The following is a 103,200-nucleotide window of genomic DNA, read 5'->3' on the forward strand; positions in this document are numbered from 1 at the left end:
GAATTGCGCAAAGCATGTCTCATCGAGCACGATGTTTAGATAATGCGTGTATTGAAAGTTTTTTCAATAAATTAAAAGTTGAAATCGGGGATTTAAAACAATTCAATTCCGTTGAGGAATTGATACAGACTATTGAAAAATGGATTAAATATTACAATACAGACCGAATACAAATGAAACTAGGCGGCTTATCACCGATCGAATATCNTTTGATTTATCACGACTCTTTTCTAATTTTGTTAACCAATTGGGGCCATCTCTAAACCCGCATTTAGGTTCTGAAGTTCATTTTTTGTTATAAATCAATTGCTGCTTTAGTTAAAATCCCATCATTAATTTCAAACATTTGATCTGCAAATGCTCGTAGTCTTAAATCGTGGGTAACAATTACCACTGCTTTATTTCGCTCATGAGCCAAATCAGAAAAAAGTTTCCCAACTTCCTCTACACGCGCACTATCTAACGCCGCCGTTGGTTCATCCGCTAAGATAATTGACGGATCAGGGTATAGCGCTCGAGCAATTGCGACTCGCTGCTGCTGGCCTCCCGATAATTCCGTTGGATACTTATTAATTAAGTCATCAATTCCCAGCTGTTTCAGTAAGGTATTCAATTCCTCAGTTGATAAATTATTATTTTTTTTAACTTTATCAACCAACTTAAACTGATCCCTGACCGTTAAAAACGGTAATAAATGGTAATTCTGTAAAACAAATCCAATATCATTCAGTCTTAATTTTTCAAGTTCTTTACGCGAACTATCATGATAATTTTGATTATTAACCTTAACTGATCCACTTGTGGGGGTTCGCAACCCTCCAGCAATGGTTAGAAACGTACTCTTTCCTGAACCACTTGGGCCAATAATTAAACTTAAAGTTCCCGGTTCAGCTTTGAAGTTCACATCATGCAAAACATGAACTTCAGCGATACCTTTCCCATAAATTTGGTTTATGTCGCTCATTTCAATCGCAGTTGTCATCATTTACCCTCCAATCACACTCACTGGATCCACTTTTATAACGCTTCGAATTGGTAATAGTCCCCCAAGCAACGCCGTGACCATTAGACCTGCTCCTACAGCTGCTAATGCTGGAATATCGAAAGCCATTGGTACCGCCGCTGGCATAGTGAACGCAGTAATTGTCGTTAAAATGGCACCAATAATTACTCCACCAAGTACCAAGATTAAAGACTGCGCAATCGTACTCCAAACTAGTACGCGACTAGGAATCCCTTGGGCTCTCAAAACAGCATAATTAGGTAATTTTTGAATAGTTAAAATATAAAGGAAGATCGCAATTACGATTAAAGAAATTACCATTAAAAATCCAATCATTAACGAGAAAGTCATATTTTGAGCGGAATAACCTGGTAGTTTTTCAATAAAAGCATTGGTTGTATAAGCCTTCAGTGGTGTACTAACATCCAACTTTTTAGTTTTTGAAACAATCGCGCTTGCTTCGGTTTGTGGTAATGCGTGTTTTAATGTTCTCCAATCGGATAAACTTCCATAGATTACCGGTGCGATATTAAGTTTTGCATTATGTGTAAAACCAACAATTTTATAAGCAACGTCGTCATTATTCAATTTAATTTTGTCATTTAATTTATACCCGGATTGCTCAAATTTGTCATCGACAACCACTTCATGACTTTTTTTCATTTTATGTCCACTAGTCAATTTTAGATTTTTAGCAATGAATTGATTGTTGTCAATTCCTAGAAATGTTGAAGATATCTTGTCGTGCTGACCTTCTTTAGCAACTACTGAAATTTGTCCGATCAAAGCATCCTTGCCGGTTAAACCTTGGTCTTTAACTTGTTTATCGGTAATCAACGACTGACTCAAGTTGACGTTTGCGTCTTGATTCAAAACGACCGTATTGACATTCCAAGAATTAATCGCGTCCGTATTTTGTCGAGCAAGTCCAAGCGCTAAACTAGTTAAAATGAAAATAAGATAACTAATTAAGACAATCATTCCAATGATTAAGCTATACCTTAGTTTCTCTCGCTTAATTTCCTTTAAAGCTAAAAACATACCTATCCCTCCAATTGTTTCAACGCCCATGCAAGCTGTTGAAATCTTTTTTCCGCCGTTTCCGGTTGTACTAGCGCTCCTCGCAGAGTGTCATGCACCAAAGTAATCCTCGCCCACTGAAGTTCAGAATTTGCTTCAATCGGTAAAACTAGCCGTGAAACATAGGACTCATTATGCAAATAGTGCATTTGCATTAGCTGATAATAGTCACTATTTTCTGCCCCTTTAACAAATTCACGTGTCTGCTGAACAAAGTCCGTCGCATTCGCCAAATCTTTTGTATGTAGATTTTGATGGATATTTCTAATCGCAATTTTGTATATATACCTGTATGCATCTGGCAAATCCTTAAAATAATTATAAAAAGCGCCTCGTGAAATACCAGCAACCTTAACGATTCTAGCGACCTGCGCTTCTGCAACTGGATGAAGCGTGAACTCTTTCAAAAGCGCCCATTCAATTGCATTCTGTTTTTCCGATTTAAGTCTTGCAATTCTTTCCCAAACCATTTTATTTCCCCCAATAAAAAATGACACCATGTCAATATGGTAAGAATACCATAAAGTGACAGAGTGTCAATTATTAAACCTTACTTTTCAAAATTAATTATTTTAGTTCCGACTTTTTCAACAAATTCGCGATCGTGGTCAATCATTAGTAGCGTTGGTTTTACTTTTAAAATGACATCTTGGACCTGTTCACGTGTGATTACATCCAGATAGTTGAGCGGTTCATCCCAAATATAAATATTTGCGTGCTCACAAAGAGAGCGCGCTAACGCAATTTTACGTTTTTGTCCCATACTCATTTGTTCAATTCGCTTATCAAATAAATCTCGCTCAAAACCAAGTTTCCTTAACATGGCAAGTAAATCTTGAACTTCGATATTTTTTTCGGCAGCAAATTCAGCAATTGTTCCGTGAATTTGATCAAAATTCTGCGGTAGATATGATACTGAAATATTTTGCCGCAATTTAACGTTGCCAGATTTAATAACCGCCCGATTTCCCAATATTGCAGAAATCAGCGTCGATTTACCAGCTCCGTTTTCGCCCTTCAATATCACCCGATCGCCTTTTTTTACAGTTAAACTAATTGGTGAATTTAGTATGTTAGAACCTCTTTGTAAAATGACCTCTTTGACTTCGATTAACGCATTTCCCTGTGGTCCGGTGTATGGTTCGTAATTCAATTTAAGTTCATCCTGAACTTCAATATTCTGAAGTAGCTTCCTTTTACTTTCAACTTTTTGTTCCGCACGGTCACGAATGTTCAATGCTTTACTCATCACTTTAGCGGCCTTATGACCAACAAATCCCTTATCGGCGGCTCCAATTTTTTCTTTTTCGGTTGCTTTAGACCACTCTTGTTTTTGTCGCGCCGCCCTCTCAAGCTTTTTAATATCTTTCTTTAAATTTTCTTTCTGATTTAATTCACGTTGATCGGCGTTTTTTCTTTCGGTTGCCCAAGTTTCATAATTTCCTTGAAAGCTACTAATCTGCGCTCGATCAATTGAAATAACATGATCAATTACTTGGTTTAAAAAATGTCGATCGTGGCTAATTACGATAAAACCTCTTTTTTGTTTCAAATAGGTAGCAAGCTTTTCGCGTCCCTCATCATCCAGATGGTTTGTCGGCTCATCAATCAATTGAAATGAGTCCTGGTCGGCAAACATTGCCGCTAATAGTGCCTTAGTTTTTTGTCCGGGACTCAATGAATTATATTTTCGATTCAGTAATTCCTCGTCTAGGCCGATTTGTTCCATCTCACGCTCGACCTCCCAAAAGTTGGAATAATCCCGATTCGTCACGTTCATTAGAGTCTTTTCTAAAGTTTCATTTTCATTTTCAATCTTTGCTGGAAAGTAATTCAGTTTTAAATTGGTTTCAACACTACCCTGATATTCTACTTGCCCCTGCAAAATTCGCATTAACGTGGTTTTTCCTCGACCATTTCGACCAATCAGACCCAGTTTCCACGATCCGTCAATTTCTAGATTTACATTCTTAAAAATTGGTTTTACTTGATTATCATAATTAAAGCTTATATTTTTTAGACGTATTATTCCCATTTATTTGTCCTCCGTCTCTCGAGGAGTAGCTTTTAAGCAATAAAAAAAGCACTAGGTGTGCAGTTCCTAGCGCAGTACAAAAGTGCATAATACCAATAAGAATTTATTTTACGGCAAGCACATTGAACTGGTTCAAAAACTACAAACTACTCCCGAAAATTAAGAAATCGTCATTTCCAAATTCCCAAAAAATTAGTTTGTAATCTTCAATCCCATCAACATCCCTTCCTTAATAAACTAGCCTCATGATAACAATGGTTGCGCTTTTTTTCAAGAATATTGTTAATTTGTAACATAGCGATAATAATATACACGCAAAATCAATCCATTTGTCATAATTTATCAAATTATTTTTATTATTTTATTTAAACAATTTTACCTGATCCATAGTAGCACTCCAAAAATAATCAATGCTCCATAAATAATTTTAATTGCCCGCGCTGCGTCGACTCGTCGCACTAACCAATTTCCAAACGGAACCACTATAAAAAGTCCCGGAATAACAAGTACCAACAATTCGATGGCATTAATTGACCAAAATCCGGCTGAAATGTGGCTAATCACTACCAAAATCCCCACGCATAAAAAATGGGCCTGTAAAATTGCTCGTAATTGTTTTGCCGACCACCTCTTGAGTGTCCCATAAACCGCAACCGGAACACCATGACTGTTATATGCGCTGCCCAATGCACCAGAAATTATTCCTGCAAGATAATCAAACCCATTGTTCGACAGGTGTGGTTGACTGATTCGTCCTGAAAAGCTGTACCACAAACTGTATGTGCCATAGATAATTAAAAAGGTTCCAAGCCCTCGTAGCACCAGGATTGATGGAACCGTCTTTACTAAGACAATTCCAAGCGGGACACCAATTAGTGACCCCGTTACCAGCCGACGAACCGCCCTAAAATCAATATGTCGCCACTCGCGGATTGTCGCTGGTAGGGCCACCAATAATCCTACCGCACCGATTAAGGCTGTACTCGTCTTTAAATCAAAGCTTATTAAAGCTAATAGTGGCATTGATATTAACGCCTCGCCAAATCCAAAAACCGTTCGGACAAGTGTGCCGATCCAGACAATCAAAAATACCCCTATAATAGTTAACATTTCAATTCCTCATTTCATATTTACACATCTAATTTTACTGAGAAATTTCAATGTACACAATGCTTCGCTCAACTTAAAGTAGACTGTCTTAAGATTTTATCTTTATGATAACTGCTTTTCCAAAACCTTCGCTGGGACGTCATCTTCAAAGAATACTTCGGATACTACCTTATATCCCTGTCGCTCATAAAATGGAATTGCATCAATTTCACCATGGATGAGCGACTTGGTTGCTCCTTGCGCCATCCCATAATCTTCAATCGCACGCAAGACGATCGCCCCGTAGCCTTTTCGTCGAGCCACCTTCATGGTTGCAATTCGACCTGGTCGAACTGTCTGCTTAATTTTTTCATACCGCGCAGTAGCAACTGGATGAAACTTATCTTCATATGCTACCGCATAGATGGTCTCATCTGTGTCTTTTTGATCAAATTCATCTTCTCGAGCTATTTTTCGCTCTGTTACAAAAACTGATTGACGGATTGCCAACGCAGCAGCCCGATTCCATTTTTGATTTCCGATAACTACCTCAATTGCCATTGTAATCAACTCCAGTAGAACAGGATTTTTCCCAATTATATCACGAACTTATTTCAATAAATTCCCATTTTCAGAATCTGACCTGTTTCACGTGAAACTTATTTTTCTACTTCATTTGAAGTTCATTTTTTGCTTAATCAACAATTATGAACTTCAGAATGGCGGTTCTTGTCTCTTTTCTTACTCCGAAATACGTTATAATAATCGAATAAGGAGTTGAGAATTTTGTATATTTTTACCGCTTCATTAGTTTTTATTATTGCGCTTGAACATTTTGCCATTATGGGACTAGAAATGCTTGGATCGGACGCATTACTCGCTAAAAGCTTTGATATTTCAGTCGATGAAGTTAAACGTCCTGTGCTAAGAACCGCCCTCGCTAATCAAGGTATGTATAACGGTTTTGTCGCTTTGGCACTCTTTTTAGCAATTTTCATTCCCACCGGAGTAATTATGAAGGTAATGGTTGCCTACTTTTTAACCTGTATTGTAATATTGGCCGCCTACGGAGCGATTACTGTTTCTAAAAAGATATTTATATTTCAGGGCCTTCCTGCCATGATTACGTTACTGCTATCTTTATTTTTTCTGTGACAAAAATTATCAATACCAATCCGACAATTTTCACGTGCCACTAAAAAATCAAAAATTTACCCTTGACATCTAATTTAATCATGCCTATTATGATAAACAAATTAGAAACGCGTTGAGAAAGTTAAGTAGTTATTTCCAATTCCAGAAAGCGAGCTTCGTTTGGTGAGAGGAAGCAGGTAATGATTTAACGAAAATCCCTTTTGAGCGATGTACCGAAATTAAGTAACGTACATTGGGCACACCCATTACAGTGTTAGCGTATCGCTTTTTAGCCGTACGTGAAAAGGTTTATTTAGTGATAAATTAACAACATTAAGGTGGTACCGTGCAAAGCACCCTTAAATCAAGTTCGATTTGATTTAAGGGTGTTTTTTATTTACATAATTTTTAAGGAGGTGAGGTTTTGGACTCTCAGATTGGTCCGATTCAAATTCAAAGGACGATGATTTTTAAATCTAATTTTAATAAAAATAAATTTAACCATTGGAGGATTTTTTATGGAAGAACTACATGATCTCAATTCAAAACCTTTATCTCTTAAAGATTATTTGGTGGTAAGTTCGCTGTTATTTGGACTATTTTTCGGAGCCGGTAATTTAATTTTTCCTATTCATCTTGGTCAACTGGCTGGAGGCCATTGGACAACTGCTGCACTTGGCTTCCTAGTTACGGCCGTCGTATTACCGTTATTATCCGTTTTAGCAGTCAGCGTAACGCGTTCAGAAGGTGTATATGATATTGGTAAACCCCTTGGGCCAACTTTTGCACTTGTTTTTATGGTTTTAATTCATGCTACAATCGGTCCATTATTCGGAACTCCACGTACGGCTTCAGTTCCATTCTCAGTTGGCATACAACCATTGCTTCCCACCGACTGGGCGCAATGGGGATTACTAGCATTTTCAGCATTGTTTTTTGGTGCTGCGTTCCTGCTTTCTTATCGTGAATCCAATATCATGGCCAGCGTTGGTAAAGTTTTAAATCCATTATTCTTATTGCTATTATTTTCTGTATTTTTGTTGGCCTTCGTCTCACCCATGGCAAAAGCCGGCCAACAAACCGCCACCTCTGAATACCAAAGTGCCGGTTTCTTTAACGGTTTTCTGCAAGGCTACAATACCATGGATGCCCTTGCCGGTTTAGCGTTTGGTGTTACCATCGTGACTGCCGTCCGGCAATTAGGAAAAACCACACCTAAAAGTAATGCTAGCGTTACCGCCAAAGCCGGCGTAATCGCTACCACAATGATCGGGGTAATCTATGCCGTATTAATCTGGTTAGGCGCTACTACTCTAGGTCACTTCAAGATTTCCGCTGACGGTGGCGTTGCGTTTAACCAACTAGTTACCTATTACCTTGGCAACGTTGGCCACGCCCTTTTAGCAACTCTTTTAACCGTTACCTGTCTCACAACAGCAATTGGGCTGGTTGCCGCATTTGCACAAGATTTTCATAAACATTTTAGTAAGGTCAGTTATCATGCTTGGCTTGGATTCATGTGCGTTGCATCATTTTTAACTGCTAACTTTGGTTTGGACACTCTAATCACTTGGTCTACTCCAGTCCTTATGTTTTTATATCCATTTACAATCACTTTAATTTTGCTGTCAATCTTCTCGCCACTTTTTAAACGAGATTCAGTTGTATACGGCTTTGTTGTTGCTTTTACTCTAGTTCCTGCTTTCTTTGACATGATGGTATCTTTCCCTCCAGTTGTAAGTCAAAGCGCTCTAGGTAAAACTGTTGCAACATTCCAGAACTACCTTCCTTTCGCCAATCTAGGAATGGATTGGATTGTTCCTGCAGTTATCGGACTTGTTTTAGGTCTCACCGTTCATTTTCTTCGTCCGGTAATGGAAAAGTCAGCTTCAAAAGTAGAAAATTAAATTTAATGTTATGCTAATTAAAAATGGAATTCTAACAAAAGCATCGCCTGTTAGAATTCCATTTTTAGTTGATTTTTTATTACCCGATTAATAGCATAACACCCCATAAAATGATGATTGCTCCCACTACTACAATTGCAATATTAATTCGTTCCGAGGTCAGAATGCTACTACCCGTTTTCATAAAGTTAGTCTTAGCTTCAATCCGTCGGTATGTTATGGAATTTTTATGCCAAAAACCCCAGACTCCCAGCGTAACGGTTACCATACCAACCAGTACTATCAATAACTCCAAAAGAATCTCCGTCATTCCAACATCTCCCCATAAATCTCAATTATTATCACACTCTGTTTAGAGTAATAATAGTTCTTTTGACTTATTTTTGTAAAGGAATATGGACAACGAACAATCCTCTAAGCGCTTCGTTTTCGAACAATCCCACTGTACAGGAGACAGATTACTTCCATCACTAAGGTTATTAAAAAGACGCTATGATACCCATATAAATTAGCGAACATTGATCCCGTTAGTGGTCCGACAACATTTCCAAAAGCTTGAAACGACTGGCTATAGCTGAACACTCGCCCAAATGCTGCCTTGGGAACGCTCTGTGCCATAAGTGTTTGATAAGCTGGAATAATTGCCGCATCGGTAATTCCGAAAATAAACCGAAAAATAAATAGCTGCAGAACGGTTTGCGTAAAGAGCATCGGAACGATCGTAATCGCGGCTCCAACAATTCCCCATACTAATATTTTTTTTGCGCCGATTTTATCAATCCATTTTCCAAATAGTGGGGCAACAAACATGGTTGAAAGGCCCGGGGCAGCGGTAACAAATCCACTTTGCAATGCGATATTTTGTGCATTTGGTGCCAAATCTTTAACAAATAAACTTACAATCGGTTGAATCGTGGTCGATGCCGCTTGAACCGTTAAAGCAACAATATAAATTGCGGGGATAATTCCCAGCCATCCAATCTTAAAAGATCCCGCACCATCTTTCTGGAGGTCTTTTGCTTCTTTAACTTCAAAATGTTCACGAACAAAAAACAGAGTTGTTAAAAACACAATCCCCATTCCCATTCCGGCTAGAATAAAAGTCATTCGATAACCAAAAATATCAGCGGTAATTCCACCAACAAGTGGTCCGAGTAGTCCACCCGTGACGCTTCCGGTGGTCAGGGTCCCCAATGCACTGCCTTTTCGGTGTTCAGGGGCTGAATCAGCAATCAGGGCTTGGGCGTTATTAATATATCCCGAGAAACTTCCTTGGACCATCCGAAAGAAGATGATCCACCAGACGTTTGGAGCAAATCCGTTAGCTAAAATTGTTAAAGTCATTACTCCGGCGGCTCTCAAGCACATCAATTTTCGACCTTTTAAATCCGCCAGACGGCCCCACAACGGGGAAACCAAGGTTTTTGCAAAATAACTAATTGCAAAAGCGATTCCGCTTAATAAATTAAGATTACTTGCGCTAAAATTCCCCAACGTTGCAATATACAGTGCTAAAAATGGCAACGTCATTGAATTTCCAAGTTCTGTCATAAATGAACCGAACCAGAGAACGTATAAATTCGTTCGCCATTCCGGCAATCTCAATATTCCCATAAAAAGCCACCGCCATTATTTTCTAGGTTTTTTAACATCACTTATTTGTGTAGTTTTTGCCCATACATCATAAAAGAAATATCCATTTTTAAATATCATTCCCCAAAGGAAATTCAATACAACAAATAGTGCCGCAACACTTAAAACGCCCAGCAAAATCATATTTGCTTGCGACTGATGCATTTTACTAAAAACTTGAACAAACATGTAGTTGAATCCCCAAAGCGTTGGGATCGCAATTTCAAAAAGTAAAAACTGCCTTAAAATTAACTGTCCCGTTTTAGCTGGTGTGCCGGAACGCTTTACGATCCGAATTTTTACTAACTTTTTACCGATTGTCTGTCCGTGAGTGAATACTGGAATTAAAATGAAAATGATTAACGTGCTAATAAAATATGATAAATACGGATTATCAGCTAAACTTGCGAGACCAACCAGACTCATCCCTATCTCAACTAACGTTCCAACAATTACGTAGTCAGCAATGAAAGCAATTATTCGACGTAGTAATGAAACCTTTTGACCCCGATCGTAGCTCTTTTTATCCATTTGGTCCCGTGAAGGAAATGCCTTGACCAAAAATGGGGCAATTACACCACCCACCAAAGCTCCAAATGTATTCAAGATCAAATCATCGACGTCAAATAGACGATAAGGGCGTGGATAAATCCCGTACAGTCCTGACAATTGAGTTAATTCAAAAAATAGGCTTAAACAGAAGCCATAAAACACGATTTTAACGATTGGTTGTTTGAAATAATAACGTAGATATACTCCAAACGGTATTGTTAATACGATATTAAAGAATGGTTGAATGAATCCAGGCTGTTTTAACGCTGGTAGCCAAGTTCCCGGATGGATTGGATTAAACACCGTTGTTGCAATAAACTCCCTTAGCGCCATGAATGGAACTAAATTATAACGTTGCGTGGTTAACTTTGCTACGGCTTGAATTGACGGTAACGGTAAAATAATTAAAAAGTATGCACTCAACATGTAAAAAATAAACGTGTACACTACGACCGCTCTCCAAGCGACGATGCTACCATACCGATGATATTGAATTACTAAGAATGGTAATAATATAAAAATTGCAAGAATTGGAAATGTTATTATTGCTGATTTAATTGGTATTAAGAATGACATCTATACATATCGGTTTGAATAAACCTTCTCCTTTTTTAAATATATCTATATCATTATTGCACCTCAATAAAAGTAAAACCAGTATTCTACAAGAAAATACTGGTTTTACTTAGGTTATTAATATTTTTATTTAGTGTCTTTTAGAAATTAACTACTCGTACATTGTTGCCTTTTTCTTGCTTGATTCGATGATAATTGCAATCACAATTAAAACAAATAAAATTACAAACAATCCTAGGCTATATAGAAAAACAAATGACGTTGATTCGATAATCATACTCCCAATCAGTGGTCCTAAGGCACGGCCGGCTGATGGAAATGCGCTAGTTAATCCCTGATATTTTCCCTTTTGATCATACGGAGAAAGACTATTAACAATTGCTGGAATTGATGGAAATGCAATTGCTTCTCCAATTGTTAACACCACCATGGCGATTACAAAATGGTAATATTGGTGCGCAACCGCAAGTAAGCCAAACGAAGCCAAAAAGAAGAAAATTCCGAGATACACTTGATGGAACGGATCTTTGAGTAGCTTACCCCCTCGAGAACTTAATAATCCTTGAACTACAAGGATAAAGAAGCCGTTTACCGTCCACAAGAAACTGTATGATTTAAGTGGAATATGGAGTTTTAGCATGTAAATTGAGACCGTACTACTCCATTGTTGATAAAATACCCACATAATCAGCAAACTGATGAAAAACGACATAATAATTGTTAGGTTGATCTTTGGAATCTTGGTCTTTTCCGATTCGTTCATATTTGTTGCATGTTCCGATGGACTTTCCTGTGGAATCCGATATGTGAACAATGCGACAATAAAAAACACAATAAACATCACTGAGGCGATTGTAAACAGCGGTGCCACACTATGCTTGAAAAGTATCCCGACGAGCGCCGTTCCAATCATTACACCTAAATTTTGAACGAAATATAGCATGTTAAAGACATAGCGACCATCGCGACTCTTAATCGAAGTTCCCATCGCATTTGTAAGGGCCGCTAACCATCCGGTTCCCAATCCAATTAATACCAATAAGATCGGATAGATTGGCCAACCATTAAAGAATATCAACGTAAAAAAGGAAATCCAAGTAAATACGATCCCGCCTAAAACTAAGTAGTAGCTGTCATATTTATCGTACATTTTTCCGGCAGTGAATGCCCCTAATATACTCGCTACAGAATTAAGGAACAAAACGACTCCCGCCATTACGAGTGAATGTCCTAGTTCTTGATTCATATAAATTGTTGTCAATGGCCATACCGAGCTCATTGCGATACTATCAATTAGAGATCCCAGTAGTAGCCATTTTAATCTTAATTCGCGCATAAATCCTCCTCCATAAAGTTAATTTAAATAAAAGAACTAGTTCAGGCAAAAATGTCTGGACCAGTCCTAAATCCGCTCACTGATGCTTTCTAGCGCATCCCTGCTTCAGGTACATAAGCTAACGAAGAAAACTTGTTGTATGACTTAATGAAAAGTAAATTGACCGTCCCACGTGCCCCACTACGGTTTTTTTCAATAATTACCTCGACCGGGCCAACGTTTTGATCATCTTCATCTCGTGGATCTTGATCTTGGTCAGCATTTTCATTGCCATCTTCTCGTTCATAGTAGTCATCACGATAAAGAAATGCCACGATATCCGCATCTTGTTCAATTGAACCCGATTCACGAATATCAGACATTACTGGACGCTTATCTTGTCGCTGCTCAACTCCTCGTGAAAGCTGTGATAACGCAATCACGGGAACTCCCAGTTCTTTAGCTAATTTCTTTAATTGTCGTGATATAGCAGAAACTTCTTGTTGTCGATTTTCACCGGAGCCTTCAATTAGTTGCAAGTAATCAACAACAACTAATCCAAGATTTCCTTGTTCTTTAGCTAATCTTCGACACTTTGCCCGAATTTCCGACATTTTAATTCCTGGCGTATCGTCGATATAGATGTTAGCTTTTGCCAATGATCCCATTGCGACAACCAAGTTTTGCCACTCTTCTTCATTTAATTGACCAGTTCTTAGATGGTTAGCATCAATGCTACCCTCCGCACACAACATTCGGTTTACCAGTTGTTCAGCACCCATTTCCAAGCTAAAAATGGCAACCGATTTGTCAGTCTTTGTTCCAACATTTTGTGCAATATTTAACGCGAACGCCGTTTTACCAACTGCCGGTCGGGCCGCTAAAATAATTAACTCATCCGCATGCAACCCGGTTGTTATTTTATCAAGCTCCTTGAATCCAGTCGGTAATCCGGTAATTTCATCATCATTTTGATATAGACGATCGATTTCTTCCATTGACGTTGTTAAAACGTCCGCAATGGGTTTAAAGCCCGTCTGATTCCGATTTTCAGCAACGTCCATAATTTCACGTTCTGCATCATCGAGAATTGCTGAAACGTCGTCATCTTGGCTATATCCCTTAGTTGCAATCGATGTCGCTGTTTTGATTAACTTTCTTAATAAAGATTTTTCTTGAACAATTTTTGCGTAATAACCAACATTAGAAGCCGTTGGCACCGAACCAGCTAGTTCAGCAATGTACGTGATTCCACCGGCGTCCTCGACTTGATTATGCTCTTCCAACGCATTATTGACTGTTAACGCATCAATCGCTTCGTCTGCATCATTTAAATCAATCATCACTTTAAAAATAACTTGATGGGCGTGTTTATAAAAATCCTCGGCCGTAACGTACTCCATCGCGTCAATTAGTGCATCTGCATTTAAGAAAACAGCTCCCAAAACCGCTTTTTCGGCCTCAATGTTTTGAGGAGGTGTTTGATTCTCTAAAATTCCGTTGTCCATGATACTCATACTCTCCCGTGCTAGTTAAAACCATTGAGATGAAAGCTATTTTTAAACTTTACTGTTCAGATACGTGAACCCTAATCGTTGCCGTTACGCTAGGATGCAGTTTAACTGGCGCATTCGTGTATCCCATACTACGAATTGGATTATTCAACTCAATTTTACGTTTATCGATTTTAATTTTAAATTGTTTTTCAAGTGCCTGGGCAATTTGTTTGCTTGGAATTGATCCGAATAAACGTCCGTCTTTACCGGCCTTCGCCTTAATTTCCACGACTGTTTGATCATTTTCCAAAACAACCTTAAGCTTCTTAGCATCTTCCAAAATTTCAGCTTCGTGTTTCTCTTCGGCTTTTTGTTGTCCCTTTAATTCGCTCATTGCTGAAGCAGTGGCTGGTTTGGCCTTCCCGTTCTTAATTAAAAAGTTTTGTGCGTATCCATCAGATACATTTTTAACTTCACCACGTTTACCCTTACCTTTTACATCTTCAAGAAAAATAACCTTCATTAGAATCACTCCTCATCTTTTTCATCTTCTTGCAAAAGCGCAATCAGTTGTTCTCTTGCATCTTCAACTTTAACATCTTCAATTTGGGTTGCCGCCATCGCTAAATGACCTCCCCCTCCTAGTTTTTCCATAATAACTTGAACATTTTCCGTTCCAACACTACGCGCTGAAATTCCGACCACATCATCTGACCGGCGGGTGATCACAAAGGATGCTTCCACTCCAGAAATGTTCAATAACGAATCGGCCGCCTGTGCCGCAATCACCGGATCATACTTACGATCATCTTCGCCCATACAGATGGCATATTTCGTATCGACGAATTGTACCGTATCAATCAGATGATTCCGCTGCATATAACTGTCAACGTTCTCTTTTAATAGATAACGAATCGTATCCTCATTTGCTCCTACCGAACGGAGATAACTAGCGGCATCAAAGGTCCGCGTCCCTGTCCGTTCCGTAAAGGACTTCGTATCAACTTCAATTCCGGCCAAAATCGCCGTTGCTTCAATCGGCTGAATTGGTTCCCCATCATGCGATTGATACTCAAACATTTCGGTAATTAGCTCCCCAGTTGATGAGGCATATGGCTCAATATAAACCAAAACTGGATTCTCCGGAAATTCGGTTCCGCGACGATGATGATCAATGATGATCACCCGATTACTAAGCTTATCAAATAACTCCTCAGACGTCGTGATTGAACGTTTAGAATGATCAACCATAACTAGCAAGCTTTGGCTGTTTGCGAGCTCTAAGGCTTGTTCTGCGTCAATAATTGAATCTTTTAACTCTTCATGTTCATCTAACTTATCGATCAGACGTGTTACATCAGAATGCACACCCTCTTGATCCAAGACAATCCAACATTCCTTCTTGTTCATTTGAGCGATTCGGCGAATTCCTAAAGCCGAACCCAGCGAATCTAAATCGGTTCTCGTATGGCCCATGACAAAAACCTGATCGGCTTGATTCATTAATTCCTGAATCGCTTGACCAATCATCCGCGCCCGGACACGAGTTCGTTTCTCCATCGGGTTCGTCTTTCCACCGTAGAACCGCGCCTGCTCGTCATCAGCCTTAACGACGACTTGATCGCCTCCACGACCAAGTGCTAAATCAAGATTGCTTTGCGATAAATCTGCTAAACGATTCAAATTATCGTCGCCATACGCGATTCCAATACTTAGCGTAACTGGTGAGTTTTGCTTAGAGGTAGCCTCCCGAATGGTATCTAATAACTTAAAGCTGTCTTCTTCGACCTTCGTCAAAGTTTCGTTGTACATAATGACAAAGAAATGGTCATCATCCACTCGACGAAGATACATACCAAACGATTGCGCCCAGCTCGAAACTTGATTTGTGACAAAATTATTTAGATTTGAAACGTCCGAATCGGCCATCGACTGCGTAATTTCATCATAATTATCAATGAAAATTTGACCAATCACAACTTGACGATTATCAAACTGTTTTTCCATTTCGGCGTAATCCGTTACGTCAATGAAATAAACTGCCCGCTCATCTTTTTGAATTAAAACATCAAAAACATGTTCATTCCAAGTTACGCGATTAAATCCATCATTATTTTTATGATCTTCAATAATTTTAGATAAACTTTCATCCACTTCGCTCAGGGGATGCCCGAGAACTTTTTCATCTTTAAAATAACGTTGTAAATTTGGGTTAACCCATTCTATCCGATTCTGCTCACTATAAAGCAAAATTCCGATTGGCATTGATAGTATCGCGTCTTCTTCAGACTGATCAATTCGAAACGATAACTCTGAAATGTATTTATCGGTTTCGTCGCTTAGTAAGCGTAAAGTCCGAACACTAAAGATTCCGGTGACAATTACCAATACTAACATTACAATTCCGACAATAAAATCAATGTAAAATGCCAAGCCAAGGCTAATCAGCGACAGCAAAACAATTACGACTGCTACTAATCCAACCCTTGGATTACGGATAAATGCAGGTAGACGATCTACTAATTTCATAGCACTTCTCCTAAAAATGTGTCTAACTATCTCTGATTTTACCATACTTACAAGTGATTATTAAAACCGTTCCGTCATCAATTTTTTTCACATAAAAAACACCACCCAAGTATAAACTTGAATGGTGTTTTTGCTAAAGATTAGTCTTCAGCAACGAATGGAAGCAAGCCCATGATCCGTGCGCGCTTGATTGCAATTGTCAAACGACGTTGGTTCTTAGCACTTGTACCACTGACACGACGAGGTAAAATCTTACCACGTTCTGAAATGAATCGTTTTAACAATTCTGTGTCTTTGTAATCGATATACTCAATATGGTTTGCAGCAATGTAGTCGACTTTACGACGACGACGGCCACCACGTTTTTGAAATGCCATAATGATTGCCCTCCTCTATTTAATTTAGAATGGTAAATCATCGTCAGAAATATCAATTGACTGACCGCCATTAGCAAATGGGTCATTCGGATTCGAACTGTTAGGTTGTTGTGCACCGCTATTGTTCGATTGTCCTCCGTCAAAAGGATTTCCAGATGATGGTTGTTGTGAAGGGGCAGATTGACTATTGCCAAATCCGCTATCATTTCCTTGACGACGTTCCGTTGAAGAACGTGATTCAAGAAGTGAGAAGTTTTCGGCGACAACTTCTGTAACGTAAACTCGTTGACCCTGTTGGTTTTCGTATGAACGCGTTTGAATTCGTCCATCAATTCCAACCAAAGAGCCCTTTCGAGTAAAGTTAGCAAAGTTTTCTGCGGCTTTTCGCCACATCACACAATTAATGAAGTCAGCTTCGCGTTCACCCTGTGAATTTGTAAACTGACGATTAACAGCAACCGTAAAACTTACTACTGCGGCACCACTACTTGTATATCGTAGCTCAGGGTCTCTTGTTAGACGTCCAACAAGTACCGTTCGGTTAATCATAAGATCCGCTCCTTCCTAGTTTTTAAGTTTTATATTAACGTACAACGATCATGTGACGAAGAATTCCGTCAGCAATCTTAGATAAACGATCAAATTCGCTTAAAGCTGCGTCGTCGCTAGCCTTAACGTTAACGACGTGGTAAATACCTTCGTTAAAACCACCGATTTCATATGCAAAACGGCGCTTTGACCAGTCTTTTGAATCAACAATTTCTGCACCATTGTCTGTCAAAATCTTGTCGAAACGTTCAACTAAAGCAACTTTAGCTGCATCGTCAAGGTTTGGAGCGATGATGTATGTGATTTCGTAGTTTTTTTCCATTGATTTACACCTCCTCTTGGACTTATGGCCTTCTATCACAACGTAGAAAGCAAGGAGAGTTTGCCAAAAAAGCCGGCAACTCACAAATAAGAATTATAACATCCCTTTTAAGCAGACGCAATAACAAAAAAAGCCTGATTAACGATATACAAGAAACAAGTACACCAAAAATTAGACTTTTATTTATTAATCATAAATTTTTTTTGCCAGATTAAAGGCACTCCATGCTTTCGGCCATCCTGCATAGAACGCCAGATGTGTAATCAATTCCACCATTTCGTCCTTAGTGACACCATTTTTCTTAGCGATTTTCATGTGATCAGCAAGCTGTGGAACACCCTGCGTTAACAAACTTGAAACGGTGATTAGGCTACGATCATGAGCCGACATTTGATGTTCACGTGACCAAACTTCGCCAAATAAGACGTCATCATTTAATTCGGCAAACTTAGGAGCAAAATTGCCGAGATTATCCCGACCTGCCGTTTGTTTTTCTGCCATTATTTAAAATCCTCCTCTGCTTTTTGATACTGGATATCATCGACCGGTTCCAACCATTCCGGTGTTCCCGCCGTAATCGCAACATGCGAAAACCAGCTATTAGACGTAGCGCCATGCCAATGTTTGACACCATCATGCGTTACAATCACATCTCCTGCCACCAAATGCCGAGCTGGCTGTCCTTCTTCTTGATAAATTCCTTCACCACCGGTAACCAATAAAATCTGGTAACCATCATGATGAATGTGCCAATTATTTCGACAACTGGGCTCAAAAGTAACGTTTCCAACACCAACGTCGATCTTTGAATCAGCAACTAATCCTTGTAAGTAACTCTGACCAATGAAGTATTTTGCATATGCATCATTTTTAGCACCCCTTGGAAAAATAACGCCATTTTTCAGATTTTCATTTTTAATCATTTAAACTTGTTCCTTTCGTTTACGCCTGCTTTGTGGGATAAATCGTAAACTCATTAATATTGACTTCTTCGGGTTGATCAATTGCAAAATTAACTACTCGGGCAACCGCGTCCGGCGTAATTCCAACTGCATTATAAAGTTGATTCATTCCTTTTAGCGCCGCTTCATCAGTAATCGTGCTCAATAATTCTGTATTAATCGCCGCTGGATAAAGACTGGCGGTTCGAATATTAGTACCTTCTTGAGCGCTCTCTTGTCGAATCACTTCCATCAGATTTCGAACAGCAAATTTAGTCGCTCCATATACGCCAGCCCCTGGAAAACTCTTAATACCAGCCACCGAGGAAGTTGTAATGATTTGTCCATATTTTTGGTTTATGAAATCGGGCATCACAGCCGCTACACCGTTTAAAACACCTTTTAGATTGATATCAATCATGTCATTCCATTCTTGAACATGCAGAGCGCTAATTGGTGACGTCGGCATGATTCCGGCATTATTAAAAATAACGTCAATCCCACCAAATGTTTCTTTAGCAACTTGAACCAATCTTTTAGCTTCATCTGGTTTGGTAACATCGGTAACGGAATAGGTTGCCTGCATCCCTTTTTGCCTCAAATCATTTACAATTTCGATTAGTCGCTGTTCTCGACGGGCTCCTAAAACTACTTTTGCTCCATTTTGAGCCAATAATCTAGCCGTTGCTTCTCCAATTCCTGAGGAAGCTCCTGTAATTACGATCACTTTATTTTTAACAGTCATACTTCAACCTCCTTAATTCAATTTTCAAAGCTCATGCTAAACCTTCGAGTACGCTCGAACGCAAGCTTTTCATTCGAATTTTTTTAAATATTGTTCAAAATCTTCATCAGCATTAATTGTTTCATCCAATTTTCCGCTGTACCAATCAATTTTATGATTAACAATTGCCAAATTATTCTCTAACTCTCGAATTTGGTCTTCAGCATCTTGTTTTACTCGACGCAATAATTTAATTCTTTGCTGAATTGTTGCATCCCCCTGTGCCCGCCATGCTACATATTGTTTTAATTCCGCCATCGTCATCCCCGTCCCTTTCAAATGCAAAAGAAACTTCAGCCATTTAACGTCCTGTTCGCCATAAAATCGCTGGCCATTTTGATTTCGCCGCGGCTTAATTAGTCCTTCATCCTCGTAGTACCGCAACGTAAAACTTGAAAGATTAACCTTCCGACTAAATTCACCAATTTTATACTGCTTTTCTGCCATCGTTCACTTCTCCCAATCCGTTTTATTTAATTTTAACTCTATCCCTTCGAGTGCACTTTAAGTCAAATAAAATTAATCTTAGCTGACCACAACAAAAAAGGATGATAATCAACATCAATTGATCATCATCCCTTAATTTAAAAAGTCTTTTATTCTTCAGTATTTTCAACCTGTTCGGTGGTTACCTCTGAATTCGGTTCTACTGGTTGCTCAGTATCTTCTTCAACCGTTTCATCAACAATTGCCATTGTCGCAACCTTTGAATTTTCGTCCGTTTTAATTACATGAACACCTAAAGTAGCCCGTCCAGTAGTTGAAACATTATTAACGTCAAAGCGAATCATCACACCGCGATCAGTGATCAGCATCACATCTTCCGTGCCTTCAACCGTTACCAATCCGGCTAATGGACCATTCTTTTCAGTGATATTAGCAGTCTTAATCCCTTTACCACCACGGCCTTTAATTGGATATTCACTTGCTGGTGTCTGTTTTCCATAACCATTTTCAGTGATGACTAATACTTTACTGTCAGGCTTTAAAATTGCCGAACCAACAACGTAATCTTCATCCCGCAAACGAATTCCGCGAACTCCGGTTGCCGACCGTCCCATTGAACGAACGTCCGCTTCCTTGAAGCTTACGGCATAACCTTTGTGCGTTCCAATAATAATGTTTTGTTCACCATCCGTGATCACCACGTTGATTACTTCATCATTTTCCTTCAAGCTAATTGCTTTTAATCCGTTACTGCGGATATTTAGAAATTCAGAAACCGGTGTGCGCTTTGTAACACCATTCAACGTTGTGAAGAAGAGGTACCGGTTGGCATTATCTTCATCACCGTTGTCGCGGCCAATGTTAATTACGGCTTGAATACTTTCGCCACTACTTACGCCCAGTAAGTTAATGACTGGAATTCCCTTCGCCGTTCGACTATACTCTGGAATTTCATAGCCCTTCATCCGATAAACCTTACCGGCATTGGTAAAGAATAACAATACGTCATGTGTCGAAGTTGAAACTAAATGTTCGATGAAATCATCATCATGAACACCCATGCCTTGAATTCCACGGCCACCACGATTTTGAGTCTTAAATTCCGACGTCGCCATCCGTTTGATATAGCCGTTATGCGTTAAGGTGACCATCACATCTTCTTCTTCAATCAGATCTTCGTCTTCAAGACTGAGGACTTCACCAACCATTAATTCTGTTCGACGCGGATCACCAAACTTTTCTTGAATTTCAAGTAATTCATTGTAAATAATCTCGTTAATGCGTTCCTTGTGTGCCAGAATATCACGGTAATCAGCAATTGCTGCCATGACCTTTTTATATTCTTCTTCAACCTTTTCACGCTCTAAACCGGTCAAGCGTACCAAACGCATATCCAAAATGGCTTGGGCTTGCTTATTTGACAATGAATAGTTATTCATCAATTTATCTTTAGCGACCTCAGCCGTTTGTGAATTACGAATAATCGAAATAATTTCATCGATATGGTCTAACGCGATCCGCAATCCTTCTAAGATATGAGCCCGGGCTTCGGCCTTTTTGAGATCAAATTCTGTTCGACGACGGATGACTTCTTCTTGATGTGTTAGATAATATTGTAAAATCTGCTTGAGTCCTAAAACCTTAGGTGCGCCATTCACAATTGCCAACATGTTAAAGCCGAAAGTTGTTTGCATCAATGTCATCTTATAAAGATTGTTCAAGACAACGGATGCACTAACGTCACGCCGAACATCAATTACTACTCGGAGTCCATCTCGATCAGATTCATCATTGACGTCCGTAATTCCTTCAATTCGTTTATCACGTGCCAATTCAGCAATTCGTTCAATTAATTTTGCCTTGTTAACCATGTATGGAAGTTCCGTTGCAACGATTCGTTCCCGACCATTTTTTTCAGTTTCAATGTCAACTTTTGCACGTAAAATGATCGTTCCGTGTCCTGTTTCATAGGCTTTTCTAATTCCCGACTTACCCATCACAATTCCACCGGTTGGGAAATCTGGTCCAGGAAGAGCCTCCATTAGTTCTGCGGTTGTTGCATCTTCGTTGTTCATTAAAATATGGATTGCCGCGATTACTTCTGCCAAGTTATGTGGCGGAATGTTAGTCGTCATCCCAACCGCGATCCCCGTTGCACCGTTGACTAACAGGTTTGGAAAACGAGCCGGAAGGACAACTGGCTCACGTTCTGTTCCATCATAGTTTTCTTGAAAATCGACCGTATTTTTATTAATATCGCGTAACATTTCGAGCGTAATTTTGCTCATTCTCGCTTCGGTGTATCGCATTGCTGCGGCACCGTCACCATCGACGGATCCGAAATTACCATGCCCATCAACTAGCATGTAACGATAACTAAAATCTTGTGCCATACGAACCATTGATTCGTAAATCGCAGAATCGCCATGGGGATGATACTTACCCATAACATCTCCGACAATTCTAGCAGATTTTTTATATGGCTTTTCAGGTGTGACTCCTAGTTCGTTCATTCCGTATAAAATACGCCGATGAACGGGCTTCAATCCATCCCGAACGTCAGGTAAAGCACGCGCAACAATGACACTCATGGCATAATCCAAGAATGAAGTTCGCATTTGATTACTTAAATTGACGTCCGTAATTCGTCCTGACAATTCTTCTGACAATTCGTTTTCCCCCTTAATTTTTGGGTTTTTCTAACTTTTATAACGCGTTTTAAATATCCAAGTTTTTAACAAAGACCGCGTTTTCTTCAATAAATTTACGTCGAGGTTCAACCTTGTCACCCATCAACATTTCAAAGTCGGCACTTGCGGCATCAGCATCTTCAGCTGAAACACGAAGTAAACGACGATTCTCGGGATTCATTGTGGTTTCCCAAAGTTGTTCCGCATCCATTTCACCAAGACCTTTATAACGCTGGATCACTGGCTTAGGCGATGGAGCTAATTGACCCAGAATTGTTTCCAGTTCTTCATCCGAGTCAATATATTGAACCATCTTACCTTGGCGAACTTGGTACAAAGGTGGCTGTGCAATATAAACATAGCCTGCATCAATCATTGGCCGCATATAACGATAAAATAGCGTTAATAGCAGTGTCCGAATATGCGCCCCATCAACATCGGCATCGGTCATAATAATTAATTTATGATAATTAGCTTTAGTTACGTCGAAATCTTCACCAAATCCTGTCCCCAGGGCTGTAAATAGTGAACGAATTTCTTCATTCGCAAGAACGCGGTCCAAAGTTGCCTTTTCAACGTTTAAAATCTTTCCACGAATAGGTAAGATCGCTTGCGTTAAACGAGACCGGCCCGACTTAGCACTACCTCCAGCCGAGTCACCCTCGACGATAAATAGTTCGCTAATTGCGGGGTCTTTAGAAGTATTATCAGCTAATTTACCCGGAAGATTGTTTAATTCTAAACCACTCTTTTTACGGGTCACTTCACGTGCACGCTTAGCCGCAACACGCGCCTTGGATGCCAAAATACCCTTATCAACAATTTGCCGGGCAATTTTAGGATTTTCCATCAAGAATTTGTTGAAAGTTTCAGCAAAAACCTCATTAACGGCTGTTCGCGCGTCCGAATTTCCAAGCTTGGTCTTTGTTTGACCTTCAAATTGAGGATCCGGATGCTTAACGCTGACAACCGCTGTTAGGCCTTCACGTACATCATCTCCGGATAACTTATCATCATTTTCTTTTAAAATTCCCGAGCTTTTTGCGTAATCATTAATAACACGGGTTAAGGCTCGCTTAAAGCCTTCTTCATGGGTTCCACCTTCGTAGGTATGAATATTATTGGTGAAGGTCAACAGCTTACTCTGATAACCCTCGATATATTGCATCGCTACTTCAACGGTGATTCCCTTGGTCACACCTTCGACGTAGATTGGTTCAGGGAAAATAACTTCTTTTCCCTCATTCAAAAATTCAACGTAGTGTCGAATTCCACCTTCGTACAGAAAATCGTCTTCCGTTGGTTGCTCTGGACGCATATCTTTTAAGGTGATTCGCAATCCCTTATTTAAAAATGCCAGTTCACGAATTCGATTTCTTAGAATATTAATGTCATAAGTTGTTGTTTCTTGGAAAATATCAGGATCTGGAACAAAATGAACGATTGTTCCATGTTCATCTGGATCCTCAGTCTCGCCAATAACTTTCATTGGTGTTTTAACTTTACCTAGCGCAAAGTCGATGTAATAAATTTTTCCGTCTCGCATAACCCGTGCATCAAGTTCCGTCGATAAAGCATTAACAACGGAGGCACCAACCCCATGAAGTCCACCGGAAACTTTATAACCGCCACCACCGAATTTACCACCGGCATGTAGGATTGTAAAAACTGTTTCTAATGCGGATTTACCAGTTTTTTTCTGGATACCCACGGGAATGCCTCGTCCGTTATCGCTAACAGTGATGCTATTATCTTTCTCTACGACCACGTCGATTTTATTCGCAAATCCTGCGAGGGCTTCGTCGATACCATTATCGATAATTTCCCAAACTAAATGATGTAGTCCTTGTGAACTGGTCGACCCGATATACATACCAGGACGTTTACGGACTGCTTCCAATCCTTCCAAAACTTGAATCTGACTCGCATCATATTCTTTGGCCAATTCTGCTTTCGTCTCTTTTTCGTCTGCCAAAAGCTATTCCTCCTCACTCTGCATTAAAACTCCGTGGTCAATATTAAAGACATGGGGTTCATTAATTAATTGTTGTGCAACGCCGCTCAAACTAGTGGTGGTGATAAATGTTTGAACTTTATTTTGGATCGCGGTTAATAAGTGCGTTTGTCGACTGTCATCCAGTTCTGACAAAACATCATCAAGTAAAAGAACCGGATATTCTCCGGTTTCTTCTTTCATTAGGTCGATCTCCGCTAATTTCACACTCAATGCGGTTGTCCGTTGTTGTCCCTGGGACCCAAATGTTGAAACATTTTTGCCATTAACAACAAAACGAACATCGTCTAGATGCGGTCCAACAAGCGTTTTCCCTTGTTGAAGTTCTTTTGTCCGTTGTTTTTTGAATAACTCTTGCAACGCGGTATAAATGGTCTCCGCCGAGGTTGTTTGCTCACCTGAAATCGGTGACACATATTGAAATGTTAGCTGCTCTTTACCCTGTGATATTTCTTCATGGATTTCTCGCGACCACTTTTCAAGTTTTTCCAGAAATTGAATCCGTTGAAAAATGATTTCAGCGCCATGGGCAGCCAATTGATCCGATAAAACATCGAGATAGACTTGGTCACCTTTAGGATTAAATTGTAATTGCTTAATGTACTGATTTCGTTGTTTTAGAACGCTTCGATATTGAGCAGAATTGTATAAATATTTAGAACTCATCTGTCCAAATTCCATATCAATAAACTTTCGTCGAACCGAAGGGGATCCCTTCACGATTGAAAGATCCTCAGGGGCAAATAAAATCACATTAAGCTGGCCCACATATTGTGATAGGCGCCCCTGCTCAATATGATTTACTTTGGCCGTTTTTCCCTTGGACGTAATATCTAACTCAACCGGCGTAACGGTGTGTTCTTTTTGAATAACGCCTAAAACACGTGCCTCTTTTGACTTCCAGTTGATTAAATCCCGGTCGCTATTTGTTCGATGGCTGCGTGTTAAAGCTAAAAAATAAATGGACTCTAGTAAATTAGTCTTTCCCTGCGCATTTTCACCCAAGAGGACATTAATTCCCGATCCAAATTCAACATTAAGATCCGCATAATTACGAAAATTATGTAACTCAAGTGTTTTTAAATACATTTAGTTACCAGATTTCGTTGTAATTTTGAAAGAACCTTCCTGAGGAACCTCAATCACATCATCGGCGTATAATTTTCTACCACGCCGATCATCATGTTCACCATTGACTAAAACCGTGTTTTCACGTAAAAACCACTTGGCCTGTCCACCAGTCCCAATGATTCCTTCTTCTTTCAAGAGTTGACCTAAAGTAATAAACGGTGTGTTTATTTCAATCTCTTTTTGCATAACATCACCCCACGTATCTTATAATATTATACCTTTTTTACATGCGAAAAACAATTTGATTAGCCCTAAAATGCCATATCAGCTAATTTAACCGTGTCGAATGTTTTTTGTCTTAAAGGCATTATTTTTTCTCAAATTTGCGTATATACGTTTTTAATAAAATTTGACACGAAAAATTTCTTGAGCTGCGGATTCAAATTAATATAAAAAGCCCACGCCAAAATTCTTGGCATGAGCTTCATTTTTTGTTTTTGAAAATTAACTGTAGCTAGTTTCCAAAGAATTTAAGTTAATCAATTGAATTGGTTTAAAAATATCGATTAAAGTTACCCGAAAATAAAGTATCGCTATGTTAGATTAACTTAGAATGTCCGTACTGGTGTGATTAATTGGATGAAGTTTTCTTGATCTTCTGTTGGCACCAAAGTAAACGGACGTAATGGCGATGTGAACGCCATTTTAATCGATGTATGACCAAATGACCGCAACGCATCTTTTAAGTAGTCCGGATTAAATGAAATTTCTAGGTCTTCCCCATTAACATCCTTCGTAACCACTTCTTCTTCAACATTTCCGACTTCAGGTGAGTCCCCGGAAATAATTACTTTCTTACTTTCGGCATTAATTGTTAACTTAACAACATTATTGCGACCAGCATGCGAAAGTAGTGATGCACGTTCGATTGAAGCTAATAATTCTGGAGCTTCAAATTCCATTTCGGTCGAGCTTTCCTTTGGAATTAAGCGGGACGTATCAGGATAAAGTCCCTCCAACAAACGTGAATAGAATAACGTTTCATCAAACGTAAATAACGCTTGGTTTTCAGAAATTTGTAACGTAATGGTTTCAATTTCATCATCCAACATTCGCGCGAGTTCTAGCAGACTCTTTCCAGGAATAATAATATCTTCTGGCATTTTAACCGTTTCTGGCAAATTGATTACCCGTTGACTTAATCGATGGCTATCGGTCGCAACGGCTGATAATTTATTCCCTTCGATTGTAAAATGGATTCCGGTTAAAATTGGACGACTCTCTTGCGTTGAAACAGCAATTACCGTTTCATTAATCATTTCACTGAATACATCGGCGTTTAAAGTAATTGTCGTCTGACTATCAACTTCTGGTAGCCGAGGGAAGTTATTTGCATCTAAGCCGTTAATTTTAAATTCTGAAGCACCGGATGTGATCGTTGTCTGAAAACCATCAGAAACTTCAAGTAACATAGTGTTGTCTGGTAATTTTTTTACGATATCACTGAAAAAACGAGCCATTAAAACAATCGATCCGGTACTTTCAATGTCTAAATGAGCATCTTCATCACTAGTTGCGATGGTTGTTTCAATTGAAATATCGGTATTACTACCGGTTAAGATTAATCGATCATTTTCAGCTTCGATTTTTAAACCGGTCAAAATTGGAATTGTCGTTTTTGAAGAAATGGCTCTTTGAACCGCGTTTAATTTTTTTATAAATGTGTTTCGAGCTATGGTAAATTTCATTTTACAAAACTCCTTTTTGATACGTCTTGTTTTTATATTAAATAATAATAAAAGATAATAATAGTAATAAGGGCTGTTAGCTCTGTGGAAAACTCAAAAATCAAACTGTAATTTAAGTTTTCCACTGTGGAAAACTTGTGGAAAACTTTTAAAGTTATTCACAGTTATCCACAATTTAAGGTTTGAGTTCGCTTTTTAAATCACCAACTTGGCGGGCTAACTCTTCATCATTTTCAAGCTCGGATTTGATTTTATCAAAAGAGTGAATGACGGTTGTATGATCTTTACCACCAAACTCAGTTCCAATTTTCGGAAGAGAATTGTCAGTGAGTTCACGTGAAAGATACATCGCGATTTGGCGTGGAATAACGATTGATTTCATTCGCTTTTTTCCTTTAATGTCGGCAACAGACACGTGAAAGTACTTGGCAACTTTGTCTTGAATCATTGGAATGGTGATATGGCTAAGATTACTCCCAAAATTTAGGCTCCGTAATGCGTCTGCAGCAAGATCCGTTGTGATCGCTGAGTTTTGAAGCTTAGCGTATGCCTGAATTCGAGCCATCGCGCCTTCCAGCTCCCGAATATTAGAATCAATCCGATTAGCAATGTATTCCAAAGTTTCGTCTGGAATCTCGACGTTATCCGCTTGCGCTTTTTCGCGTAAAATTGCAATTCGAGTTTCCAGATTGGGCGGCGTGATATCAATTGAAAGTCCCCATTTGAATCGTGAAACCAGGCGTTCTTGTAACTTGGGAATTTCGTTAGGCAAACGATCCGAGGTTAAAACAATCTGCTTTTGAGCATTATACAAAGCTTCAAAAGTATGGAAGAACTCTTCCTGAGTTGCTTCTTTGTCCGCAAAAAACTGCACATCATCGACTAATAAAAGGTCAACATTTCGATACTTCTCATGAAATTCTTCCGTTTTATTTTTTTGAATCGAATTAATGAAGTCATTAGTGAACGCCTCACTGGTGACGTATTTAACACGCGTTTTGGGATCATTTTCTAAAAGTTGATGTCCAATTGCGTGCATTAAATGAGTCTTACCCAGTCCGACACCTCCATAAAAGAAGAGCGGATTGTACAAAACACCAGGTTCATCAGAAACCGCCATTGCCGCAGCGTGAGCCATTTGATTTCCACTACCAATAACGAATGTATCAAATGTATAGCGACCATTGAGTTGAGTATCTTCAGTAGAAAACTCGGGCTCTTTTGATCCTGATTGTGCTTGGTTTGATTTCTGGGCTTCGAATTCATCTTCGGTCACAAACTCAGGCGTAATGTCCTGATCTGCGAACTGATAAGCATATTCAACGAACTTTTCGGTCAAATGCTTAGTCCAATAATCTCGGTGTAGATTCGACAAAACTTTGATCTTCATTACGTGATTTTCTAATGAGATCGGTTCGGCCGTATCCACCCAAGCACCGAAACTGGCCTTTGACATGGAGTCGTCTTTTTCGAAACTATTTTTAATGTTGTTCCAAAGGTCAATATAATTAGGCACTTTTTAATTCCTCCAAAATTTTTAGCTCACTCAGTTTATCATAAAAAAAAAAGGTTTTCCACAAGCGTGTGGAAAACTAAATACTGTAAAATAACAGGCTGTGAGTTGAGTTATCCACAGGATGTTATTAACAGGCTGGTTGATCCGAAAAAAGATAGTTATAAACAAAACGCTGTGGAAAATTCTTGTTGATGTATAGGCGTTTAAACGACATATCCACAGATTTCCACAAGCCTGTGGATAACTATATAAACACCCTGTTATTCGAAAAAATGCTTGCGAAAAAGCCTGTTCAAAACTCTGAATCGGTAAAATAGTTATCCACAAACTATATACAAACTAACGCTCTGTTTGTGGATAAAATTTTAATTTTTTATTTTAATTAGGTGGTTTGATTTCTAAGTTAGGTGTGATATTATATTAAGGTAATTGTTAAAAACGACATAAACTGATTTATCGAAAATTCAAAAGATATAAAAATTCAGTATGTGTATTTTCGTTCAGGAGGTGGACCATAATGAAACGAACATATCAACCAAAGAAGCGCCATCGTCAACGCGTTCATGGTTTCCGTAAACGCATGAGCACAAGCAACGGTCGTAAGGTTTTAGCACGCCGTCGCCAAAAAGGTAGAAAAGTATTATCTGCATAATAAGGCCACTGATCCCAGTGGTCTTTTATTTTTAAAATTTTTTAGAGACAACACCCCAATTTTTACATATAATAAATGATAGTGATTTATTTTTAGTAGTGGAGAGAAATAATGCGAAAGTCATATCGAATAAAAAAAGAGCTTGAGTTCCAAAAGGTTTTTGAAACTCGAAATTCATTTGCAAATAAAAAATTTGTTGTTTATGTAATGGAAAAACCAGAACAACCCCATTTTCGGGTCGGAATTTCTGTTGGGAAAAAAATTGGAAATGCAGTTATGCGCAATTATATGAAACGACGAATTCGCCAAAGTATTTTAGAATTTAAGCCACTTTTACGACAAGATGTTGATTTTTTAGTTATTGCTCGCCCACAATCGTCTGGATTACCAATGAATGAAGTGAAACAACAATTGGAACACGTTTTTAAGCTGGCAGGGTTGTTTGCTTCAAAGCAAAGTGAGGAAAAATAGTGAAACATCTAAAACGAAACATGGCGCTGATTAGTGTTGCAGCGTTGTCCTTAATATTAACTGCGTGTAGCACTGCCCCAATAACTAGCCATAGTAAAGGTTTTTGGGATGGTGTAATTGTATATAATTTCTCAAAATTCATCATTTATTTGTCAAACTTATTTGGTGGTTATGGTTGGGGAATTATTGTATTTACAATTTTAATTCGAATTATCATTCTTCCATTGATGATTTACCAAACTAAAACAACAATGAAGACGGCTGAACTTCAACCCAAGTTAAAGGAAATTCAAAAGAAATATTCATCACGCGACATGGAGAGTCAGCAAAAACTCCGTGAAGAACAGCAAAAGCTCTATGCTGAAGCCGGAGTTAACCCAATGGCGGGATGCTTACCATTGATTATCCAACTGCCCGTTATGTATGCCCTATATGCAGCAGTTAGCCGAACGCCGGCTTTAAAGGGTGGAACATTCTTGTGGCTCCATTTAGGAGATAAAGATCCTTACTTTATCTTGCCAGTATTGGCAGCACTCTTCACTTTGATTAGTACGTGGTTATCCATGAAATCACAACCAAAGAGTTCGCAAAATGGAATGACCGCCGCAATGACCTTTGGGATGCCGTTAGTAATTTTAATTACGGCGCTTAATTTTGCGTCAGCGATTACTTTATACTGGGTGATTACCAACCTATTCCAAGTTGGACAAACACTAATTATTCAAAACCCATTTAAGATTCAAAGGGAACGAGAAGAGCGTCTTCAAACAGAAAAAGCAAAACGTAAAGCAATTGAAAAAGCAAAACGTAAAGCAACGAAGAGTAAACGAAAATAAAACGTAATTAAAGATATTTTTAGTCGAGTTCCGTTAAATGCACGTATCTGTTAGCATTTAACGGAACTTTTTAATTATTTAGATGACGCCGTTGGAGTCAGACATTGTTTCGAAGGACAGTAATTAAAATTGTGCGTTTATCTTTCAAGCATGCTTAAATATGAGAATAAAAAATTGACAAATGAAATGTAAAATTTTATGATGTAGTTCGTAAATAAACTGAATATGATGAAGTAGTGAAAGTGCTTTGTCCACCTTATATCTAATTAGGCTAATTGGATGATGGTGGGACTGCGCTTTTTTTATTGGAAAGAAAGGACAATATTATGCAGAGTATTTCAACCGAATTTGATACGATTGCGGCAATTTCAACACCTCCTGGAGAGGGTGGAATTTCAATTATTCGAATTAGTGGAGTAGATGCCTTAAAAACGGCGGCTCAAATTTACCAAGGGAAAAATTTGAACAAAGTTGAAAGTCATACGATAAACTATGGTCATATTATTGATCCGGATAATGGAAATGAAGTCGATGAAGTGATGGTTTCAGTGATGCGTGCTCCAAACACGTATACCAAAGAAGATGTTGTTGAAATTAATTGTCATGGTGGAATTGTGGCAACTAATCGAATTTTACAAATCATCCTAAGCTTGGATGCCAGACTGGCCAAACCAGGCGAATTCACTGAAAGAGCTTTTTTGAATGGCAGAATAGACCTATCACAGGCGGAAGCCGTTATGGATTTGATTCGAGCTAAAACTGATCAATCGATGAAGGTCGCGCTCGACCAACTAGATGGAAATTTATCGCACTTAATTAAGAATTTACGACAAGATATTTTAGACGTCTTGGCTCAAGTTGAAGTTAATATTGACTATCCCGAATACGATGACGTAGAAACAATGACGGCGCGACTGTTGCAAGAAAAGGCGACAGAAGTTAAAGCGAAAATTCAGCAATTATTGTCGACCGCAAAGCAAGGGAAAGTATTACGTGATGGACTAGCAACGGCAATTGTTGGTCATCCAAATGTTGGAAAGTCGAGTATTTTAAATCACCTATTACATGAAGATAAAGCAATTGTAACGGATGTTGCTGGAACAACTCGTGATGTTATCGAAGAGTATGTAAATGTCCAAGGTGTGCCGTTGAAATTAGTGGATACCGCTGGAATCCATGAAACAGATGACAAAGTTGAAAAGATCGGTGTTGATCGAAGTCGGAAAGCTTTGTCACAGGCAGACCTAGTAATCTTAGTACTAGATAGTAGCGTCCCACTTCGCGATGAGGATCGGGAGCTTCTTCGTGAAACGGCAGGTTCACAGAGGATTGTCGTCTTAAATAAAGCAGATTTAGATAACCAAATTAACTTAATTGAACTTCATGAGTATGTGAAGGATAGTGAAATTATTAAGTCCTCAGCGGTTTCTCCAATGGGAACCAAAGATCTTGAGGATCGCATTGCTAAAATGTTTTTTGCAGGAAGCATCGAAAATACGTCTAATAATATTATGGTCACCAATGCTAGACACATTGGTCTACTAAAACAGGCAGAAACAGCACTAGATTCTGTATTAGAAGGAATTGAAGTTGGAATGCCAGTTGATCTAGTTCAGATTGATATGACGCGTGCGTGGGATTTATTAGGTGAAATCACTGGTGATAGTTACCAAGACGAGCTATTGGATCAATTATTTAGCCAATTCTGCTTAGGAAAATAAATAGGAGTTGAAAACATGTCTGAAGTAAAACAATATGATGGCCGTGAGTACGACGTTATTGTAGTCGGAGCAGGGCACGCTGGTTCGGAAGCGGCATTAGCGGCTGCCCGAATGGGAAATAAAACACTATTAATGACGATTAATCTTGATATGGTGGCATTTATGCCTTGTAATCCCTCAGTTGGAGGACCGGCGAAAGGAATCGTCGTTCGTGAAATTGATGCGTTAGGCGGCGAGATGGGCCGTAATATCGATAAGACGTACGTTCAGATGCGGATGCTAAACACAGGAAAGGGTCCAGCAGTTAGGGCATTACGAGCACAGGCTGATAAGCATGCTTACCATGCTGAAATGAAAAAGACGATTGAGGCAGAACCTAATTTAACACTTCGCCAAGGGATTGTTGATGATTTAATTGTTGAAGATGGGATTTGTAAGGGCGTTGTGACAAATACTGGCGCGCGTTATCATGCTAAAAGCGTTGTTTTAACTCTGGGAACAGCTGCTCGAGGTAAAATTATTATCGGTGAACTTCAATATTCATCCGGTCCAAATAATTCGCAATCAGCGTTAGAACTAACCAAAAATTTAACAGAAAAGTATCATTTTGACTTGGAGCGTTTCAAAACCGGCACTCCACCACGTGTTGATGGTGGAACCATTCATTATGATGAAACAGAAGAACAGCCTGGAGATGAAACACCAAACCATTTTAGTTTTCAGACGCCAGACAGTAAGTATATTGACATTAAGAATCAATTATCTTGCTGGTTGACTTATACTAACGAAAAGACGCACGAAATTATTCGTGAGAATTTGGATCGTGCTCCGATGTTTTCAGGAATGATCGAAGGAGTTGGCCCACGCTATTGTCCTTCAATTGAAGATAAAATTGTTCGTTTTGCGGATAAAAGTCGTCATCAACTTTTCCTTGAGCCAGAAGGACGAAAGACAGACGAATGGTACGTGCAAGGACTATCAACATCGATGCCAGAAGAAGTTCAACAACAAATTTTACATTCAATTAAAGGACTCGAAGATGCAGAAATGATGCGTCCGGGCTATGCAATTGAATATGACGTTGTTGCACCATACCAATTGAAGAACACGTTAGAAACTAAGTTGATTAAGAACTTATACACTGCAGGACAAACCAATGGAACATCAGGTTATGAGGAAGCTGCCGGACAAGGATTGATCGCTGGAATTAATGCTGGTCGTCGTGCTTTGGGTGAAGAACCATTGGTATTGAAGCGCAGTGACGCATACATTGGTGTAATGATTGATGACTTGGTTACAAAGGGAACTAAAGAGCCATATCGTTTGCTAACGAGTCGTGCAGAATATCGTTTGATTTTGCGTCATGATAATGCGGATCTACGATTGACAGAGATGGGACATCAGATCGGATTGATCAGCGATGACGAATATGACGCTTTTCTTGAAAAGCAAGAAGATATTAAAAATGAACTTCAGCGTCTATCTGAAATTAGAATTAAGCCAAGCCAAGTTCAAGAATTTCTTGAATCTAAAGGCTCAAACGGTTTAAAGGATGGCGTACTGGCCTCTGAATTTCTTCGTCGTCCAGAAGTTAGTTACAATGACTTGCTGAAGTTCATCGATGAATCTGAAAAAGATCTTGATCGCCGAGTTATCGAGCAGGTTGAGATTGAAATAAAGTATGCTGGTTATATTAAGAAGGCTAAAGATCGTGTTGATCGTTTAAAGCGAATGGAAGAAAAAGCAATACCTGATCGAATTGACTATTCAGCGATCAACGGTTTAGCTACCGAAGGGCGTCAAAAGCTTGAGAAAATCCAACCAACGACAATTGCACAGGCTTCACGAATTAGTGGGGTTACGCCGGCAGATATTGCCATTTTGAGTGTTTACATTCAGCAGGGCAAGATTGCTAAGGTGGGTTAATTTATCAATTATAAAAAGCGTTAATCTCGACTGAAAAAAGTTGGATTAACGCTTTTTATTTGCGGCAAAAATGTTGCGGGATAATTCAGCAAGGGCGTGTTAGATTTTATGTAACAGTGTTTGCTTCAATTCTCGACTCTTAATGATCGAGCACTTGCAGCTCAACGATGAATTGAAATAAATCATTTTTGTCGAGGTATCATATTCCGATATATTCTTTACGTTGATTAAAGCAGACTTGGAGCAGCGAAAAAGTTCGATGTATTTTTTTTCATAATCTCGGAGTTTCCCGTAAAATTCGTATTCACCATTTTTGGTGAATAAATTAATTCGATGTGGCGTCTTGGAAGTTTCAAGCATCAAAACATCATCTAAATCGAAGTTGAAAATTCTTGATCCAATACTGAAATTAAAATTTTTCCCCTTTGTTTTTTTACGTTCATCTGAACGAATCTTTGATAAATTAAGTGTTTCGTAGATTTCATCGCGGATTTTTTCAAGAGAATTGTCTTTATCAATGAAACCTAAAGCTTCAACACGTCGTTTTAAAGTTAACGGAGCCATTTCATTATGAGTAGTAATAAATATAATTTCAGATTGAACGTCTAATTGCCGAATTTGTTCGGCCAGGTCGATGCCATTCATACTGGTTCCTAAATCGATATCCAAAAGGTAAATTCCATTTCGAATATGATGACTTTTAAGATAATCGAGACACTTTTCCGGATTGGAAGTGCTAAACGAATGACTAAAGTCTTCTTCATGAAAGAGAATAAAATTCTTGATGATGGTACTAATTGCATGAAGTTGTGCGGGATCATCTTCACAAATGATTATTGGATACATGACAGATTCCTTTCAATATTAATTAATGATTATTTGAGTAGTAAATTGATAATTATTGGTTGAAAAATGAATAAATAAGTTAGGATATTTTTGCTTCAAATCCTCCGCAATGGATAATCCAAGTCCAGAATGATTTGACTTACCAGAAAATCCAGCTTTTTTTAATTGATTGATATTGGTGGTAGGGTGTGCAATTGTATTTGTCAAAGTAATTTCAGTCGTATTATCATCGTTTTTGTAAAATAGGATATCGATGACTTTGTCTGAACTTTCAACGGCTTCTTCAATGGCATTATCCAACAAGATACTTAATAGTCGAATGATATCAATGACGTCTAAGTTAATTTGATTAATCGGAGATTTGCATTCGAAATGATAATGAATTTGAGACTGTTCCATTGTAAAGAACTTATTAAGTAAAAGACTTTTCACATGAATATCCTTAATGTTTTGAACATCTTGATAAGCATCTGTATTTTGCTGAAGTTCAGAATCCGAGTAAAGTTTCATTTTTGATAAATATGAAATTAGACCTTCACTATCGTTTTCTTTAGCGAGTTCAGTAATACTTAAAAGTATATTTTTATAATCGTGTCTAAACTTTCGAAGTTTTAACTGACTTTGCTCAAGTTGTTTGGTGTAGGTTTGTAAATTATCAAGTTGTTGCTTTTCTAATTTAGATTCGTACCTTTGGCGACTTCGAAGATTTAAATAAATGAAGAGGCCTAGCATTACTAGAAGTTCGATAACAACGAAGATTAAAACGCCGCTAATAAAAGTATCAAACATCCCATAGCGATGAGCAAGAATGGTGAAAAAATAAAGGACAATTTGAAATATAATTTGTACGACTGCAAAAAATATTTGAATATTACGGTTCCATAGCTTAGAGTTATCGATTCGTTTTATGTATATGCAGAGTACAAATAGTATGAAAATTTCAATAGTATTTGTTACAAGAATTACTTTCCAGTCGTAAAAGTTTGTATGAAAGAGGAAACTTGAAATGCCAGATGCTGCTAGGCCGGAAATATTAACTGCTAAAGAAGATAAGAGTAAGTTGTTTAGTGTGAACCAATCATAGTGTGTTTTTTTAAAAATCACATAATAAATTGGGATAAAAACAAATAGGATATTGAAGGATAATGTTGCATATATTATAAAAAAAAGTGGAATTGAAATTAATCCCACGATAATTTTTTTGATAAAAGTGGATGACTGCTTTGTATAGTTTTGTAAGTATAAAAAAATAATATAGAAACAAAAAAAGTCGATAAAACCTTCGAGAATGTAAGCCTTTGTGTCCACTGAAATCAAATTAAAACTCTCCTTTGAACAGAAAACTAATTACAATGTTTGAAAAAGCTAAAAATACAAGTAGTAATATTTCCTTTGGGTTTCCCGCTATGGTAGTTGTTCATATATTTACCACCCGTAATTTTTTTAAGCTCCGCTGACGTTAGTTTCTGGTACATGATATTTTCTTTTTCCATAGTTATAATGCCTCCTTAATTAATAGAGTCATTATATTTTAGTTTTTAGTTGAAATTACGATTCGTTCCTGAAGCGTTGGTTTTACGTCCTGAAATGATAATTTGTTAAAAAATAATTTTTAAGACAGAACACTTTATAATTTAATTTTATAACTTTTTTAGGAATAAAAGTTCTTTTTTAAGAAGCAAAAATACTATTTTAGGAATGATTGAACTTTTTTTGGTGTCAACATATAAAATACAAATTGTTCGAACGAATAAATTAAATTTTATGAGGGATTTTAACGTAATTAAAGTCTGGTGGTAAAATAAATGTATAGAATGATTCAAACTATGATTAGCATTAGGAAAATTGTAGCGAGTAATGGCGTAGCACAGATCTTGGCCGAAACAATGGGGGAGTACTATGAAAAAAGCGGACTTAATTAATGCAATTGGTGAGACTTATAAAGATGAAAAAGTAAAAAGGGATCCTGAGATAAGCGGATTTTTGTTAAAGTTTGCACAACAATTAGACGAAGGTCAGGAATTAGGACTTGTATCAGTGAAACTAAGTAAGGCGATTACGAATTATTCTCTGAAAAATAATTTTATTATTCCCAAGTCATTAAGTACGCTGTATGCAAAGGTTGAGAAGGATGCTGAAAAATATCGAGGAATGATGTCGACAAATATTTGGCTGTGATCAGTTTTAGAATGTTACGCTATTAAGCTTGGTCATAAAAAGTAGATAATAGTTACGATTTAAATGGAGGAATGAATGATGAAAATTAACGAAGAAGACCGGAAAAAGGCTAAAGAAGATGTCAATAAATTACATATGCTGTTGGTGAACCGCGCAGATCAGTCAGCAGAACTTTTGGATATAACCGATGTGTTATCACAAGTGGGCAAAAAAATCGATACAGTCGATAATCCGTCGGCATTAATAAATCGGTTAGTTAACTACATCCGGAGCGTTGCAATTGCAGGAAAGATTCATTTTCCAGACGAGCAAGAAAAGTTAATGATTGAGTTAAGCACGATGGGACAAAAGGCGGGGCTTAATGGATTGTATATGGCAGACTTTTCGGATAAGAGCCAATTTTATAGTTACTTGGAAAAGATGCCACGTCGGTAGTCAGGTGCCGCGGTATTTAATAAAAATGCAATACTGAAAAATACTCCACCAATGCGCTATATTTGGTGGAGTATTTTAAATTGATAATTAGTTTTCCGAAATTTTTGATGTAATTTGAAACATTTTAACGGCACTTTCAATGATAATTGGCAAAATTATTAAGCATTGTAGCGTCCCAAAAATAATAGGGTTTAATAGGGATGGCTGAAGCTGATAGATAGCAACTTCTCCCACTAAAGCTAGTTTCCAAAGTACGGATGCATGGTAAGCCAATTCTTTTAAGAATGTCTTGAGGTTAAGTGGAGCGGCTCCAGAGTTTAGTTTTAAAAAACGATGGCCAAGTTGTCGGACTCCAGCGACGTTAGCAATGAATATTAGTGCGCCTGCTAATGCAAAAATCAAAGTGGATTTGGTACCAATCGAAGTATAGATTTTCCATATGATACTAGTTAGCATGTAACTGATGCCGGCAGTTGAAATGGTTTCCAAGAACAACCCCCACAGTTGTCCCCGATTGGTAAATAGTTTAGCAATCAGCATGGCAGCAATGGTGAAAAATAATAAAATTAAAAGTAGACGCATTAATTGATCTCCTCCACCTGTTCATCCCTGATTTTTAAAATGATTTTTCCCGTTGCTCGGCCGGAACGAGAGTAATTTAGAGCTTCTTTAATTTCAGAAAAGGGAATTACTCGGTCGATGATTGGTTTAATAATATCTCCTTCGATTAACTTTCGGAGGGTATCCAGTTCGGCTCCACTGGGTTTCATGAAAAGGAAAGTATAATCAGCGTTGGTCGCTTTCTCTAGCCTTGAAATCTTACGTGTTGCTAGGCCAAAAGCAAGTTGTTTCCAAAATGGCACGCCGTACTCTTTACCGAAACGAGCGTTAGGAAGACCGGCAATACTAACGATTTTACCTCCAGGTTTAACAATCTTAAAAGCATCTTCAAGAGTTTTTCCGCCACGCGTATCGAACACATAATCATAACCCGATAATACTTCAGAAAAATCCTGTGTTCGAAAATCAATCAACTGGTCGGTTCCAAGAGAACGTACCAGCTTGAAGTTGTCCTCACTGGTTGTCGTAGCAACATAAGCTCCTAAATATTTGGCAATTTGGATAGCAATTGTCCCAATTCCGCCTGAACCGCCTTGGATCATTACTTTTTGTCCCGGTTGAATGTTCATAATATCGTGAAGAGCTTGATAACTAGTTAAACCAACAAGTGGAATCGCGGCGGCCTCCTCAAACGATAAGTTCTGAGGCTTAGGAGCGATATCACCGCGATCAACGACGAGATATTCCGCAAACGTACCAATCCGATCCTTTTGGACTCGACCAAAAACGGCGTCACCAACCTTATAATCGGAAACATATTCACCAGCTTCAACGACAATTCCAGCAAAATCACTTCCCATAATCATTGGCATTTCATATTTTAGAAGCATCTTTAACCCGCCATCTTTTGTTTTTATATCGATGGGGTTAATACTTGTTGCAATCACTTTAACCAACACATCATTTGGACGGATAGCGGGAATCGACACATCCCGTATTTCCGGCATTTCTTGCTTGTACTTTTCGATAACAGCTGCTTTCATTAATTTGTTCAATTGATAATCCTCCATATTTTTTTGGTTCTTTGGTTTAATCTTTTAAACCTAACATTTAGCTTATTTTAAGTTAATGGTTTAAAAATGTCAACGAATGAATTTTGGATTGTTGATGTGGGGTTTCATGTGAAACATTTTACTGTTATTCTTTTGATAGAGTAATGGATAGGAGAGGCGAATCAAGTGAAAATCATAATTGCACCCGCTAAAAAAATGAAAGTCGATAGCGATTCGTTCGAAGTTAGAGGTGCGCCAGTGTACCTTTCACAGACCGAAAAAATACTGTCGGTGCTAAAAGAAATGAGCTACGAGGAGTTAAAAAAACTGTGGAAGAGTAGCGATCGTTTAACTAAACAAAATTATGACGTACTTCAAAATATAAATTTAAGACGTAATTTAACGCCTGCCGTAATGGCATACACCGGAATCCAATATCAGTATATGGCACCAGATTTAATGACAACCGACCAGCTGAAATATTTACAAAAGAACTTACGGATTTTATCGGGATTTTATGGAATTTTAAAGCCGTTTGATGGGATTGTTCCATATCGATTAGGAATGCAGGCTAAGCTTCAAATTGAAGGACAATTTAACTTATATAATTTCTGGAATCGGCGGCTCTATGATGATTTATATAATGATAATCACGATGTTATTAATCTTGCTTCAAAAGAATATGAGAAGGCAATTCGACCATATTTAGACAAAAAAGATCAATTAATAACATGCGTTTTTGGCGAAATGATCGATGGAAAAGTTAAGCAAAAGGCAACGCAAGCTAAAATGGCTAGGGGTGAAATGGTCAACTATATATCACAGATTAAGCTGTCTGAAGTTAACCAGTTAAAGGGGTTTAACCGGTTAGGATACCAGTACCAAGAACGAATGTCGGATACTAGTACAATGGTGTTTACCAAGGAAAGTGAATTGATAAATTAGTTTAGTTTAATCGTAGGATTAGACTAAACTTTTTTTATAAAGAAAGCGCTTGCAAAAACGGTCATTACCATGTAGTATATACCGTAATAAAATTGTAAATGTTATGTATCTTTGAGGAGGGTTGCGAATGGCAAATGCAAAGTTTGAAGAGGTTGCAAAACAATTGATCGAGAGAATCGAGGATGGGACATATTCCAGCGCACAAAGATTACCTTCAGAGTACGACTTGGCAGAGGAATTTGATGTGAGTCGACTAACGGTTCGCAAAGCCATTGATACGTTGATCGCTTCGAAAATTTTAGTGAAGGATCCAGGAAAGGGTACCTATGTTATGTCAACTAGTGTGCCAAACAAAATTGAAAGCGGACGAATGGGATTACAAAGCTTTACCGAATCCGCTAGAGCCTACGGTAAAACTAGTCAAACTGAGGTTTTAAAATTTGAACCATTGGATAATCCGGACGAAGAAATTCAAAAGAAATTAAAATTGGAAAAGAGCATTCATCCAGAAGTTGATGAACTAGTTCGAAGGCGATTCTGGGACAACGAACCCATGACAATCGAAGATATTGTTATTCCACATAAATATGTTAAAGGTTACAAAAAGGAAGATTTTAATCAATCTCTATTTGAAATTTTATCGAAGTCGGTTGAAATATCATATTCTCAACAAGAGATCGAAGTGATTTTGGTAGATAAGAAGATGGCAGAGCTATTAGGAGTTGAAGTGGGACAACCCTTAATGTGTGTGAAATCGGTTACTTACACGGCGGATGCCAGACCAATTTTTTATGATAAGTCCTATTATCGGGCAGACAAATATACGTTTCGTACCACATTGACACGTTTGGAACACTAGGAGGTTTCTTAAGATGATTACAGAAAAAGATATTACAACGGCAATTAATGAGCATCGTCAGGAGTTTTTAGAAGATTTAGCAAAAATAATTGAAGTTCAGAGTGTTCGAGGAAATGCAGAACCCCAGGTGCCTTTTGGAAATGGTCCCCGCCAGGCTTTAGATGTCGTCGTAGATATTGCGAAGGGTTATGGTTTTAAAACCGGAATCGTCAATGATGCGGTTGCCTACGCCCAGTGGGGAGAAGATGACCAACATTATATTGGAGTCGTTGGGCATCTAGATGTTGTTGCTGCATATTGGAGTCGTTGGGCATCTAGATGTTGTTGCTGCGGGAGATGGATGGACAGATGATCCATTTGAATTATCCGATCGCCGAGGTGTGCTCTACGCTCGTGGCGTTTTAGATAATAAGGGCCCCATCATGTCCGTACTTTTTGGACTAAAATTACTCAAAGATTTAGGATTTAAACCACAAAAAACCATTCGAGTAGTTTTCGGAAGCGATGAAGAGAGTGGCAGTGCTGATATTCCGCTCTATTTGGAAAAAGAAGCTGCTCCCGAGTTTGGCTTTACGCCGGATGGAAAATTTCCGGCTGTGTATGGTGAACGAGGCATTGTTAATTATGAAATTGACACGCCACTTTTGCCAATGGACTTAGATCAGATAACACCCATTGAGGGCGATCAGGCAAAAGATCATGTTCCAGATCGGGTGGTAGTTAAAATTAACGGTCAATATCTTGAGGCCAAGGGAAAAAGAAGTCCGACGAATGCGCCAGAACTAGGGGTTAATGCCCTAACGGTTATGGCAAGAAAGGCACTAGAACAAAATTTAGCCAAAGATGGATTAAAAGCCTATTTTAAATGGTTCTTTGAAAGCTTTAACGAGAAGCATTTTGGACAAGGACTGGGAATTGATTTTGAAGATGAAGACAGCGGAAAACTAATCGTTACACCGTATTTATTACAAAAATCTGAAGGTGGCTTGAAGTTAGAAATCGCCATTCGTTACCCAGTTAGTTCCACAGAAGCTGACGTTACGGATGGACTTAAAAAGGCTGTTATCCCTGGAAGTAAAATCAAGGTTATTCGCCGAATTCCGGGCACAATGCATGATAAAAGGGATCCAAGAATTAAAATCTTATCCGATGTTTATGAACGTGTAACTGGATTGGATGGAACTCCCGTAACGACCACAGGGGCCACCTATGCGCGTTCGGTTCCAAATATTATTGCTTTTGGACCATCATTTCCAGGGCAAAAAGGAATTGCGCATAAGCAGGACGAATGGATGGATGAAGAAGATTTGATGATGAACATGGAAATATACATGAATGCTCTAGTTAAACTGACAGATAAGGAAGGTTAGAAGCGATGACATGGGGAACGATTGCAACATGGCGAATGGCACACGATGGAGTACTAAAAGCAGCCGAAATGCTTAAAAATAAGGAAACGGCGGGAGACGCGGTCGAATCATTGATTAATGTGATTGAAGAATATCCGTATTACAAATCAGTCGGCTATGGCGGGCTGCCAAATGAAGAAGGGATCGTTGAAATGGATGCGGCATTCATGGACGGAGACACCCTCGCGCAAGGAGCGGTGGGCGGAATTCATAACGTGCTGCATGCCGTCTCAGTCGCACGGAAGTTGAGCAACGAGCACTATAACAGTTTCCGCGTTGGCGAAGGAGCAACAAAATACGCCACGATTAATGGATTTAAAATGCAAAACATGCTGACGGATCGGGCGAAGAAACGCTGGCAAAAAAAGCTTCTTGAATTAAAAGACGAGTCTGTAACGCCGTACGATGGTCATGACACAATTGGTGCAATTACGCTATCTGAAGCGGGGTCAATGGCTGCGGCAACTTCAACTTCGGGATTGTTTATGAAAAAGGCCGGACGAGTTGGTGACTCTCCACTTTCAGGATCAGGTTTTTATGTAGATAGTGAAATTGGTGGTGCCGCAGCAACTGGATTAGGCGAGGACATCATGAAGGGATGTATCTCATATGAAATTGTCCGAAGAATGGGAGAAGGAGAGACACCGCAAGAAGCCTGTGATCATGCCGTTTATCCGTTTGTGAAAAAACTGAAGAAGCGGTATGGCAAAGCGGGCGAATTTTCGTTGGTTGCAATGGATAAAGATGGCGATTGGGGAGTGGCCACAAACGTCGAATTTACGTTTAGTGTTGCCACCAGTACGGAAGACCCACAAATCCTGATTGCGCATCCAAGTGCTAATGGAACAACGATGATTGAACCGATCACGCAGGAATGGTTGGATGCTTACGAGAAGAGAATTAAGGCGCCAATTGAATAACGAAAACTTTGTTACGTAATAGTTTAGGGAGGGATTATATTGAAAGCAATTATTATATTAGACCAAACTCAGGCTGGATTGGGTGGTAAAGAGCGGGCGGACACGCCACTAGGAGGAAAGAAGTTGGCTCTTGGAAGTGCTGACACAACCGCTAAAGCATTGTCAAAAGTCGGCGGAGAAGTAATTGGAACATTTTACTGCGGTACAGACTTTTACAAAGATAATAGTGATTTGGTACAGGAAAAATTCACCAAAATGGCCGATAAAATGAATGCGGATGTCGTTATTTTAGGTCCAACTTACGATTACCCAGAATTTTCGTTGATGGCTTGCGAACTTAGCTTAGCTTTTAAAAAAGAGTCGAAAATTCCTACTATTCAGGCAACAGCAATTGAGAAAAATCAGGAACTTATTGATAAATATAAGGCAGATTTATTGATTGTTAAAATGCCTAAAAAAGGCGGAACAGGGCTTTCGGATTCGATTGAACATCTCGTTGAGGGATGCAAAGTTATTTCTGAAAACGGGGATTTAACACAGTTTAAAGCGGATTATTGCTACTAGTGACGTTATATTGAAAGGGAGGTAAAAGCTCATGCAAAAAAAGTTTGAACAAATACTAATGCCGCTGGCAACAAAACTGGGTAACAACGTGGTATTAAAATCATTACGCGATGGTTTTTTAATCATTACTCCTTTAATTATTGTTACATCAACGTTCCTGTTGATTGGGAATTTTCCGATTCCTGGATGGGATAGTTTTTGGACGGGACTTTTAGGTAAAAATTGGGCGGAATGGTTTAGCGCAGTTTCCAATTCAGTATTTAGTTTTACTGGGATTTTATCCTGTATGGCGATTGGCTACGCTTATGGGAAAAATCGTGGATTAGAGGCGATTCATGCCTCCGTGGTTGCACTAATTTCATTCTTAATTTTAACGCCCACGAGTGTGTCAATTGGTAAAGAAACGGTTGGTGCCGTAGAAACAATGTATGTAGGACCAAACGGAATTTTCTTAGGAATTTTTATTGCAATAATTAGTGTTGAACTTTACCGATTTGCGGTCAAACGAAACTGGACGATCAAAATGCCTGATGGAGTACCACCGGCAGTAAGCCAATCTTTTGATGCATTAATTCCCAGTGGTTTAGTTATTTTATTCTTTTTCTTAGTTCATATTTTATTTAGTATTTCAAGCTATGACACGGCCTATAATTTCATTTATACACTAATTCAAGCACCGTTAAAACATGTTGGAAATTCGCTACCATCGGTACTGCTCTATAATTTTCTGGCCAGTGTACTCTGGGTATTTGGAATTAACGGACCCACGATCACCAATTCAGTTTGGTCGCCGATCTTCTTTGTTTTAACACAGGATAATTTAAAAGCTTACACAAATCATCTAGAAATACCACATATTTATACTCAACCATTTATCGATATTTTCACAACGTATGGTGGTGGCGGAAGCACCTTGTCACTTCTAATCGTCATGTTTGTTGTATGTCGTTCAAAACGGATTCGCGAGCTAGGTAAATTAGCAATTCTTCCAGGTATTTTTGGAATTAATGAACCTATTATCTTCGGATTGCCAGTTGTTTTAAATCCAATTATTGCAATTCCATTTATCGTAGTTCCAGTGTTAAATACATTTATTTCCGGAATCGTGTTTACGCTTGGATGGGTACCGAAGACGACAGGGGTGCTGCTTCCTTGGACCACGCCTCCAATTATTTCAGGATGGCTCGCAACGGGAAGTTGGACAGGTTCTGTCTTGCAATTATTTGAGATCATCTTGGGAATAATGATTTACTATCCATTTGTTAAGATGCTAGATCATCAATATTTGGACGAAGAAGCGGCAGCATTGGAAGAAGATTTAAATATTGATTTTAATGAAGTGTAAAGCAAAATTTGAACTTCATTATCAAGGTTTTAGCAAAAAATGAACTTCAATTTAAAGTAGAAAATAAGATCTATATAACAGTTGTATTTCAAAAGTGTACAGAATTATCAAAATTTTATTTCAAAACTACGAATTATAAGACAACTTACAGACTTTGGGCTACAATAAAACACAATAAGATATCGAAGTGTTTGGAGGAAAATCGATGAGATTTTTGAGAGATTGGGTTTTACCAATCATTATTGGTTTATTAGTTGCATTTTTAGTTAAAACGTATTTATTTCAGGTTGTCAAAGTTGATGGATCTTCAATGCAGCCTAATTTGCAAGATAGCGAGCGGGTCATCGTGTGGAAGCCGGCTGAAATCAAGCGAATGAGTGTCATTGTATTTGATGCACATGGCGAAGATCCAGCGGCTACCCAATCCGTGGATTACGTTAAGCGAGTAATTGGGATTCCAGGTGATACGATTAGTTATAATGATGGAAAATTATATGTGAATGATAAACAAGTCCCTCAGAAATTTATTGATGAAGAGCAACGTACTTCAGGAACAGGTAATTGGACATTGGAATCAATAGCTAACAAATATGGATGGGGAAAGAGTCCCAAAAAGGTTCCAAAAGATTCATACTTTGTCTTGGGTGATCATCGTAGCGTTTCAAACGATAGCCGTTATTGGGGCTTCGTTAAAAAGTCTAAAGTTATGGGTGTTGTTAAAGTTCCTTTTTGGAGTAATAACGCTAAAGCCAAAAAGAATATTAATGATTTAGCAACAGATTAATATGAATAATGATATTCAAAAAATGAAGAGTTTGTAACAGGTTTAAATTTTGTTACAAGCTCTTTTTAATTTAGAAGAACGTCGAAGCTAATTTTAAAAGCAAAAATTTTTGCATTAGATCGAGTTTTATTTTAGTTTTAAGTTAATATGAATAGTAGTGGAGAGTTTTAAGATTGAGCATCGAGGAGGAACTATATGAAGAATGAATTAAGCAAAGAAATGATTGATAATTTAAGAAGACGCGTTGAAGAACAGCATGAAGTACCTGTCGTCCAACGTGCGGTGATTAAAAACGGTGTGTACAATGCTAGTGAAAATGATAAGGTACGCTCAAAATTAAATCGGACATTCTCAATTGAATTGGACACGGGGAAAGTATCTAACCAGCGTCATAGTGGGCGATGCTGGATCTTTTCAACCATGAATATCTTACGTCACCATTTTTCGAACCAATACGAAGTGAAAGATTTTGAATTTTCACAGGCGTATATTTACTTTTGGGATAAGATTGAACGCGCTAATATGTTTTATCAACGGATAATTGATCTCGCTGATCGCGAGTTGGAGGATCGTGAACTTCAATTTTACTTAAATTCACCAAACAGTGATGGTGGCCAATGGGCAATGGCCGCAGCAATTGTCCAAAAATATGGTGTGGTTCCTAATGATGTAATGCCTGAAACTTTCAATACAAAAGATACCACGGGATTTGCCAATGCGCTGAATTTAAAATTGAGGCGGGATGCAATTCAACTAAGACAGATGAAACATCGTGGTGCATCTGAAGCTGAACTTCAGGCGGAACGCGAGTTACTATTAGGACAAGTGTACCAAATGACAACCATTGCCGTTGGAACGCCACCTGAAAGCTTCGATTTTGAGTACAAAGATGACAATCAAAAATATCATATCGACCGAAACATCACACCACTAGAATTTTATGATAAATATGTTGGTGTTGATCTTGATGATTATGTGGTTGTGACAAATTCCCCAGACAAGCCATTTAACCAGTTGTACAGTCTGCCATCACAAGACAACGTTATTGGTGGAAAAGAAATAACTTTTTTGAATCTGCCAATTCAAAACTTAAAGGAGCTAGCCGTTGATCAGCTCAAAGACGGTGAATCAATTTGGTTTGGAAATGATGTATTGGAGCAAATGAATCGAAAAGATGGGCTGCTGGACAGTGAATTGTACAAACAAGATGAACTCTTTGGCGTTGCGCTCGATATGACAAAGGCCGAACGAATGCTGTATCGGCAGGCAAATGTATCACACGCAATGACGTTAACCGGAGTGGATCTGATTGATGGCAAAACTTCAAAATGGAAAGTTGAAAATAGTTGGGGCGAGCAAAATGGTGATAAGGGGTACTTTGTCATGGCGGATAATTGGTTTGATGATTACGTATATGAAATTGTTATTCAGCGGAAGTTTTTAACCAAAGAACAATTAGAGATTGCCGACTCAACACCAACGCCACTAAAAGCCTGGGACGCTTTAGCATAGCCCTATGGAGGAAATAAAGATGGATTTTGACCCAAATTGCGTTTTTTGTCAGAAGATGGAGACCGATTATATAACAGAAAATACTCTAGCGGCTTCTTTTTTGGACCTTTATCCAGTGAGTAAGGGGCACACGCTAATTGTACCTAAACGACATGTTCGCCAAATATGGAGCCTAACTGAAGATGAACGGCATGCGATATTTGAATTAGTTGAAAAAAATAAAGCAATTTTGGATCAGAAATATCATCCTGATGGATACAACATTGCGATTAATTCAGGTGCAGCCGCTGGTCAAAGTGTGTTCCACTGTCATGTTCATTTAATTCCACGCTATTGGAATGAAGAACCCCGGCGGAAACCGGTGCCTGGACAGTTTTTAGTTCCGCCTGAACGGCCGCAGTTTAAAGGGATGGACTAGACCACAGAAATAAACTTTGTGAACGATTGTTTTAAAAAATTGTTCTTTCATAAAATAAGTAAAAGACACGGTAAAAAATGAATTTTACCGTGTCTTTTTAATTTTTATAAAATTAATATCCCGATTTATCAACGGGTTAATCGCCTTTTTTTGAAAAAAAAACGTCTCACAAGGGAGACGCATACAGGTAATAAGTAACTGGTCATACGACCTTCATTCACCTTATGGGGGGAGTAAATGAAAAAGTTATCTATACTGCAACTATAAAAACAAAATGTGAATATTTTGTGAATTTTAGATTGCTTACTAATTACAGTTTATCGTGTGGTATGTAATATTTGAAATGTAAGTGATTTATAGACAGTAAAATTTAAAAAATACTTTCATTTTTTTTACTTGATAGTATCATAAATCTTATGGGTACAATGGGGGGATTAGACATTGCAAATTTTAAAAACAGTGATTGAAATTATTTTAGTTCTAAATATCGTAGGTGCATTTTTCACGGTCTTTAGGCAGCGGCGTGATATCGCTGCAACATGGGCTTGGCTGTTAGTTTTAACTTTTCTACCGGTATTCGGTTTTATAATCTATGCGTTTGTTGGCCGTAAATTACCGGAAAACAAACTATTTCCGCTTAAAAATAAAACAAAGCTAGAGCTTGATCAGATCATGGAGCACCAGCGACGGGAGTTAATTGAAAAAAAGACGACAGCGGCGGACCAGGTGGTGCGAGACGCCGAGGGGATGGTCCAATTTTTTAGTGAGACGGACTATGCGTTTCTAACTAGAAGAAATGAAGTTCAGATTATTACCGACGGGCAGGAGCTTTTTGACGATATTTTTGCTGAAATTAAAAAAGCAAAAAAACATGTCCATGTTGAATTTTACACGATTTACGATGATGAAATTGGAAATCAATTACGCGAAATTTTGGAAGAAAAGGCGCGTGAAGGAGTTGAAGTGAAAGTACTTTGGGATTCTTGGGGATCGCTTGGAACTTCACGAAAATTTTTCAAAAAACTAAATGAATTAGGTGGCAAGGCGTTTCCGTTCTTAGGAACTCGTTCCGCTCTGACAGATTTTCGACTGAACTTCAGAGATCACCGAAAGATTGTGGTGATTGACGGTAAGATTGGCTATGTCGGGGGCTTTAACGTTGGCGATCAGTATTTAGGGCGAAAAAAGAAATTTGGATATTGGCGTGATACACACCTAAAAATTATCGGATCGGGGGTCTATGGATTGCAATCGCGATTTTTACTCGATTGGAATGCGACGGATCGACTTAATCCCGTATCTGAAGATTTTAAACCGGGATCGGTATATTTTCCTGTCGCGGAAGTTAAAGGAAACACGAGTTTGCAGATCGTAAGTAATGGACCAGATTCGGATATCGAAAAGATTAAGATGGGCTATTTAAAGATGATAAATGCTGCTAAGGAATCGATTTGGATTCAGTCTCCGTATTTAATTCCCGATGATAGTGTGCTTGATGCGCTCCGATTGGCTGCTAATTCGGGAGTAGACGTTCGTATTATGGTACCGTCAATGCCGGACCATGCGTTTGTGTACCGAGCAACTCAATATTACGCATGGCAATGTGCTAAATGGGGGATTAAAGTTTATTATTATAACAACGGATTTTTACATGCTAAGACAATGGTAGTGGACGGAAAAATTTCATCGGTCGGTTCCGCAAATATGGATTTTCGTAGTTTTAAATTAAATTTTGAAGTAAATTCTTTCATGTACGATGAAAATATCGCAAAACAATTACAAAATATTTATAAAAAAGATATTGAACAATCTAGCCTTCAAACGGTTGCAATGTTTGATAAGCAGACACGTTGGCTGAAGTTTAAACAAACTTTTTCCAGACTGCTTTCACCAATCTTATAATTAAAACAGTTGACGTTTAAATTTTTAAATGATAGTCTTATAAAAAATAAATTAAAGCATTTTAACTTTCACATTAAGTAGCGCATGATCTGTGTGTCAGGAAGTCGGTGGTTGCTGCGAACCGATCAGGGTTATGTTGACGAAATACCGTGAAATAGTTTAATTAAACGGCTAATAACTAGAACCGTTATCATCTAGTGAGTGAAGTGTTTTTTAGTACACTTAAATTGGGTGGTACCACGGTATACACATCGTCCCTGTTGCATTTAGATGCAGCAGGGATTTTTTTATTGGTCAAAAAATGGAGGGGAACGGAATGAAGAAGGTTAGTACATTAGAAGCAAGTATTGTTTTGGTAATTATGCTGTCCATCATGGGAATCGGCGTGATTAAATTTGGATTATCTCCACAAACACCGGTGTTATTAGTTTTAGGATTGATTACAATCTGGGCTAAAATTAGAGGCTTCGAATGGGAAGATGTTAATACGGGAATTAAAAATGGAATTGAAACGGGAATTATTCCAATTTTTATTTTTATATTAGTGGGCGCACTAATTAGTGTGTGGATTGCAGCAGGAATTATCCCGACGCTGATGGTGGTTGGTTTTAAGTTAATTAGTGCCAGCTGGTTTGTTCCTTCGGTATTTGTAGTTTGCGCATTGGTTGGAACATCTGTTGGTTCAGCCTTTACGGTCATGTCAACAGTCGGAATTGCTTTCTTTGGCATGGGGGTGACGATGGGAATTAATCCGGCATTAGTTGCAGGTGCAATTATTTCGGGCGCAATATTTGGTGATAAGTGTTCACCACTTTCCGAATCAACGAACCTCTCGGCCGCGGTTGTTGATGCTGATTTGTTTGATCATATCAAAAACTTAATGTGGTCAACAGTTCCGGCATTTGTGGGAGCACTAATTCTTTTTGGTATTTTTGGCGCAGGTGAAGCTCAAAGCGTCGACATGAGTAAGATTAATCAAACCGTAACGGTACTAGAACAACATTTTAACGTCAATTTTTGGGTAGTTATTCCAATCGCATTAATGTTTATTTGTGCCTGGATGCGAATCCCCGCTGTACCAACGTTGTTTATGAATATTGGGGTATCGGTAATTTTTGTTTTTATTTCAACACCTAAAATTACGTTAAGTCAAATTGCTTCAATAATCGAAAGTGGGTTTGTTTCTAAAACGGGAAATGCGAGTGTAGACCAGCTCCTCACGCGTGGTGGAATCGCCAGTATGATGGGAACCGTTTCGTTAATCGTGGTGACGTTGTCACTGGGTGGAATTTTAGTACATCTAGGATTAATTGAACGGGTGATGGAGCCAGTGGCAAGAAGATTAAACAGTGATGGGAAATTAATTTTTGCAGTAATCTGTAGTGCGATTGGCGTTAATATCTTTATTGGTGAGCAATTCTTATCTGTTATACTACCAGGAAAGGCATTTAAACCAACTTTTGAAAAAGTAGGATTAGCTAATGTCGCGTTGAGTCGAGCCTTAGAAGATGGCGGGACGGTAATTAATTACCTAGTTCCATGGGGAGTAGCAGGAACATTTGCGGCAAACACATTTCATGTTGCAACGTTAAACTACCTACCTTTTGTATTCTTTAGTTTGTTGTCACCAGTCTTTTCAATCATCAGCGGTTTTACAGGAATTGGAATTAAACACGTCAATTCGAAAAATCAGTAATAGAATATTCATGTATATAAAAGAGGGCCGATAAAATCAATTTATCGGCCCTCTTTTAAATGCTGACAGTTTTACGATATTTGATGATGTACTAGGAAGTCACTCAATTTTTGAGCAATGGTGATTGATCCGTTTACGTCGGGATGAACACCATCGATAGTTTCAATATTCCAATCTTTAGTTGGAATAATTGAAATATTTAATGTCTCAGAAACACTAGTAATGCTTTCAACATGGGTTTGGTCAAAAGGCACGATAACAAATAATTTAGAACTGCTGAACTTCGATTGAACTTCACGCATGAATTGCATAAAGAAGGGTTGGAAGAGACTTTCCTCAAATTTTTTATCATTGGTTCCTAGATTAATAAAAACCATGCTCGGGTTGACCGCAGGAGCGGTAATATTGAAATCGACATAATTAATGAAACGTGGCGCCGCTGGAACACCGCCAGTTCCATAGCATAATATACCGGCGGCACTGTAAGCGATGCGGTAATCTTCCCAATTAAACATTTGTGATAAGAGCGCGGCATAGTTAATATCGGCGCCGTAATCAATTGAAGGATGTGAACCCCTGACCCAGCAACCAGCGGTAATGGAATCGCCAATAAATGCTACTAAAGGACCGCTGGGCTTGATCGGGTGAAGCACACCGTTTTTGGAAGCACGAATGGATTTAATAGCTAACCCTTGGTTTCCTTGCCAAACATCATCAGCATCGGTATTTCCCGTAAAAACAATGCGAATCAAATGGCTGTGGCTATGATTTAACTCAAATCTGATGGTAGCTTTATCTAGAGAAACAAGCTGAAGTTGATGATCAATATCGATACTCAGTGTTTGGGGTGTTTCAAGGTCTGGAAGAATGGTTTGAAGTTCAAAGTAAGTACTGTCCTCTATTTGAAAGAGAATCTCGGCACCGAGATTAGTGGTGTACATTATCGGTGTATCTTGAAAACGGCGTTGAACCCAGCGCCCCATAAAGTATACATTTGCAATTGAATTATTTGATAAGGTATTGACATAATCAGTCATCGTTTAAGTGCCCCTTATAAGTTAACCAGGATTGTACATACATTCGATTTCATGGTCGTTAATTAAGCCAATTCCCTGCATAAAGGAATAAGTGGTGACCGGGCCGACAAACTTAAAACCACGTTTTTTTAAGTCCGCTGAGATTTTTTCAGAAAGTGGTGTTTTAGCATGAACCTCTTCCGGGATTCGGATATGATCATTAATTTGATGATTATTAACGAATTTCCATATGTAATTATCGAAGCTACCAAATTCATTTTGAACTTCAATAAAGGCTTTTGCATTTGAAATAGTAGCTGATAGCTTTCCACGATGTCTTAAAATATCTGGATTTTGCATCAACTGATCAATATCTTCATCGGTCATTGCTGCGACTAAATGAACTTCAAAATTATGGAACGCCACCTTAAATGCTGCGCGTTTATTAATAATAGTGTTCCAACTTAATCCCGCTTGATAACCCTCCAAGCAAAGCATTTCAAAAATATAACGATCATCATGAGATACTTGCCCCCACTCGTTTGCGTGATAGGCTTGCATTAGGTCGGAAGTTCCTCTAGCCCAAGTACAGATAAAATTATCATTCATTTTAAAAATCTCCGTTCTAAATAAAAAAGCTTTCAATCCCCTAAAAGAAATTAAAAACAATTAGTTAATTAGCTTAATTTTAGCACATTTAGACTTCATGATCGTAACCGTTAAATGAAAGATTTAAAACAACGGCGGTAATGCTGGCAACAACAATTCCGTTTGTCATGAGCATTTGAACCGTTTCAGGCAAAGCACGGTATAACTGAGGATAGACCGTTGATCCGAGGCCCATGCCGATGGAAAGTGAAACAATTAAAATATTTTTAGTTTGATTAAAATTAACTTGTTGAAGAATACGGACACCTTGGATTCCTACGATTCCGAACATGACGAGCATTGCTCCACCAAGGACACTTGTTGGAACAATGGTTGCGATGGCACCTGCCTTGGGCAAAAGACCCAACAGAATCAGAAATCCAGCGGCATAGTAAATTGGTTTCCGGCTTTTAACTCCAGAAAGTTGTAATACACCAACGTTTTCGGAGAACGTTGAGTAAGGGAAGGTATTAAAAATACCACCCAAAATTGCTGCAATTCCCTCGGAACGATACCCACGTTTCAGGTCATCTTGAGTAATGTCTTTTCCCACGAGGTCGCCTAAAGCAAAGAAGACACCGGTTGATTCAATCATCGTAGTCAAGGTCACCATAATCATGGTTAATATGGCGGATAGTTTGAATGTGGGAACTCCAAAATAAAATGGTTGTGGTAAATGAAACCATCCGGCTTGAGCAACGGGTGTCAATGATACCATTCCCATGAAACCGGCAATCCCAGTTCCGATTAGGATTCCGATTAGAATGGCAATTGATCGGAAAAAACCCCGGCCCCAGACGTTAACTCCAACAATAACGATGACGGTGATTAAGCCAACGAGTAAATTTCTGAGATCGCCGAATGATTTAGCCGCGATGTCCCCTCCGCCAATATCTTGAAACGCAACGGGGATCAAAGTGAAACCAATGACAGTGATAATGGATCCAGTGACGATCGGCGGGAAAAGCCCTTTAATTTTCGAGAAAAGATCACCAATTAAGATTACAAATAATCCAGAAGCAATTATTGCCCCATACATAGCAGTAATCCCCAAGGTACCACCGATCCGTTCTAGTGGCTGTACAGCTTGAATGGCACAGCCAAGAACGACCGGTAGACCGATCCCGGTGAGGGCCGTTTTTTTAACTTGTAAGAGTGTCGCAATACCACACATGAATATATCGACGGATACTAAGTAGGTCATCTGCGCGGCAGTGAAGTGTAAAAATCCACCAATTAAAAGTGGGACGATGACATCGCCAGAATACATTGCAAGTAGATGCTGGAATCCTAGGATTGCGGCTTTACCCTCGGTTAGTTTAGGCGTAATTTCGGTTACCGGAGCCGCCTTGTAATTAGAATCGTTTGTTTTCATTAAAACTTATCCTCGTTTTCATAGTTTTCAAATCAATATGAAATCGAGCCTATAAAAAAATAAATAGCTGTGGCAAAGAGAACTTGCCACAGCCTTATAATAATTGTAAATTAGTCTTCCTATAGTCTAACGTTTACGGCGTTAGGTAGAAACTGTCAACCAGATCAAGACATTATATAGGCTTTGTTTTATTTGATTGTGACTGAAATTTTAACATATAAAAAATAATGAAACAAGTTAACTAAAAATGAGTGAGATATTTTTCGATGGAATTGGAGAAAGAATCAATTCGATTTATAATGATGGAGAAAAGAATTATAAGGAGATAAAAATGAAGATACTAGTTGCAGGTTTAGACCGCAAAGTTTCAAAAGAGGCGCTAAGTGATAAAACGCAATTTGAAGTGGTTAATAAAATCGAAAACGGGAATTATGACGTACTATATATTGATATGATTCATATTGGAATGGATGAAGAATTTGAACAACTAGCTGACCGAATTGAGGATGGAAAAATTAAAATTCGGAAGATTGTATTTTTGGCAACCGCCGGAATGGATAAGGAGATTAGTCCAGAATGGTTGGGGGATGGTAGACAGGTAAAAGAGCTGATACTTGAGGTACAGTATGTTGCTAAACTTGTGGATGAAACAGAAATCCCTTATACAATTTTACGTCCGGTTGAAGTTCAAGATGAAGTTCAAGAAGTCGAAATTATTGCTGAAGGAGAAAAAATAGTTAACGCAAAAGTTTCCAAAAAAGGCTTAGAAAATCTTATTAAACAGGCAATTTTAACAGATGACTACCTTAATCAATCGATCGGCATCGCGAATAAAAGTTAGGAGAAAATATGACACTTCAAATAATGTATGGACCGGCAAGTGCCGACCATTTAGACGGCATTGCTCAAAAAGTGGTTGAAATTCAGCGCAGAGATAAGCAGGCCTTAGTATATTACTTAGTTCCGAATCATATAAAATTTCAATCTGAAATTCAACTGCTTCAGAAGTTGCGACAAAAAAAAGAAATTACCGGGCATATTTTTGCAGAAAAAGATGTCCAAATTTTGTCAATCAGTCGACTAGCTTGGTTCTTTTTACGAAATAGTAGTATTTATCAGTATCCAAGATTGACCGGTTCAAGTACGAACATGTTGTTATACAGAGTAATATTGGAACATCAAGATGAGTTAATTTTATTCCATAATATTGACGCTCAATTGGGGCTGGTGCAAGAGATTGCACGACAATTAACCGAGTTTAAACAGGGAAATGTTAGTCCCGAAAATTTGGAGCAAGTTATTGATAAAATTGGCGAAAATGAAGACGTAGGCATGGATTTATCAGCTAAATTACATGATCTGAACATCATCTATACTGCTTATGACGAGGCGATTCAAAGCCAGTTTATCGATAGTAGCGATATTACGCGTGCGCTTACTGATGAACTTGCTAATTTAGATTTAACGGGGCAAAACTTTATCATCAGTGGATTTTCTAACTTTTCTGCGGAAGAAATGCGACTACTTCAGACAATGATGATGTCCAACGCCAATGTTTTGCTTGATCTGACAATGAACCAGTACCCATCCATGAAAAATATTTCAGAAAATAGTTTGTTTTTTGAAAACGAAAGAATTGTTTTCAAAATTAATGAGTGGTGCAATGAAAACGGCGTGAAAGTTGAGTCGCCGATTCAAATAAGAGAATCACGGGTCGGTCAAAATTTGAGAGAGCTCGAACAATATTGGATTGATTCAACTAGGGGACAGTCCGGAAAGCAGTCTCCAAAAAAGGTAGATAAAATTAGCATCTTTCAGTCAAATAGTCGTTACGCGGAAGTTGAACATGTAGCAACGTTAATTCGACAAAAAATGGCAGCAGATCCAACGCTCAAATTTTCTGATTTCTCGGTTCTGACTCGTCATTTAGATGATTACGCGACAATCGTGCGACCGATATTTGATCAATTGGAACTACCTATATTTTACGATTTACAAATTGCAATGAAAAACCATCCACTTCTAGAATTGATCAATGCGCTATTTGATATTAAGAATCGTAATTTCCGCTATGAAGATGTTATGCGTTTATTGAAGACGGGACTACTTTGTCCAGAAGAAGATGACATGGCGGAGTCTGAATTTATGAAGAGTGTCTATATCACTGAGAATTACGTTTTGAAACAAGGCATATATGGACATCAATGGCTACAAAAAAAAGCTTGGAAATATAGTAGATTCAATGATTTAGATCGAGACCAGCAAACTGACGAAGAGACCGACATAAATCGAAGAATTAACTTAATTAAAAAATACGTATCAGATACGGTGATGCCTTTTTTCAATAATTTATCTACTGTTAAAAGTGGGGCAGAAGCTGCAAAAGCTCTCTATCAGTTTTTAATTGATAATCATGTTGACCAGTGTTTATTAAAATGGCGCGATCGGTGGATTGATGAAGGTAATCTGGCGAAAGCCGCTGAACCAGAGCAAGCGTGGGAAACATTTATTCAAATGCTGGATGAGTTTGTTGAGATACTAGGCGATCAGCCATTCGACCCAACTAATTTTATGGGTCTTTTAAATGCAGGATTTGAAGGTGCTACATATTCACAAATTCCATCAACGTTAGATCAAATTTTAATTTCCGAGACGGGAATGGTTCAAATGATGGATCGAAAAATCGTCTTCATAATTGGAGCGACGGATCGAGTGATGCCTGAGCAAGTTTCCGACAGTGGCTTTATCGACCAAGACGGTAAAAACGAAGTTACTGAATATTTAGATGAAGATCAATTTTTAAGTGTTAGTACTGAACGACAAATGCGCCAAGAGCCGTACTTGAATTACCTAACCTTTATGATCGGTTCGGACGAATTAATCTTTTCATGCCCTAAAAGTGGCAACGATGGAGCAGAATACAAAATATCACCGTATGTGGAACGGATTAAAAATCACTTTAAAATTGAAGTTCAGAATCTTCCTAGTCGACCAAGTTCGGATGATTCAACAATTGAACCTTTTGTTGGCTCCAAGCGAAGTACATTAAGTCATTTGGTTCAATATGCCCGGTCAGTCAACGAAACTAAACAAGAAGCAGACAGCCGCTGGAATTTAATTTTTAGTCTACTTAAAAAGAGTACAGTTAGTACCCTTGCGGATCACTTACTGAGCAGTCTGCGTTATAAGAATATTCCTAAAAAGTTAAAACCAGAAATTGTTACGGGTTTGTACGGGGATACCATTTACGCTTCTGTTTCTAAACTAGAAGAATTTTATCGCAATGAGTACTCTTACTTTTTGAAATACGGGTTAAAATTACAGGAACGAGAAACGGCTGATCTAAGTCCAGCCGACACAGGACAATACTTCCATGCCGCAATGGATAAGTTGGTGAAAATCATCAGCACCTCTGATTTGAACTTCAATGAAGTTAATCAAGACCAAATCAAAATGGTTACCAAAAATTTGTTAGAACAGATGCAAAATGATCAGCAATTTGAACAGTTTAATGGTACCTACCGGATGGGATATTTACGCCAACAATTGAATCAGACAATTCAGTCGATGGTGGAAGCTATTTTTAAGCAATTATCTCGGACACGAATGCGGCCGATTGCTTCGGAGCAAATGTTTGGTCAAATCGGATCGCAAAAAGGATTACCAGCGTTGAAGTTCAAAGTAGATGGAGATCGATCAATCAATGTACGAGGGAAAATTGACCGAATTGATAAAATTTCGATTGGACAAGAGGAGTATCTGGGGGTTGTTGACTATAAATCTAGTAGCCGAAAATTTGACTTTGCTGATGCATATTATGGGCTGGCAATGCAGATGTTGATGTATTTGGACGTTGTTCAACGGAACCGAAAACAAATTGATCCAGGCGAACAATCTAAAATTTCTAGTGCACTCTACATGATTTTTCAAGACCCACTGTTAAAGGCAAAGGACTGGAAAGATGATGATCCAGAAAAGTTAACCCAGGCATTATTCAAGAAATTTTCGTTAAATGGTTTTCTATTGGATGATAGTGAACTATTGAAAGAAATTGACAAAACGATTGAAGAAACTAGAAAGTCAGATGTGTATCCAATTGGCTTTACAACCAAAGGGGCGCTAACGAAAAATAGTTTAAATAGCATTGTTAGTGAAAATGAACTTCAAAATTTGATTAAACATGCTGAAGATAAGGTTATTGAAGCAGGGAAACGAATTTTTAATGGAGAACTCGATTTAAATCCAGTTCAGTGGTCAGATCGACGAACAGTTATGGAATATTCACCCTATAAAGAAGTTATGCAGTTTGATGCAATGCTGCCAGAAAATAATTACAATATAATAAAAAAACTTGATAAAGAAGAAGTTTTAAAACGAATTGAAGAGGAGCAAGAAGACTAATGGCAAGAGAGTATACAGTGAGTCAAAAGCAGGCAATCAATAGTTTCGGTCATAATATTCTTGTATCGGCTTCGGCAGGGTCCGGTAAAACTTCGGTTTTGGTTGAACGTGTTATCCAGAAAATCATCGGAGGCGAAGATGTCGATCGACTTTTGGTAGTGACTTTTACCGAAGCCGCCGCAAGCGAAATGAAGGAACGAATTCGAGCCGCAATTATTAAAAAAACTAATGAAGTGAAGGATATCGAACTCCAAAACCATTTATCAATGCAATTAAACAAGCTTAATAATGCCAACATTAGCACGTTACACGCATTTTGTATGGCAATAATTCGTAACTACTATTATGTAATTAATCTTGACCCCGCCTTTCGGATTATGGATACGACAGAAAGCGAGCTAATGAAAGAAAATGTGTGGGCCGATTTGCGCGAGGAATTATACGAACTAGATGAAGACGGTCAATTTGCTTTACTGACACGTAATTTTTCAAATGATCGCACTGACGATGGACTGCAAGATTTAATTTTGGAGCTGTTCGAGTTTTCAAATGCTAATCCCGACCCAGACGGCTGGTTAGATAAAATCGCTCAAAACTATGAAGTGGTTTCGGACAATGTAACTGATATGAAATTCACTAAAAAGTTGCTGGAAGAAGTAAAAACAACCTTAATTCGGATTTATCAAAAGGACTTGGAAATTGCAGAGCAAGCGGTTAATGGCGGAGAACCCTTAAAGAAAGCGGCTGATAATTTTCAAGAAGAAGTGGCGGAGATTAAGGCGATTATTGACAGCGACTTTCACGATTGGAACGCACTGCAACATAAAATAAACGCTGTTAAGTTTGCGCAATTACCACGGGGGAAGAAGGAAGAAGTTAAAGAGTTTAATGCATATGCTAAAGATATGCGAAATGAATTGAAATCTGACTTCAATGAATTGGCCGAAAAATACTTCAAATTAGACAATGAACAAATGATCGTGATATTCAAGGACGCATATCAATTAATGATGAAGTTAGTTGAAGTTCAGAAGCAATTTGCAAAACGCTTTTTGGATGAAAAGCTAGTCCGACGATCACTTGATTTTAGTGATTTGGAGCATTTTGCTCTCCAAATTGTGATGGATGATTCTGAAGAAGGACGTGCCGTTCGGCGAAGTTTTCAAAAAAAATTTAATGAAGTTATTGTTGATGAGTACCAGGATATTAATCCACTTCAAGAGACAATCTTAACTGCAGTCGCTCGCCGTGATCCTGGAAACATGTTCATGGTTGGTGATGTTAAGCAATCAATTTATGCTTTTCGAATGGCCGATCCAGGTTTGTTCATTGCTAAAAATAATCGTTTCAAAGATGATAATCAGCCGGATGAACGAATAATATTAGCTGAAAACTTTCGTTCGATGCAAAACGTGGATGACTTTACCAACTTAATTTTTAATCAAGTAATGGATACTGAAGTTGGAGAGATCGAGTATGACGATGATGCACAATTACAATTTGGTGCTAAATATTATCCAGATGAAGTTCAGAATAACACTGAAATTTTAATTTTTGATGATGGAAGTCGAGAGAATGGTGACGTTGACACACCTAGTTCGATTATTTCTGATAAAAATGATGGTCAGCTCCAAATGATAGCCCATCGAATTATTCAACTTTTTAACGAGGGGACTCAGGTCTATGACCGTGAGGAGCAAAAATTGCGTCCTTTGAAGTACAGCGACATTGCGCTACTTCATTCAACCGGTGGAAATAATCTTCAGATTGTAGATACGTTTAAAAAATATGGTATTCCAATTGAAGTTAATAATGCGCAGGATTATTTCCAGACAACCGAAGTTTCAGTCATGATGGCACTATTAAAAATTATTGATAATCCGTATCAAGATATCCCATTGGCCGCGGTCTTACGGTCACCAATTGTGGGGTTGGATGAAAATGAGTTGGCATTTTTACGAATTGGAAAAAAGAATGGCCACTATTACGAAGCCCTTTTATATTTTGAAAATGAGTTTCAAATTGACTATCAAAATGAATTTCAGGCTAACTTAAAGCGTAAAATAGATCAATTTCTACAACAGCTACATGAATTTAGTCGGTTGGCGCAACAATCGAACCTAGTTGATTTATTGTGGGAGATTTATGATCAAACGGGTTACCTGGATTATGTGGGTGGAATGCCGGACGGACCACAGCGTCAAAATAATCTTCATGCACTTTATGACCGAGCTAGAGGCTATGAAGAATCTAGCTTTAAGGGGCTTTTTCAATTTGTTCGGTTTGTCGAAAAAATGCGCAATAAAAATAAAGATCTCGCTGAAAATCCGGTTATAACGGATGCGGAATCTGTTAAATTGATGACAATTCACGGAAGCAAGGGGTTGGAATTTCCAATTGTATTCTTAATTGACGCAGAACACGGATTTAATAACGCGGACTCTAAGGGACGGTACGTATTAGATCGAGATGCGGGAATGGGAATTACAGTCAAAGACTTTATTCATCGTTTGGAAATTGACACCCTTCAAAAAAATTGGATTATTAATATTAAAAAGAAAAAAATGTTAGCGGAAGAGCTGCGAGTATTGTACGTGGCGTTAACTCGGGCACAGCAAAAATTGATTGTCACTGGTGCGGTAAAATCTCAAACAGATGCGTTAAAGAAGTGGGCAGCAGCAACCGACACGAGTCAATTACTGATCGATGCAGACCAACGATCAAAAGTTAATAACTTTTTAGATTGGATTGGGATGTCCGTAATGCGAACTCCTGACGTAATTGAAGAATATGCAGAATTTGCGGGTCGAGAATTGACGGGACTACGCCTTCCAAAGATTAAAATGGAATTCATGACCGTTCAGGATTTACAAGGTCAACGTGAAATAACTGCGGATGTGACGAGTACATCAACGATGTTACAAAAGGTGAACATTGACGATGATTTAGATAATTCCAATAAAATTAAAGCGATTCTTGATTTTAAATATCATGATGAAGATGCCACAAAAACAACAGCGTACCAATCTGTTTCGGAAATTAAGCGAGTTTTTGATGATCCGGATAAGCTCGAACTGAATTTCAGTGAGGTTGGGGCAGACCAGAAGATAAAGACGCAAAATCGCTATGTTACCGATAGCCTTCAAAAGCCGCGATTTATGAATGAAGTTGCCCAACCTAAACCCACGGAAATTGGGACCGCAACTCATTTAATTTTACAACAACTCGATTTAAGGCAGTCGGTGACCGAGGTCGTGATTAAGGATAAAATTGTTGAGTTAGTGATGGCACGGGTACTGGATGAAGCGGTGGCTAAAAAAATTAAAATATCAACAATTTTGACCTTTTTTGAGAGTGAATTGGGTCAATTGATGCTGGCTCACCCAACGAATGTTCATCGTGAGGAGGCGTTCTCGCTGTTACTTCCAGCTAAGGGTCTATTTCCAAGTGTTAAAGGCGACGAGGATGTATTAATTCACGGAATTATTGATGCGTATTTTGAGATGGATCAACGCGTAATTCTGCTTGATTACAAAACTGATTTTGTTTTGCCGGGAAGCGTGGATCAAGGAATAAAATCAATTATTGACCGTTATCAGGGTCAGGTTAATCTATATGCGCAAGCGCTAGAAAATATTCTTGGAAAACCAGTTAGTGAGAAATATTTGTATTTACTTTCGATTGGCAAGTTGGTAGAAATTCAGTAACGAATCTTGGAAGTGGAAAATCGGGCCACTTCTTTTTTATTAAAATGGTAATGTAGGTCATTAATTAGTATTAGGTAATTAAAAAATAGTTCATTGAATAATGATAGCGATTCATTTTAGCAAGGGTATTTAAGTAGGGTTTAAGTTCGAAAGCGAAATGTGTGGATAACTGTGGAAAACTTTGTTAATAACTCAAAGGGCAGCATAAAACTTGTACACAAAAGTTATTAAATAAGTCTTAAGAGCTGTCGAAAAGTTATCCACAGGCTTGTGTGGGAACTGTGGACAAAAAAATATGTAAAAATATTTTTGACTTTAAAATGCCGGTATCATAGCGTTGGCAGCGTGTAAATTGTAACAAAAATGAAGTTGACGATCTGTGGATAACTAAAAAAACGGTTGACAAAAACTTATCCACAAATATGGTATCGAACATAAATTCGACCCAATATATTGTGAGTTGTTTTTTACACCTGTGGAAAACTTTGTTAATAACTCAAAAAAGGATGTGCAAAAACGGTGAATATAAAAATCATAGTTGTGGGAAAACTAAAAGAAAAATATTTGAAGCAGGGAATTGCAGAATATGCTAAAAGACTTTCAAAATTCTGTAAATTTCAAATTATTGAGGTAGCGGATGAAAAAGCGCCCGAAAGTTTGAGTGAGGCGCAGATGGAAGATGTAAAAAATAAAGAAGGCGAGCGAATTTTATCCAAAGTTAAAGATCGTGATTACGTTTTTACTTTAGAAATTAAAGGAAAGGAACGATCGTCTGAAGAACTTTCCGCTGAAATGGCTAAGTTGGCAACATATGGTAACTCGGATATTACTTTTATTATTGGCGGTTCGTTAGGATTAAGCTCGGATGTAATGAAACGCTCAAACTCAGCGATTTCGTTTGGACGATTTACTCTGCCACATCAATTAATGCGATTGGTGTTAACGGAACAAATTTATCGATCGTTTATGATTCAGGCAGGAAGCCCTTATCATAAGTAAATTGCAATGCTAGAGAGAATAGCGTTACAAATAGGTGATGAAGATATAGTATTTTCACATGGAGATGTGGTTATGTTCGCACAAACTTTAAAATTCAAACGGATGGAATTAGGTATAACTCAACAACAATTGGCTGATCGGCTTTTTGTATCGCGGCAAACCGTTTCAAGCTGGGAAACTGGAAGAAACTTACCAAATATTGACACACTAAATTTGATTGCTGAGTGTTTAAACGTCTCGCCGAACTATTTACTTAATGGGGATGCATATTTTGAAACTTCAAGTTTAAGTTCCTTCTCACTGATGCTTTTAGTGATCATTAGGTTAGGGGCCGCTACATCAACTGAAACTTTGAAAAGAACCGACATTTTAATCGTGCTAATGCTATTTTTCATTGCTTATACTTATTTTTCTAAAAAATTAATACGAATGAAGGCACCTTTAGGTATTGGGCTTGGAATAGTAATGATTTTGATGTCATTCTTTTTAAATTTTAAAGCAGATTTTATTTTTCAACTATCCTATGTGGTTGTAGGAGCAATATTGATTAGCGAAAATACTTTTTTATTTTTAAAAAATAGAGGAAGATTTAATATGAAAAATAAAAACTGGTGGATTTTTAATATTGTGTTAGGAACTGTAAGTATAGGATTGGGTATATTAGTGCTTGTTCGAAAAGTTGATGGAGCTGGTCACATAGAGACAGTTGAATCGAAATTAATTGAGCTTTTAATACTTTTAATTTTTATGGGAATGATTTTAATGATTGAACTAATTGTTCACTTAATTTTGAATAAAATAAGAAGAATTTAACGAATAAAAAATGTGCCACGGCTTCTTTGCCGTGGCACATTTTTTGTATTAACGAACCTGATTGCGCTCTAATACATCGTCAATAATATCTTGAATACTGGTTAAAGCCATTTTCTGAAAGGCACTTTCTTGAATATCCGCATAAACGGCATTCAAGGTTTCTTGAATATTTCCGCCGACAACACATTGTGGGTTTGTTTTAGGATCCACGTGTAGCAGATTATGATCCATGTTGATGGCTTGATATACATCTAGTAGAGTGATTTGGTCTGCCGAACGAGTTAAAGCTGGATTGACGCTCCCTTGTCGAGTGGATATTAAACCAGCTTTTTTCAAATCAGACATTAAACTTCGAACGGTGCTGGCATTGGTTTCAATGCTACTTGCAATCATCTTACTGGATAAATCACCATTTTTATAAATATCCAAAAATGCCAAAATGTGGATTGCATCGCTCAGCTTGTAAGAATATTTCATTAAGTTCACCTGTATCTTATGATTTTAAAACTTCGTTAATTGCATCAGGAAGATTGGTCAACGTTCTCCCAAGAATATCTGCCAAAGCAGTTGTAGATTCATTTAGGGAACCGTCATCAATTGGTTCTTGAAATGATGCAAACAAGGTTGCTGAATTCTTGTCTAAACCAGTTTGTTCAAGCTCTTTAATGTAATCGGAATGAGAAACTTGTTTAATCGAAAAATCGTTGCCCGTAGCAGTTTGCAGAGCGGCACCGAGTTCGTTAAATGAATGTGATGGTCCCGCAAGTTCATAAATGCTCTCAGGATTTGGTTCTACTAAGATACGAGCGGCGGCTTCGGCATATTCGCGTTCAAGAGCAAAGCCTGCAGCGTTATTGGCCCAATAGGTGGCAGTTTTATTGTTAGCTCCCGCCTGTAGAAAGCCAATTTCATTTTCAAGATACCAATTATTACGAAGAAAAGTGTGAGCGAGACCACTTTCTTTGATTAAATTTTCGGTGCTTTTGTGATCGGAAGCGAGTGCACTTTTTGAGTTTTGCGCATTAGGGAAACTTGTATAGGCAACAAACTTAACTTGATTCATTTTAAGAGCTTCAACCATATTTTGATGTTGTTCAGCACGAGTAACTGGGCCGCCGGGTTGTGAAGAAATAAAAAGAACTCGATCAACGCCACGAAGAACTTCTTTCATTGAATTAACGTCGTCGTAGTCACCATAGCGAACTTCAACATCTCGAGGCAGCAGATTTTTTGCCTTGTCCAAATTTCTAGCAATGGCGATAACTTGATCACCAGAATCAACTAATTCTAATAAGTATTTAATGGCTTTTTGACCAAAACGTCCGGTCGAGGCAGTAATTGCATAATTCATGATGTTATAAATCTCCTTCACACTTGTATGTTTATTATTTACAGGTTCATTTTAACACTTGTAAATTTAAAATCAACAGGCCAACTTTGATTTTACAATAAATGCTGTTGGTTCAAAAAATTAATAATATTTTGAATAACCTGCTGGTGAATTTGATGGCGATCAACGCCGGGAGCATCTTTGAAGTAAATGCTGTCTTTATTTCGACGAGACTCGGGTAGAAAGATGTAATGACCAACATTAGGTGAGAGCTCCTTATATAAAGCATGTTGAATCAAATCTCGGTAGCGGTGGGCGTTTGTTTTTAGAGGAGCGATATGATCGTTATCCGCACCAATGATGAGGGTTGGAACGATGATTCGTTTAACCTGATCTGCGTTCACAAAACCAAGCCCCATCGCTGGAGATAATGCAACAATAGCCTTGAATCGTTGATCACGGAGCTCAATTGTGGGCGGAACAAGGTTCGCAACAAGCGGACGTAAATCCCCAATTTCTGGCAAAACAAATTCCGCTTGATTTTCCTTTAACTGGGCAGCAGCTTTCATGGCGTTAATACTTATTTCGGCTCCGGCTAAGGTTAGGACAGTATGACCGCCAAACGAAAAGCCGATGGCGCTGACACGGGATGCATCGATTTTTTCCTTTAATTCTTCTGCTAAGAGATGATTTAACACAAACGAAAGATCTAACGGACGTTCCCAGTAACGTACAAAATACTCTGGAATAGCGGTCGAAGAGCTGTTGCCATAGTGTTCGGGAGCGGCGACAATTGCCCCACAGGCAGCTAAAGCCTCAGCAATCCAGGCTAGACTCATTCGATTTCCACCGGTTCCGTGTGAAAGTAAAACTAATGGGCGTGGTGCTGGAAAGTTTTGGTAGCTAGGTTCCCAAATTTTCGTCGTGATTCGACGATTATTACGTGACGGGTCGATATAATTTTTTTGACGTGGCATGATATACCTCCTCGAAATAGTATATCAAAAGAATAAAAACTTAATGGATGATAATTAAAAATCAAGAAATTAGTTGATTTATTGTTATAATTAGAGTCTATTGATATCGTACGAAATAAATTAGAATTGGGAGCATCATGGAAACCAAAGACAAAAATATTAAAGTTACAATCCCTGCATCGGCATTGGTAAAAGTTGGAATGGAAAATGAAAATGAACTTCAGGTGAAGGTCAGAAACGGAACGTTGGTTTTGCAAAAAGAGGGGCATGCACACCCACTGAGACAAAAATACTTGGTGATTTGGCCGTTGATTGTATCTTTATCGGCTGGAATTGCGAGCTTAATCTACTGGTTAGTGCGAGGGATGTTTCAGATTCCTCTAACAGGGGATGAGTCAGTTGCCAGTTTAACGATTACCATTGGTGTAGTTACCGGAACGGTACTATTTATGGGCTTCTTTATCAGAAATCGGAATGATCCTAACAATAACTTTTCGAGTCGGATTTATTGGCGAAACTTTCCAGTAATTACCATCGCATTTATGATGATTTTGGCAATTGTATTGCTTGGGACGTTTTGGGTTTTTGGTTCACTTTTCCCAGATGCAACGTTTGATCCGTTCACTTCATTCTTGTTAACTTCAATTTTTATGTTCTTCGCGAATGCATTTATGATTTTAGCCGCATTTAAAATTAATGCGAGAACACTTTCGACAATTTTATCAGTAGTGATTATTTCAGGTGTGGTAATTTCAATGGCAAGTAATGGACGTCGTCGTTGGTGGGAGTATAACTTGAGTTTTTTGGGGACGAAGAATGCGCAACAGTCATGGCAATTTAATGTAACGCTTATTTTTTCGGCATTATTAATGATTGCACTGATTGATTATTTATTTGTTTCTTTAGAAGAGGTTTACAAGGATGCCCCGCGCCGACGGTTAAATTTATTACGTTTTTTATTAACGCTAACGGCACTAGACTTTGGCGCAGTGGGATTATTTCCCAACAACGCAAACTTTCATTCTTTACATGATGCGGTTGCCGGTGCATTAGTCACACTGCTGGTAATATTAATTATCGGAATTCGTTGGTTGCTACCAACAATTAGCCGAGATTTTTTACGCTTATCATATGGGGTGGCTGTCGCTCTGTTAGTTTTAGAAATGGGATTTCGGATTTTTATGTATCCGTCACTGACGGCATTTGAAATTCAAGCATTTGCGATTGCATTTGGCTGGTTGTTACTACTATTCTCGAAAATTCAAATAATGATTAACGAGGGACCAAAGACTTACAAAGCACAAATTGAAAAAAATAAAAATTAAGCAAGCCACTTTGAAAGCACCGGAATTTTTTCCTTTAACCACATGAAAGGACGAGTCCCAACAATATAATGGTGCATTTCAGGGGAGGCTTTTTTTATACAAATTAAAGAAAGAATAAAAAATGGGCTGGCAGGCATTAGTGGCATAATCGCGCCAATCGTTCCAATAATAACGTTTAGGAAAGCCGCTGTTGCCCAAAAAAGACGGGTAAACATAATCGTCATGTAGATATCATCTCCTTGATGGTTTAATTTATCACGGTTCAGAGTTTTAATCGAGCGTGAAGTATCACACTTAAATATTACTTAATCTCTTTAAATTTTTCTTCAAGAAGGAAGGCTGGAAAATGTTTAAAATAAATCGGTTACGTCAAATAACAGATCAAGAACTAGATCGGATAATGGAGATTTGGATTGAAGGTAATGTATCCGCACATGACTTCATTAGCCCAGTTTATTGGCAAAATAATAAAGAACTCGTTCGAAAAATGATTGCAGTCTCTACAATTTATGTCATTACGAAAAATGATGACCACATTGTTGGTTTTGCTGGTATTCAAAAAAATTATCTTGCAGGTATTTTTATTAAAAAAGATTTTCAAAATCAAGGGCTTGGAAAAGAACTATTAAATTGTATAAAATTAGATTATAATGAGTTATTCTTATCAGTTTATAATAAAAATCAAAGTGCCAAAGCTTTTTATCTAAAAAATCAGTTTACGCGTTCAACGAGTCAACTGGATAAAGCTACCGGTGAAATTGAAACGACAATGCATTGGCGAAAAGAGTGATCATAGTGGAAATTAGGACTTTGAAAGAAAGTGAGTTAGCCGCATTTTGGCAAGTAGCATATGCGAATCCAAATGCAGAATGGGTAAAATGGAATGGACCGTATTTTCACGATACCTTGCCAAAAAAATCAGAATTTTTAGGTGAGATCGGGAAAAAGTGGGCCGATGATCCATTTCATAAAGTAATTATTATTAATGGAAAAATAGTTGGTTCAGTAGGTGCATATTTTGCTGATGGAAGATTAAAACGATGGCTGGAAGTTGGCATCATTATTTATGCGGAAAATAATTGGGGAAAGCATATCGGTCGAGAGGCCTTGGCGCAGTGGATTACGTACTTATTTAAGGCTACCAACTTACCACATATTGGTTTTACGACCTGGTCTGGAAATGAGCGGATGATGCATGTCGGACAGGCATTGGGAATGCAGCTAGAAGGTCGCATTCGAAAGGTTCGTTACTGGAACAATCAGTATTTTGACTCGATTAAATATGGTGTTCTACGTGATGAATGGCTTGAACTTCAATTGAAGGAGGAACAAAGTGATGATAATTAAACCACATGCTTTGAAAATAGGGGATCAAGTCGCATTAGTCAGTTTATCCAGTGGCGTAATGGGAGAAGAATTTGCCGAACATGAAGTTAGGAAGGGTGAACAAAGGTTAAAAGAATTTGGGTTGCAACCGGTCTTTATGAAGAATTCAAGGAAGGGCATCAAATATCTAAGTGATCATCCTGAAGCTCGGGCCGAAGATTTAAAACAAGCTTTTATGTCGCCCAACATTAAGGGAATAATTTGTGCTATTGGTGGTGACGATACATATCGATTAATGCCATATTTAATGGAGGACAACGAGTTTATAACGGCCGTAAAGGAAAATCCTAAATTATTTTCCGGTTTTTCAGACACAACAATTGATCATCTGTTTTTGAATCGTTTAGGATTAGTTACATACTATGGCCCCAACCTATTAAATGATTTAGGTGAGTTGGACCAAGAAATGTTACCATACACGCACCAAGCTTTTCTGGGATACTTTGAAGATAGAACTTCAATTGAAGTTAAATCAAGTCCGGTTTGGTATGAAGAACGGACAGATTTCTCCGTATCCGCTTTAAATACACCTCGAATCCAGCATGATGAGAAACATGGTTATTTAGCTTTAAGAGGTAGTGGGCAGGTGAAGGGCAAACTATTTGGTGGTTGCATTGATAGTATCGGAGACGCGCTGTTGGGGGATCGCTATGACGATATGCCGGCAGTAATCTCAAAATATGATGTTTTTCCAGCCGGTAGTTTTTGGAAGGATCGGATTCTTTTTATTGAAACAAGTGAAGAAAAAATAAGTCCATCAAACTATCAAAAAATTTTAGAAGCTTTAGACCAGCGGGGTGTTCTTGAAAATGTTTCAGCAATGATTGTCGGTAAGCCACAAAATGAAGTTAATTTCGAGGAATATCAACAAGTTTTGCTAAAAGTTACCGAAAAATATCAGACGCCTATTTTGTATAACTTAAATTTTGGACATGCGTATCCAAGAACGGTCATTCCCTATAATTTACAAGCACAAATTGATTTCGATCAACGTCGGTTTTCGATTGAGGAACCATTTTTTAGTTGATTAAGCAGCTTTTGAATCAGTAACCTCGTCGAATGTAAAAGTGGTATTAATATTAATCAAACCAAAAACCTTAATCAAAAATGCAAAAAAGAGAGCTGTGACAAATGATAAGTCATAACTCTCTTTTGCTTGTATTATATAGTAGAACTAGGATCAAAAAGCCATAAAATTTTGTGGTTTTCCAACCCTCACGGGATTAGATCTGTCTATTTTAGGTAGAGCTGGTATGCATAACGTTTAGTATCAACTTCATTTTCGTCAATAAAATCAATAATTCCCCGGTATTCGAAACCGTTATTGGTAATCACCTTTTGCATAGCCTTATTTTTCAAATGTGTATCAATACGAAGCTCGTTATAACCAAGTTCGGTACTGATGGTGAAAAGGCCAGACATCATTTTTTCTGAAAGTCGTTGGCCTCGGAATTTAGAGGACATTGCAATTCGGTGAATCGACATGTAAGTATCGTCGGGATTGCCACGCCAGCTTCCATCGATAATATTATCGTAATTGACATCTTTATCAGGCCAGAGGGCAGCAGTTCCGGCGATGTTGCCGTCAACCATCAAAACGTAACTAATTTGTTGTTGGATGTCATTTTCGATATCTTGGTTGGTTGGATAGCCTGATTGCCATTGATTGATTCCTTGTTCTTTGAGGTAAGCTTTTGCCTCGCTGATAATTTCTAAAATAGCTGGTAAATCAGCCTTAGTTGCCTTACGCAAATAAGATGTTGTCATAGTAAAATCTCCGTTTATTTTTTTATCGAAATGTTATTTTAACGTAAATGAAAAAGCTTGTCACTAATTTCAATCTATGAAAACGTATTAATAAATAACTTTTTTACGGTTGAATGAAGATGAATTTTTCATTAAAAATATGCTAATATATGTATTAGTATAAAAATTAGGAGTGTAATTTATGAAAAAAGTTCGGAATTGGAGATTGTCACTAGGATGGCAAATCCTAATAGGTCTTATTTTAGGTGTCGTTCTGGGTGCTGTTTTCTACCATAATCAGACGGCAATCACGACGATGCAAAACCTTGGAACGATGTTCATTCATATGATTCAAATGATTGTTTTACCAATCGTTGTATCATGTTTAACCGTTGGAATTGCTGGAATGGGAGACATCGGCGAGTTAGGTCGAGTAGGTTTGAAGACGTTGATTTACTTCGAAATTCTAACAACAATTGCGTTAGTCGTCGGAATGGTATTTGCGAACGTTTTTCATCCAGGTACATATATCGATATTCATAGTTTGCAAAGTACGGATATTAGTTCATACGTTGAAACGGCCAAGACTGCAAAAGAAAGTAGCGGGCTTTGGTCAACGATTATGAATATTATTCCTACTAATATTTTCAGTGCCCTTTCTGAAGGTAATATGATGCCAATTATATTCTTTTCAGTACTGTTTGGATTAGGAATTACGGCCATTGGTAAAGAAGGCCAAATTTTGATCGATGGATTAACGGCCATTCAGGAAGTAATGTTTAAAGTTACTAATTGGATTATGCACCTTTCACCAATCGGAGTTTGTGCGTTGATCGGGGTCACAATTGCTCAAATGGGAGTCGACGCATTGAAACCGCTGGGATTGTTCATTTTAATTGCGTACGTGGCAATGCTATTTTTTGTCATCGTTGTGTTGGGAGCCGTTGCCAAGCTTCATCATGTTAATTTTTTCCAACTATTAAAGGTTATTAAAAATGAAGTGATCTTGGCATTTTCAACTGCCAGTTCCGAAGCGGCATTACCTAAAATGATTGATAAGATGCAGAAATATGGAGTTAGCCAAGGGATTGTCTCATTTGTGATTCCAACTGGATATACGTTTAACCTTGATGGGTCAGCGATCTACCAAGCCGTTGGGGCTTTATTTCTAGCTCAGGCATATGGAATCCATTTAAGCATTGGACAACAAATCACGCTTTTAGTAGTTTTAATGATCACTTCAAAAGGGATGGCTGGGGTGCCTGGTGCATCATTTGTGGTACTTTTGGCTACCGTTTCAACCATTGGTGTTCCGATGTCGGGATTGACATTTATCGCCGGTGTGGATCGAATTATTGATATGGGACGAACTGCTGTTAACGTTGTTGGTAATTCACTTGCGGCCATTATTATGGGTAAATCTGAAGGTGAATTTGACGAAGAAAAGCACCAGAAGTATATTGAAAGCTTGTAAAAATTAATAATAAAAAAATCATGACTTTGATGTCATGATTTTTTTGATTCAGTATTAAAATTATCCCAATTCAAACGTGAAGTTAACAAGTCTGCTAACGTAGCTTGGATGGTTGTTTAACTGCTTAATTGTTTGTTGGAGCAGTTCCAGGTTATCCGTGATAATACCGTCAACGCCCATGAAGTTCATTTTAGCCATTGCGTCATCATCGTTAACGGTCCATGCGTAAACTTTTCGACCGGTCAGTTCAGCGGTTAGTAGGAAAGAATTATTTAGTGTTGAGTATTCCATCGTGTAAAAGTCCGCTTTCGATTGCGGTACGCCGATAAAGTTAAAAGGTAAAATGTAACCAACGGTTAACTTGGGATTTAATGTTTTTAATTTTTCGACGGCATTGTAATCCAGACTGTGAATTTGGTCATGATTTTTCAAAATCCGTTTACCATATTTTTGATTAAAACGTTCGATAACTTTAGGGTCATCATATTTAGTCGTTTTAATTTCGATTAAAAGGGGCTGTTTAGCTTTTTCAGCGGCGTCCATGTAATCGTCTAAACTAGCAACCTTTGCGGAATCGCCATTTTCACGTGCAGTTAACTTGGTCAGTTGTTTTAGGGTTAGCTCATGAGGAGCCTTGTTAACGCCAGTTAGATTTTTCAAATTTTCATCATGCATTACTACGAACTGATGATCCTTGGTTTCGTGGATGTCCATTTCAATAAAATCGGGATGCAATCGACTGGTATTTTTAAGAGCGGGAATTGTGTTTTGAACACCATTTCCATCGTTAACTCCGCGGTGAGAAAGCGTTGTTGGCGTATCACTGAAAAAACCAGTTAAATACAGTGAATTAAACCCGATTCCACCTAAAATAAGTAGCACAGCCGTAATTCGGATCCAGCGTTTGTTTCCAACTTCGTAGCTAAGGTTTTGAAGTTGTTCACCCAAGTCGGTGTTGTTTTGGATAAATTGTTGATCGTTTGCGAGTTCATCGGTCATTACCATCAAAGACCCCGCACCTAATGCGATTGAAGATAGTAACATGAAAAATTCAATTAAAACAAGATTGACCATGGCGGCAACAAAGCTAACTTCTTTGGTTGTGAAGTTATCAAATAGTGCTTGAATTCCAAGTACTAGCATCTGTCCTACGAAGACGACAACAACCGTTGCAATAAACAATAGAAATAGGCGCCAAACAATACTTCTGAAGTTCAATTTAGTTAAGTGCCAGCTGCGTTTAACCGCTTCGTGCCCAGAACTTTTACCTAAGATAATTAATGGTAAAACAAGTAAAAAACGAATTCCTAGATAGAAGGTAACGGCGTAGATAAGAATTAAAACAATCAGCAGAGCGAAGTTTTCATTTAGGATGTAATCAATTAAGAAACTGGGGATCTTTACTTTATTTAATAGAGGTGTCGAAAATCCTAGCCCACCAAATGGCAGAATTAGAATACTATAAATCAGTAAAAACCAAACTGATCGTAGAAAGGTCTTGCGAACGCGCCGAATGGATAAACGAAGTAAGGAATCGATGGTTAGCTTTTTTCCACTATTAATTTGCATCGTTCCCAAAAATAAAAATGTTACTTGCCAATAAATGGCAACAATGATGGCCAAAATCAGAATTACTAGACCGACATCTAGAAATGGATGATGGGTAATAACCTCAATCAAATTGGTATTTGAAAGGTAACGAACACCTGCAAAGCGAAGCATTAGGCTTCCAATTAAGGTGAAAATAGGAATTAAAAGTGCGTAAACGGCCACGGTACTGGCAATAAATAGCCATACATAGCTTAAAATATGTTTAAAAATGAATTGATAGGTTTTCTTAGTGCTAGACATTATTTTTCCCCCCAGAATGTGTCTTTCAAATAATTCTATCCAAAATGAGGGGGATGTGCCACCTTTATACCATGAAATGACTAGGATTAATTAAAAAAGATGGAGCCTGGACTGCAGTACGTCGTCGGCTTCATCTTTTTTGAGATTATTTTTCGGTTGTCTTGAAGGATCGGGTTGCTGGATCATAAGTATGCGTATAGACGTGTTCACCATATTCTTCAAAAAATAGATTTTCGTCCGTAGTACTGGGGTAAAAAAAGCTTTCCTCATCGCCATTTTGGAGTTGAATGCCGGCCATTGGTGCACTGACGGTTGTTAGACGAGTTGTAGGAGTTGAAAGGTAAGCAGCGATATATTTTTTAATTAACTGAAGATTCATAATTTTCCTCCGATATTAAAGAGCGTTTTTTGTTTGATCTGTATCGATAACGTAATTGTTAATTATCTTAGAAGACATTGCTGGTGTCTTGGATAAAATGGTTTGAGCGACAACGGATTGAGATAGTTGTTCTTGATAGAAGTCATTGGGAATAAACTGACTGATGCTCAAGATGACAAAAGTTATTAAGTAACTAATAACAACACCAACAACGGCACCGGCAAGACCATTCACCTGATGAATAATGGGCAGCCATGTCACCATTTGAGATAAGCGACCGATTAAACGAATGATTATCCACCCAATCATCATTAAAAGAATGAAAGCAAGTGAATTCATTATGGTGAGATTAGTGATTTGATCATTTGATAAACCACCAAAAGTAGAATTCAAAAAGTTAGCAAAGGACGTATTAAATGTCTTAGCAAAGATGAAAACGACAATGTAACCGATGGAGTACAATAATTCCAGAACGAAGCCACGCCGATATCCACGCGCCACCGCTGAAATTAAGATTAAAATAATTACTAAAGATAGTAGCATTGAAAGCTCCTTTTTTTATTAGTTTCAAGTCGAAGATGTACGGAAAAATAAACAAACAAATGGATTTGAAAAAGATAACCATTGATCCTAAGGAACTTGGTACCTAAACAATATAGAGGAATTATCCACTTTATTCAAGGTAGTTGTAGTTCAATTAAGTTCAATTTAACTCAAATCAAGTTGGAAGAATAGGGTATCAGAAAGATTTTAGTAAGAACTTTACATTTGTTTACAGAAAAAGTAGAATATACCAGTAATTTAAAACGATTCTAAAGTAGAACGAGGCGACATTAATATGGAAAAAAAGAAAAAAGCAGGTACGCTGGCTCAGAAGATTAATATTATTCGGGCAAGCGTGATGGGAGCCAATGACGGGATTTTATCGGTTGCTGGAATTGTTTTGGGAGTAGCAGGTGCAACAACTAATAGTTTTGCGATCTTTATATCTGGAATTTCAGGAATGTTGGCGGGAACCGTTTCGATGGCGATGGGAGAATATGTTTCCGTTAATTCACAAAAAGATTCTCAGGAAAATGCCGTAAATGTCCAAAGACAGGCGCTAAAAGATAACTATCAAAATGAATTGGACTATGTAGCAGATAAGTATGCCAAAAGCGGGATTCCAAACGAACTAGCTCAAAAAGCGGCTAAGGAAATGATGGAAAAAGACGCAGTATTAACAACGGTACGTGAACGGTATGGATTTGATATGAATAACTTTACCAGCCCATACATGGCTGCAATTTCATCGATGATTTCGTTTTCGTTGGGGTCACTTTTACCGTTATTGACGATTACGTTTGCAAAACAGAGCATCCGTGTTCCATTGACAGTGGTCTCTGTTGCAATTGCATTAGCAATCACGGGCTACGCTGCGGCAGTGATTGGAAAGGCGATTAGAGGTCGGGCAGTCTTAAGAAACGTGACGGCCGGACTAATCACGATGGCAATGACGTATTTAATTGGCTCGCTATTTGCGAGATAACTAACGGAGAAAAGTAGATATGAAAATGAAGAAAAAAGAAATGAGCCTTGATAATAAACTAAATATGCTTCGGGCAGGCGTTTTGGGTGCTAATGACGGAATATTAACCGTTGTTGGTGTTTTGTTCAGTGTGGTTGCGGCCACCACTAATCCATTTATTATTTTTATCGCGGGACTTTCAGACTTACTTTCATGTGCGTTTTCAATGTCAGCTGGCGAGTACGCTTCAGTTAGTTCGCAGCGTGACACCGAAAAAGCTGTTGTTGGGGAAGAACAATTACGTTTGAAAACTAACGCGGAGGATGAATTAGAGCTAGTGGCTAATTTTTATATGGAAAAAGGAGTCAGCAAGGATACGGCGCATGAAATTGCGACAGCTTTAATGCAAAAAAAACCGTTAAAAACCGCGGTCAATGTCCGATACGATATGGATCTAGACGACTACTTAACCCCTTGGGGGGCCGCGGTATCCTCACTAATTTCAGCGGCACTCGGTGGGATTTTTCCGCTGGCAGCAATGACGCTTGCTCCAACATCTTTCAAAATGGAAGCGACAATTCTAGCGACCGTCTTTTCGGTAGCATTGACGGGATTTTTAAGTGCGAAACTTGGAAATGGTCTAGCCAAAAAAGCGGTGATCCGAAATGTGATTGTCGGGATTGTCACGATGTTCATTCACTATTACATTGGTAAATTAATTTAGTGAATTGGAAATCGCTTTCAAACTACTATTAATCAGCTTCTTCTTAATTTTGTGCCGTATAAATTCCCGTCCAAAGGCATTTGTGGGGTTTGCTAATCATGAGCAATGTGTTATGATTGCCGATGGTTCAAGATTGAGGAAAGGAATGATTTTATTATGAGCAATGAGATCAAGAACCCAAAAAAGCACCATGGCTTAATTTCTTACGCTAATGGTCGCTCTTTGGAAGAAATAAATGGTACGGTTAAGGTGCCTAAGAACATAGGTTTTTGGAAGGCACTGTTTATGTATTCGGGTCCAGGAGCATTAGTTGCCGTTGGTTATATGGACCCTGGTAATTGGTCAACGTCAATCACTGGGGGTCAAAACTTCCAGTATATGTTAATGTCGATTATCTTGATTTCGAGTTTAATCGCGATGTTGCTACAATACATGGCGGCTAAACTGGGAATTGTGAGTCAGATGGACTTAGCGCAGGCAATCCGTGCGCGAACGAGTAAATCATTAGGAATTGTTTTATGGATTTTAACGGAGTTAGCAATCATGGCAACCGATATCGCTGAAGTTATCGGGGCAGCGATCGCGCTTTATTTGTTATTCAATATTCCACTTGTAATTGCAGTATTTATTACAGTTTTTGATGTTTTGCTATTATTATTACTCACTAAAGTCGGATTTAGAAAAATTGAAGCAATTGTTGTGTGTTTGATTTTAGTTATTTTAGTGGTATTCGTCTATCAAGTTGCACTATCAAATCCAAACTGGGGTGCAGTTTTTGGTGGTTTAATTCCAACTACAGAGGCGTTTAAAACGACTCCATCAATTGGTGGAATGACACCATTATCTGGATCGCTTGGAATTATCGGTGCAACAGTTATGCCACATAATCTTTACTTACATTCGGCGGTTTCACAGACACGTGAAATTGACCATAATGACGAGGAAGACGTTGCAAGAACGGTCCGTTTTTCAACATGGGACTCAAATATTCAACTATCGTTTGCGTTTGTAGTTAACTCGCTCTTGTTAGTGATGGGGGTTGCAGTTTTCAAGACCGGAGCGGTTAAAGATCCATCATTCTTTGGTCTTTTCCAGGCCTTAAATGATACTTCAACGTTAAGTAACGGAATTTTAATTGGGGTTGCTAAAACCGGAATTTTGTCAACGCTATTTGCGGTGGCCCTCTTGGCTTCGGGTCAAAATTCCACAATTACCGGAACGTTAACCGGACAAGTAATCATGGAAGGTTTTGTCCACATGCGAATGCCATTATGGGCAAGGCGCTTAATTACACGTTTGATTTCGGTTATTCCAGTTTTGATTTGCGTAATGATTACCAGCGGAAAAGGAGACATTCAGGAGCATGAGGCGCTTAATACCTTAATGAATAACTCCCAAGTCTTCCTGGCGTTTGCTCTGCCATTTTCGATGGTGCCGTTGCTAATGATGACGGATAGTCGAGTTGAAATGGGTGATCGCTTTAAAAATGGTTGGATAGTTAAAATTTTAGGATGGATATCAATTATTTTCCTAACATTCCTAAATCTGCAGGGACTACCAGACTCAATCGCTGCTTTCTTTGGTGCTAATCCAAGTGCGGCAGAATTAAATATTGCACATATTATTGCTTATATTTTAATTGTGGCGGTCCTATCGCTGCTGGCTTGGACGGTATTTGAACTACACAAGGGAAACAAGCGTTATGAATTAGCAATGGAGCAAAAAGCAGAAACAAAGGAGGAAGAATAAATGGCCTTTGACGTGAAAAGAATATTGGTGGGTGTCGATGATTCAGATGATGCAATCTTAGCACTTGATTACGCAATTAATCTTGCCACGAGTGCCAATTCCGAATTAGTGATTGTTTCAGTTTTAGAAAGTGATGAAATGAATGTTTTTCAGGCTCTAGATAAAGATTATATTCATGGCGAGCGGGAAGAACTTGAACAGCATATTTTAAAATATCAAAAGAAAGCCCAGGACGCAGGCGTTCAAAACGTTCGATGCGTTGTAACAGAGGGTGACCCAGGCGAAACGATTGTCGGAGAAGTTATTCCAGCAATTAAACCAGATCTGTTAGTGGTAGGGGCCGAGGCCAAAAGCGGAATCTCTCGTCGTTTTGGGAGTCAAGCGGCTTATATGGCCAAATATGCACCAATTACGGTGACGGTTGTTAGATAATCGTTGAAATTAATGCCGACCAAAAAGCAGTTAAGACAAGAACATTTTGTCTTAACTGCTTTTTTGCTTAGTATTTTTTATTTAGCGCTAAAACAAAGGGAGTTTAAAACTAAGTAAAAAATACTAATTAAAGATCACCAAAAAGTTTTCTGTGCAATTAACCGTTCGGACAGTTAATTTAAAACGATTCTGGGAGTCGGAGCTGGTAATCAGAAAACTAGGGTGATAATTTGCGTAAAAAGAAAAGTAAAACTTACGACGATCAGACTTAGAGTTAACGACCAAACAGGAGGTTTGATCGGAAGCTCGTACAACTTGAGTACCGGGACGCTTTTTGCAATTGATTTCAACCACTAGCCTCACCTCCTCATCCGAATGATAGCATCGAGGTGACAAATAGTAATTGAAAAAATTAAGTCTTTTAATTTATTTAAACTTCGGTTGATTTTAAATGCTAGTCTTGTTAATATTGGACTGTAAACTATTAAAGTTTACGAATCATGACGAGTAACGTGAACTTATAATTCACGGACCTTTTCAAAAACCAAAAAGCGCAAAGAACAATTGCAATCCAGTGGATGGTTGAGTTCTTTGCGTTTTTTATTGCACAGAGCTGAAGGCTCTAAATTTAATTACTAAGAACTTGGGGCTGGTACCACTTCAGGATGGTTTCAGCATCCGTGACGCTTAAGTAGCGCAACTGAATCGCATCATTGTCGTTTCCCTTTCGCAGATTGAATTCAATGTGAGTGAGCTTTTTAGGTTCCATCCAAATGCTTTGTTTTAATCGAATAGATTGAATTTTGTCACGTTGAATAAAAGACCTTCTTCGCGTCCAGAGGTATCCCGTTTGAGTGACGATTAAATTCTTTGATACGACTTGAAATCCAGTATTTTTGGCGACGTAGCGACCTTGAAAATAACCAACGAAAAGTAGAAAAATGCCAAATGGCAGTACATATAGGAATGCTACGGACCAGAAAAAATAAGCTAAAACTAGCGGAAAAGCAACAATCGTTAGGTAAATGAGTACGCTGTTTCGAATGAAAAACCAAGCTCGCGGTGAAAATTTAAAACGGTTTTCGTTGATTTGCTGGGGAAGCCATTCAACAAATCGTTGCGACCGTGCCAGAGCTTCGGTCTCTTTAATTACCGGAATTATAACCAAGTTATGGCCATTTTCATCATCGGAGGCATTACTGGCAATTAACGATTGAACGGTGCTTAAATGAGCCAGTTGCCGAATGACATTTTGTTTGAAATCAATTGCTTGAATTTTGGATAACCGAATTCCGACCGTTTTTCGCTGAAAAAAACCTCTCACGGTCGTTAGTGACTGCTTTGCCGATGTTAGGGTAAAGCGGTAATACTTTTGAATAACATTCAAATAGGAGATAAGAAACCCAATCGTGATAATCAAAAACACTATAAAGATTATTATTACCAGTGATAGATGAACAAGTTGGGCGTTGAAGCTATTCAAAAACGATTTCGGGACAAGTTCTTGGATTTTATTAACTAACCAGAGAAGTCCAAGAATAATGGGAAGAAAGCTTAGGGATGTCAGCGCATAGCGGTTTAGATCCGAACCGTTAATTGTGTACGTGGTAGGTGAATCGACCGTTGTCGCCGACGAAGTAACTTTTGATACTAATTGGTCCGATTGGGACTGAGCGGACTTCTTTCGATAGGCCTCAATTTCAGCAGCAACTGATTTCGAGACCGTTAGCAGTCGAGCTTCACCGTGTTTTTCTTCTTTCCCCGCAGTTTCGATGGTGATATTTTCTAATCCAAATGGTTTTAAAAAAATCCATTGTTCCTCTTGAACGGTTTGAATGTTTGAATACGGAATGTGACGCGTTTGCTTAAGAAAAATACCAGAGTTAATGGTAATAAGCTGCTCGCCAAGTGAAAACGTAAAACGAAGATACCGAATAACAGCAAATATTATTAATAATAGGATAATTAAACCTAAAAATAACCATTTGAACTGTCCGACGCTCCCCGCGAGCCATCCCCATCCCATTAAAATGAATATCCACCAGTTATAGATTAGTTGTCCCCAAAAAATGAAGATTGAAATTGGTGATAGGTGCCGAACTTTAGAGGTCATCGCGGGCCTCCTTTGCTAAATGAAGAATCTGATTTTGAAGTTGTTCAGCGGTTTCTGGCGTGCCCCCCGCGATGGTGTGAGTAGTTGATGCAGTTTCGACGTTTACTTTTTGTAAATTCCAATGTTGCAGCAGTGGTCCGGCTTCAAGCGTGACATTTTGAATTCGAGTAATCGGGATGCTCTCTTCTTTTCGAAAAATATAGCCACTTTTCAAATAAACCGCGGTTGACGTGATTTGGTAATGTGAAAAGGCGTAACGATACGGAATTAAAGTGAAATCAATTGCCGTTCCAATGATGCTTAAAATAATCCCGAGCCAGATCAGCCACAGCGGCCAGCGCCAAAGTTGATGGGCAGCTACGAGACCTAAAATAATTATTATTTCAACTGCTGTTGTCAAAAAGGCGGTTAGGCGCCATACAGATTTAATTTTTGAAGGAAGTGGTTGCTCTTTCATGGGTAAGTGATATCCTTTATCGATTTTTTTAGATTGTTGATTTCCTTAATTATAGCGTATGTTTGGTACATTTTGGATGATAAGGCTAAGCGCAGTGGTGATGAATTTAACATTGTTAAAAATAATTTTTATTTGCAATTTAATGTTTTCAAAGTTATAGTGTAATAGTTAACTAGTACAATAGGAGAAACGAAATGAAATTCGATGACAAAGTTCCAATTTATTACCAGATTAAGCAGTATATTTACCAAGAAATTCTTATTAATCATTTTCAACCAGGAACTAAAATCCCCCCGGTTCGCCAATTGGCAATTGATTTAACCGTTAACGTTAACACGATTCAGCGTGCACTAAGTGAATTAATTGACGAAGAAATTTTGATTTCCAAGAGAGGGAAGGGTAATTTTGTGACCACTGATTTACAAATATTAAACCAGTTAAAAGAAAACATCGTTGAGGAAAAACTAGAAATTATGTATACGCAGTTAAAAAACCTTCAGATCAGTTCGGATGAAATGGTGCAATACTTATCCGATTACATTAAGAAGCGGGAGGAAAACGATCATGAGTAATCTACTAGAAATTAAAAATTTGAGCTATTCTCGAAACCTGCATTCAATTTTAGAAAATTTTAATTTAGAAATACCGCAGGGCCAAATTGTTGGGCTATTAGGTGCTAATGGGGCGGGTAAAACAACCGTGATGCGATTGATAGCGGGAAGTTTTCTTTACCGTCGCGGTACTATCAGTGTCCAAAATAGTCAAACGGTAGCGGAACGTAAGTCTAAAGTTAGTTTCACCGAACAAGCGAGTCATTTGGAAATGAATGCTCCTTTATCCAAAATTGGTGATTTTTATAATGAAATATATGAAGACTTCAATTTAACTAATTTTAAGCAATTATTGGCTGAACTGGGTTTAAAGATAGATCAAAAATTGAACCAACTCTCAAAAGGAAATTACCGTAAATTTGTAATCGCAGTTACTTTGGCGCGGAATGTCGACCTTTATCTGTTGGATGAACCTTTTGACGGAATTGATAGCATGAGCCGGAAGAAAATTATCGCAAGCATCATTAGCTGGAAGCCAGATAGCGCAACCATTTTAGTTAGTGACCATCACGTGGCTGACATTGCGAATTTATTGGACTCGGTTGTGGTGATTAAAAATAAGAAAGTGATCGCCAAAGAAGCTGCCAATACCATTCGCGAAGAGCTAGGACAGGACATTGAAACCTATTATGAAAGTTACTACGGGGAGGAAAACGATGACTAAACTAATGGCGTTAACATCGAACATGGTTAGAAATAAAGTGAAGACGATTCATGGTTTGTTCGGGATCTATGTGCTTGTAACCTTAGTACTTAGTGCCTATCAAACATTACGATATCACGTAAAAATTGGAGGCTGGATCGAATACGCAGAAGTAGTCGGTGCGTTTGCTACTTTTATAGTATTTTTGATAATTGTCATCCGTACCGAAAAAATTTTAGATTCAAGTACATACCGCCTTATCCCAATTACAGAAGGGAAACTATACACGGCCAACATCGTTTCAACCATTGTCGCCTTTTTGTATTTTGAGTTGTTAAACCTCATTTTTACCTTTTTACTTAACCCAGTTAGTTTTATCAGGGGGCTAAATTCAACGTTAAATGATACACCACTATCAATTTTATTAATAATGGTTGCCATGATTTTCGCAATGTTTGTGTTAATTGTTGCTTTAGTTACGCTAATGCATTTGGTAAATAGCGTTGGAACGACATTTCTACCAGCGATTGGGCAAAAGATTACCCGAGTTGTGATGGTGGTACTGTCAATTGTGGTGGTTAGTTATGTTTTTGGTGGATTACAGTATCTTGTAAGCTTGATTTTCACCAGAACGCAGGTATTTAATTCGGATAACGGTTTTTGGGTTGCAACGGCGTTAAGCCCAGTCTACGTCTTAGCCCTAGCTTTAGTAATCTCCGCCGTCAATATTTATCTCCTTCGAAACTGGGTCGAAATAAAGGTTAAAGCGGGGTAATAAGTCTATTTAAATAGATTCCCCCAAGACATAATAATCCCTTCGCCAAGGTGATGATTCATTAGTTGAGGATTGAGTAATAGCGTATAGAGGTCAGCGACGTCTTTAGAAAGGTGCCCTCCAACCGCTAAAGGAGTGAGGGCACCCTGCAACTCGCCGGTAACGCTAGGAAAATAAACGGAACGCATTAATTCCTCTTGGGCATTTTTTAAAATAGCGCGCTCGTCGGCACTAATATTTTTAGTCAAAATCGTGTTAATGGTCTGGAGTAATTGCTGTTCACGTTCGTGATATTGTTTGATCGACATTAGAATTTCCCCCTTGTAAATTAAAAACGCAGATGTGGTGCTGACCGGATGAATTAGACACAGTATAGTTGATAAAGCCTTCTTTTGAAATTAAAGTGACTTAATTGCAAGTCGGTTATGAAGGGCGGGGTTATGAGCCTTGGTGATCAGGAACAATTACATCAATAAATTTACGTTCAACGTTTAATTTAATTGGGAGTTGCTCGCTTGGATCACCATCAATGCGGGTTTCGATTTGGGTGTCCGGATCAGTGGTGGAAATCTGAAATTGATCGGCTTGGAGTTGATCGACGTCGCTGACCTTTTGAAATTGACCGGTCAAAAAATAACCAACATAGCCTAAAAGTCGTGAAATGGAAAAGTGCTTCAAAATAACCAAATGGATCTTACCATCTGAAGGTGAAGCGGAGGTATCAAAATTAGTAAATCCGCCGATTGAATTGGTTGTAGTCGCTAGTAAGAAACGCGTTTGGTAAATTTTGCTGCCTGAATTGCCGTAATGAACTTCAATTCGGTAAGACTTTTTAGCAATAAGTTGCTTAATCCCTTTTATTAGATAAATAATGGGTCCCCATTTTCTTTTTTCATTTTGACTAACATTTCGAGCCATATCAGCTAGTGTGCCAAGCGTTAAGCTACTGATAATGGCTCTTTTTTGTGTATGAATAAGGTCAACAGCATGTGGCTTGCCCGTTAAGATGACCTCAATTGCTTCAGATTCGTTCTCCGGAATGTTTAAAGCCTTGGCGAAATTGTTGACCGTTCCGCCTGGGATAATACCGACCCGGATTGATTTTTTTGCACGTAAAAATGCTGTAAAGACGGTGTTGATTGATCCATCGCCGCCAATTGTAACTAGCGTTCGATAGTGGGCAAGGTGATCCACAATAAATTCGATTGCTTCTTTTCGTGATGTAGTCGCTTTTAAATCAGTAGATCGCCGGTTTTGTTGTGCGCGCTTATTAAAATGTTTCGCAATTTTTTCGTTATTATCGGATCCGGCCTTTTTATTGTAAATTACGAGGTAGTCTTTCATTTTAATCAATCCCTTCGGTTGTTATTCTTTATGGTTCGTATAACAAGGTTAATGTCGGTCTTTAACTTAAGTATAACTAAATTAATAAACTTTGAGAAAAAAGACGTCGTGAATTATTTCTAAGATGTGATTTTTATTGTTGCGGAATAAAATGTTTTCGCTAAATATAAGGTTAATTGACCGAATTAGTATGATAAACTTAACGTTGAGGCTTATAAAAATAAGGTGGGAGAGTCGGTATGTTTTGTCCAAAATGTGGGAAAAAGAATAAAGAGGGTGCTAAGTTTTGTGCCAATTGTGGTGCAGAACTAAAAAGGCGTTCAAATAATGAAAAGAGTGCGTCAACGAAAGAAAAAGCGCTTGGGAGTCAGCCTGCTGAACTTCAATCAGGGTCTAAAGCAAAAAATGAAGTTCAAAAGTCAGACGGTTCTAGAGCGCAAAAAGTTCAAAAGGTTAGGAAAAATGCATGGATGAGATGGACGATTACAATTGCTGTACTGGCAATCGTAGCGGGAACTGGATTCTTTATCTATCAAAATAATCAGGCACCAAGCAATACCAAATCGAATAGTGCCGATTACACGGCGACAGTAAATTCAGAAAGTGAATCGTCGTCTTCAAGCAGTAGTAAAGCTTCTTCATCGAAAGCTAGCTCAATTTCCTTTCCGAAGAGTAAAGTTGAAGGAACAATCGAAGACGCCTTTGGTGATATAAGTGGAACGACATCGGTTTATGTTTCACCGACCGATTCAAGTGAAAAAGTAGTTTCGCACAATGGGGCTCAGCGAGCAGCCAGCAACATTAAACTATTTATTATGATAACGGCTTATAACGCGATTTCTGAAGGTCAATTGAACTTAGATGATGAATATACTTTGAAGGATTCAGATAAGGTTGACGGAACAGGAGCAATTCGTGAATTGACTGCGGGAACGAAATTAACGATTCAAAGGCTCATCGACTATATGATGGAAGACAGTGATAACACGGCTGCTAATATTATGATTCGCGAATTAGGCGGAATGGACGCCGTTAATAAACAAATTAAAAAAATGGGTGCGACTGATACAAAGCTGGAGCGGATGCTGATGGATACGGACGCCCTTAAAAGTGGTAAAGATAACTATACGTCAGTAACGGATTTGGGTGAGACTTTGAAAAAAATTTACAATCACCAAATGATATCGACCAAGTATGATAATGCAATGCTGGACGTATTAAAACAGAATAAAAATCGAACTAAACTCCCACACGATTTACCGAATGAAGCGACCGTTTATAATAAAACCGGTGAATTTGACGATTATGGTGTCGAAAATGACGCCGCAATTTTTGGGAATACGAAGGGCTCTTTTGTAATCGTGGTGATGTCTGAGGATGGACAACGAAACGAACAAATTAATCAAATGAATAGTTTTGGATCGGTCATGTATAAAGGATTATTGGAGGAGAACGAATAATGAAATTTTGTGCTAAATGTGGAGCAGCGCTTGAAGCAGAGGATAAATTCTGTACCAACTGTGGTACTCAGGTGGTAGAAGCGGCTCCGACAGAGGTCTTCGAACCTACAACTGCCGAACCTGTCAAAGAAGCTCGGATTGAAGAATCGGTCAAAAGTGAACAACCTGTTCATGAAACGGTGACACCAAAGTCCACGATGAACTCGGAAAAATTGAATCAAAATGTTGAACAGACCAAAAAATATGCGCAAAGCTATTGGAATTGGTTGAAATCTTCAATTCAAAATCCATCAAAAAGTCCGAGTGATGCTCACCAGTATTATGGAATTACAACGTTTGCTTTATTTTCAATAATTGGTGCACTATTCATCATTATTCCGGGGCGCCAAGCATTTACCTCAATTAATCAACAATCAGGTAATAGTACATATGATATAATGCAAAACCCATTTGGAATTGGACTTTTTCTTAAAATATTTGTGGTGTTTCTCATTATCTATGCTCTGTATTTGGCGGTGGGGTACTTCACGCTTAAGATAGCTGGAGATGATTCAGATGGTCTATCGCTTACTCGCTACACGAATGACTTTGCTCACCGGATTAACTTCACGTTTATTTTTGCGGTTAGTGCTCTTTTGATTACCATTATTTTTGTTCCAAATGAAATTGCGAATAGCATTGGAACAGATATGAAATCTTTTGGAACGCTGAATTTGGTTGGATTACTGCTGGGAGTAGCGGGAGTCAGCTTCAACATTGGATTCCTAGCCACGATTCTTAACACGAATGTGAAATTAAAGTTCGACAAATTTACGTAGCTTTAATTGCTCAAATGATAATTTTAGTGATCGTCTACATGTTAATTCGCTACATGGTGGTGCCAAGTGTCCAAAGCTATGTGATGAACGTTATTGACAGTGCTTTTAGTGGCATCTTTGGTTCATAATTAAATTCTCAACAAAAATAAAGGATCCGTTGTGTGTCAAATAACTTTAAGAAATTACCAAATTAAAGTTTCTAACACGCGATGGATCCTTTTAAAATCAACTCACAGATAGTAATTAAAATTAATTTGAAGAGTTTTCTAAAATATTTACCATTTGGGTAAAACCAAGTTGTTTGGCGTAATCTAATGCGGTTTGATTGCGATTATCGCGTAGGTCGGTTTTTGCTCCATAATCTAAAAGTAGTTGGACAATTTGTTGGTATTTGGAGGAGCCATCACGAAGGGCGACCGCTTCAATCAGAGCCGTATAGCCGGACTTGTTTTGATGGTTAATATCAACGTGACCATCTTTTAAAAGCAATCGAACATTATCAAGGTGCCCCTTCTCGGCCGCGGGGATTAAAGCAGTCCCTCCAAAGCGGTTATATAATTTGGGATTAGGTTCAGTGTGTTTTAAAATATAATCAAGGATTTGGGTGCGTCCTTGCGCGGCGGCATATAAATATGCGGAGTCTTGAATATGATCCTGCAGATTAACGTCGGCACCGTGATCAATTAATAGCTTGGCAATTTGCACATTGTTATTGTGTGTTGCCACTAAAAGTGGTGTTTCACCCTTTGAATTTGGTCGGTCAAGCTGGGTGGGATGTGCTTTTAAGGCCTGTTTGGTTTGTTCTAAGTTGTTATCTGTCACAGCGCTTAATAGGGATCGAACTTGAGAGACGGCTCTTGCGCTTGAAGAATTAGATTGACTTTGCGTACGACTGGAAGAAGTCGATGGTGATGGACTTTTTGATGGGGTACAGCCGACTAAAAGCCAGATGATGCCTAGAAAAATTAGGGGGATTTTAAACATTAAAAGACCTCCAATCTATAACCTATTTTGTATAATTAATATTAACATTTTTAATATAAAAGAAGTTAAAAGTTGATTCACAATAGTTAAAGATTTCGCTGTCAGCGGGAGGGAAGGCCATGTGTACTAGTATTGAAATGACTGCAAAAAATGGTGAAGTATTTTGGGGACGAACAATGGATTTGAGCCTGCCAATGTTTGGTGAGCTTGGTGGTGGAGCTCGAAGTGTTATAACCAGCTTTCCTGCGGGCGTGAAAATTAAAAGTCAGTTGAAATCGTGGTCAGCCCTTTATGCTGTAATGGGAATTGGAATTCGAGGGACTTCCATTTTGTATGATGGAATTAATGAAGCGGGGTTAGCTGGAGATTTGCAAGTCCTTTTTGAAACCACGGCGGCGTCTCGAACAGAAATTGACCAAAGAAATCAAATCCCCGTGATGAATGCTGAATTTGTGACGTATATTTTGACACATTATCAGAGCGTAGCTGAAATTCGTCAAAATTATCACCAGTTTGCCGTATTAGCAGAGTCCATGGTGGTGCATGGAAAGACGGTAACTACGCCAATCCATTATAATTTTGTGGATCCAAGCGGGGATAGCGTTGTTTTAGAAGCTACCGATCGTGGTTCTTTTAAACTATATGATTCGGTTGGGGTGATGACCAATAGTCCGGAATACGATTGGCACGTTACTAATTTAAGAAACTATATTGGTCTCGATAAATGGAATCTTCGCCATCGTCGACGCTACAGAGAGGGACAAGTTTTAAAACCACTTGATGCTGGAATTGGTTATGGACTGGCAAGTTTACCCGGTTCGTACACATCGGTTGATCGCTTTATACGGAGCTTTATGATTACCAGCATGATGGATGAATTTGAAGCAAAAGATGGAGTAAATCAGCTGTATGCTGCATTTCATTCAGTAATTATTCCTCAAGGTGTGGAGCGCAATTCTGAAAATAATACGGCTTCTGAACACACTCGTTATTGGGTGGGGTATGATCTGGAGCAACGCCGATTATACGTTCAACCAAGCGTTGGCCTTGCATTTACCAGTAAGCAGTTAGATCCGCTAACTGCAGATATTGAAATTGAAGAAATTAATACTGGAAATTACTTTGATCAAAGATGAAAAATAAAAAAGCGTACCAAAAGTCGATCTTTGGATTAACCATTTAATGCCATTAATTGATGATATTAGATGGTTAATTTTTAAAAATTGACTGATATGGCACGTTTTTTTAATTTTTAGGGAAAATGATTCTCTTTGGCGACGAGTTAATGTAATCATAGTCCTAAAATTTTTTGCCACTCCTGAATGACCGTTGCCATTTCAAAATCCTGGGCCCGTTTACGTGATTTATCAGCGTATCGTTTTCGAACGGAGATGTCATTTAAGAGGGGAGTAACCGCATTTAAAAAGTTGTGAGGATCATGATTATCTAGCAGAATACCGTGTTCACCACCAGCCAGATATTCATCGGCACCAGTGGAATACATGGTTGCAACGGGGAGGCCGAAGCTCATGGCTTCTCCGAGAACGAGCGGAAGCCCTTCCCAACGCGAAGTCATTACAAAAAGTGAAGCATTTAGGTAGTGTTCAATTAATTTTTGATCTTTCAGACGGCCTTGATAGTTAACATTTTGCTGGGCGTGGTGTTTGGCAATTAAAGCATCAAACTCTTTCATTGCGAGTTCTCGTCCGTCACCGGCAATGGATAAGTGCCAATCGTCAGGTAGAAGTGATGCAAATTCAATTAGAAAGTCAATTCCCTTTTGACGAATATCAGTGCGACCGGTAAACGCAATATTGTGTGCCATAAGGGTCGAAGTTTTTGGTGCGACGATGGTTAGCGGATTATAAATTTTAATTGTATTGAGATTATATGGTAAAAATCCAAGTAAATCGTACTCGGTTAAAACAACTACCGTATCGGCAGCGTTGAGTCCGCGGGTGAATTCTTTTTGCATGTGAATATAGTAGTTATTTAGGTAGGTATCAACATTATTATGCATCCAGGCAATGGCCCGAATGTGAGGAATTTTACGTTTGATTTTTGGAATGAAGCTGGTCAATAACCCCGCGGTTAAAATGACCGAATCATAGTTACCATTTGAAAGCTCATCGATTAAGTCGTTAATTTGTGTTTTAAAACGATCTAATGGGTGATCACCCCGAAAACTGATTCCGTGAGAATCAATGGGATGACGGGCAATAATTAACGGCGCTTTGAGCGGATAAAATGATTCGATGTCAGCTAAAGAATAATAATAAATATTAGTTTCTTTGGAGAGGCGATTACCTAGAACACTAGTGACACGCTTAACTCCATCCATGACGAAATTTTCGACTACAATCAGTGTTTTCATTGAAATCAGCTCTTTTCTCTTAAAACCAAACTAATTTTAAAAACAATTATTTGAGGTTGATTATGAACTATTGATAATGCAAATTCAAAGTATATGCTTATATAAGGACGTAGATTATACTCAATATAGTTGTATACAATAAATATATTTATTGTATACTAAAAATGAACTGTAGGGTCCGGATCCATGGAACTTGTAGTGTTAGCAAAAGGATGGAAGGTTTTTAGTTTGAAAGAATTTTCAAGGTGGGCCACGGGATTTTTTAGCATAAACACGATAATTATAACGTTTTTTTTGATTGGAATGCTTTTTATCATGGTGTTCGGAGGATACCTATTAAGTCGGAAGTTAAGGGCGGCGACACAAGTTAGCTTGGGAATCCGACACCAAATTAATAATGTGGTTTGGTTTGTTTTATTAAGTGTAAGCATGTTATTTTTGCAGACGGCGTATTCGATTATGAGCTACTATAACAGTCAATGGGAATTTTCTAATGTTCAGTTTATTATTTTGTTTTTCTGTCTGTACAACATTAGAAATGGTGGCATTATTGCATTTAACTACATATTACCGCTCGTTAAGAGCTACCAGTACTTAGTGGCTGGCAGGATTGATAACGTGTGGATCTATTTGCTACTATTAATCATTTTGTTTTTAGATATTACATACGTTTCAAATGGTGGACTTACCTTTAATGATTCTAAAAAACACTATAAGTTATATTTGGTTACACTGTTTTTCTTCGTTATCGGTTGGTGGGGAATGCTATGCGTTGCATTCGATTTTTCACCGGAAGAAATGGGATTAAAAATTATCGGCTTTGCCGTTTTGGCTAGTATCATTCATTTTCTGTATCGCTTTGTTCGCAATATTGAAAAAGAGCGGGCGTCTTTGGAACGGGATGTTAAAATCGACGAGCTAACTGGAGCAAATAATCGAGCTGAGTTTGACAAAGTGAAGGATCAAATTTTTCGTTCATATGATAATAAAGATCAACCTCTGGGAATAGCGATGTTTGATATCGACCATTTTAAGCAGTTCAATGATCAGTATGGACATACAGTTGGCGATGGTGTCCTAAAAGAAACTGTTCGGCGGGTCCAAAAGGGACTTTTAGATAATCAAACAGGTGGAGAGCTATTTCGCGTGGGTGGCGAGGAGTTTCTAATTATTTTTCGAGACCATTCCGCAAAAGATGTGCGGAAAATAATGAAAAGTATTCGAGATGCGGTTGCAGGCGAATTATCGGATATTGAAGGCCGTCAATTGAGAATTAATATTTCATGCGGAATTACAGAATTAAAGGCGACCGACACGAATTTTTCGGATTTATATAACCGAGTAGATAGTTATTTATATCAATCTAAAAGACAAGGCCGAAACTGAATTACAGTCGAAGGACAAACGCAGCAGTTTGCTTGATTTTTTAAGGATTTACCATCATTTTGATATTTTATGTAAAAACGGGGCTGGAAATAATCCAACCCTGTTTTTAATTTGCCGACTAATCCAATTTAAATAATGTCGGTCATTAACGATTCAACTAATTCGGCGACACTGGATTGCTCGTTGATTTCATTGATACCAATATTGACGCTGATAACGCCTTGATTAAAGTCGGCCTCTAGCATGCCGGGACGCATCCCACCGTGCTGCCGAATCAGTGTTTCAGTATCTTTTTGAGGATCAATTCGATACATGTCAGCATAGCGTAACGCTGCCGGAGTCTTTAGCGAGCGCCGGATTGCAGAGACACGGACCAAATCATCAAAATTGGAACGAATAACATATTTTTTAACCTCATCGGCCATTGGTGATTCGTCGGTAACTAAAAAACGGCTTCCAATGTAAACGCCGGCTGCACCTAATGCAAGGGCGGCCTTAACACCGCGATGGTCGTTAATGCCACTCGCTGCAAGAACTGGAATATTAACGGCGTCAACGATTGCTGGAACAATTGTGAAAGTTCCGGCTTCTTGTTCAGGCAGTTCACCGCCTTCGTCACTACCGGTTGCGACAAGAAGATCAGTACCAAGTTTTTCAGCTAGTTGAGCCTGTTCAATTGTTGGCGTACTTGGACGAAAAATTAGAATTCCGTCATGTAACTTAATTTGTTTGAAAAGCTCCTCGTGAGCCTCACCAACCACGACAAAATGCGTAACGTTCTCTTCATAGGCCATCTGAAGCAATGCGTCTGTAAAAATAGCGTCTGACAAACTTTGTCCAGAACGGGGAGCAACAATGTTAATCCCGAAAGGTTTAGTCGTTTTTGACTTCACTAGTTGGATTTGTTGGCGCATCCGATTCGCCGTTTCCTCTGGGCTAGATGTTACATCTCGCTGACCGGCGTTTAACCCAAGTACACCGAGGCCACCAGCTTCACTGACGGTAGCCACTAGGTTTGCATCCGTCATCCATGACATGGGTGCCTGAACAAGGGGATACTTAGTTTGAAGAACTGTTGTTGCATTATTATTACGCATGATTAATAAATATTCCCTTCCACTATCGTTCACATTTAAAGAAGTGAACTTACTTTAAGTTTTACATTTTTCAATGCACAAGGGCTATAACACTTTTTAAATAAAATATGTAAATTATACTTATTGAAAACAAAAGTTGGGACTTATGTGTGTTGAAAATTGGTGGATGGGAAAGGGGATGTTTCTAATACTTGGTGCTATTTTTCATATTAAAATGATGATATTTAATAGTTACGCTTAAATATAGAATAATCATTTAATTTTATATTTTATGACCATAACTATATGTTAGCAGCTCTTTGAAATATTTGACGAACTGCCAAAAAAGCCAACTTAGTTTTTACACTAAGTTGGCTTTTTAACTTGTACATAACCAAGATGATAGGCGAGCTAAAATCTTAGCGAGCGGTCGAACCGTCCTTTCCTTACTCAGCATATTACATGGATTAAATGTGTTTTTCAAGTATATAGTATAAATTGAAGAGTGCTTAGTAATTTATTAAAGCATTGAGAATGTTATAAAAAGTAGATAAATTAGCAGCAGCCATTGCCCTTTACGAGGCGCGAGAAAAAGCGGGCTTAACTCAATCCGCTTTAGCAGAGCGAGCACATACGACACAGTCAACGATTGCCAGAATTGAACGAGGGGACAACGTTCCTTTTGAAAAGCTGTCTCAAATTGCTAACGCATTGGGCAAGAAAGTTAAGATCTCGATCGTTTAAACATTAATAATTATTGCAAGGTCTTAGCAGTAATCAGCTGTTAAGGCCTTTTTTGCGTCCAGAAAGAAAGTGCGCACAAAATCGTAAGAAGGGTGCAGAAGAAAGAGCATTTTGGCGTTTAAGATCTTATTAAAGCTGACATGCAAAAGAGATGACTGAAAGTTCAATAGCTTTTTGATGGTTGCATATCACGCACTCTAAAGATTGAACATCTAACACATTTTAAAGTGTAAGGTGATGATTAACCGTGCTTTGTAACAGTTTAGTAAATAAAAAAACTGCTACTCAAAACGAGTAACAGATATCCCTTACCTACCGCAACTATTTAGTTTTATTAGTTTGATGAAAAATGAATATCATCAAAATAGATTCAATCAGAATTGATAAAAATTAAAACCTTATTATATCAGCGTGTTCAGGGTTTACCGCAATTAACGTGTGCTTATCAATGGATCCGAACGGACTTGAACCGTCGACCCCCTGCATGCGAAGCAGGTGCTCTCCCAACTGAGCTACGAACCCGTCTATGCATTTATCATACCACTTTTAATTAAAAAATTGATATTATTATGTAGGAAAGTTAACATTAATGAATAGTATTTTGTGCCAGCAGGGATAAGGAGCGTTGTGGAATGAAAAAAAGTACAAAGTTCATATTGGCAGGTCTTGGAGCAGCCGCAGTGGGTGTGACTGCTGGAATGGGAATTGGCGGTTACATTAGTTTTTTGGTTGGAATAAAAAATACCGATAAGGCCAAGATGAAGGCCATTGAACGTTCTCAAACACAGGATAATAATGCGTTTAACGTTGAATGGTTTGAAAATCTGCATCCCGAAGAAATTACAATGCTAAGTGATGATGGCTTACAATTGAGAGCGTCATTTCTGCGCCAACCACAAGAAACCGGCCATACCGTGATCTTAGCGCATGGGTACCATCACGCGCGAATGCAAATGATTCCTTATGCAAAAATCTTCTATAACATGGGTTACAACGTATTGATGCCAGATGCGCGTAGTCATGGCCAAAGCGAGGGTAACTTGATTGGCTTTGGCTGGCTAGATCGACGTGACTATGTTCGTTGGGTGCAACGTGCGGTACTACTAACGCATCCGGACGAAAAGATTGTCTTAATGGGAATTAGCATGGGGGCGGCAACGGTAATTGCGGCTGCTGGAGAAACTGATATTCCATCTAACGTGGTTGCCGTTATTGAAGATAGCAGCTTTAATCGACTGGACAAGCAGTTCCGGCACCGTTTGAAGCGATACTATCATTTGCCATCACAGGAGTTAGCACCAATCGCCAGTGCATTGACTAAAAAAGAGGCTGGTTATTCATTTAAGGAAGCTAATATTCAAGAACAAATAAAAAAGGTTAAGGTTCCAATCATGTTTATTCATGGGGAATCAGACCGCTACGTACCAATTGAAATGCTGGACGACTTAGTAGAAGCAGCACGTGTCCCAAGCCGAGTTTATCTCGTTGACCGCGCCGACCATGTTCAATCTTTGCCAACGAATCCAAAGCGTTATCAGGAAGAAATAAAAATTTTTTTGGAGAAATACGTGAACGAGGATGGACGAAAAAACTAACTACTACTTCATTGTAAATAAATGGGCCGGAGCACGACATTCAGTGCAAACATGGGATAAATTGCATCAGTATTTACTTCAAAATGAAGTTCAATTTGAACGAGCTATCACGGAATATCCCAAACACGCGACAGAATTAGCACAAAAATTTGCGGATGAACACCCGACAAACTGGGTGATCGTGGCACTTGGCGGGGATGGAACCCTACTTGAAGTGCTAAATGGAGTGCAGCATTCAAAAAATAAAATTCCGATTGGCTACATACCAGCCGGTTCCGGCAATGACTTTGCGCGGGCGGTTGGACTGGCACGGGATCCCTACCAAGCGCTACAACAATTAATTCAAACTACAGCACCGATCGAACTCGATGTGGGAGTATATCAGGATCAAAATAATCAAATTGAGCACTATTTTAGTAATAACATTGGCATCGGATTTGATGCGAACGTGGTGTATCAAGCTAACCGTGGTCAGAAACTCAAGCTTAGCAAGTGGCATTTGGAGTCGGCAGCGTACGCTTCAGCACTTTTAAAAACACTCATAACGCAAAAAGGATTCCCATTAAATATTACAATTGATGGTGAAAAATATGAATTTCCGAACGCCTTTGTGGTTTCACTAACGAATATTAAATATTTTGGTGGCGGAATCGGAATTGCGCCATTAGCGCAGATGACGGACGGAAAAATTGACGTAGTAATCACTGAAAAACTAAATATTTTTCGTTTTATTCGTCTGTTTACCAAACTTCTGATTAATGGAAAACACCTTGAGATGTCGAATGTGTTTTTCAAAACGGGTCGGCAGATTCAAGTACAGTCCTTCAGCGCAGAACATGGACAAGTTAACGGTGAGGATCTGCCTAAACAAAATTTTGATCTTAAGATTTGGACTACAAAACAGAATTTTTGGTTTACTAACCAAATTTGAATGATTGTTTCACGTGAAAATTTCAAACGAATTCGATTCAAATTAATTAGTTGTCAAAAATTAATGAAGCTGGTATGATAAATATATCAAATAAGGACTTACAAAAAGTAAGTCTACTAAATCAAAGGAGAGCTTTCAGATGGGTAATCAAGAAAATTTATCTAACGAAGAAATTTTTGAAACAATGAATACCGGCAAGAAGATGCTATTTTTTACCGCTGGGTGGTGCCCAGACTGTGCCTTCATTAAGCCGGCAATGCCAGATATCATGAAAAAATACGATCAATATGACTGGATTACAGTTGACCGCGACGCTAACTTAGAAGTTGCTCAACACTTTGGCATCATGGGAATTCCAAGCTTCATCGCACTTGAAGATGGTAAGGAACTTGGTCGTTTTGGTAAAGGCGAACGCCGCACACCAAAGGAAGTTGAAGACTTCATTCAAAGTATTGCTTAATTTAAATAAATTCAGACTCAGGGACGTATTTATAATTCCTGAGTTTTTTTATACTAAAATTTTGTAAACGTTGAAAAATATTTTAAAAAACCGTAACAGTGTTGATTTTTAGCAATATCTTGGAGTATTATCGATTTATAATCCAAATTTGGGAGGAACTGTATGTCATTATCACAATTAGAGACGCTTTTGTTTTGGACAGCAATTATTATTTATGGAATCACTCTATTAATTGTGGTTATGTATTATTGGAACACGCGTTATAAAGGTAGTAATTATCTTCGAAATGATGAAATTCCATTGCGATATTTTATCCAAAAACAGGTTGATGGTAGTGGAAAAACAATTGGATATGAATGTTTATTAAGAACCCAAAATGAGCAAGGAAAATGGGTTTTACCAAAAGATTTAGAATCACTTCCTTTACAGAGGGTGATTTTTCTACTGGAAAAGACCTTTGAGTCTTTATCAAACGAGCATTTAACCGTTTCAATAAATTTGACATACAACCAAATCATGAGTCGTGATTTTCGGTATTTTGTTCGATGGGCAATTACTAAAGTTGCACCCATGCGGTTTGCGGTTGAATTTTCGGCTGATGAATTAAATCGTAACTTTAATAAGCGCCGGCTCCGTCACCAAATTCAAATGGGACGTAGCTACGGGATGCGATTTGCGATTAATAACGTGGGATCATCCCTTAATGATTTGAAGAGAACGGAGTGGCTACTTCCGGAAACTGATATTCTAAAGGCATCAATGAGCAGTTTCCGTAAAGAAAGTCCCGATGAATGGTTAGATTTAAATTTACAATTTTGGAATAAATTGGCTAAGGAAAATCAAATTGAATTAATTCTGGTGGGAATTGAAAACGATGAAGATGAACAGCTAGCCGAAAAGCTACAAATTGACAGTCGGCAGGGGTATCTATTTGGCCGCCCAGAGAACATTCAAGAAAGAACGGTAAAAAATGAAAGATGAAAAGCAAAGGCAACAACTTTATACAGATGAGTACTTTGAAAAGGGGCACATTCTTTTAAAAATCTGGCAAACAATCGTCGCTATTTTTGGATGGCTGTGTGTATTTATACCGCTTGTTATTACGATCACTTCGTTTTGGGCAGCGTATAATCCCAAGATTCCTCATATTTGGTCCTATGATGAAGGAATTTTTGAAATTAAATTTATCGCCGTTATTTTACTTTTTTCGTTTGCGATGGCGAGTTTATTTGCCGTTAGCATGACGCTTATTCAAAACCGACGCCGAGACCGGCTAGTAGAACAGTGGCCGACGTTTAATCCGATTAATCAAAAGAAACGTGAAAATGAGCTAGGGAAATTCATGGATGAACGCTTCGGGCCAAAGGATTTTCGAGAAAACGTTCGTTATTATGAAGTGCAACCGGAACAGAATTTGGATACGGATCAAATTAAGTCAATTTATAAAAAATCCAACCTGGATGATTTAGGATAGGATAAATATATGTCCTCTGTTTTTATTGATAGTTTATTTAAAGATAATCTAGTTGGTACGATTATCAATATTGCTCTTCTCATCCTGTGTTTATATCCGGTGATTGGAGCGTTCTTTTGGTTTTCAGGTTCGCTATCGTACCGTTTTTTCAAAACACATAAACGAGATGATGATTGGGAAATTATTCCAGTCGATCGCCAACCGTTAATAACCATCATGATCCCAGCTCATAATGAAGAAATAATGATCGAAGAAACGATCACCTACCTTTTTGAAGAATTAAACTATACTAATTTCGAAGTGCTGGTAATGGACGATGGTTCCACGGATAAAACTGGAGAAATTTTAGCCCAGTTAAGGGAGCGGTATCCCCGCTTGCGGACGGTAAAAATCCTAAAAAATAAGGGTAAGGCCCACGCGTTTAATATTGGAATGTACTTTGCGAAGGGCGAATATATTTTAAGTAACGACGCGGATACAATTCCTGAACCGGATGCCTTGATGAAATACATGAACTTTTTCATGCGAGATAAGGATATGAATACTTCGGCAGTGACTGCCAACATGGATGTCCAAAATCGAACAAAAATTATTGGAAAAGCGCAAACGGTTGAATTTTCCAGCATCGTGGGTGTAATTAAGCGTAGTCAAACGGCAGTTAACGATTCGATGTATGCTTATAGTGGTGCCAATACTCTATACAAAAAAGATTTTCTGATTGATGTCGGTGGGTTTAGGCAAAATCGGGCTACGGAAGACATCAGTATTGCATGGGATCATCAGATGATTGGTGCAGTTCCGCGGTTTGCCCCGAATATTGTCTTTCATATGAACGTACCGGAATCAATTAAGGAACTGTACCACCAGCGGAAACGATGGGCTCAAGGTGGGACAGAAGTTTGGTTAACCAATATTAAAAAATTCCTGTTTCATCCGATTAAACACCGTTATCAAATGTCAATGTTTATTGATTCCACTCTTTCCATTCTCTGGTCATTCTTTTTCATGATTACAACGGTCATATTTGCAATTGCCATGCTGGTGTTTCTTTTTACGGGAAACTACGAGCGATTATTTCATGGCTTTGTGATGTCATTTATCTTTGTATCATTTGAGATTATCGCGGGATTCATGCAGCTGTTGGCGGCTTTAATTTTGGATCACCATGCGGCTAAATTAAAATACGTCATTTTTGCCCCGCTGTATATGCTGTTCTTCTGGATGGTCAATCCGATTACGGTGGTGATGACTTTTATTCCGGCCGTCAAAACCATTTTTGGGTTTGGTTCGGGAACGTGGAAAAGTCCAGAGCGAACGAAAATGCAGAAATAAACATGACTTCGTAAAGATACATCTCAATCGCGAAAAAATAAATTATCTTAATTTAAAAACATGTTCCGTTTTAATCGATGGAACATGTTTTTTGTGTGCGCTAAAAACTATACATTCTGAAATGAGTGGCGCAAAATAGTTGATGAAAAGGCTTTCTATTTGGGAATTTTATAACAGAGAGGATGTTTATTTATGGCGAAATTACCAGAAAATTTTTTATGGGGTGGCGCAGTTGCAGCGCATCAACTCGAGGGAGCATGGCAGACGGATGGAAAAGGGATGAGCGTGGCAGATGTAATGACTGCCGGCGCCAATAATGTTCCGCGTGAAATTACGGATGGTGTAATTCCAGGTAAGAACTATCCTAATCATGAAGCAATTGATTTTTATCACCATTATCGTGAAGATGTAAAAATGTTTGCTGAACTAGGGTTAAAGGCTTTTCGAACATCGATTGCATGGACCCGGATTTTTCCTAACGGTGATGATGATCAACCAAACGAGGCTGGATTAAAATTTTATGATGATTTATTTGATGAATGTCTAAAATACGGGATTGAGCCTGTTATTACGCTTGCCCATTTTGAAATGCCATATCACCTTGTCCAAAAATATAATGGTTTTTCAGATCGTCGAGTAATTGATTTGTTTGTTAGATTTGCAGAAACCTGCTTTAAACGATATAAAGATAAAGTTAAATACTGGATGACTTTTAACGAGATCAATAATCAAAGTATGTTCAACAATGATTTTTTGATGGCGACTAATTCGGGCCTGATTTTTAAAGGAAACGAAAACCGAGAAGCGGCAATGTATCAAGCGGCGCACTACGAGTTGGTGGCGAGTGCTAAGGCAGTTCAACTTGGTCATGAGATTAATCCCGATTTCCAAATTGGATGCATGATTAACTTTACGCCACTCTATCCTTTAAATGCTGCACCAAACAACATTATGCTGGCGGAAAAAATGATGCAAAGGCGCTACTGGTTCTCAGATGTCCACGTTAATGGTGTTTACCCAGACAATATCGAAGCATATGTCACAAGAAAAGGCTATCGGCAGGATATCACAGAAGAGGATCGAGCAGTTTTAAAGGCTGGAACCGTTGACTATGTCGGATTTAGTTACTACAATTCGCATACCGTTGCGCTACCTGAAGGAAAATCGATTGATGATGATCTCGTACCAGAAGATTTGATTGCTCAAAATCCTTACGTTAAAGTTAGCGATTGGGATTGGCCAATTGATCCGGTCGGACTACGCTATTCGCTAAATTGGTTAAATGATCGCTATCACTTACCACTCTTCATTGTTGAAAATGGATTGGGAGCATACGATAAGGTTGAGGAAGATGGTAGTATTCACGATCCATACCGAGTGGAATACTTGCGTGCACACATTGAAGAAATGGAAAAAGCCGTTGAATTGGACGGAGTCAACTTAATGGGTTACACACCTTGGGGCTTTATCGACCTTGTATCGGCTGGTACAGGACAGATGTCGAAGCGTTACGGATTTATATACGTTGATAAAGACGACGACGGAAACGGGACATTGAAGCGCTCTAAGAAGGATTCCTTTGATTGGTATCGAGAAGTGATTAAATCGAATGGAGAAAACCTCTAGCCCCGTTATATCGAAATGATTATCAAAGTCATTATCTTTTTCAGTTGTTGTCGCGTTTGTAAAGCCTTCCAATGTGATAAAATGATGGTAGATAACGAATACATCTGAGAATTGGGAGGGCGAACTATGAAATACTATGACCAACACGTGCATACAAACTTTTCATTTGATTCGAATGAAAAAATGGAAAACTACATGAAATTAGCAGGAGATAACTTTGTAACAACGGAACACCTTGAGTTTAATAACCCTGATGCTAAAAATAATGATAGTATTCCAGACTATACAAAGTATGTCGCTGAGATCGAAAGATTAAAGAAACAAACTGGTAAACGCATTTATAAAGGTGTCGAAATCGGGATGTCGGCGGGTCAAGAAGACAAAATCAAAGAATATTTGGCCCACCATACCTTTGATATCAAGTTGCTAAGTTTTCATCAGGATGGAAAGAAAGATTATCTTGATGATGTAGTAACCCATATGGATCCGTTAAAAGTGACGGATGACTATTACCGACTGATGTGGAAAGGTATCAACGCGTTTCACGATGCGGACGTTCTAACCCATTTTGACTACGGAGTTCGGAAATTGAATTTGACTTCAGGTCAATTTTCGACAACTGCGGGTGTACTTTTGACCAATATCTTTAAAATCGCGATTCGAAATGACATGGCTTTTGAATTAAATACTAAGAGTATGTACAAGTATCATAATATTGGATTGTATGATTATGCCATTGAGATTTATAAGCAATTGGGTGGAAAACGATACACAATTGGATCGGATGCGCATGAAGTAAGTTTTTATGAGGATCACTTCCGGGATGCAGTTGAGATGTTAAAGGCGCATGATATTCATCATGTAAATGTCTTCCGTCAGGGAGCAATGACGGTAATCCCAATTGATGATGTAATGGAAGATATCTAAATATATTAGTAATACAAGAAGAAAACAAAAAAGTTGAGCAATCGTGATGCGGTTGCTCAACTTTTTATTCTATGAGTTATGGCCGGGATGACCAGTTTTTGAATGATCAAAATTTGCATACGTATTATGTAGGATAATTTAATTGATATGTTGAGAATTGAAACAAAAACCTTTGTAAGCGGAAGTTGTTTTCAAAAAACGATGTCGATTTTTTCAAGAGAATTACAGGGTTTCGGGGCTTTTCTGATAGCTAATTAGCAAAAATGAAATTAAATGTAACAAAAGTGTTGACGACTTTTAAAAATCAGTGTATAGTATATTTCTGTTGTCACGACAGATGACTTCGACCAACAGCCTAAGCTTTGAAAGTTACTTAAATCAAACTTTTAAAA

98 protein-coding genes, 1 tRNA gene, 2 pseudogenes, 1 riboswitch and 1 other annotated feature are annotated in these 103,200 nt (G+C 38.4%); of the genes and pseudogenes, 51 read left to right on the plus strand and 50 right to left on the minus strand.

Annotated elements, in window-relative coordinates; genetic code table 11:
* Positions 1-14 precede the first annotated feature (14 nt).
* Positions 15-207: IS3 family transposase (locus IV81_RS09625; protein WP_420848342.1), on the plus strand; the 193-nt coding region annotated here is incomplete at its 3' end.
* A gap of 88 nt (positions 208-295) precedes the next feature.
* Here IV81_RS09625 and IV81_RS03990 read toward each other — a convergent pair.
* The 6 genes from IV81_RS03990 to IV81_RS04015 form a co-directional block, all read right to left on the minus strand.
* Positions 296-982, minus strand: a complete 687-nt coding sequence (locus IV81_RS03990) for an ABC transporter ATP-binding protein (protein ID WP_057802644.1) — start codon at positions 980-982, stop codon at positions 296-298.
* Positions 983-985: 3 nt separating this feature from the next.
* Positions 986-2,044, minus strand: coding sequence for an ABC transporter permease (locus tag IV81_RS03995; protein ID WP_057802521.1), 1,059 nt, complete (start codon positions 2,042-2,044; stop codon positions 986-988).
* A gap of 2 nt (positions 2,045-2,046) precedes the next feature.
* Positions 2,047-2,553 carry a TetR/AcrR family transcriptional regulator gene (locus tag IV81_RS04000; RefSeq protein ID WP_057802523.1) on the minus strand — a complete coding sequence of 169 codons (507 nt, stop codon included), beginning with the start codon at positions 2,551-2,553 and terminating at the stop codon, positions 2,047-2,049.
* A gap of 80 nt (positions 2,554-2,633) precedes the next feature.
* Positions 2,634-4,118 carry a ribosomal protection-like ABC-F family protein gene (gene abc-f / locus IV81_RS04005; RefSeq protein ID WP_057802525.1) on the minus strand — a complete coding sequence of 495 codons (1,485 nt, stop codon included), beginning with the start codon at positions 4,116-4,118 and terminating at the stop codon, positions 2,634-2,636.
* A 375-nt stretch (positions 4,119-4,493) separates the two neighbouring features.
* Positions 4,494-5,228, minus strand: a complete 735-nt coding sequence (locus tag IV81_RS04010; protein ID WP_057802528.1) for a sulfite exporter TauE/SafE family protein — start codon at positions 5,226-5,228, stop codon at positions 4,494-4,496.
* A 102-nt stretch (positions 5,229-5,330) separates the two neighbouring features.
* The gene (locus IV81_RS04015) at positions 5,331-5,768 is read right to left on the minus strand and encodes a GNAT family N-acetyltransferase (protein ID WP_236696823.1); all 438 of its coding nucleotides are present in this window, start codon (positions 5,766-5,768) and stop codon (positions 5,331-5,333) included.
* A gap of 225 nt (positions 5,769-5,993) precedes the next feature.
* On the opposite strand from IV81_RS04015, the gene IV81_RS04020 reads away from it, so the two are divergent.
* Complete coding sequence (locus IV81_RS04020) at positions 5,994-6,362, plus strand: DUF1304 domain-containing protein (protein ID WP_057802530.1); 369 nt, start codon at positions 5,994-5,996, stop codon at positions 6,360-6,362.
* Positions 6,363-6,465: 103 nt separating this feature from the next.
* Positions 6,466-6,705 (plus strand) — a binding site (T-box leader).
* Positions 6,706-6,859: 154 nt separating this feature from the next.
* Entirely contained in the window at positions 6,860-8,248 is a 1,389-nt protein-coding gene (gene brnQ / locus IV81_RS04025) for a branched-chain amino acid transport system II carrier protein (protein WP_057802533.1), read from the plus strand.
* Positions 8,249-8,327: 79 nt separating this feature from the next.
* Here the strand turns inward: brnQ and IV81_RS04030 are convergent, their stop codons facing one another.
* From IV81_RS04030 to dnaA, 20 genes are all read right to left on the minus strand, one after another.
* Positions 8,328-8,558: a hypothetical protein gene (locus tag IV81_RS04030; RefSeq protein WP_057802536.1), complete on the minus strand. Its 231-nt coding sequence runs from the start codon at positions 8,556-8,558 to the stop codon at positions 8,328-8,330.
* A 104-nt stretch (positions 8,559-8,662) separates the two neighbouring features.
* The gene (locus IV81_RS04035) at positions 8,663-9,862 is read right to left on the minus strand and encodes an MFS transporter (protein WP_083484676.1); all 1,200 of its coding nucleotides are present in this window, start codon (positions 9,860-9,862) and stop codon (positions 8,663-8,665) included.
* A 15-nt stretch (positions 9,863-9,877) separates the two neighbouring features.
* Positions 9,878-11,008, minus strand: a complete 1,131-nt coding sequence (locus tag IV81_RS04040; protein ID WP_057802538.1) for a VanZ family protein — start codon at positions 11,006-11,008, stop codon at positions 9,878-9,880.
* A 151-nt stretch (positions 11,009-11,159) separates the two neighbouring features.
* A complete protein-coding gene (locus tag IV81_RS04045; RefSeq protein ID WP_057802540.1) occupies positions 11,160-12,344 on the minus strand; it encodes an MDR family MFS transporter in 1,185 nt (394 codons plus the stop codon).
* A gap of 89 nt (positions 12,345-12,433) precedes the next feature.
* Positions 12,434-13,831 (minus strand): replicative DNA helicase, encoded by a 1,398-nt coding sequence (gene dnaB, locus IV81_RS04050; RefSeq protein ID WP_057802542.1) that lies wholly within the window; start codon positions 13,829-13,831, stop codon positions 12,434-12,436.
* Between the two features lie 58 nt (positions 13,832-13,889).
* On the minus strand, positions 13,890-14,342 hold the full coding sequence (rplI, locus tag IV81_RS04055; RefSeq protein ID WP_057802545.1) for a 50S ribosomal protein L9: 453 nt from the start codon (positions 14,340-14,342) through the stop codon (positions 13,890-13,892).
* A gap of 5 nt (positions 14,343-14,347) precedes the next feature.
* Positions 14,348-16,348, minus strand: coding sequence for a DHH family phosphoesterase (locus IV81_RS04060; RefSeq protein WP_057802547.1), 2,001 nt, complete (start codon positions 16,346-16,348; stop codon positions 14,348-14,350).
* A gap of 140 nt (positions 16,349-16,488) precedes the next feature.
* Positions 16,489-16,725 (minus strand): 30S ribosomal protein S18, encoded by a 237-nt coding sequence (gene rpsR, locus IV81_RS04065; RefSeq protein ID WP_002833867.1) that lies wholly within the window; start codon positions 16,723-16,725, stop codon positions 16,489-16,491.
* A 24-nt stretch (positions 16,726-16,749) separates the two neighbouring features.
* Positions 16,750-17,274 (minus strand): single-stranded DNA-binding protein, encoded by a 525-nt coding sequence (ssb, locus tag IV81_RS04070; protein WP_057802549.1) that lies wholly within the window; start codon positions 17,272-17,274, stop codon positions 16,750-16,752.
* A 34-nt stretch (positions 17,275-17,308) separates the two neighbouring features.
* Complete coding sequence (gene rpsF, locus IV81_RS04075) at positions 17,309-17,596, minus strand: 30S ribosomal protein S6 (protein WP_057802551.1); 288 nt, start codon at positions 17,594-17,596, stop codon at positions 17,309-17,311.
* Between the two features lie 186 nt (positions 17,597-17,782).
* Positions 17,783-18,097, minus strand: coding sequence for a carboxymuconolactone decarboxylase family protein (locus IV81_RS04080; RefSeq protein WP_057802554.1), 315 nt, complete (start codon positions 18,095-18,097; stop codon positions 17,783-17,785).
* Positions 18,097-18,519 carry a cupin domain-containing protein gene (locus IV81_RS04085; protein ID WP_057802555.1) on the minus strand — a complete coding sequence of 141 codons (423 nt, stop codon included), beginning with the start codon at positions 18,517-18,519 and terminating at the stop codon, positions 18,097-18,099. The genes IV81_RS04080 and IV81_RS04085 overlap by 1 nt, the downstream gene beginning before the upstream one ends.
* A gap of 19 nt (positions 18,520-18,538) precedes the next feature.
* Positions 18,539-19,282 (minus strand): SDR family oxidoreductase, encoded by a 744-nt coding sequence (locus IV81_RS04090; RefSeq protein WP_057802557.1) that lies wholly within the window; start codon positions 19,280-19,282, stop codon positions 18,539-18,541.
* A gap of 69 nt (positions 19,283-19,351) precedes the next feature.
* Positions 19,352-19,768: a MerR family transcriptional regulator gene (locus tag IV81_RS04095; protein ID WP_057802559.1), complete on the minus strand. Its 417-nt coding sequence runs from the start codon at positions 19,766-19,768 to the stop codon at positions 19,352-19,354.
* Between the two features lie 149 nt (positions 19,769-19,917).
* Entirely contained in the window at positions 19,918-22,386 is a 2,469-nt protein-coding gene (gyrA, locus tag IV81_RS04100; RefSeq protein WP_420848343.1) for a DNA gyrase subunit A, read from the minus strand.
* Between the two features lie 100 nt (positions 22,387-22,486).
* Positions 22,487-24,433, minus strand: coding sequence for a DNA topoisomerase (ATP-hydrolyzing) subunit B (gyrB, locus tag IV81_RS09430; protein ID WP_057802563.1), 1,947 nt, complete (start codon positions 24,431-24,433; stop codon positions 22,487-22,489).
* 3 nt (positions 24,434-24,436) lie between these two features.
* Positions 24,437-25,561, minus strand: a complete 1,125-nt coding sequence (gene recF / locus IV81_RS09435; protein ID WP_057802565.1) for a DNA replication/repair protein RecF — start codon at positions 25,559-25,561, stop codon at positions 24,437-24,439.
* A complete protein-coding gene (yaaA, locus tag IV81_RS04115) occupies positions 25,562-25,789 on the minus strand; it encodes a S4 domain-containing protein YaaA (protein WP_057802567.1) in 228 nt (75 codons plus the stop codon).
* 362 nt (positions 25,790-26,151) lie between these two features.
* Positions 26,152-27,291 carry a DNA polymerase III subunit beta gene (gene dnaN / locus IV81_RS04120; RefSeq protein ID WP_057802569.1) on the minus strand — a complete coding sequence of 380 codons (1,140 nt, stop codon included), beginning with the start codon at positions 27,289-27,291 and terminating at the stop codon, positions 26,152-26,154.
* Between the two features lie 175 nt (positions 27,292-27,466).
* Entirely contained in the window at positions 27,467-28,807 is a 1,341-nt protein-coding gene (gene dnaA / locus IV81_RS04125; protein ID WP_057802571.1) for a chromosomal replication initiator protein DnaA, read from the minus strand.
* Between the two features lie 517 nt (positions 28,808-29,324).
* On the opposite strand from dnaA, the gene rpmH reads away from it, so the two are divergent.
* From rpmH to mnmG, 5 genes are all read left to right on the plus strand, one after another.
* Positions 29,325-29,459 carry a 50S ribosomal protein L34 gene (gene rpmH, locus IV81_RS04130; RefSeq protein WP_002829327.1) on the plus strand — a complete coding sequence of 45 codons (135 nt, stop codon included), beginning with the start codon at positions 29,325-29,327 and terminating at the stop codon, positions 29,457-29,459.
* Between the two features lie 111 nt (positions 29,460-29,570).
* Positions 29,571-29,930 carry a ribonuclease P protein component gene (rnpA, locus tag IV81_RS04135; protein ID WP_057802572.1) on the plus strand — a complete coding sequence of 120 codons (360 nt, stop codon included), beginning with the start codon at positions 29,571-29,573 and terminating at the stop codon, positions 29,928-29,930.
* Complete coding sequence (locus IV81_RS04140) at positions 29,930-30,766, plus strand: YidC/Oxa1 family membrane protein insertase (RefSeq protein WP_057802574.1); 837 nt, start codon at positions 29,930-29,932, stop codon at positions 30,764-30,766. Before rnpA ends, IV81_RS04140 begins: the two co-directional genes overlap by 1 nt.
* Before the next feature lie 326 nt (positions 30,767-31,092).
* Positions 31,093-32,487 (plus strand): tRNA uridine-5-carboxymethylaminomethyl(34) synthesis GTPase MnmE, encoded by a 1,395-nt coding sequence (gene mnmE / locus IV81_RS04145; RefSeq protein WP_057802576.1) that lies wholly within the window; start codon positions 31,093-31,095, stop codon positions 32,485-32,487.
* A gap of 15 nt (positions 32,488-32,502) precedes the next feature.
* Positions 32,503-34,413, plus strand: a complete 1,911-nt coding sequence (gene mnmG / locus IV81_RS04150) for a tRNA uridine-5-carboxymethylaminomethyl(34) synthesis enzyme MnmG (protein WP_057802579.1) — start codon at positions 32,503-32,505, stop codon at positions 34,411-34,413.
* 99 nt (positions 34,414-34,512) lie between these two features.
* Here the strand turns inward: mnmG and IV81_RS04155 are convergent, their stop codons facing one another.
* The 3 genes from IV81_RS04155 to IV81_RS09285 form a co-directional block, all read right to left on the minus strand.
* Positions 34,513-35,259, minus strand: a complete 747-nt coding sequence (locus IV81_RS04155; RefSeq protein WP_057802580.1) for a LytR/AlgR family response regulator transcription factor — start codon at positions 35,257-35,259, stop codon at positions 34,513-34,515.
* 18 nt (positions 35,260-35,277) lie between these two features.
* Entirely contained in the window at positions 35,278-36,048 is a 771-nt protein-coding gene (locus IV81_RS09500) for a sensor histidine kinase (protein ID WP_236696824.1), read from the minus strand.
* A gap of 554 nt (positions 36,049-36,602) precedes the next feature.
* On the minus strand, positions 36,603-36,752 hold the full coding sequence (locus IV81_RS09285; protein WP_157059753.1) for an EntF family bacteriocin induction factor: 150 nt from the start codon (positions 36,750-36,752) through the stop codon (positions 36,603-36,605).
* Between the two features lie 406 nt (positions 36,753-37,158).
* On the opposite strand from IV81_RS09285, the gene IV81_RS04165 reads away from it, so the two are divergent.
* Positions 37,159-37,437 carry a bacteriocin immunity protein gene (locus IV81_RS04165; RefSeq protein WP_057802585.1) on the plus strand — a complete coding sequence of 93 codons (279 nt, stop codon included), beginning with the start codon at positions 37,159-37,161 and terminating at the stop codon, positions 37,435-37,437.
* A gap of 78 nt (positions 37,438-37,515) precedes the next feature.
* Positions 37,516-37,872, plus strand: a complete 357-nt coding sequence (locus IV81_RS04170; protein WP_057802587.1) for a bacteriocin immunity protein — start codon at positions 37,516-37,518, stop codon at positions 37,870-37,872.
* Positions 37,873-37,959: 87 nt separating this feature from the next.
* Here IV81_RS04170 and IV81_RS04175 read toward each other — a convergent pair whose 3' ends face one another.
* Together IV81_RS04175 and IV81_RS04180 are read right to left on the minus strand one after the other, a co-directional pair.
* Positions 37,960-38,454: a hypothetical protein gene (locus tag IV81_RS04175; RefSeq protein WP_057802589.1), complete on the minus strand. Its 495-nt coding sequence runs from the start codon at positions 38,452-38,454 to the stop codon at positions 37,960-37,962.
* A complete protein-coding gene (locus IV81_RS04180; protein WP_057802647.1) occupies positions 38,454-39,476 on the minus strand; it encodes an NADP-dependent oxidoreductase in 1,023 nt (340 codons plus the stop codon). Before IV81_RS04180 ends, IV81_RS04175 begins: the two co-directional genes overlap by 1 nt.
* Positions 39,477-39,671: 195 nt before the next feature.
* Here IV81_RS04180 and yaaA (IV81_RS04185) point away from each other — a divergent pair, with 195 nt between their 5' ends.
* From yaaA (IV81_RS04185) to nhaC, 11 genes and pseudogenes are all read left to right on the plus strand, one after another.
* The gene (yaaA, locus tag IV81_RS04185) at positions 39,672-40,430 is read left to right on the plus strand and encodes a peroxide stress protein YaaA (protein WP_083484678.1); all 759 of its coding nucleotides are present in this window, start codon (positions 39,672-39,674) and stop codon (positions 40,428-40,430) included.
* Positions 40,431-40,557: 127 nt separating this feature from the next.
* Positions 40,558-41,289: a GntR family transcriptional regulator, LSA1692 subfamily gene (locus IV81_RS04190; RefSeq protein WP_057802591.1), complete on the plus strand. Its 732-nt coding sequence runs from the start codon at positions 40,558-40,560 to the stop codon at positions 41,287-41,289.
* A 16-nt stretch (positions 41,290-41,305) separates the two neighbouring features.
* Positions 41,306-42,659: pseudogene (locus tag IV81_RS04195) on the plus strand (M20/M25/M40 family metallo-hydrolase).
* Between the two features lie 5 nt (positions 42,660-42,664).
* A complete protein-coding gene (locus tag IV81_RS04200) occupies positions 42,665-43,618 on the plus strand; it encodes a glycosylasparaginase (protein WP_057802592.1) in 954 nt (317 codons plus the stop codon).
* 39 nt (positions 43,619-43,657) lie between these two features.
* Complete coding sequence (locus tag IV81_RS04205) at positions 43,658-44,182, plus strand: GrdB-related putative oxidoreductase (protein WP_057802593.1); 525 nt, start codon at positions 43,658-43,660, stop codon at positions 44,180-44,182.
* 31 nt (positions 44,183-44,213) lie between these two features.
* The gene (locus IV81_RS04210; protein WP_057802594.1) at positions 44,214-45,527 is read left to right on the plus strand and encodes a PTS sugar transporter subunit IIC; all 1,314 of its coding nucleotides are present in this window, start codon (positions 44,214-44,216) and stop codon (positions 45,525-45,527) included.
* 205 nt (positions 45,528-45,732) lie between these two features.
* A complete protein-coding gene (gene lepB, locus IV81_RS04215) occupies positions 45,733-46,311 on the plus strand; it encodes a signal peptidase I (protein ID WP_057802595.1) in 579 nt (192 codons plus the stop codon).
* A gap of 195 nt (positions 46,312-46,506) precedes the next feature.
* Positions 46,507-47,823, plus strand: a complete 1,317-nt coding sequence (locus tag IV81_RS04220) for a C1 family peptidase (protein ID WP_057802596.1) — start codon at positions 46,507-46,509, stop codon at positions 47,821-47,823.
* Between the two features lie 19 nt (positions 47,824-47,842).
* Positions 47,843-48,241 (plus strand): HIT family protein, encoded by a 399-nt coding sequence (locus IV81_RS04225; protein ID WP_057802597.1) that lies wholly within the window; start codon positions 47,843-47,845, stop codon positions 48,239-48,241.
* Between the two features lie 441 nt (positions 48,242-48,682).
* The gene (gene cls / locus IV81_RS04230) at positions 48,683-50,143 is read left to right on the plus strand and encodes a cardiolipin synthase (protein ID WP_057802598.1); all 1,461 of its coding nucleotides are present in this window, start codon (positions 48,683-48,685) and stop codon (positions 50,141-50,143) included.
* A 316-nt stretch (positions 50,144-50,459) separates the two neighbouring features.
* Complete coding sequence (nhaC, locus tag IV81_RS04235; protein ID WP_057802599.1) at positions 50,460-51,839, plus strand: Na+/H+ antiporter NhaC; 1,380 nt, start codon at positions 50,460-50,462, stop codon at positions 51,837-51,839.
* Between the two features lie 71 nt (positions 51,840-51,910).
* Here nhaC and IV81_RS04240 read toward each other — a convergent pair whose 3' ends face one another.
* The 3 genes from IV81_RS04240 to IV81_RS04250 form a co-directional block, all read right to left on the minus strand.
* Positions 51,911-52,876 (minus strand): GDSL-type esterase/lipase family protein, encoded by a 966-nt coding sequence (locus IV81_RS04240; protein WP_057802600.1) that lies wholly within the window; start codon positions 52,874-52,876, stop codon positions 51,911-51,913.
* Positions 52,877-52,897: 21 nt separating this feature from the next.
* Positions 52,898-53,464: a DNA-3-methyladenine glycosylase I gene (locus tag IV81_RS04245; protein WP_057802601.1), complete on the minus strand. Its 567-nt coding sequence runs from the start codon at positions 53,462-53,464 to the stop codon at positions 52,898-52,900.
* Positions 53,465-53,552: 88 nt separating this feature from the next.
* The gene (locus tag IV81_RS04250) at positions 53,553-54,878 is read right to left on the minus strand and encodes a nucleobase:cation symporter-2 family protein (protein WP_057802602.1); all 1,326 of its coding nucleotides are present in this window, start codon (positions 54,876-54,878) and stop codon (positions 53,553-53,555) included.
* Between the two features lie 102 nt (positions 54,879-54,980).
* A riboswitch (purine riboswitch) is annotated at positions 54,981-55,078 on the minus strand.
* A 131-nt stretch (positions 55,079-55,209) separates the two neighbouring features.
* Between IV81_RS04250 and IV81_RS04255 the strand changes: the two genes are divergently transcribed.
* The 5 genes from IV81_RS04255 to IV81_RS04275 all read left to right on the plus strand — a co-directional run bounded on the left by IV81_RS04255 (position 55,210) and on the right by IV81_RS04275 (position 64,798).
* Complete coding sequence (locus tag IV81_RS04255; RefSeq protein WP_057802603.1) at positions 55,210-55,719, plus strand: NAD(P)H-binding protein; 510 nt, start codon at positions 55,210-55,212, stop codon at positions 55,717-55,719.
* Positions 55,720-55,727: 8 nt separating this feature from the next.
* Complete coding sequence (locus tag IV81_RS04260) at positions 55,728-59,279, plus strand: PD-(D/E)XK nuclease family protein (protein ID WP_057802604.1); 3,552 nt, start codon at positions 55,728-55,730, stop codon at positions 59,277-59,279.
* Positions 59,279-62,986 (plus strand): helicase-exonuclease AddAB subunit AddA, encoded by a 3,708-nt coding sequence (gene addA / locus IV81_RS04265; RefSeq protein ID WP_057802605.1) that lies wholly within the window; start codon positions 59,279-59,281, stop codon positions 62,984-62,986. Before IV81_RS04260 ends, addA begins: the two co-directional genes overlap by 1 nt.
* A gap of 519 nt (positions 62,987-63,505) precedes the next feature.
* Positions 63,506-63,985 (plus strand): 23S rRNA (pseudouridine(1915)-N(3))-methyltransferase RlmH, encoded by a 480-nt coding sequence (rlmH, locus tag IV81_RS04270; RefSeq protein WP_057802606.1) that lies wholly within the window; start codon positions 63,506-63,508, stop codon positions 63,983-63,985.
* A 72-nt stretch (positions 63,986-64,057) separates the two neighbouring features.
* A complete protein-coding gene (locus tag IV81_RS04275; RefSeq protein WP_057802607.1) occupies positions 64,058-64,798 on the plus strand; it encodes a DUF3923 family protein in 741 nt (246 codons plus the stop codon).
* A 48-nt stretch (positions 64,799-64,846) separates the two neighbouring features.
* Here the strand turns inward: IV81_RS04275 and IV81_RS04280 are convergent, their stop codons facing one another.
* From IV81_RS04280 to IV81_RS04290, 3 genes are all read right to left on the minus strand, one after another.
* Complete coding sequence (locus IV81_RS04280) at positions 64,847-65,275, minus strand: Rrf2 family transcriptional regulator (RefSeq protein WP_057802608.1); 429 nt, start codon at positions 65,273-65,275, stop codon at positions 64,847-64,849.
* Between the two features lie 16 nt (positions 65,276-65,291).
* Positions 65,292-66,149 carry an NAD(P)H-binding protein gene (locus IV81_RS04285; protein ID WP_057802609.1) on the minus strand — a complete coding sequence of 286 codons (858 nt, stop codon included), beginning with the start codon at positions 66,147-66,149 and terminating at the stop codon, positions 65,292-65,294.
* 92 nt (positions 66,150-66,241) lie between these two features.
* Positions 66,242-67,105, minus strand: a complete 864-nt coding sequence (locus IV81_RS04290; protein ID WP_057802610.1) for an alpha/beta hydrolase family protein — start codon at positions 67,103-67,105, stop codon at positions 66,242-66,244.
* Between the two features lie 137 nt (positions 67,106-67,242).
* Here IV81_RS04290 and IV81_RS04295 point away from each other — a divergent pair, with 137 nt between their 5' ends.
* Positions 67,243-68,430, plus strand: a complete 1,188-nt coding sequence (locus IV81_RS04295) for a DUF998 domain-containing protein (RefSeq protein WP_057802611.1) — start codon at positions 67,243-67,245, stop codon at positions 68,428-68,430.
* Here IV81_RS04295 and IV81_RS04300 read toward each other — a convergent pair.
* Positions 68,427-68,654, minus strand: coding sequence for a DUF454 family protein (locus IV81_RS04300; protein WP_057802612.1), 228 nt, complete (start codon positions 68,652-68,654; stop codon positions 68,427-68,429). The genes IV81_RS04295 and IV81_RS04300 overlap by 4 nt on opposite strands.
* Positions 68,655-68,776: 122 nt before the next feature.
* On the opposite strand from IV81_RS04300, the gene IV81_RS04305 reads away from it, so the two are divergent.
* From IV81_RS04305 to IV81_RS04315, 3 genes are read left to right on the plus strand one after another with little or no spacing between them, the layout of a single operon-like run.
* A complete protein-coding gene (locus IV81_RS04305) occupies positions 68,777-69,220 on the plus strand; it encodes a GNAT family N-acetyltransferase (RefSeq protein WP_057802613.1) in 444 nt (147 codons plus the stop codon).
* A complete protein-coding gene (locus IV81_RS04310) occupies positions 69,220-69,777 on the plus strand; it encodes a GNAT family N-acetyltransferase (RefSeq protein ID WP_157059754.1) in 558 nt (185 codons plus the stop codon). Before IV81_RS04305 ends, IV81_RS04310 begins: the two co-directional genes overlap by 1 nt.
* Positions 69,770-70,843: a S66 family peptidase gene (locus tag IV81_RS04315; protein WP_057802650.1), complete on the plus strand. Its 1,074-nt coding sequence runs from the start codon at positions 69,770-69,772 to the stop codon at positions 70,841-70,843. The genes IV81_RS04310 and IV81_RS04315 overlap by 8 nt, the downstream gene beginning before the upstream one ends.
* A gap of 206 nt (positions 70,844-71,049) precedes the next feature.
* Here IV81_RS04315 and IV81_RS04320 read toward each other — a convergent pair whose 3' ends face one another.
* Positions 71,050-71,583 carry a GNAT family N-acetyltransferase gene (locus IV81_RS04320; RefSeq protein WP_057802614.1) on the minus strand — a complete coding sequence of 178 codons (534 nt, stop codon included), beginning with the start codon at positions 71,581-71,583 and terminating at the stop codon, positions 71,050-71,052.
* 181 nt (positions 71,584-71,764) lie between these two features.
* On the opposite strand from IV81_RS04320, the gene IV81_RS04325 reads away from it, so the two are divergent.
* On the plus strand, positions 71,765-73,036 hold the full coding sequence (locus IV81_RS04325; RefSeq protein WP_057802615.1) for a cation:dicarboxylate symporter family transporter: 1,272 nt from the start codon (positions 71,765-71,767) through the stop codon (positions 73,034-73,036).
* Positions 73,037-73,096: 60 nt separating this feature from the next.
* On the opposite strand, the gene IV81_RS04330 is transcribed toward IV81_RS04325, so the two are convergent.
* The 3 genes from IV81_RS04330 to IV81_RS04340 all read right to left on the minus strand — a co-directional run bounded on the left by IV81_RS04330 (position 73,097) and on the right by IV81_RS04340 (position 75,809).
* Complete coding sequence (locus tag IV81_RS04330; RefSeq protein ID WP_057802616.1) at positions 73,097-74,887, minus strand: glycerophosphoryl diester phosphodiesterase membrane domain-containing protein; 1,791 nt, start codon at positions 74,885-74,887, stop codon at positions 73,097-73,099.
* Between the two features lie 145 nt (positions 74,888-75,032).
* Entirely contained in the window at positions 75,033-75,266 is a 234-nt protein-coding gene (locus tag IV81_RS04335) for a hypothetical protein (RefSeq protein WP_057802617.1), read from the minus strand.
* A gap of 15 nt (positions 75,267-75,281) precedes the next feature.
* Complete coding sequence (locus IV81_RS04340) at positions 75,282-75,809, minus strand: CvpA family protein (RefSeq protein ID WP_057802618.1); 528 nt, start codon at positions 75,807-75,809, stop codon at positions 75,282-75,284.
* A 295-nt stretch (positions 75,810-76,104) separates the two neighbouring features.
* Here IV81_RS04340 and IV81_RS04345 point away from each other — a divergent pair, with 295 nt between their 5' ends.
* From IV81_RS04345 to IV81_RS04360, 4 genes are all read left to right on the plus strand, one after another.
* Positions 76,105-76,794 (plus strand): VIT1/CCC1 transporter family protein, encoded by a 690-nt coding sequence (locus IV81_RS04345; RefSeq protein WP_057802619.1) that lies wholly within the window; start codon positions 76,105-76,107, stop codon positions 76,792-76,794.
* Between the two features lie 19 nt (positions 76,795-76,813).
* Positions 76,814-77,497 (plus strand): VIT1/CCC1 transporter family protein, encoded by a 684-nt coding sequence (locus IV81_RS04350; protein WP_057802620.1) that lies wholly within the window; start codon positions 76,814-76,816, stop codon positions 77,495-77,497.
* 156 nt (positions 77,498-77,653) lie between these two features.
* A complete protein-coding gene (locus IV81_RS04355) occupies positions 77,654-79,246 on the plus strand; it encodes an Nramp family divalent metal transporter (protein WP_057802621.1) in 1,593 nt (530 codons plus the stop codon).
* On the plus strand, positions 79,247-79,678 hold the full coding sequence (locus tag IV81_RS04360) for a universal stress protein (protein WP_057802622.1): 432 nt from the start codon (positions 79,247-79,249) through the stop codon (positions 79,676-79,678).
* Between the two features lie 628 nt (positions 79,679-80,306).
* Here IV81_RS04360 and IV81_RS04365 read toward each other — a convergent pair.
* Together IV81_RS04365 and IV81_RS04370 are read right to left on the minus strand one after the other, a co-directional pair.
* Entirely contained in the window at positions 80,307-81,791 is a 1,485-nt protein-coding gene (locus tag IV81_RS04365) for a PH domain-containing protein (protein ID WP_057802623.1), read from the minus strand.
* Complete coding sequence (locus IV81_RS04370) at positions 81,781-82,248, minus strand: PH domain-containing protein (RefSeq protein WP_057802624.1); 468 nt, start codon at positions 82,246-82,248, stop codon at positions 81,781-81,783. Before IV81_RS04370 ends, IV81_RS04365 begins: the two co-directional genes overlap by 11 nt.
* A 194-nt stretch (positions 82,249-82,442) precedes the next feature.
* Here IV81_RS04370 and IV81_RS04375 point away from each other — a divergent pair, with 194 nt between their 5' ends.
* The 3 genes from IV81_RS04375 to IV81_RS04385 are packed head-to-tail and all read left to right on the plus strand — an operon-like array spanning position 82,443 to position 84,277.
* Complete coding sequence (locus IV81_RS04375; protein WP_057802625.1) at positions 82,443-82,820, plus strand: GntR family transcriptional regulator; 378 nt, start codon at positions 82,443-82,445, stop codon at positions 82,818-82,820.
* Positions 82,813-83,523 (plus strand): ATP-binding cassette domain-containing protein, encoded by a 711-nt coding sequence (locus IV81_RS04380; protein ID WP_057802626.1) that lies wholly within the window; start codon positions 82,813-82,815, stop codon positions 83,521-83,523. Before IV81_RS04375 ends, IV81_RS04380 begins: the two co-directional genes overlap by 8 nt.
* Entirely contained in the window at positions 83,516-84,277 is a 762-nt protein-coding gene (locus tag IV81_RS04385; RefSeq protein ID WP_057802627.1) for a hypothetical protein, read from the plus strand. The genes IV81_RS04380 and IV81_RS04385 overlap by 8 nt, the downstream gene beginning before the upstream one ends.
* A 5-nt stretch (positions 84,278-84,282) precedes the next feature.
* Here IV81_RS04385 and IV81_RS04390 read toward each other — a convergent pair whose 3' ends face one another.
* Complete coding sequence (locus tag IV81_RS04390; protein ID WP_057802628.1) at positions 84,283-84,585, minus strand: bacteriocin immunity family protein; 303 nt, start codon at positions 84,583-84,585, stop codon at positions 84,283-84,285.
* Positions 84,586-84,715: 130 nt separating this feature from the next.
* On the minus strand, positions 84,716-85,621 hold the full coding sequence (locus IV81_RS04395) for a diacylglycerol/lipid kinase family protein (protein WP_057802629.1): 906 nt from the start codon (positions 85,619-85,621) through the stop codon (positions 84,716-84,718).
* Between the two features lie 239 nt (positions 85,622-85,860).
* On the opposite strand from IV81_RS04395, the gene IV81_RS04400 reads away from it, so the two are divergent.
* Entirely contained in the window at positions 85,861-87,081 is a 1,221-nt protein-coding gene (locus tag IV81_RS04400; protein WP_057802630.1) for a serine hydrolase, read from the plus strand.
* Complete coding sequence (locus IV81_RS04405; protein WP_057802631.1) at positions 87,081-87,899, plus strand: zinc ribbon domain-containing protein; 819 nt, start codon at positions 87,081-87,083, stop codon at positions 87,897-87,899. The genes IV81_RS04400 and IV81_RS04405 overlap by 1 nt, the downstream gene beginning before the upstream one ends.
* Before the next feature lie 249 nt (positions 87,900-88,148).
* On the opposite strand, the gene IV81_RS04410 is transcribed toward IV81_RS04405, so the two are convergent.
* Positions 88,149-88,883: an ankyrin repeat domain-containing protein gene (locus tag IV81_RS04410; RefSeq protein ID WP_083484680.1), complete on the minus strand. Its 735-nt coding sequence runs from the start codon at positions 88,881-88,883 to the stop codon at positions 88,149-88,151.
* A 119-nt stretch (positions 88,884-89,002) separates the two neighbouring features.
* Between IV81_RS04410 and IV81_RS04415 the strand changes: the two genes are divergently transcribed.
* Positions 89,003-90,019: a linear amide C-N hydrolase gene (locus tag IV81_RS04415; protein WP_057802632.1), complete on the plus strand. Its 1,017-nt coding sequence runs from the start codon at positions 89,003-89,005 to the stop codon at positions 90,017-90,019.
* Between the two features lie 155 nt (positions 90,020-90,174).
* On the opposite strand, the gene IV81_RS04420 is transcribed toward IV81_RS04415, so the two are convergent.
* On the minus strand, positions 90,175-91,257 hold the full coding sequence (locus tag IV81_RS04420) for a glycosyltransferase (protein ID WP_057802633.1): 1,083 nt from the start codon (positions 91,255-91,257) through the stop codon (positions 90,175-90,177).
* A 228-nt stretch (positions 91,258-91,485) separates the two neighbouring features.
* On the opposite strand from IV81_RS04420, the gene IV81_RS04425 reads away from it, so the two are divergent.
* Entirely contained in the window at positions 91,486-92,643 is a 1,158-nt protein-coding gene (locus tag IV81_RS04425) for a GGDEF domain-containing protein (protein WP_162257318.1), read from the plus strand.
* Positions 92,644-92,771: 128 nt separating this feature from the next.
* Here the strand turns inward: IV81_RS04425 and IV81_RS04430 are convergent, their stop codons facing one another.
* On the minus strand, positions 92,772-93,740 hold the full coding sequence (locus IV81_RS04430; protein WP_057802635.1) for a DUF561 domain-containing protein: 969 nt from the start codon (positions 93,738-93,740) through the stop codon (positions 92,772-92,774).
* A 531-nt stretch (positions 93,741-94,271) separates the two neighbouring features.
* On the opposite strand from IV81_RS04430, the pseudogene IV81_RS09215 reads away from it, so the two are divergent.
* Positions 94,272-94,463, plus strand: a pseudogene (locus tag IV81_RS09215) (helix-turn-helix domain-containing protein); the annotation flags it as partial.
* A gap of 449 nt (positions 94,464-94,912) precedes the next feature.
* Here the strand turns inward: IV81_RS09215 and IV81_RS04435 are convergent.
* Positions 94,913-94,985, minus strand: a tRNA-Ala gene (locus tag IV81_RS04435).
* A 110-nt stretch (positions 94,986-95,095) separates the two neighbouring features.
* Here IV81_RS04435 and IV81_RS04440 point away from each other — a divergent pair.
* From IV81_RS04440 to IV81_RS04475, 8 genes are all read left to right on the plus strand, one after another.
* Complete coding sequence (locus IV81_RS04440) at positions 95,096-96,058, plus strand: alpha/beta hydrolase (protein WP_057802636.1); 963 nt, start codon at positions 95,096-95,098, stop codon at positions 96,056-96,058.
* On the plus strand, positions 96,042-96,989 hold the full coding sequence (locus IV81_RS04445) for a diacylglycerol/lipid kinase family protein (protein WP_057802637.1): 948 nt from the start codon (positions 96,042-96,044) through the stop codon (positions 96,987-96,989). The genes IV81_RS04440 and IV81_RS04445 overlap by 17 nt, the downstream gene beginning before the upstream one ends.
* Before the next feature lie 139 nt (positions 96,990-97,128).
* Positions 97,129-97,449, plus strand: coding sequence for a thioredoxin family protein (locus IV81_RS04450; RefSeq protein WP_057802638.1), 321 nt, complete (start codon positions 97,129-97,131; stop codon positions 97,447-97,449).
* A 162-nt stretch (positions 97,450-97,611) separates the two neighbouring features.
* Positions 97,612-98,430 carry an EAL domain-containing protein gene (locus IV81_RS04455; protein ID WP_057802639.1) on the plus strand — a complete coding sequence of 273 codons (819 nt, stop codon included), beginning with the start codon at positions 97,612-97,614 and terminating at the stop codon, positions 98,428-98,430.
* Positions 98,420-98,923, plus strand: a complete 504-nt coding sequence (locus IV81_RS04460) for a hypothetical protein (RefSeq protein WP_057802640.1) — start codon at positions 98,420-98,422, stop codon at positions 98,921-98,923. The genes IV81_RS04455 and IV81_RS04460 overlap by 11 nt, the downstream gene beginning before the upstream one ends.
* 9 nt (positions 98,924-98,932) lie before the next feature.
* Positions 98,933-100,255: a glycosyltransferase family 2 protein gene (locus IV81_RS04465; protein ID WP_057802641.1), complete on the plus strand. Its 1,323-nt coding sequence runs from the start codon at positions 98,933-98,935 to the stop codon at positions 100,253-100,255.
* 192 nt (positions 100,256-100,447) lie between these two features.
* Positions 100,448-101,881, plus strand: a complete 1,434-nt coding sequence (locus IV81_RS04470) for a 6-phospho-beta-glucosidase (RefSeq protein ID WP_057802642.1) — start codon at positions 100,448-100,450, stop codon at positions 101,879-101,881.
* Positions 101,882-102,007: 126 nt separating this feature from the next.
* Positions 102,008-102,808, plus strand: coding sequence for a PHP domain-containing protein (locus IV81_RS04475; RefSeq protein ID WP_057802643.1), 801 nt, complete (start codon positions 102,008-102,010; stop codon positions 102,806-102,808).
* Positions 102,809-103,200 lie beyond the last annotated feature (392 nt).

The organism is Pediococcus stilesii (assembly GCF_001437075.1).
Lineage (GTDB): Bacteria > Bacillota > Bacilli > Lactobacillales > Lactobacillaceae > Pediococcus > Pediococcus stilesii.

What these genes read in the sequence shown, in the direction of transcription:
- IV81_RS03990 (WP_057802644.1), bottom strand. Translation starts at nt 982, where the DNA reads ATGACAACTGCGATTGAAATGAGCGACATAAACCAAATTTATGGGAAA.
- IV81_RS03995 (WP_057802521.1), bottom strand. Translation starts at nt 2,044, where the DNA reads ATGTTTTTAGCTTTAAAGGAAATTAAGCGAGAGAAACTAAGGTATAGC.
- IV81_RS04000 (WP_057802523.1), bottom strand. Translation starts at nt 2,553, where the DNA reads ATGGTTTGGGAAAGAATTGCAAGACTTAAATCGGAAAAACAGAATGCA.
- abc-f (WP_057802525.1), bottom strand. Translation starts at nt 4,118, where the DNA reads ATGGGAATAATACGTCTAAAAAATATAAGCTTTAATTATGATAATCAA.
- IV81_RS04010 (WP_057802528.1), bottom strand. Translation starts at nt 5,228, where the DNA reads ATGTTAACTATTATAGGGGTATTTTTGATTGTCTGGATCGGCACACTT.
- IV81_RS04015 (WP_236696823.1), bottom strand. Translation starts at nt 5,768, where the DNA reads ATGGCAATTGAGGTAGTTATCGGAAATCAAAAATGGAATCGGGCTGCT.
- brnQ (WP_057802533.1), top strand. Translation starts at nt 6,860, where the DNA reads ATGGAAGAACTACATGATCTCAATTCAAAACCTTTATCTCTTAAAGAT.
- IV81_RS04030 (WP_057802536.1), bottom strand. Translation starts at nt 8,558, where the DNA reads ATGACGGAGATTCTTTTGGAGTTATTGATAGTACTGGTTGGTATGGTA.
- IV81_RS04035 (WP_083484676.1), bottom strand. Translation starts at nt 9,862, where the DNA reads ATGGGAATATTGAGATTGCCGGAATGGCGAACGAATTTATACGTTCTC.
- IV81_RS04040 (WP_057802538.1), bottom strand. Translation starts at nt 11,008, where the DNA reads ATGTCATTCTTAATACCAATTAAATCAGCAATAATAACATTTCCAATT.
- IV81_RS04045 (WP_057802540.1), bottom strand. Translation starts at nt 12,344, where the DNA reads ATGCGCGAATTAAGATTAAAATGGCTACTACTGGGATCTCTAATTGAT.
- dnaB (WP_057802542.1), bottom strand. Translation starts at nt 13,831, where the DNA reads ATGGACAACGGAATTTTAGAGAATCAAACACCTCCTCAAAACATTGAG.
- rplI (WP_057802545.1), bottom strand. Translation starts at nt 14,342, where the DNA reads ATGAAGGTTATTTTTCTTGAAGATGTAAAAGGTAAGGGTAAACGTGGT.
- IV81_RS04060 (WP_057802547.1), bottom strand. Translation starts at nt 16,348, where the DNA reads ATGAAATTAGTAGATCGTCTACCTGCATTTATCCGTAATCCAAGGGTT.
- rpsR (WP_002833867.1), bottom strand. Translation starts at nt 16,725, where the DNA reads ATGGCATTTCAAAAACGTGGTGGCCGTCGTCGTCGTAAAGTCGACTAC.
- ssb (WP_057802549.1), bottom strand. Translation starts at nt 17,274, where the DNA reads ATGATTAACCGAACGGTACTTGTTGGACGTCTAACAAGAGACCCTGAG.
- rpsF (WP_057802551.1), bottom strand. Translation starts at nt 17,596, where the DNA reads ATGGAAAAAAACTACGAAATCACATACATCATCGCTCCAAACCTTGAC.
- IV81_RS04080 (WP_057802554.1), bottom strand. Translation starts at nt 18,097, where the DNA reads ATGGCAGAAAAACAAACGGCAGGTCGGGATAATCTCGGCAATTTTGCT.
- IV81_RS04085 (WP_057802555.1), bottom strand. Translation starts at nt 18,519, where the DNA reads ATGATTAAAAATGAAAATCTGAAAAATGGCGTTATTTTTCCAAGGGGT.
- IV81_RS04090 (WP_057802557.1), bottom strand. Translation starts at nt 19,282, where the DNA reads ATGACTGTTAAAAATAAAGTGATCGTAATTACAGGAGCTTCCTCAGGA.
- IV81_RS04095 (WP_057802559.1), bottom strand. Translation starts at nt 19,768, where the DNA reads ATGGCAGAAAAGCAGTATAAAATTGGTGAATTTAGTCGGAAGGTTAAT.
- gyrA (WP_420848343.1), bottom strand. Translation starts at nt 22,386, where the DNA reads ATGCGAACTTCATTCTTGGATTATGCCATGAGTGTCATTGTTGCGCGT.
- recF (WP_057802565.1), bottom strand. Translation starts at nt 25,561, where the DNA reads ATGTATTTAAAAACACTTGAGTTACATAATTTTCGTAATTATGCGGAT.
- yaaA (WP_057802567.1), bottom strand. Translation starts at nt 25,789, where the DNA reads ATGCAAAAAGAGATTGAAATAAACACACCGTTTATTACTTTAGGTCAA.
- dnaN (WP_057802569.1), bottom strand. Translation starts at nt 27,291, where the DNA reads ATGAAATTTACCATAGCTCGAAACACATTTATAAAAAAATTAAACGCG.
- rpmH (WP_002829327.1), top strand. Translation starts at nt 29,325, where the DNA reads ATGAAACGAACATATCAACCAAAGAAGCGCCATCGTCAACGCGTTCAT.
- rnpA (WP_057802572.1), top strand. Translation starts at nt 29,571, where the DNA reads ATGCGAAAGTCATATCGAATAAAAAAAGAGCTTGAGTTCCAAAAGGTT.
- mnmE (WP_057802576.1), top strand. Translation starts at nt 31,093, where the DNA reads ATGCAGAGTATTTCAACCGAATTTGATACGATTGCGGCAATTTCAACA.
- mnmG (WP_057802579.1), top strand. Translation starts at nt 32,503, where the DNA reads ATGTCTGAAGTAAAACAATATGATGGCCGTGAGTACGACGTTATTGTA.
- IV81_RS04155 (WP_057802580.1), bottom strand. Translation starts at nt 35,259, where the DNA reads ATGTATCCAATAATCATTTGTGAAGATGATCCCGCACAACTTCATGCA.
- IV81_RS09500 (WP_236696824.1), bottom strand. Translation starts at nt 36,048, where the DNA reads ATGTTTGATACTTTTATTAGCGGCGTTTTAATCTTCGTTGTTATCGAA.
- IV81_RS09285 (WP_157059753.1), bottom strand. Translation starts at nt 36,752, where the DNA reads ATGGAAAAAGAAAATATCATGTACCAGAAACTAACGTCAGCGGAGCTT.
- IV81_RS04165 (WP_057802585.1), top strand. Translation starts at nt 37,159, where the DNA reads ATGAAAAAAGCGGACTTAATTAATGCAATTGGTGAGACTTATAAAGAT.
- IV81_RS04170 (WP_057802587.1), top strand. Translation starts at nt 37,516, where the DNA reads ATGAAAATTAACGAAGAAGACCGGAAAAAGGCTAAAGAAGATGTCAAT.
- IV81_RS04175 (WP_057802589.1), bottom strand. Translation starts at nt 38,454, where the DNA reads ATGCGTCTACTTTTAATTTTATTATTTTTCACCATTGCTGCCATGCTG.
- IV81_RS04180 (WP_057802647.1), bottom strand. Translation starts at nt 39,476, where the DNA reads ATGAAAGCAGCTGTTATCGAAAAGTACAAGCAAGAAATGCCGGAAATA.
- IV81_RS04190 (WP_057802591.1), top strand. Translation starts at nt 40,558, where the DNA reads ATGGCAAATGCAAAGTTTGAAGAGGTTGCAAAACAATTGATCGAGAGA.
- IV81_RS04200 (WP_057802592.1), top strand. Translation starts at nt 42,665, where the DNA reads ATGACATGGGGAACGATTGCAACATGGCGAATGGCACACGATGGAGTA.
- IV81_RS04210 (WP_057802594.1), top strand. Translation starts at nt 44,214, where the DNA reads ATGCAAAAAAAGTTTGAACAAATACTAATGCCGCTGGCAACAAAACTG.
- lepB (WP_057802595.1), top strand. Translation starts at nt 45,733, where the DNA reads ATGAGATTTTTGAGAGATTGGGTTTTACCAATCATTATTGGTTTATTA.
- IV81_RS04220 (WP_057802596.1), top strand. Translation starts at nt 46,507, where the DNA reads ATGAAGAATGAATTAAGCAAAGAAATGATTGATAATTTAAGAAGACGC.
- IV81_RS04225 (WP_057802597.1), top strand. Translation starts at nt 47,843, where the DNA reads ATGGATTTTGACCCAAATTGCGTTTTTTGTCAGAAGATGGAGACCGAT.
- nhaC (WP_057802599.1), top strand. Translation starts at nt 50,460, where the DNA reads ATGAAGAAGGTTAGTACATTAGAAGCAAGTATTGTTTTGGTAATTATG.
- IV81_RS04240 (WP_057802600.1), bottom strand. Translation starts at nt 52,876, where the DNA reads ATGACTGATTATGTCAATACCTTATCAAATAATTCAATTGCAAATGTA.
- IV81_RS04245 (WP_057802601.1), bottom strand. Translation starts at nt 53,464, where the DNA reads ATGAATGATAATTTTATCTGTACTTGGGCTAGAGGAACTTCCGACCTA.
- IV81_RS04250 (WP_057802602.1), bottom strand. Translation starts at nt 54,878, where the DNA reads ATGAAAACAAACGATTCTAATTACAAGGCGGCTCCGGTAACCGAAATT.
- IV81_RS04255 (WP_057802603.1), top strand. Translation starts at nt 55,210, where the DNA reads ATGAAGATACTAGTTGCAGGTTTAGACCGCAAAGTTTCAAAAGAGGCG.
- IV81_RS04260 (WP_057802604.1), top strand. Translation starts at nt 55,728, where the DNA reads ATGACACTTCAAATAATGTATGGACCGGCAAGTGCCGACCATTTAGAC.
- addA (WP_057802605.1), top strand. Translation starts at nt 59,279, where the DNA reads ATGGCAAGAGAGTATACAGTGAGTCAAAAGCAGGCAATCAATAGTTTC.
- IV81_RS04275 (WP_057802607.1), top strand. Translation starts at nt 64,058, where the DNA reads ATGTTCGCACAAACTTTAAAATTCAAACGGATGGAATTAGGTATAACT.
- IV81_RS04280 (WP_057802608.1), bottom strand. Translation starts at nt 65,275, where the DNA reads ATGAAATATTCTTACAAGCTGAGCGATGCAATCCACATTTTGGCATTT.
- IV81_RS04285 (WP_057802609.1), bottom strand. Translation starts at nt 66,149, where the DNA reads ATGAATTATGCAATTACTGCCTCGACCGGACGTTTTGGTCAAAAAGCC.
- IV81_RS04290 (WP_057802610.1), bottom strand. Translation starts at nt 67,105, where the DNA reads ATGCCACGTCAAAAAAATTATATCGACCCGTCACGTAATAATCGTCGA.
- IV81_RS04295 (WP_057802611.1), top strand. Translation starts at nt 67,243, where the DNA reads ATGGAAACCAAAGACAAAAATATTAAAGTTACAATCCCTGCATCGGCA.
- IV81_RS04300 (WP_057802612.1), bottom strand. Translation starts at nt 68,654, where the DNA reads ATGACGATTATGTTTACCCGTCTTTTTTGGGCAACAGCGGCTTTCCTA.
- IV81_RS04305 (WP_057802613.1), top strand. Translation starts at nt 68,777, where the DNA reads ATGTTTAAAATAAATCGGTTACGTCAAATAACAGATCAAGAACTAGAT.
- IV81_RS04320 (WP_057802614.1), bottom strand. Translation starts at nt 71,583, where the DNA reads ATGACAACATCTTATTTGCGTAAGGCAACTAAGGCTGATTTACCAGCT.
- IV81_RS04325 (WP_057802615.1), top strand. Translation starts at nt 71,765, where the DNA reads ATGAAAAAAGTTCGGAATTGGAGATTGTCACTAGGATGGCAAATCCTA.
- IV81_RS04330 (WP_057802616.1), bottom strand. Translation starts at nt 74,887, where the DNA reads ATGTCTAGCACTAAGAAAACCTATCAATTCATTTTTAAACATATTTTA.
- IV81_RS04335 (WP_057802617.1), bottom strand. Translation starts at nt 75,266, where the DNA reads ATGAATCTTCAGTTAATTAAAAAATATATCGCTGCTTACCTTTCAACT.
- IV81_RS04340 (WP_057802618.1), bottom strand. Translation starts at nt 75,809, where the DNA reads ATGCTACTATCTTTAGTAATTATTTTAATCTTAATTTCAGCGGTGGCG.
- IV81_RS04345 (WP_057802619.1), top strand. Translation starts at nt 76,105, where the DNA reads ATGGAAAAAAAGAAAAAAGCAGGTACGCTGGCTCAGAAGATTAATATT.
- IV81_RS04350 (WP_057802620.1), top strand. Translation starts at nt 76,814, where the DNA reads ATGAAAATGAAGAAAAAAGAAATGAGCCTTGATAATAAACTAAATATG.
- IV81_RS04355 (WP_057802621.1), top strand. Translation starts at nt 77,654, where the DNA reads ATGAGCAATGAGATCAAGAACCCAAAAAAGCACCATGGCTTAATTTCT.
- IV81_RS04360 (WP_057802622.1), top strand. Translation starts at nt 79,247, where the DNA reads ATGGCCTTTGACGTGAAAAGAATATTGGTGGGTGTCGATGATTCAGAT.
- IV81_RS04365 (WP_057802623.1), bottom strand. Translation starts at nt 81,791, where the DNA reads ATGACCTCTAAAGTTCGGCACCTATCACCAATTTCAATCTTCATTTTT.
- IV81_RS04370 (WP_057802624.1), bottom strand. Translation starts at nt 82,248, where the DNA reads ATGAAAGAGCAACCACTTCCTTCAAAAATTAAATCTGTATGGCGCCTA.
- IV81_RS04375 (WP_057802625.1), top strand. Translation starts at nt 82,443, where the DNA reads ATGAAATTCGATGACAAAGTTCCAATTTATTACCAGATTAAGCAGTAT.
- IV81_RS04380 (WP_057802626.1), top strand. Translation starts at nt 82,813, where the DNA reads ATGAGTAATCTACTAGAAATTAAAAATTTGAGCTATTCTCGAAACCTG.
- IV81_RS04385 (WP_057802627.1), top strand. Translation starts at nt 83,516, where the DNA reads ATGACTAAACTAATGGCGTTAACATCGAACATGGTTAGAAATAAAGTG.
- IV81_RS04390 (WP_057802628.1), bottom strand. Translation starts at nt 84,585, where the DNA reads ATGTCGATCAAACAATATCACGAACGTGAACAGCAATTACTCCAGACC.
- IV81_RS04395 (WP_057802629.1), bottom strand. Translation starts at nt 85,621, where the DNA reads ATGAAAGACTACCTCGTAATTTACAATAAAAAGGCCGGATCCGATAAT.
- IV81_RS04400 (WP_057802630.1), top strand. Translation starts at nt 85,861, where the DNA reads ATGTTTTGTCCAAAATGTGGGAAAAAGAATAAAGAGGGTGCTAAGTTT.
- IV81_RS04405 (WP_057802631.1), top strand. Translation starts at nt 87,081, where the DNA reads ATGAAATTTTGTGCTAAATGTGGAGCAGCGCTTGAAGCAGAGGATAAA.
- IV81_RS04410 (WP_083484680.1), bottom strand. Translation starts at nt 88,883, where the DNA reads ATGTTTAAAATCCCCCTAATTTTTCTAGGCATCATCTGGCTTTTAGTC.
- IV81_RS04415 (WP_057802632.1), top strand. Translation starts at nt 89,003, where the DNA reads ATGTGTACTAGTATTGAAATGACTGCAAAAAATGGTGAAGTATTTTGG.
- IV81_RS04420 (WP_057802633.1), bottom strand. Translation starts at nt 91,257, where the DNA reads ATGAAAACACTGATTGTAGTCGAAAATTTCGTCATGGATGGAGTTAAG.
- IV81_RS04430 (WP_057802635.1), bottom strand. Translation starts at nt 93,740, where the DNA reads ATGCGTAATAATAATGCAACAACAGTTCTTCAAACTAAGTATCCCCTT.
- IV81_RS04440 (WP_057802636.1), top strand. Translation starts at nt 95,096, where the DNA reads ATGAAAAAAAGTACAAAGTTCATATTGGCAGGTCTTGGAGCAGCCGCA.
- IV81_RS04445 (WP_057802637.1), top strand. Translation starts at nt 96,042, where the DNA reads ATGGACGAAAAAACTAACTACTACTTCATTGTAAATAAATGGGCCGGA.
- IV81_RS04450 (WP_057802638.1), top strand. Translation starts at nt 97,129, where the DNA reads ATGGGTAATCAAGAAAATTTATCTAACGAAGAAATTTTTGAAACAATG.
- IV81_RS04455 (WP_057802639.1), top strand. Translation starts at nt 97,612, where the DNA reads ATGTCATTATCACAATTAGAGACGCTTTTGTTTTGGACAGCAATTATT.
- IV81_RS04460 (WP_057802640.1), top strand. Translation starts at nt 98,420, where the DNA reads ATGAAAGATGAAAAGCAAAGGCAACAACTTTATACAGATGAGTACTTT.
- IV81_RS04465 (WP_057802641.1), top strand. Translation starts at nt 98,933, where the DNA reads ATGTCCTCTGTTTTTATTGATAGTTTATTTAAAGATAATCTAGTTGGT.
- IV81_RS04470 (WP_057802642.1), top strand. Translation starts at nt 100,448, where the DNA reads ATGGCGAAATTACCAGAAAATTTTTTATGGGGTGGCGCAGTTGCAGCG.
- IV81_RS04475 (WP_057802643.1), top strand. Translation starts at nt 102,008, where the DNA reads ATGAAATACTATGACCAACACGTGCATACAAACTTTTCATTTGATTCG.